This is a genomic window from Mycobacterium sp. 852002-53434_SCH5985345 (assembly GCF_001667155.1).
Classification (GTDB): Bacteria; Actinomycetota; Actinomycetes; order Mycobacteriales; family Mycobacteriaceae; genus Mycobacterium.
The window spans coordinates 1-87,440 of the sequence record NZ_LZIE01000075.1; the positions used below are offsets into that span (position 1 = coordinate 1).

Annotated in this window: 86 protein-coding genes, 1 tRNA gene and 3 pseudogenes; 34 read left to right on the plus strand and 56 right to left on the minus strand. The window is 68.8% G+C overall.

Annotation, left to right across the window (positions count from 1 at the left end; genetic code table 11):
- Positions 1 to 203, minus strand: a pseudogene (locus A5756_RS25575) (MCE-family protein MCE1A); the annotation flags it as partial.
- A 184-nt stretch (positions 204 to 387) separates the two neighbouring features.
- On the opposite strand from A5756_RS25575, the gene A5756_RS19325 reads away from it, so the two are divergent.
- The 3 genes from A5756_RS19325 (at position 388) to A5756_RS19335 (ending at position 2,397) form a co-directional block, all read left to right on the plus strand.
- The gene (locus A5756_RS19325) at positions 388 to 876 is read left to right on the plus strand and encodes a glutathione peroxidase (RefSeq protein WP_066956076.1); all 489 of its coding nucleotides are present in this window, start codon (positions 388 to 390) and stop codon (positions 874 to 876) included.
- Between the two features lie 146 nt (positions 877 to 1,022).
- Positions 1,023 to 1,454: a DUF2267 domain-containing protein gene (locus A5756_RS19330; RefSeq protein ID WP_066956079.1), complete on the plus strand. Its 432-nt coding sequence runs from the start codon at positions 1,023 to 1,025 to the stop codon at positions 1,452 to 1,454.
- Positions 1,455 to 1,509: 55 nt separating this feature from the next.
- Positions 1,510 to 2,397, plus strand: a complete 888-nt coding sequence (locus A5756_RS19335; protein WP_066956082.1) for a universal stress protein — start codon at positions 1,510 to 1,512, stop codon at positions 2,395 to 2,397.
- Positions 2,398 to 2,464: 67 nt separating this feature from the next.
- On the opposite strand, the gene A5756_RS19340 is transcribed toward A5756_RS19335, so the two are convergent.
- The 4 genes from A5756_RS19340 to A5756_RS19355 all read right to left on the minus strand — a co-directional run bounded on the left by A5756_RS19340 (position 2,465) and on the right by A5756_RS19355 (position 4,499).
- Positions 2,465 to 2,541, minus strand: a tRNA-Met gene (locus A5756_RS19340).
- A 73-nt stretch (positions 2,542 to 2,614) separates the two neighbouring features.
- Positions 2,615 to 3,151, minus strand: a complete 537-nt coding sequence (locus A5756_RS19345; protein WP_066956085.1) for a cupin domain-containing protein — start codon at positions 3,149 to 3,151, stop codon at positions 2,615 to 2,617.
- Complete coding sequence (locus tag A5756_RS19350; protein WP_066956088.1) at positions 3,148 to 3,831, minus strand: nitroreductase family protein; 684 nt, start codon at positions 3,829 to 3,831, stop codon at positions 3,148 to 3,150. The genes A5756_RS19345 and A5756_RS19350 overlap by 4 nt, the downstream gene beginning before the upstream one ends.
- Positions 3,832 to 3,848: 17 nt before the next feature.
- Positions 3,849 to 4,499 (minus strand): HD domain-containing protein, encoded by a 651-nt coding sequence (locus A5756_RS19355; protein WP_066956091.1) that lies wholly within the window; start codon positions 4,497 to 4,499, stop codon positions 3,849 to 3,851.
- Positions 4,500 to 4,573: 74 nt separating this feature from the next.
- Here A5756_RS19355 and A5756_RS19360 point away from each other — a divergent pair, with 74 nt between their 5' ends.
- Entirely contained in the window at positions 4,574 to 5,554 is a 981-nt protein-coding gene (locus A5756_RS19360) for a GlxA family transcriptional regulator (protein WP_197505445.1), read from the plus strand.
- Positions 5,555 to 5,557: 3 nt separating this feature from the next.
- Here the strand turns inward: A5756_RS19360 and A5756_RS19365 are convergent, their stop codons facing one another.
- Together A5756_RS19365 and A5756_RS19370 are read right to left on the minus strand one after the other, a co-directional pair.
- Positions 5,558 to 8,542: a UPF0182 family protein gene (locus tag A5756_RS19365; protein WP_066956097.1), complete on the minus strand. Its 2,985-nt coding sequence runs from the start codon at positions 8,540 to 8,542 to the stop codon at positions 5,558 to 5,560.
- A 74-nt stretch (positions 8,543 to 8,616) separates the two neighbouring features.
- A complete protein-coding gene (locus A5756_RS19370) occupies positions 8,617 to 9,639 on the minus strand; it encodes a PDZ domain-containing protein (RefSeq protein ID WP_066956099.1) in 1,023 nt (340 codons plus the stop codon).
- A gap of 77 nt (positions 9,640 to 9,716) precedes the next feature.
- Between A5756_RS19370 and A5756_RS19375 the strand changes: the two genes are divergently transcribed.
- Both A5756_RS19375 and A5756_RS19380 read left to right on the plus strand, forming a co-directional pair.
- Positions 9,717 to 11,093, plus strand: coding sequence for a zinc-dependent metalloprotease (locus A5756_RS19375; RefSeq protein WP_197505803.1), 1,377 nt, complete (start codon positions 9,717 to 9,719; stop codon positions 11,091 to 11,093).
- A 78-nt stretch (positions 11,094 to 11,171) separates the two neighbouring features.
- Positions 11,172 to 11,987 (plus strand): cyclodehydratase, encoded by an 816-nt coding sequence (locus A5756_RS19380; protein WP_066956279.1) that lies wholly within the window; start codon positions 11,172 to 11,174, stop codon positions 11,985 to 11,987.
- 9 nt (positions 11,988 to 11,996) lie between these two features.
- Here A5756_RS19380 and A5756_RS26295 read toward each other — a convergent pair whose 3' ends face one another.
- On the minus strand, positions 11,997 to 12,170 hold the full coding sequence (locus A5756_RS26295; protein WP_197505442.1) for a hypothetical protein: 174 nt from the start codon (positions 12,168 to 12,170) through the stop codon (positions 11,997 to 11,999).
- A 140-nt stretch (positions 12,171 to 12,310) separates the two neighbouring features.
- Here A5756_RS26295 and A5756_RS19385 point away from each other — a divergent pair, with 140 nt between their 5' ends.
- Complete coding sequence (locus tag A5756_RS19385) at positions 12,311 to 13,654, plus strand: AarF/ABC1/UbiB kinase family protein (RefSeq protein WP_066956101.1); 1,344 nt, start codon at positions 12,311 to 12,313, stop codon at positions 13,652 to 13,654.
- On the opposite strand, the gene A5756_RS19390 is transcribed toward A5756_RS19385, so the two are convergent.
- The 3 genes from A5756_RS19390 to A5756_RS19395 all read right to left on the minus strand — a co-directional run bounded on the left by A5756_RS19390 (position 13,651) and on the right by A5756_RS19395 (position 16,409).
- Positions 13,651 to 13,920: a WhiB family transcriptional regulator gene (locus A5756_RS19390; protein ID WP_066956102.1), complete on the minus strand. Its 270-nt coding sequence runs from the start codon at positions 13,918 to 13,920 to the stop codon at positions 13,651 to 13,653. The two genes, A5756_RS19385 and A5756_RS19390, sit on opposite strands and share 4 nt — an antisense overlap.
- Before the next feature lie 139 nt (positions 13,921 to 14,059).
- Positions 14,060 to 14,215, minus strand: a complete 156-nt coding sequence (locus tag A5756_RS26300) for a hypothetical protein (protein WP_232005363.1) — start codon at positions 14,213 to 14,215, stop codon at positions 14,060 to 14,062.
- A gap of 91 nt (positions 14,216 to 14,306) precedes the next feature.
- The gene (locus A5756_RS19395) at positions 14,307 to 16,409 is read right to left on the minus strand and encodes an ATP-dependent DNA helicase UvrD2 (protein WP_197505441.1); all 2,103 of its coding nucleotides are present in this window, start codon (positions 16,407 to 16,409) and stop codon (positions 14,307 to 14,309) included.
- 137 nt (positions 16,410 to 16,546) lie between these two features.
- Between A5756_RS19395 and mrx1 the strand changes: the two genes are divergently transcribed.
- On the plus strand, positions 16,547 to 16,801 hold the full coding sequence (mrx1, locus tag A5756_RS19400) for a mycoredoxin Mrx1 (RefSeq protein WP_066956105.1): 255 nt from the start codon (positions 16,547 to 16,549) through the stop codon (positions 16,799 to 16,801).
- 24 nt (positions 16,802 to 16,825) lie between these two features.
- Here the strand turns inward: mrx1 and nudC are convergent, their stop codons facing one another.
- From nudC to A5756_RS19420, 4 genes are all read right to left on the minus strand, one after another.
- Positions 16,826 to 17,758 carry an NAD(+) diphosphatase gene (gene nudC / locus A5756_RS19405; RefSeq protein ID WP_066956108.1) on the minus strand — a complete coding sequence of 311 codons (933 nt, stop codon included), beginning with the start codon at positions 17,756 to 17,758 and terminating at the stop codon, positions 16,826 to 16,828.
- Positions 17,758 to 18,828 carry a TrkA family potassium uptake protein gene (locus A5756_RS19410; RefSeq protein WP_066956111.1) on the minus strand — a complete coding sequence of 357 codons (1,071 nt, stop codon included), beginning with the start codon at positions 18,826 to 18,828 and terminating at the stop codon, positions 17,758 to 17,760. Before A5756_RS19410 ends, nudC begins: the two co-directional genes overlap by 1 nt.
- A gap of 91 nt (positions 18,829 to 18,919) precedes the next feature.
- Positions 18,920 to 22,240 carry an ATP-dependent helicase gene (locus A5756_RS19415; protein ID WP_369828697.1) on the minus strand — a complete coding sequence of 1,107 codons (3,321 nt, stop codon included), beginning with the start codon at positions 22,238 to 22,240 and terminating at the stop codon, positions 18,920 to 18,922.
- On the minus strand, positions 22,207 to 25,350 hold the full coding sequence (locus A5756_RS19420; RefSeq protein ID WP_066956114.1) for an ATP-dependent DNA helicase: 3,144 nt from the start codon (positions 25,348 to 25,350) through the stop codon (positions 22,207 to 22,209). The genes A5756_RS19415 and A5756_RS19420 overlap by 34 nt, the downstream gene beginning before the upstream one ends.
- Before the next feature lie 108 nt (positions 25,351 to 25,458).
- On the opposite strand from A5756_RS19420, the gene A5756_RS19425 reads away from it, so the two are divergent.
- Genes A5756_RS19425 through A5756_RS19435 form a run of 3 tightly spaced genes read left to right on the plus strand, consistent with a single transcriptional unit; the run spans position 25,459 to position 26,796 of the window.
- Positions 25,459 to 25,659 carry a hypothetical protein gene (locus A5756_RS19425; protein WP_066956288.1) on the plus strand — a complete coding sequence of 67 codons (201 nt, stop codon included), beginning with the start codon at positions 25,459 to 25,461 and terminating at the stop codon, positions 25,657 to 25,659.
- 46 nt (positions 25,660 to 25,705) lie between these two features.
- A complete protein-coding gene (locus A5756_RS19430; protein WP_066956117.1) occupies positions 25,706 to 26,491 on the plus strand; it encodes an alpha/beta fold hydrolase in 786 nt (261 codons plus the stop codon).
- Between the two features lie 2 nt (positions 26,492 to 26,493).
- Positions 26,494 to 26,796 carry an MGMT family protein gene (locus tag A5756_RS19435; RefSeq protein WP_066956120.1) on the plus strand — a complete coding sequence of 101 codons (303 nt, stop codon included), beginning with the start codon at positions 26,494 to 26,496 and terminating at the stop codon, positions 26,794 to 26,796.
- Here A5756_RS19435 and A5756_RS19440 read toward each other — a convergent pair.
- The 3 genes from A5756_RS19440 to A5756_RS19450 all read right to left on the minus strand — a co-directional run bounded on the left by A5756_RS19440 (position 26,793) and on the right by A5756_RS19450 (position 30,068).
- Entirely contained in the window at positions 26,793 to 27,647 is an 855-nt protein-coding gene (locus A5756_RS19440; RefSeq protein WP_066956122.1) for a TIGR02569 family protein, read from the minus strand. The genes A5756_RS19435 and A5756_RS19440 overlap by 4 nt on opposite strands.
- 36 nt (positions 27,648 to 27,683) lie before the next feature.
- Positions 27,684 to 28,880 (minus strand): adenylyltransferase/sulfurtransferase MoeZ, encoded by a 1,197-nt coding sequence (moeZ, locus tag A5756_RS19445; RefSeq protein ID WP_066956124.1) that lies wholly within the window; start codon positions 28,878 to 28,880, stop codon positions 27,684 to 27,686.
- A 153-nt stretch (positions 28,881 to 29,033) separates the two neighbouring features.
- Entirely contained in the window at positions 29,034 to 30,068 is a 1,035-nt protein-coding gene (locus tag A5756_RS19450) for a DUF3152 domain-containing protein (protein WP_156659675.1), read from the minus strand.
- Between the two features lie 199 nt (positions 30,069 to 30,267).
- Between A5756_RS19450 and A5756_RS19455 the strand changes: the two genes are divergently transcribed.
- On the plus strand, positions 30,268 to 30,954 hold the full coding sequence (locus A5756_RS19455; RefSeq protein ID WP_066956131.1) for a TetR/AcrR family transcriptional regulator: 687 nt from the start codon (positions 30,268 to 30,270) through the stop codon (positions 30,952 to 30,954).
- Here A5756_RS19455 and A5756_RS19460 read toward each other — a convergent pair.
- Positions 30,941 to 31,210, minus strand: coding sequence for a DUF3107 domain-containing protein (locus tag A5756_RS19460; protein WP_066956290.1), 270 nt, complete (start codon positions 31,208 to 31,210; stop codon positions 30,941 to 30,943). The genes A5756_RS19455 and A5756_RS19460 overlap by 14 nt on opposite strands.
- Before the next feature lie 206 nt (positions 31,211 to 31,416).
- Here A5756_RS19460 and A5756_RS19465 point away from each other — a divergent pair, with 206 nt between their 5' ends.
- The gene (locus A5756_RS19465; protein WP_066956134.1) at positions 31,417 to 32,130 is read left to right on the plus strand and encodes an MmpS family transport accessory protein; all 714 of its coding nucleotides are present in this window, start codon (positions 31,417 to 31,419) and stop codon (positions 32,128 to 32,130) included.
- Positions 32,131 to 32,260: 130 nt separating this feature from the next.
- Here the strand turns inward: A5756_RS19465 and A5756_RS19470 are convergent, their stop codons facing one another.
- Entirely contained in the window at positions 32,261 to 32,980 is a 720-nt protein-coding gene (locus tag A5756_RS19470) for a ferritin-like fold-containing protein (protein WP_066956137.1), read from the minus strand.
- A 254-nt stretch (positions 32,981 to 33,234) separates the two neighbouring features.
- Between A5756_RS19470 and A5756_RS19475 the strand changes: the two genes are divergently transcribed.
- Both A5756_RS19475 and A5756_RS19480 read left to right on the plus strand, forming a co-directional pair.
- Positions 33,235 to 34,731 (plus strand): DEAD/DEAH box helicase, encoded by a 1,497-nt coding sequence (locus A5756_RS19475; RefSeq protein WP_066956141.1) that lies wholly within the window; start codon positions 33,235 to 33,237, stop codon positions 34,729 to 34,731.
- Between the two features lie 15 nt (positions 34,732 to 34,746).
- Positions 34,747 to 35,967, plus strand: a complete 1,221-nt coding sequence (locus tag A5756_RS19480; RefSeq protein WP_066956144.1) for a hypothetical protein — start codon at positions 34,747 to 34,749, stop codon at positions 35,965 to 35,967.
- A 107-nt stretch (positions 35,968 to 36,074) separates the two neighbouring features.
- Here A5756_RS19480 and A5756_RS19485 read toward each other — a convergent pair whose 3' ends face one another.
- Positions 36,075 to 36,878: a ParA family protein gene (locus A5756_RS19485; RefSeq protein ID WP_066956147.1), complete on the minus strand. Its 804-nt coding sequence runs from the start codon at positions 36,876 to 36,878 to the stop codon at positions 36,075 to 36,077.
- A gap of 119 nt (positions 36,879 to 36,997) precedes the next feature.
- On the opposite strand from A5756_RS19485, the gene A5756_RS19490 reads away from it, so the two are divergent.
- The 3 genes from A5756_RS19490 to A5756_RS19500 are packed head-to-tail and all read left to right on the plus strand — an operon-like array spanning position 36,998 to position 39,176.
- Positions 36,998 to 37,609 carry an acid phosphatase gene (locus tag A5756_RS19490; RefSeq protein WP_066956150.1) on the plus strand — a complete coding sequence of 204 codons (612 nt, stop codon included), beginning with the start codon at positions 36,998 to 37,000 and terminating at the stop codon, positions 37,607 to 37,609.
- Positions 37,606 to 38,703 (plus strand): isochorismate synthase MenF, encoded by a 1,098-nt coding sequence (locus A5756_RS19495; RefSeq protein ID WP_066956153.1) that lies wholly within the window; start codon positions 37,606 to 37,608, stop codon positions 38,701 to 38,703. Before A5756_RS19490 ends, A5756_RS19495 begins: the two co-directional genes overlap by 4 nt.
- Positions 38,700 to 39,176 carry a GNAT family N-acetyltransferase gene (locus A5756_RS19500; protein ID WP_066956156.1) on the plus strand — a complete coding sequence of 159 codons (477 nt, stop codon included), beginning with the start codon at positions 38,700 to 38,702 and terminating at the stop codon, positions 39,174 to 39,176. Before A5756_RS19495 ends, A5756_RS19500 begins: the two co-directional genes overlap by 4 nt.
- On the opposite strand, the gene A5756_RS19505 is transcribed toward A5756_RS19500, so the two are convergent.
- Positions 39,128 to 39,574, minus strand: coding sequence for a hypothetical protein (locus A5756_RS19505; protein ID WP_156659677.1), 447 nt, complete (start codon positions 39,572 to 39,574; stop codon positions 39,128 to 39,130). The two genes, A5756_RS19500 and A5756_RS19505, sit on opposite strands and share 49 nt — an antisense overlap.
- Before the next feature lie 79 nt (positions 39,575 to 39,653).
- On the opposite strand from A5756_RS19505, the gene A5756_RS19510 reads away from it, so the two are divergent.
- Positions 39,654 to 40,625, plus strand: a complete 972-nt coding sequence (locus A5756_RS19510; protein WP_066956161.1) for a diacylglycerol kinase family protein — start codon at positions 39,654 to 39,656, stop codon at positions 40,623 to 40,625.
- Positions 40,626 to 40,906: 281 nt separating this feature from the next.
- Positions 40,907 to 41,161, plus strand: a complete 255-nt coding sequence (whiB1, locus tag A5756_RS19515) for a transcriptional regulator WhiB1 (protein ID WP_007168139.1) — start codon at positions 40,907 to 40,909, stop codon at positions 41,159 to 41,161.
- A 69-nt stretch (positions 41,162 to 41,230) separates the two neighbouring features.
- Here whiB1 and A5756_RS19520 read toward each other — a convergent pair whose 3' ends face one another.
- On the minus strand, positions 41,231 to 42,730 hold the full coding sequence (locus A5756_RS19520; protein ID WP_066956164.1) for a sensor histidine kinase: 1,500 nt from the start codon (positions 42,728 to 42,730) through the stop codon (positions 41,231 to 41,233).
- Positions 42,731 to 42,789: 59 nt separating this feature from the next.
- Positions 42,790 to 43,005 carry a biotin/lipoyl-binding carrier protein gene (locus A5756_RS19525; RefSeq protein WP_066956294.1) on the minus strand — a complete coding sequence of 72 codons (216 nt, stop codon included), beginning with the start codon at positions 43,003 to 43,005 and terminating at the stop codon, positions 42,790 to 42,792.
- 208 nt (positions 43,006 to 43,213) lie between these two features.
- On the opposite strand from A5756_RS19525, the gene A5756_RS26730 reads away from it, so the two are divergent.
- A complete protein-coding gene (locus A5756_RS26730; protein WP_011728008.1) occupies positions 43,214 to 43,288 on the plus strand; it encodes a 50S ribosomal protein bL37 in 75 nt (24 codons plus the stop codon).
- Between the two features lie 6 nt (positions 43,289 to 43,294).
- Here A5756_RS26730 and rsrA read toward each other — a convergent pair whose 3' ends face one another.
- Positions 43,295 to 43,597: a mycothiol system anti-sigma-R factor gene (gene rsrA, locus A5756_RS19530; RefSeq protein WP_066956166.1), complete on the minus strand. Its 303-nt coding sequence runs from the start codon at positions 43,595 to 43,597 to the stop codon at positions 43,295 to 43,297.
- Positions 43,594 to 44,241: a sigma-70 family RNA polymerase sigma factor gene (locus A5756_RS19535; protein ID WP_066956169.1), complete on the minus strand. Its 648-nt coding sequence runs from the start codon at positions 44,239 to 44,241 to the stop codon at positions 43,594 to 43,596. Before A5756_RS19535 ends, rsrA begins: the two co-directional genes overlap by 4 nt.
- A gap of 282 nt (positions 44,242 to 44,523) precedes the next feature.
- Between A5756_RS19535 and A5756_RS19540 the strand changes: the two genes are divergently transcribed.
- From A5756_RS19540 to A5756_RS19550, 3 genes are all read left to right on the plus strand, one after another.
- On the plus strand, positions 44,524 to 45,372 hold the full coding sequence (locus A5756_RS19540; protein WP_066956172.1) for an NAD(P)-dependent oxidoreductase: 849 nt from the start codon (positions 44,524 to 44,526) through the stop codon (positions 45,370 to 45,372).
- A 58-nt stretch (positions 45,373 to 45,430) separates the two neighbouring features.
- The gene (locus tag A5756_RS19545; RefSeq protein WP_066956175.1) at positions 45,431 to 45,916 is read left to right on the plus strand and encodes an aminoacyl-tRNA deacylase; all 486 of its coding nucleotides are present in this window, start codon (positions 45,431 to 45,433) and stop codon (positions 45,914 to 45,916) included.
- Between the two features lie 65 nt (positions 45,917 to 45,981).
- A complete protein-coding gene (locus A5756_RS19550) occupies positions 45,982 to 46,233 on the plus strand; it encodes a hypothetical protein (protein WP_066956297.1) in 252 nt (83 codons plus the stop codon).
- On the opposite strand, the gene A5756_RS19555 is transcribed toward A5756_RS19550, so the two are convergent.
- A complete protein-coding gene (locus A5756_RS19555; RefSeq protein ID WP_066956178.1) occupies positions 46,230 to 46,991 on the minus strand; it encodes an SOS response-associated peptidase in 762 nt (253 codons plus the stop codon). The genes A5756_RS19550 and A5756_RS19555 overlap by 4 nt on opposite strands.
- A gap of 44 nt (positions 46,992 to 47,035) precedes the next feature.
- Here A5756_RS19555 and aroA point away from each other — a divergent pair, with 44 nt between their 5' ends.
- Both aroA and rsgA read left to right on the plus strand, forming a co-directional pair.
- Positions 47,036 to 48,319, plus strand: coding sequence for a 3-phosphoshikimate 1-carboxyvinyltransferase (gene aroA, locus A5756_RS19560; protein ID WP_156659679.1), 1,284 nt, complete (start codon positions 47,036 to 47,038; stop codon positions 48,317 to 48,319).
- A complete protein-coding gene (rsgA, locus tag A5756_RS19565; protein ID WP_066956183.1) occupies positions 48,316 to 49,296 on the plus strand; it encodes a ribosome small subunit-dependent GTPase A in 981 nt (326 codons plus the stop codon). The genes aroA and rsgA overlap by 4 nt, the downstream gene beginning before the upstream one ends.
- On the opposite strand, the gene A5756_RS19570 is transcribed toward rsgA, so the two are convergent.
- Complete coding sequence (locus A5756_RS19570) at positions 49,283 to 49,756, minus strand: helix-turn-helix domain-containing protein (protein WP_066956186.1); 474 nt, start codon at positions 49,754 to 49,756, stop codon at positions 49,283 to 49,285. The two genes, rsgA and A5756_RS19570, sit on opposite strands and share 14 nt — an antisense overlap.
- 94 nt (positions 49,757 to 49,850) lie before the next feature.
- On the opposite strand from A5756_RS19570, the gene A5756_RS19575 reads away from it, so the two are divergent.
- The 4 genes from A5756_RS19575 (at position 49,851) to A5756_RS19595 (ending at position 53,930) form a co-directional block, all read left to right on the plus strand.
- A complete protein-coding gene (locus tag A5756_RS19575) occupies positions 49,851 to 51,023 on the plus strand; it encodes a thiolase family protein (RefSeq protein WP_066956189.1) in 1,173 nt (390 codons plus the stop codon).
- Positions 51,023 to 52,105 carry an NmrA family NAD(P)-binding protein gene (locus A5756_RS19580; RefSeq protein ID WP_066956192.1) on the plus strand — a complete coding sequence of 361 codons (1,083 nt, stop codon included), beginning with the start codon at positions 51,023 to 51,025 and terminating at the stop codon, positions 52,103 to 52,105. Before A5756_RS19575 ends, A5756_RS19580 begins: the two co-directional genes overlap by 1 nt.
- A 69-nt stretch (positions 52,106 to 52,174) precedes the next feature.
- Positions 52,175 to 52,666 carry a DUF302 domain-containing protein gene (locus tag A5756_RS19585; RefSeq protein ID WP_066956195.1) on the plus strand — a complete coding sequence of 164 codons (492 nt, stop codon included), beginning with the start codon at positions 52,175 to 52,177 and terminating at the stop codon, positions 52,664 to 52,666.
- A gap of 328 nt (positions 52,667 to 52,994) precedes the next feature.
- Complete coding sequence (locus A5756_RS19595; protein ID WP_197505805.1) at positions 52,995 to 53,930, plus strand: SDR family NAD(P)-dependent oxidoreductase; 936 nt, start codon at positions 52,995 to 52,997, stop codon at positions 53,928 to 53,930.
- 235 nt (positions 53,931 to 54,165) lie between these two features.
- Here A5756_RS19595 and A5756_RS19600 read toward each other — a convergent pair whose 3' ends face one another.
- A complete protein-coding gene (locus tag A5756_RS19600; RefSeq protein WP_066956203.1) occupies positions 54,166 to 54,825 on the minus strand; it encodes a class I SAM-dependent methyltransferase in 660 nt (219 codons plus the stop codon).
- 50 nt (positions 54,826 to 54,875) lie between these two features.
- Here A5756_RS19600 and A5756_RS26030 point away from each other — a divergent pair.
- Both A5756_RS26030 and A5756_RS19605 read left to right on the plus strand, forming a co-directional pair.
- Positions 54,876 to 55,021, plus strand: a pseudogene (locus A5756_RS26030) (steroid 3-ketoacyl-CoA thiolase); the annotation flags it as partial.
- A gap of 115 nt (positions 55,022 to 55,136) precedes the next feature.
- Positions 55,137 to 55,637, plus strand: a complete 501-nt coding sequence (locus A5756_RS19605) for a nitroreductase/quinone reductase family protein (protein WP_066956205.1) — start codon at positions 55,137 to 55,139, stop codon at positions 55,635 to 55,637.
- Between the two features lie 28 nt (positions 55,638 to 55,665).
- On the opposite strand, the gene A5756_RS19610 is transcribed toward A5756_RS19605, so the two are convergent.
- From A5756_RS19610 to A5756_RS19645, 8 genes are all read right to left on the minus strand, one after another.
- Complete coding sequence (locus A5756_RS19610; RefSeq protein ID WP_066956208.1) at positions 55,666 to 56,202, minus strand: hypothetical protein; 537 nt, start codon at positions 56,200 to 56,202, stop codon at positions 55,666 to 55,668.
- A 33-nt stretch (positions 56,203 to 56,235) separates the two neighbouring features.
- A complete protein-coding gene (locus tag A5756_RS19615) occupies positions 56,236 to 57,726 on the minus strand; it encodes an NAD(P)/FAD-dependent oxidoreductase (RefSeq protein ID WP_066956211.1) in 1,491 nt (496 codons plus the stop codon).
- A 75-nt stretch (positions 57,727 to 57,801) separates the two neighbouring features.
- The gene (locus tag A5756_RS19620) at positions 57,802 to 58,866 is read right to left on the minus strand and encodes an AraC family transcriptional regulator (RefSeq protein ID WP_082948280.1); all 1,065 of its coding nucleotides are present in this window, start codon (positions 58,864 to 58,866) and stop codon (positions 57,802 to 57,804) included.
- Between the two features lie 50 nt (positions 58,867 to 58,916).
- Positions 58,917 to 60,212, minus strand: a complete 1,296-nt coding sequence (locus A5756_RS19625) for a fatty acid desaturase (protein ID WP_066956215.1) — start codon at positions 60,210 to 60,212, stop codon at positions 58,917 to 58,919.
- 97 nt (positions 60,213 to 60,309) lie between these two features.
- Positions 60,310 to 61,506: a ferredoxin reductase gene (locus tag A5756_RS19630; RefSeq protein WP_369817369.1), complete on the minus strand. Its 1,197-nt coding sequence runs from the start codon at positions 61,504 to 61,506 to the stop codon at positions 60,310 to 60,312.
- 95 nt (positions 61,507 to 61,601) lie between these two features.
- Positions 61,602 to 62,081 carry a hypothetical protein gene (locus A5756_RS19635; RefSeq protein WP_066956219.1) on the minus strand — a complete coding sequence of 160 codons (480 nt, stop codon included), beginning with the start codon at positions 62,079 to 62,081 and terminating at the stop codon, positions 61,602 to 61,604.
- 33 nt (positions 62,082 to 62,114) lie between these two features.
- A complete protein-coding gene (gene ppk2 / locus A5756_RS19640; RefSeq protein ID WP_066956222.1) occupies positions 62,115 to 62,981 on the minus strand; it encodes a polyphosphate kinase 2 in 867 nt (288 codons plus the stop codon).
- Between the two features lie 41 nt (positions 62,982 to 63,022).
- Positions 63,023 to 64,444 (minus strand): wax ester/triacylglycerol synthase family O-acyltransferase, encoded by a 1,422-nt coding sequence (locus tag A5756_RS19645; protein WP_066956225.1) that lies wholly within the window; start codon positions 64,442 to 64,444, stop codon positions 63,023 to 63,025.
- Positions 64,445 to 64,627: 183 nt separating this feature from the next.
- On the opposite strand from A5756_RS19645, the gene A5756_RS19650 reads away from it, so the two are divergent.
- On the plus strand, positions 64,628 to 65,173 hold the full coding sequence (locus A5756_RS19650) for an Rv3235 family protein (protein WP_066956228.1): 546 nt from the start codon (positions 64,628 to 64,630) through the stop codon (positions 65,171 to 65,173).
- Positions 65,174 to 65,181: 8 nt separating this feature from the next.
- Here A5756_RS19650 and A5756_RS19655 read toward each other — a convergent pair whose 3' ends face one another.
- The 16 genes from A5756_RS19655 to A5756_RS19730 form a co-directional block, all read right to left on the minus strand.
- Positions 65,182 to 66,339: a cation:proton antiporter gene (locus A5756_RS19655; RefSeq protein WP_066956231.1), complete on the minus strand. Its 1,158-nt coding sequence runs from the start codon at positions 66,337 to 66,339 to the stop codon at positions 65,182 to 65,184.
- Between the two features lie 4 nt (positions 66,340 to 66,343).
- Complete coding sequence (locus A5756_RS19660) at positions 66,344 to 66,826, minus strand: cation:proton antiporter regulatory subunit (protein ID WP_066956234.1); 483 nt, start codon at positions 66,824 to 66,826, stop codon at positions 66,344 to 66,346.
- Positions 66,827 to 66,895: 69 nt separating this feature from the next.
- Positions 66,896 to 67,651: a methanethiol S-methyltransferase gene (gene mddA / locus A5756_RS19665; protein WP_066956237.1), complete on the minus strand. Its 756-nt coding sequence runs from the start codon at positions 67,649 to 67,651 to the stop codon at positions 66,896 to 66,898.
- 208 nt (positions 67,652 to 67,859) lie between these two features.
- The gene (gene secA / locus A5756_RS19670) at positions 67,860 to 70,682 is read right to left on the minus strand and encodes a preprotein translocase subunit SecA (RefSeq protein ID WP_066956240.1); all 2,823 of its coding nucleotides are present in this window, start codon (positions 70,680 to 70,682) and stop codon (positions 67,860 to 67,862) included.
- Between the two features lie 136 nt (positions 70,683 to 70,818).
- Positions 70,819 to 71,487, minus strand: coding sequence for a ribosome hibernation-promoting factor, HPF/YfiA family (gene hpf / locus A5756_RS19675; protein ID WP_066956243.1), 669 nt, complete (start codon positions 71,485 to 71,487; stop codon positions 70,819 to 70,821).
- Positions 71,488 to 71,811: 324 nt separating this feature from the next.
- On the minus strand, positions 71,812 to 72,444 hold the full coding sequence (locus tag A5756_RS19680) for a ComF family protein (RefSeq protein WP_066956246.1): 633 nt from the start codon (positions 72,442 to 72,444) through the stop codon (positions 71,812 to 71,814).
- A 42-nt stretch (positions 72,445 to 72,486) separates the two neighbouring features.
- On the minus strand, positions 72,487 to 74,244 hold the full coding sequence (lpqB, locus tag A5756_RS19685; protein WP_197505439.1) for an MtrAB system accessory lipoprotein LpqB: 1,758 nt from the start codon (positions 74,242 to 74,244) through the stop codon (positions 72,487 to 72,489).
- Entirely contained in the window at positions 74,244 to 75,929 is a 1,686-nt protein-coding gene (gene mtrB, locus A5756_RS19690; RefSeq protein WP_082948281.1) for an MtrAB system histidine kinase MtrB, read from the minus strand. The genes lpqB and mtrB overlap by 1 nt, the downstream gene beginning before the upstream one ends.
- A gap of 49 nt (positions 75,930 to 75,978) precedes the next feature.
- Positions 75,979 to 76,665, minus strand: coding sequence for a two-component system response regulator MtrA (gene mtrA / locus A5756_RS19695; RefSeq protein ID WP_046187325.1), 687 nt, complete (start codon positions 76,663 to 76,665; stop codon positions 75,979 to 75,981).
- An 80-nt stretch (positions 76,666 to 76,745) separates the two neighbouring features.
- Positions 76,746 to 77,435, minus strand: coding sequence for a dTMP kinase (locus tag A5756_RS19700; RefSeq protein WP_066956253.1), 690 nt, complete (start codon positions 77,433 to 77,435; stop codon positions 76,746 to 76,748).
- Between the two features lie 93 nt (positions 77,436 to 77,528).
- Positions 77,529 to 79,001, minus strand: coding sequence for an adenosylhomocysteinase (gene ahcY, locus A5756_RS19705; RefSeq protein WP_066956256.1), 1,473 nt, complete (start codon positions 78,999 to 79,001; stop codon positions 77,529 to 77,531).
- A gap of 99 nt (positions 79,002 to 79,100) precedes the next feature.
- Entirely contained in the window at positions 79,101 to 79,697 is a 597-nt protein-coding gene (locus tag A5756_RS19710) for a TetR family transcriptional regulator (RefSeq protein WP_067791819.1), read from the minus strand.
- A 68-nt stretch (positions 79,698 to 79,765) separates the two neighbouring features.
- Positions 79,766 to 79,948, minus strand: coding sequence for a rubredoxin (locus tag A5756_RS19715; protein ID WP_066956259.1), 183 nt, complete (start codon positions 79,946 to 79,948; stop codon positions 79,766 to 79,768).
- Complete coding sequence (locus tag A5756_RS19720; protein ID WP_066956261.1) at positions 79,945 to 80,118, minus strand: rubredoxin; 174 nt, start codon at positions 80,116 to 80,118, stop codon at positions 79,945 to 79,947. The genes A5756_RS19715 and A5756_RS19720 overlap by 4 nt, the downstream gene beginning before the upstream one ends.
- Positions 80,115 to 81,356, minus strand: a complete 1,242-nt coding sequence (locus A5756_RS19725; RefSeq protein ID WP_066956264.1) for an alkane 1-monooxygenase — start codon at positions 81,354 to 81,356, stop codon at positions 80,115 to 80,117. Before A5756_RS19725 ends, A5756_RS19720 begins: the two co-directional genes overlap by 4 nt.
- A gap of 101 nt (positions 81,357 to 81,457) precedes the next feature.
- On the minus strand, positions 81,458 to 82,966 hold the full coding sequence (locus tag A5756_RS19730) for an APC family permease (protein WP_066956267.1): 1,509 nt from the start codon (positions 82,964 to 82,966) through the stop codon (positions 81,458 to 81,460).
- A 99-nt stretch (positions 82,967 to 83,065) separates the two neighbouring features.
- On the opposite strand from A5756_RS19730, the gene A5756_RS19735 reads away from it, so the two are divergent.
- The gene (locus tag A5756_RS19735; RefSeq protein WP_197505444.1) at positions 83,066 to 84,442 is read left to right on the plus strand and encodes an NAD(P)/FAD-dependent oxidoreductase; all 1,377 of its coding nucleotides are present in this window, start codon (positions 83,066 to 83,068) and stop codon (positions 84,440 to 84,442) included.
- On the opposite strand, the gene manA is transcribed toward A5756_RS19735, so the two are convergent.
- From manA to manB, 3 genes and pseudogenes are all read right to left on the minus strand, one after another.
- Complete coding sequence (gene manA, locus A5756_RS19740; protein ID WP_066956273.1) at positions 84,420 to 85,646, minus strand: mannose-6-phosphate isomerase, class I; 1,227 nt, start codon at positions 85,644 to 85,646, stop codon at positions 84,420 to 84,422. The two genes, A5756_RS19735 and manA, sit on opposite strands and share 23 nt — an antisense overlap.
- A gap of 8 nt (positions 85,647 to 85,654) precedes the next feature.
- Positions 85,655 to 86,755 carry a TobH protein gene (locus tag A5756_RS19745; RefSeq protein WP_066956276.1) on the minus strand — a complete coding sequence of 367 codons (1,101 nt, stop codon included), beginning with the start codon at positions 86,753 to 86,755 and terminating at the stop codon, positions 85,655 to 85,657.
- Positions 86,752 to 87,440 (minus strand): annotated as a pseudogene (gene manB, locus A5756_RS19750) (phosphomannomutase/phosphoglucomutase); the annotation flags it as partial. The pseudogene manB and the gene A5756_RS19745, both read right to left, overlap by 4 nt.

Below are 87,440 nucleotides of genomic sequence, written 5' to 3' on the forward strand. Positions count from 1 at the left end.
TAGGTGACCTTCGAGCCCGGATCCATCACCAGCCCGGCCCGCGACGCCAGCATCGTCAACTTCGTCTTCGGCGTGAACCCACCGCGGAACTGCACATACACGAGGGTGAAGACGACGGCCAAGACCACCAGAACGGCGACGGAGATCCACCGGTACGGCGGGAGGCGCTGGGAATTGATTTGTACCGGGGAAGACGTTGTCACCAGCGCCCCTCATCTCTGCGCCGTGGCCCAGTGCCGCGGCGATCCTTCCCCTAGCAGGGGCCCTGTACACATATGCAATAACGAAGTCCACAGGAATGTACCTTGGCGGTCATCGTTATGCGAACCGCCGTTCGCACAATCGGTGTCTGGCTGGTTGCGGCCACCGTGCGTTAGCGTCGTCGGCGTGACCCTCAACGACATCCCCTTGACCACCCTCGACGGCCGGCCGACCACATTGGCCGAATTGGCCGACGGCGCAACGCTGGTCGTCAACGTCGCCTCGAAGTGTGGCCTGACTCCGCAATACACGGCGCTGGAGAAACTGGCCGAGGACTATGGCGGTCGAGGCCTGACCGTCGTCGGCGTCCCCTGCAACCAGTTCATGGGCCAGGAGCCGGGCACGGCTGAGGAGATCCGGGAGTTCTGCTCGACGACGTACGGCGTGACCTTCCCGCTGCTGGCGAAGACCGACGTCAACGGCGACGACCGCCACCCGCTCTACGCCGAGTTGACCAAAGCCGCCGATTCCGCCGGCGAGGCGGGAGACATCCAGTGGAACTTCGAAAAGTTCCTCATCGCGCCCGACGGTGAGGTGGTTCGGCGATTCCGGCCCCGCACCCCGCCCGACGCCCCCGAGGTGATCAGCGCCATCGAGGCTGTGCTGCCCCGATAGGCCGCATGAAAGAGCTTGGTGGGCCTTAATCCACCCCGTTTCGCCCGGGCGAGTGGTCGAAAGTCCTCCGGCGCGGAGTCCATCGCCCCTTCTTCGCTGCAGGCGCGCTGGAGTTGACTGGTCCTCGAATCAAGCCGGAGGCGACCATGTCGACGAAAACCAAGGTGGCAGCGCTCGATCACGCAATCGATGCCGCACACACGTGGGTCAACGATGTGGCCAAGGAATTCGACACGGAGGATCGCGAGTTCGCCTACCGAGTCCTGAGGGCCTGGCTACACACGCTGCGCGATCGGCTCACGGTTGAGGCGAGCGCCCACTTTGCGACGCAGCTTCCCGACCTGATCAGGGGCGTCTTCTACCAGGCATGGAATCCCACTGCCGTCCCGGACAAGTACGACGCCAAGGCCTACGCCGTCCGATTCTCGCGCGAGGCGAACATCGCATTCGACGACGTCGGGACAGCCGCCGCGGCCACCACCGCGGCTGTCTTACACCATCTGCCGGTTGCCCAGATCGACAAGGCGCTGGGTCAGCTCCCCTTGGAAATTCGCAAGATACTGCAGCCCCAGCGGTGAATCGATGCGCGTCACCCAATTCCTAGTCGCTTAACGAGAGAAGCAGGGGAACGACATGTCCGGGCACGAAACCCATCGTGGCATTTTGGTCGGCGTTGACGGATCAGCCTCGTCGATGGCGGCGGTCGAATGGGCGGCTCGCGATGCGGCGCTACGCAATGTGCCGCTGACCCTCATGCACGTCATCGCACCGGTGGTGCCGACGGTGGCGCCGTGGCCGGCGATTCCGATTCCTCAAGACCACTTCGAGCGGCAGGACGAAAAGGCACGGCAAATCCTCGAAGACGCGCGCAAGGTCGTCACCGACAGCACCGCCGACCATGGGCCACCGTTCGTGTACAGCGTGGTGGTACGTGGCCCGACCGTTTCCACGCTCGTCAATGAATCCAAGATCGCGGACATGATGGTCGTGGGATACCGGGGCGAAGGCGCGTTCAGCCGGGTCCCGTTCGGCTCGGCCAGCACCGGCCTCGTCAACTATGCGCACTGCCCGGTCGCGGTCGTCCATGATGAGGCCCCGCCGCGCCCGCAGGCTCCGGTGCTGGTGGGAATCGATGGTTCGGCGGCGTCAAAACTGGCGGCGGAGATCGCCTTTGACGAGGCCTCCCGCCGGGGCGTGGAGCTGGTGGCACTGCATGCGTGGTCGGACGTCAGCATGTCGGAAGTGCCAGGTCTGGATCTCGAGATGATGAAAGTGCAGGCACAACAGGCCCTCGCCGAGTGGCTCGCCGGATTCCAGGAGCGCTACCCCGATGTCAGGGTGCGACATCTGGTGGCGTGCGACCAGCCGGCTCGTCAACTGATCGAGCACTCGGAGTCCGCACAACTCGTCGTCGTCGGCAGTCACGGTCGCGGCGGGTTCGCCGGCATGCTGCTGGGCTCGGTGAGCACGGCCGTCGCGCATGCGGCGCAATCGGTGGTGATCGTCTCTCGCGAGTCGTAGCGGCGCAAAACTCACTCACACGTGGCACGAAACGGCCCCCAGAAAATTTTCCGGGGGCCGTTTCGCTTGGTAGCGGGGACAGGATTCGAACCTGCGACCTCTGGGTTATGAGCCCAGCGAGCTACCGAGCTGCTCCACCCCGCGTTGGTGAATGCCAGGTTACCGAACCCGCAGCACGGCGACCAAATCGCGGGCTCAGCGGGGGTGCGGCGCCCGCTCAGTGCGATGGCGGGTTCAGCCCGTACCGCCGCGCGATGTCGTCCATCCAATCCGGTGACCCGTAGGTCAGCCCGTACTTGTCGGCCAGCTCGCCGAACTCGGGCGACTCGTGCAAAACCTTGCCGACCGGGTCGTCGGCGTGCTCGACGAGCAGCTCCCCGAGCTCGCGGAAATAGTTCTCGAATCCGCCCGGGGTGATGATTTCGATGATGCGGCCCGGCTCGCTGCCGGCGTTCCACATCGCGTGCATCTGACCGCGGGGCTTGGTGATGTAGCCGCCCGGGCCCAGAACCACTTCGCTGTCGTCGGAGCGGAAGCCGATCTCACCGGCCAACACGATCGAGTGCTCGTCCTCGCGGGTGTGCATGTGCGCGGCGGTGAGCAGGCCGACTTCGAACGGGTGCTCGACGATGGATACCTCACCCCCGTTGGTCTTGCTGGACAGTTTGAACACCGCCCCGAATCCGGGGAGGGCGACGTACTCACCCTCCCCCGGCTGCACGACGGTGACTCCGATTTCGTTCGCGTTGGTCATTTGGCGTTCCTCTGAGATGGCCACAACGGCTGCGGCACTTCCACACCGAACGGTTTGCCCCAGCCGTTGCGGGAGGAAACCTCGTGCACGGGGCGCCGATTGGCCGCGACACCCCACTTGCCCCGGGGATAGCCGAGGGCCAGCATGGCCGACATCTCCCAGCCTTCCCCGACGGGCACGCCCAGCAGTTCGTTCACCTCGTCCGTGAAATTGCGGAGCACCATCGTCATGACGCCGCCGACACCCTCGGCCCGGGCGGCGAGCAACGCGCTCCAGATCGCCGGGTAGATGTTGGCGCCGCCCAGATCGTCGATGGCAAAGACGAAGAGCAGCAAGGGGATTTCTTCGAAATGATCGGCCAGGTAGTTTCCCGAGCCCTGCATTCGGCGCATCGTCTCGGCGTGCGCGGTCGGGTCCGCACCCGGGGCGGTCGCCGCCATCGGTCCGGCCCCCGAGCTGAACTTCTCGTACTCGATGGCGCGGGCCTGCCGGAACAGTTGGGCGAACTCGCGGATGAGTTCCGGATCGTCCACGGCCACGAAGTGCCAACGCTGAGTGTTGCCCCCGTTGGGAGCCCGAACGGCCGCATCGAGGATGCGGGCCTGCGTCTCCAGCGGGATCGGGTCCGGGCGCAGCCGCCGCATCATCCGGGTGGTGTACAGCGCTTCGTAGATATCCATTTGTCCGCTCCCTCCCGCTATTCGGGCCAGCTGTTGTTGAGGATGATGTCGACGAAGTCGGCGCGTTCGAAGCCGGCATCGAAGTGCGCCAGCACGTCGGCGTTCATGGTGCCGAAGGTGGTCTGCGGGCGGTGCTTCATGCCGTCGTTGAACGCCGCGAGGATGCGGTTCTTGAAGTCGGGCCGCGGGTGGGCGGCGGTCACCGCGGCGAGGGCGTCGGGGGCAAGGGATTCGCGGCCGACGCCGACCACGTCGACCTCGACGCCGGCTTGCAGCAAGGCGACCTCGGGTGCCAGGAATTCGGGCACACCCGGCGTGGTGTGCAGGGCGATGCCAAGCCACACCTTGTCGGCGTCGGCCTGGTCGACACCGCGGGCGGTCAGGAAGTCCCGGGCCGCGTCGGCCCCGTCGACCTCGAAGCGGACCGCGGAGGTGCGGTAGCGCTCGGTGAGCCCGATGTCGTGGAACATCGCGCCGACGTAGAGCAACTCCAGGTCGGGTTGCAGGCCGCGCCGCAGGCCCTGCAGCGCTCCGAAGAGGAACACCCGCCGCGAGTGGTTGAACAGCAGGTCGTCCTCGGCATCGCGGATGAACTCGGTGGCCTCGCGCACCAGCGGCGAGTCGGGGATGCGGATGCCGGCGATGGTCTCGATGGATTGGGTGGTCATAACCGCAAGTGTGCGGCCGAACGCGCTCAATGACCGTGGGCGTTCGGGCCGTCCTGTCCACAGAAAGCGACACAATGTGTTGCGTGGGTGAAGCGGGAGCGCGTTCGCGCGTGGTGGTGATCGTCGTCTTCGACGACGTGACGCTGTTGGACGTCGCGGGAGCGGGCGAAGTGTTCGTCGAGGCGAACCGGTTCGGCGCCGACTACGAGCTCAAGATCACGTCGGTGGACGGACGGGACGTGACAACGTCGATCGGCAGTCGACTGGGCGTCACCGACAGCATCGCGTCGATCGAATCCGCCGATACCGTTCTGGTCGCCGGCAGCGACCACCTGCCCCGGCGGCCGGTCGACCCCGCGCTCGTCGAGGCCGTCAGGTCGGTGGCGACGCGGTCCCGGCGGATGGCATCCATTTGCACGGGTTCGTTCATCCTCGCGCAGGCCGGCCTGCTCAGCGGCCGGCGCGCCACCACGCATTGGAACGAAACCCGGGTGTTGGCCCGGGCCTTTCGCGATGTCACCGTCGAGCCGGACGCGATCTTCGTCCGCGACGGCAACGTCTTCACCTCGGCCGGGATCTCGTCGGGCATCGACCTGGCGCTGGCGCTGGTCGAAATGGACTACGGGACCGAGCTGGTCCGCGACGTGGCCCGGTGGCTGGTCGTCTATCTCAAACGCGCAGGGGGCCAATCACAATTCTCGGTGCTGGTCGAGGCCGATCCCCCGCCGGACTCGCCGCTGCGGGCGGTCATCGATGCGGTCGCGGCCAACCCTGCCGCGAACCACAGCGTGAGATCCCTTGCGGCCCGGGCTTCACTGAGCACTCGTCAGCTGACCCGGCTCTTCCAATCCGAGCTGGGGATGACCCCGGCCCGCTATGTCGAATTGGTTCGGATCGATTTCGCCCGTGGTGCACTGGAATCCGGCCGGTCGGTCACCGAGACCGCGGGCATGGCCGGCTTCGGCAGCATCGAAACCCTGCGGCGGGTATTCGTCAACCACCTGGGCATCAGCCCGAAGGCCTATCGGGAGAGGTTCCGAACAGCCTACGCCTGAGAGCTATTTGGTGTTGTTGTACTTGGTGATCGCGTCGTCCAACCGCTGCAGGGCGGCGCCGTAGCCGGCGAAATCGCCCTTCTTCTGGGCGTCCTTGGCCGCGCCCAGCGCGGCCTGGATCTCTTGCAGCGCCGCGGATTTCGCGGGCGACAGCGTCACCGACCCGTCGGGAACCGGCGGAAGCGCCGCCGGCGGTAGCGATCCCGGTGTCCCGGCCGGAGGAGGAGGCGTGACGGGCGGGGCCGCCTGCGGGTTGTTCCCGGCGTCGGTCGGCTGAATGCCCGTCGCGGCCGCGCCCGCACCGGGACCGAACAGCCCGGTCAGGGCGTCGCGCACCGTGGGGCCGTAGCCGATCTTGTCGTTGTACATCATCGCCACCCGGATCAGCCGCGGGTACGACGAGGCGGCGTCGCTGGCCCCCGGGGAGGCGTAGACGGGTTCGACATACAGCAGGCCGCCCTGGCCCACCGGCAGGGTGAGCAGGTTGCCCCAGCGGATCCGGTTCTGGTTGTCGCGCCCGATCACACCGAGGTCCTGGGACACCGCCGGGTCGGTGGTGATGGCGTTGTTCGCCAGCTTGGGCCCGTTGACCTGACCCGGGATGGTCAGCACGGTGATCCTGCCGTAGGTCGCCGGGTCGGAGCTGGCGCTGATGTAGGCGGCCAGATAGTCGCGCTTGAACCTGTTCATCGCGCTCGTCAACTGATATGAGGACGAATTGTCGTTCTTCGCAATGTTTTTCGCGACGATGTAGTACGGCGGCTGGTAGCTGCTGGCGGTCGGGTTGGGGTCCAGCGGCACGTCCCAGAAGTCGGACGTGGAGAAGAACGTCACCGGGTCGTTGACGTGGTACTTGGCCAGCAGCATCCGCTGCACCTTGAACAGGTCCTCGGGGTAACGCAGGTGCTCGGCCAGTTCGGGGGTGATGTCGCTCTTCGGTTTGACCGTGCCGGGGAACACCCGCATCCACGCCTTGAGCACCGGATCCTGCTCGTCCTGCTGGTAGAGCGTCACGGTCCCGTCATAGGCATCGACCGTGGCCTTGACCGAGTTGCGGATGTAGGAGACGTCCTTGTTGGGCGCCAGCTTGTTGAACGCCACCTCGTTCGAGTCGGCGGTGGCCGATTCCAGCGAGGTCAGTTCGGAGTACGGGTAGTTGTCCAACGTGGTGTAGCCGTCGATGATCCACACCAGTCGCTTGTTGACGATCGCCGGGTACACGGAGCTGTCGGTGGTCAGCCACGGCGCCACCGCCTCCACCCGCCGCGCGGGGTCGCGGTTGAACAGGATCCTGCTGTTGGAGCCGATCACGTTGGAGAACAAGAAGTTTCGCTCCGCAAACTTGGCGGCGAACACGCTGCGGGACAACCAGTCCCCGACGGGTACGCCCCCCAGCCCGGTGTAGGTGTAATTCTTGGTATCGGAGCTGGTCTCGTAGTCGTATTCGCGATCGGCACCGTTGCGGCCGACGATCGCGTAGTCGGCGGACGTGCTGGAGATGACGGGTCCGTAATAGATGCGCGGCTGGTCCAGCGGTGCCGGACCGTCGGTCACGACGTTGCCGTTGGCGCCGACGACGTTGACCAGGAATTCGGGGTAGCCACCGTTTTGGTTGGGGTCGTTGGCAATTCCGCGCACCGTGTTGGCCGGGGACGCGATGAAGCCGTTGCCGTGCGTGTAGACGGTGTGCCGGTTGATCCAGTCCCGCTGGTTGTCGATCAGCCGGTCGGGATTGAGTTCGCGGGCGGCGACGACGTAGTCGCGCAGCGCGCCGGTGCGGTCCAGGTAGCGGTCGATCGACAACTGGTCGGGGAAGTAGTAGAAGTTCTTGCCCTGCTGGAACTGGGTGAACGCCGGGCTGACGATGGTCGGGTCGAGCAACCGGATGTTGGAGGTGGTGGCCCGGTCGTCGGCCACCTGCTGCGCGGTGGCCTGCGTGTCGCCGGAGTACGTGCGATAGGTGACCACGTCCGACGTCAGCCCATACGCCTGCCGGGTCGCCGTGATACTGCGCCCGATGTATTCGCTTTCCTTCTGCGCGGCATTGGGTTTGACGCTGATCTGCTCGACGATCAGCGGCCACCCGGCACCCACGATCAACGACGACAGCAACAACAACACCAGGCCGATGGCGGGGATCCGCAGATCTTTCAGCACGACGGCGGAGAACACCGCGGCCGCGCAGATCAGCGCGATCGCCATGAGGATCAGCTTGGCCGGCAGCACCGCGTTGATGTCGGTGTACCCGGCGCCGGTGAACGGCTTGCCGCCGCGGGTGTGCGACAGCAACTCGTAGCGGTCTAGCCAGTACGCGACCGCCTTGAGCAGCACCAGCAGCCCCACCACGGTGACCAACTGGATGCGGGCCGAACGGCTCAGCGCGCCGGTGCGGCCCGAGAGCCGGATGCCGCCAAAGATGTAGTGCGCCAACACGTTGGCCACGAACGCCAGGAACACGGCCACGAACAGGTAGCTGAGCAACAGCCGGTAGAACGGCAGGTCGAACGCGTAGAAGCCGAGGTCCTTGCCGAACTGCGGGTCCCGGATGCCGAAGTCGCCGCCGTGCATGAACAATTGGATGCGCACCCAGTAGCTTTGCGCGATGATGCCGGCCAGCAGGCCGATCGCGACCGGCACCCCGATCCCCACCAGCCGCAGCCGGGAAAGGACGACGGCGCGGTACCGGGCGACCGGATCGTTGTCACTGCTCGGCACGAACACCGGGCGGGTGCGATAGGCCACCGCGAGACCGGCGAACACGATCCCGCCCACCAGCAGGCCGGCCACGAGAAAGACCACGAACCGGGTGACCAGCACGGTCGTGAACACCGAGCGGTAGCCCAACTCACCGAACCACAGCCAGTCCACGTACGCGTCGATCAGCCGCGGGCCGGCGAGCAGCAAAGCGATCACACCCAGTGCGATCAGGATCAGAATCCGGCTACGCCGAGTCAGCTTCGGCATCCGTGCGGTGGGCCGCATCCCCACTGGCTACGCTCCCTGCTCGATTGATCGACGGTGACAACTCTACGCATCGCGCGGCCCGCGATCCCGGCCGAGCTTCAGCAGCTTGGCGCCTGGCCCCCCGACGCGACCGCGTGCAGCGCGTCGACGGCCTGGCTGAGCGTGTCGACCTTCACCAGCCGCAGCCCCGACGGGTTGTCCGAGTTCGCCTCGTAGCAGTTTTTGGCCGGCACCAAGAACACGGTGGCGCCCGCCGCGTGCGCGGCGACCATCTTGTGCGTGATGCCGCCGATCTGGCCGACCTTCCCATCCGCGGAGATGGTGCCGGTTCCCGCGATGAACTTCGACCCGGTCAGGTCACCGGTGGTCAGCTTGTCGACCACCGCCAGGCTGAACATCAGGCCGGCCGACGGCCCGCCCACGTTGGCGAGGTTGAAATCCACGACGAAGGGCGCCCAGGGCGCGGTGAGCACGGCGACGCCGAGGAAGCCGTAGTCGCGATCCTTGTTCGCGCCCAGCGTAATTTGCGCGACGCCGGCCGGTTCGTTCTTGCGTCGGTAATCGATGGTCACCGTCTGGCCGGGTTTGGTGCTTTTCAGCAATCCCGTGAACTGGTCGACGTCGGCCACCGGGGTGCCGTTGACCGCGTCGATGGCGTCGCCGCCCTTCAGCTTGCCCGCCGACGGACCCGGATCGGTGACCCTGGCGACCGTCACCGCGGCGGGGTATTTCAGATATCCCAGGGCGGCGTACTCCGCGCTGTCCTCGGAGTCCTTGAAGTCGGCGTTGTTGGCCTTGTCGACCTCGTCCCGCGACTTGCCCGGCGGGTAGATCAGGTCGCGCGGAACCAGCTGTTCCTGACCCGAAAGCCACAGCGTCAGCGCTTCGCCCAGCGTCAGCTCGTCGCGCTGGGAAACAGTGGTCATGTTCAGGTGTCCCGTGGTCGGATGCGTCTGGGTGCCCTCGATGGCCACGACCTGCTTGCCGTCGACCTCACCAAGCGTGTCGAAGGTGGGGCCGGGGCCCAGCGAGACGAACGGCACCGTCACCACCGCGAGCAGCACGCCGAAGACCAGGATCGGCACCAGCGCGACCATCAAGGTCAGAATCCGCCTGTTCACGCCGATTACACTAGACGGAGCCCACCGCGCCCGGTTCAGCCACAAGCTGACCCGAGATCGCCCACCCCGTTCCGGTGGTGAGTACCGTTGACGGTATGGCTGACCTGCCTTTCGGCTTCTCCTCCGGAGAGGACCCCGACAAACCCGGGAAGAAAGATCCCAATTCGGGCTCTGGTGGCTCCGACCCGTTCGGCGCATTCGGCATGGGCGGCGAGTTCGGCATGGGCGACCTGGGACAGATCTTCACCCAGTTGGGCCAGATGCTCAGCGGCGCGGGCACCGGCATGGCCGGCGGACAGTCGGGCCCGGTCAACTACGAGCTTGCGCGCCGGGTTGCGACCAACTCGATCGGGTTCGTGGCACCCATCCCGGCCACCACCCACTCGGCGATCGCCGACGCGGTGCACCTCGCCGAGACCTGGCTGGACGGCGCCACGGCGCTGCCGGCCGGCACCAGCACGGCGGTGGGCTGGACCCCGGCCGACTGGGTCGACAACAGCCTGGAAACCTGGAAGCGGTTGTGTGACCCGATGGCACAACAGATTTCGACGGTATGGGCGTCGTCGCTGCCCGAGGAGGCCAAGAGCATGGCCGGCCCGCTGATGGCGATGATGTCGCAGATGGGCGGCATGGCCTTCGGCTCCCAGCTGGGACAGGCGCTGGGCCGATTGTCCCGCGAGGTGCTGACGTCGACCGAAATCGGTCTGCCGTTGGGGCCCAAGGGCATTGCCGCGATCCTGCCCGATGCCCTGGAGTCGTTCGCCGCCGGACTCGAGCATCCCCGCAGCGAGATCCTGACGTTCCTGGCCGCCCGCGAGGCCGCCCACCACCGGCTGTTCAGCCACGTGCCGTGGCTGTCGAGCCAGCTGCTGGGCGCCGTGGAGGCCTACGCGATGGGCATGCAGATCGACATGAGCGGAATCGAGGAGCTGGCCCGCGACTTCAACCCGGCAACATTGTCCGACCCGGCGGCCATCGAAAACCTCTTGGGGCAGGGCGTTTTCGAGCCCAAGGCGACCCCTGCGCAGACGCAGGCGCTGGAACGCCTCGAGACGCTGCTCGCGTTGGTCGAAGGCTGGGTGCAGGTGGTGGTGAACGCGGCCCTGGGCGACCGGATTCCGGGCGCGGCCGCGCTCAGCGAGACGCTGCGCCGCCGCCGCGCCACCGGCGGCCCGGCCGAGCAGACGTTCGCGACGCTGGTGGGCCTGGAGCTGCGGCCCCGCAAGATGCGCGAAGCCGCCGCGTTGTGGGAGCGCCTCACCGAGGCCGCGGGCGTGGACGCCCGCGACGCCATCTGGCAACACCCCGATCTGCTGCCCGGTGCCGAGGACCTCGACGACCCGGCCGGCTTCATCGACCGGGTCATCGGCGGCGACACCAGCGGCATCGACGAGGCGATCGCCAAACTCGAGGAGAACCCCGGGGACCCGGGCGCCGGCCCTGTGGACAACTGACTTAGCCGGTCTCCGCCGGCGTGACACAGTGCACCCGTGTCACCGGCCCTGCTCTCTACCTACGCGCTGGACCCGGCCATGCCGGTGTTGCTGCGGCCCGACGGCGACGTTCAGGTCGGTTGGGACCCCCGCCGCGCCGTGCTGGTGCGTCCGCCGGGCGGCCTGGCCCCGCCGGAGCTGGCCGCGTTGCTGCGTTCCATGCGATCACCGACGCCGCTATCGGAGCTACAGCGCCGGGCCGCCGACCGCGGCCTGCAGGACGTTGAGGGGCTGACGCACCTGGTCGCCCAGCTCGTCGGCGCGGGCGTCGCGACCGAATGCGCGAAGTCCCGCGGTCGGGCGCCGGGCATCCGGATCCACGGCCGCGGACCGCTCTCCGAGCTGCTCGTCGAGGCATTGCGCTGCTCGGGCGCCCGGGTCGCCCACAGCAGCCAACCGCACGCCGCGGTGTCGGCGACGGCCGTCGACCTGGTGGTCCTGTCCGATTACCTGGTCGCCGATCCGCGCATGGTCCGCGACCTGCACACCCAGGGTGTCCCCCACCTGCCGGTCCGGGTCCGCGACGGCATCGGGCTGGTCGGTCCGCTGGTCATCCCCGGCACGACCAGCTGCCTGGGCTGCGCCGACCTGCACCGCCGGGACCGCGACGCAGCGTGGCCGGCCATCTCGGCGCAGCTGCGGGAAACCGTCGGTGTCGCCGACCGGGCCACGTTGCTGGCGACCGCCGCGCTGGCGCTCAGCCAGGTGAACCGGGTGATCGCTGCCGTTCGCAGGCAGGAGGCGGTGCCCGATCCCGGTCCGCCCCAGACGCTGAACGCCACGCTGGAATTCGATCTCAACGCCGGCGCGATCGTCGTGCGGCGATGGACCCGACATCCGTTGTGCCAGTGCTGAACCGGGCTGCTAGCCCAGCCGGCCCTGGTCCGGAACGTCCGTCGACACCGCCTCGTATGCGGTCGCGAGCTGCTGCAGGATCTCCGCGGTCAAGGTGCGGTCGGTTCGATGTTTGTCCAGCGTTTCGATGATCGCCCTGAACAAGGAGTCAGCGGCGTCGTGCTGCGATTGCTTTGCTGCCATGGCCTGGTCGATACCGCCCTTCGGATGCGTCCTACGACGGGTCGCCGACTGCGACCCGCAAGGCACAACCTAGGGCCCGCGCCTCCAGCCGTGCGCCGACGAAGTGTTGTGAAGATCAAGCGCGAGCCGCGTCGGCCGTCATGGATGATGGATACGTGGCAGACATCAAACGCGGCCGCGCGGCGCGGAACGCGAAGCTGGCCAGCATCCCGGTCGGCTTCGCCGGCCGGGCGGCGCTCGGCTTCGGTAAGCGGCTGACCGGCAAGTCGAGGGACGAAGTCCAGGCCGAGCTGATGGAGAAAGCCGCCAACCAGCTGTTCACCGTTCTGGGCGAGCTCAAGGGCGGAGCGATGAAGGTGGGCCAGGCCCTGTCGGTGATGGAGGCCGCCATCCCGGACGAGTACGGCGAGCCCTACCGCGAGGCGTTGACCAAGCTGCAGAAGGACGCCCCGCCGCTGCCCGCCCACAAGGTGCACCGGGTGCTCGACGCCCAGCTGGGCACCAAGTGGCGCGAGCGGTTCAGTTCGTTCGACGACAAACCGATTGCCTCGGCCAGCATCGGCCAGGTGCACAAGGCGGTCTGGGCCGACGGGCGCTTGGTGGCCGTCAAGATCCAGTACCCGGGCGCGGACGAGGCGCTGCGCGCCGACCTGAAAACCATGCAGCGTCTGGTCGGCGTGGTCAAACAGCTCGCCCCCGGCGCCGACGTCCAGGGCATCGTCGACGAGCTGATCGAGCGCACCGAGATGGAGCTCGACTACCGGCTGGAGGCCGACAACCAACGCGCCTTCGCCAAGGCCTACGAGGGCCACCCGCACTTCGTCATACCGCACGTCGTGGCCAGCGCGCCAAAGGTCGTGGTGCAGGAGTGGATCGAGGGGTTGCCGTTGGCGGAGATCATCCGCAACGGGACGCGTGAGCAGCGCGACCTGATCGGCACCCGGCTGCTCGAGCTCACCTTCGACGCGCCGCGCCGGCTGGGAATGCTGCACGGCGACGCCCACCCGGGGAACTTCATGCTGCTCCCCGACGACCGGATGGGCGTCATCGACTTCGGCGCCGTCGCGCCCCTGCCCGGTGGCTACCCCATCGAGCTCGGGATGACGATCCGGTTGGCCCGCGACAAGAACTACGACCTGCTGTTGCCGACGATGGAGAAGGTCGGCTTCATCCAGAAGGGCCAGCAGGTGTCGGTGCGCGACATCGACGAGATGCTGCGCCAGTACGTCGAGCCCATCGAGGTCGACGTCTTCCACTACACGCGCAAGTGGCTGCAGCGCATGACGGTCGGCCAGATCGACCGGTCGGTGTCGCAGATCAAGACGGCCCGGCAGATGGACCTGCCGCCCAAGCTGGCCATTCCGATGCGCGTCATCGCATCCGTGGCCGCGATTCTGTGCCAGCTGGACGCGCGGGTGCCGATCAAGCGGCTGTCCGAGGAGCTGATCCCGGGCTTCGCCGAGCCCGACAGCGCGGTCGTCTAGGCCGCGACCCCGTCTTTGCGGGGACGTCCGCGCGGTCGTTTGAAGCCCAGGATCGAGCCCCGGTCGATGATCTCGCCGCCCCACACACCCCAGGGCTCGGCCCGCTCCAGCGCAGACGCCAGGCACTGGCGCCGAATCGGGCAGCCCACGCAGAGCGCCTTGGCGCGCTCAAGGTCGGCCGGGGTCTCGGCGAACCAAAGGTCGGGATCGCCGGTGTGACACGGCAACACCCGCGACGGCTGTCGGGGGACTGTCAGAGCCGACATGTCCTGCTCACCTGCTTCCTGGTCGGGGCTTCCTTTTGGTGATCCGGACCAGGTAGCGGGCTTCGAAAAACGTTGCCCCTAAAACTGTGGCCACGGATCCTGACTTCGGGTCCGTGGCCATTCGGTGAAAACCGGGGAGTTACGTGGCCATTCGGTGGACCTCGAGTCGCGCGGACGCGTTCGTCGCGGCGGCGGCGCGATGCTTGAGCGCGGCCGCCGGCGCGGCGGTGTCGGCGGCGTGCTTCAGCCCGGCCCCCGCGGCGGCCACGCCCACACCGAACGCGTCGCTGATCATCGTGGCCACCCTCCTTTCGTAGCGCCGGAACGCGGTTTCGAGGGTAAACGGTCGCCACCCCGCACCACAACCGATTTTCTGACCTGCGCCTTCAGCGGTCAGCATGCACCAACCCCAGCACGTCGGGCCCGTACTGTTCGAGCTTGCGCGCGCCGATGCCGGGGATCGCGATCAGCGCGTCCTCGTCGCCGGGGCGCAGCTCGGCGATCGCGATCAGCGTGTTGTCGGTGAAGACGACATACGCGGGCACGTTCTGTTCCTTGGCGACGTCCAGCCGCCACGCCTTGAGCCGCAGCAGCAGCTCTTCGTCGACGTCGGCGGCGCACGTTTCGCAGCGCCGCAGCATGACCGCCGCGGAGGTGGACAGGTCCTTGTTGCAGATCCGGCAACGCGCCGGGGCGCCGCGGTTGCGCCGGGCCTTGCCGGGGGCGGCGTCGGCGCGGGCCTGCGGTGCGATGCCGTTGAGGAACCGCGAGGGCCTGCGACCCTGCCGCCCGCCGGGGCTGCGAGCGAGCGCCCAGCTGAGCGCCAAATGAATTCGCGCCCTGGTGATTCCGACATAGAGCAGCCGGCGCTCCTCCTCGACGGCCTCGCTTTCGGGGCCGTGCGCCAGCGCGTGCGAGATGGGCAGCGTGCCGTCGGCCAGCCCGACCAAGAACACCGCGTCCCACTCCAGGCCCTTGGCGGCGTGCAGCGAGGCCAGCGTGACGCCCTGCACCACAGGTGGGTGCCGCGCGTCGGCGCGCAGCCGGAGTTCGGCCAGCAGGCCCGGGAGTTCCAGCTGCGGGCGCTGGGCCACCTCGTCGTCGACCAGCTCGGCCAGCGCGGTCAGCGCCTCCCAACGCTCCCGGGCGCGGGTGCCGACGGGCGGCTCGGCCGTCAGCCCGAGGGGCTCCAGGACCGCCCGCACGACCGCAGGCAGCGGACCCTCGGCGCCGCGCTCGGCGGCCCGTTGCAGGGCCAACAACGCCTGCTTGATCTCCTGCCGGGTGAAGAATCCCTCACCGCCGCGGACCTGATAGGGGATGGCGGCCTCGGTCAGCGCCTCCTCGTAGGCCTCGGACTGCGCGTTGACCCGGTACAGCACGGCGATCTCCGACGGCGGCGTGCCCGCCTCGATCAGCCGGGCGATCGAGGTGGCGACCGCGGCCGCCTCGGCCGGTTCGTCGGAATACTCGTGGAACGACGGCGCCGGGCCCGGCGGACGCTGCCCGGACAGGTGCAGCTTGCTGCCGGCGACCCGGCCGCGGGCCGCGGCGATCACCTGGTTGGCCAGCGACACCACCTGCGGGGTCGAGCGGTAGTCGCGCTCGAGGCGAACAACGGTCGCGTCGGGATACCGCCGCGAAAAGTCGAGCAGGAACCGCGGTGAGGCCCCGGTGAACGAGTAGATGGTCTGGTTGGCGTCGCCGACGACGGTCAGGTCGTCCCGGTCGCCCAGCCACGCCGTCAGCACCCGCTGCTGCAGGGGCGTGACGTCCTGGTATTCGTCGACGACGAAGCAGCGGTAGCGGCCACGGAATTCGTCGGCCACGGCGGCGTCGTTTTCGATCGCGGCCGCGGTGTGCAGCAGCAGGTCGTCGAAATCGAGCAGTGTCACCGACTCGTCGCGGACCTTGAGCGCCTCGTAGGCGGCGTACACGGTCGCGACCCGGGCGGCGTCCAGCGGGATGTCCCGCCCCGCCTCGGCCACGGCGGCCGGGTAATCCTCGGGGCCGATCAGCGACGCCTTGGCCCACTCGATCTCGCCCGCCAGGTCGCGGACGTCATCGGTGCTGGCGTTGATCCGGGAGCGGCTGGCCGCCCGCGCCACGACGGCGAACTTGGTGTCCAGCAGCTGCCAGCCGGTGTCGCCGACCACCCGCGGCCAGAAATACCGCAGCTGCCGGTGCGCCGCGGCGTGAAACGTCAGGGCCTGCACCCCGCCGACGCCGGTGTCCGTGCCCGCTGAGGCGTCCAGCGTCCGCAACCGGGAACGCATCTCCCCCGCCGCCCGCTGGGTGAAGGTGACCGCCAGCACCTGCCCGGCCGCCACGTGACCGTTCGCCACCAGCTGCGCGATTCGGTGGGTGATGGTGCGGGTCTTGCCCGTCCCGGCGCCCGCGAGCACGCAGACCGGTCCGCGCGGAGCCAGCACGGCCTCGCGCTGCTCGTCGTCCAGTCCGGCGGTCAAAGCGTCGGCGACCATCGGCATGGCGTCCATCTTGGCAGCGGTTGCCGACAAACCGTGGCCCCGCATGGTGCGCGTCGGCGAGTCGCCGCAACTCGCCGGTATCGGTGTGCCGCGGCCGCGGCGCGGAACATGTTGTCTCCGGGCTACGTTAACCAGCTATGACCAATGCCCCGCTCACCGTCTACACGACCTCATGGTGTGGCTACTGCCACCGCCTCATGACCGTGTTGAAGTCCAACGGAATCCCCTATGAGGCGGTCGACATCGAAGACGATCCCGCCGCGGCGGAGTTCGTCGGCTCGGTGAACGGCGGCAACAGGACGGTTCCGACGGTGAAGTTCGCCGACGGGTCCACGCTCACCAACCCGAGCGCGGCCGAGGTCAAGGCCAAGCTGGCCGAAGCCGGCGCCTAGGGCGCCGGGCGGGCGCACGCCGGCTCAGTCGAATGCCGCCCAGGATTCGATGATCACGCGGGCGATCGAGATCGACCCGGGCAGCAGCAGTTTCGAGTCCGCCGAGCTGGACCAGTCCCCTGCCGCAAGCGCCGTGCGCACCTCGTCGCGGGTGAACCACGCCGCCTCGGCGATCTCCCCGTCGTTGAACGAGAAGTCCTCGCCGGGATCCGCGACCGCGTGGAAGCCGACCATGAGCGAGCGCGGGAACGGCCACGGCTGGCTGCCCAGGTAGCGCACGTCGCGCACCGTGAGGCCGATTTCCTCGCGGATCTCACGAGCGACGCAGCCTTCGAACGATTCACCAGCCTCGACGAATCCGGCCAGCAGCGAGAACATCCGCTCCGGCCACACCGCCTGGCGAGCCAGCACCGCACGGTCGCCGCCGTCGTGGACCAGGCAGATCACCGCCGGGTCGATGCGCGGGAACTCCTCATGGCCGGTGACCGGGTTGACCCGCGCCCAGCCCGCCCGGGCCGGCCTCGTCGGCGAGCCGTCCACCGAGCTGAACCGGGCGCTGTCATGCCAATTGAGCAGCGCGACGGCGCACGACACCAGCTGACTGCTGGTGTCGTCGAGGATCGAGCCGAGGCCGCGCAGGTTCACCACCTCGGCGCGCACCCCCGGGTCCTCCGGCGCCTCGAGCGCGCCGCGGATGGCCCACACGTGGCGGCCGTCGTCGAGGCGGCCGAGGAACACCGCTTCCGGTGGCGGCTTGTCGGCCAGCTTGGCCGCGGCGCCCAGCACCACCCGGCCGTCGGCGATGAGCACCTGACTGCGCGAGTCCACCCGCAGCAGCGCCGCGTCCGCCCACCCCGCGGTGGCCGCTTCGACGTCGGTGCGCAGCTGGTCGGCCCGGTCGGCGCCGACCCGCGACAGCAGCGGAACGTTCCGCAGCTGGAAATCCGCGATCGCCACTAGTGCCCGGCCTGCCGGATGTACAGCAGCCGGTCGTTGGCCTCGACGGCGTCCACCTCGGGCGCGCCGATGCGCAGCAGGTGGCCGTCGCGCACCACACCCAGCACGATGTCGCGCAGATGCCGTGGGGAACCGCCGACCTCGGTCGGCTCCACCTCGCGCTCGGCGATGGCCAGCCCGAAGTCGGGTGTCAGCAGGTCCTCGATCATCTCCACGACGCTCGGTGTGGTGGTGGCAAGCCCGAGCAGCCGCCCGGCGGTCGCCGAGGAGACCACCACCGAGTCCGCTCCCGATTGCTGCAGCAGGTGCTGGTTTTCGGCCTCCCGGATCGACGCCACGATCTTGGCGTTGGGCGCGAGCTCCCGCGCGGTCAGAGTGACCAGCACCGCGGTGTCGTCGCGGCTGGTGGCGACGATGATCGAGGCCGCATGTTGCGCCCCGGCCAGCCGCAGCACGTCGGCCTTGGTGGCGTCGCCGTGCACGGTGACCAGCCCCGCGCCGGCGGCGTGCTCGAGGGTGGTGCGGTCCGTGTCAACGACGACGACCTCCCCCTGGGCGGCCTCGTCGCCGAGGATCGCGGCGACGGCCGTTTTGCCCTTGGTGCCGTAGCCGATCACGATCGTGTGGTTGCGCACTCTGCTCCTCCAACGCTGAATCTTCCACCCTTGGCGGGACCGCTCGGAGAGGACTTCGAGGGTTGTACCGACCAACACGGCCAGGAACGCGATCCGAAGCGCGGTAAAAATCAGGGTGTGAACCAAACGCGCGGTCTCGGTGTACGGGGTGATGTCGCCGTAACCGGTCGTCGACAGTGACACCGCGGAGAAGTACATGGCGTCGAGGAAGGTCAGCGGCTGGCCGCGGACGTCGCGGTACCCGTTGCGGTCCAGATAGACGATGACGGCCGCGGCGAACAACACCACCAGCGCGATGACCACGCGGCGGGTGATGACGCGGATGGGGCTGGCGTGATCCTCGGGGATGCGCACCACGCCCACCAACTGGTGGCCTCGCTGCGCGGTCAGCGCTTCATCCAGACCGGTCAGTTGCCGGGACTTACCGTTGCGCACGGCGGTCCGTTATGGGCTCAACGCCAGCGCAGGAGTCATGCACGACTCAATGTAACCACGATCGCCACCGCGGTACCCTGGCAGCGCGAAGTCAGCCGGCGGCGGGCTCGGCCAGCAACCCGGCCAGTTCAGCGGGGGCGGGCAGATCGTCGGGAGCCACCGTGGTGCGGGCGCGGACGTAATAGAAGGCCGTCCGCACCGACGATTCCGGAACACCGGCCAGGGCGGCCCACGCCAGGCGGTAGACGGCGAGCTGGACGGCGGCCTGGCGCATGGCTTCCCGCCCGTGCGGTGGTTCGCCCGTCTTCCAGTCCACGACCGTCGCGCCCCCGTCGGGGTCGGCGAACACCGCGTCGATTCGGCCGCGCACCAGGGTGTCGCCGATGGACATCTCGAACGGCACCTCGACGGCGATGGGAGTGCGGGTCGCCCAGGGCGATTCGGTGAATGCGGCCTGCAACGCGGCCAGTTCCCGGGTGTCGCCGACGTCGGAGTCCGCCGCACCCGGCAGGTCCGCGAGATCGAAGAGACACTCGGCGCCGTAGAACCGCTGGACCCAGGCGTGAAAGGCGTTGCCCAGCAACGCATGCGGGTCAGGCCTGGTCGGCAGCCGATGCCTGAGCCGCTGTGCGGCGCCCGCGGGATCTCGCGCCAGCTCCACCAGGCCGCTGACCGACAACTGACTCGGCAGCGCGCCGGTGGGCGGTTCGACCAACCGCGCCCGCTCGGCAAGTAACGCGTCGACGTCGGCCGCCCACCCCTCGATGTCGGCACCTTCCCCACCGGTGCCGCCCGACATCGCCCGGGTCACCAACGCGGCGCCGCGCTCGACGTCACCGCGCCGGGCCAACGGTTCGGCCGGCCAGAACGCCTCGACGATGTTGTCACGCAACGGGTTACGATCGCCGTCCGCCGGCGCGGGCGCCCACTGATCCACCACCCCGCAGGGCGCCCCGGCCCCGGCCGAACGGTCGATGACCTCCTTGACCTCGCACAGGAAATCCGAGGGGCCGCGCGGTTTGATGCCGGAGGCCCCCCAGTGATGACCCGATACCAGCAGGGTGTCCTCGGCCCGGGTGACGGCGACATACAGCAGCCGGCGTTCCTCGTCGACGCGCCGCTGATCGAGCTGGCGACGATGGCCGGAGATCTTGTCGCACAACTGCTTTCGATTCGTGACGTCAGAGGTGTCCAGCACCGGGATGCCCAGCGCGCCCGCCGAGGCACGGTCGCCCCGCAGCAGCGGCGGCAGCTCGGCCGCGTCGGTGAGCCAGCTGCTCCTGGACGCGCTCGAGGGGAAGATTCCGCCCGACAGGTGTGCCACCGCCACGACCTGCCACTCCAACCCCTTCGCGGAGTGCACCGTGAGCACCTGGACGCGGTCGCGCGCGGCCACCAATGGGGCAGGCGGCAAACCGTTCTCGACGGACTCCGCCACGTCCAGGAAGGCCAGCAGGCCCGACACCGATGCCGCGCTGCGACGGTCCGGCGCGCCGGCGGCGTCGGCGGCGTCGGCTTGTTCGGCGTATCCGGCGACGACGTCGGCGAACGCGTCGAGGTGTTCGGTGCCGGCCCAGCCCACGTCCGCTCCCGCCGCGGCGCGGACCTCGCAGTCGACACCCAGCACGCGGCGCACCTCGGCGACCAGGTCCGGCAGGGAATGGTCCAGGTGGCCGCGCAGGGCACGCAGTTCGCCGGCCAGTGCGGCGATGCGCTGATATCCCGCGGCCGAATACCCTTCGGGCGGGCCGGGATCGGCGATGGCGTCGGCCAGGCACGCCGTGTCGGCGTCCGGGCCGGCGGACATCGCGATCGCCTCGGGCGCGGATGCCCCGCCGGCGCCCAGCCCTTCGCCGAGTTTCCGGGCGCGCCGCCAGAGCGCGGCGATGTCCCGGCCCCCGAGGCGCCAGCGCGGACCCGTGAGCACCCGCATCGCCGCCGCGCCCGCGGTCGGGTCGGCGACGAGCCGCAGCATGGCCACGACGTCGGCAACCTCGGGGATGGACAGCAGCCCCGCCAATCCGACGACCTCGACCGGGACTCCACGGGCGCGCAGGGCGTCGGCGATGGGGGCGGCGTCGGCGTTGCGGCGCACCAGAACCGCGGCGGTCGGCGGGCTCACCCCGTCGTCCCCGGCCGCCCGGTACCGCGCGGCGAGCTCGTCGGCGATCCACTCGCGTTCGGCGTGCACATCGGGAAGCAGCGCGCAGCGGACCGTTCCGGGCGGGGCGTCCGGGCGCGGCCGCAGCGCGTGCACCGCGACCGACCGGCGGCGTGCCTCCGCCGAGATCGCGTTGGCCAGTTGCAGGGTCCGCGGCGGGTTGCGCCAGCTGGTCCGCAGCTCCAGGACCGGCGCGGGGGTGCCGTCGGAGAGGGGGAAGTCGGTGGTGAAGCGCGGGAGATTGGTCGCCGAGGCGCCGCGCCAGCCGTAGATCGACTGAATCGGGTCGCCGACGGCGGTCAGGGCCAAGCCGTCGTCGACGCCACCGCCGAACAAGCCCGACAGCGCGACCCGCTGGGCGTGCCCGGTGTCCTGGTACTCGTCGAGCAGCACCACCCGGTAGCGGCCGCGCAGGTCGGCGCCGACCTGCGGGAAATTCGCCGCCAGCCGCGCCGCGCAGGCCATCTGCACGCCGAAGTCCATCGTCTTAGCGGCACGCATGCGCTCGTTCAGCGCGTCGAGCAGCGGAACCAGCTCGGCGCGCTGGGTCTGGGTGGCCAGCAGCCGCAGCAACCACTGGCTGGGGCCGCGGTCGCGCTGATAGGGGCCCGGCGGCAGCGTGTGGATCAGCAGCTCCAGCTCCACATGGGTATCGCTGAGCTGGCGGGTGTCCACCAGGTGTTCGGCCAGCTGACCCCACAGCCGCAGCACCATCGACGTGACCGCGGCGGGGGTCTTGTCGGTGCGCAGCTCGCCCCGGTACCCGCTGACCACGTCGAAGGCCAGCTGCCACAGCTCGGTCTCGCCGAGCAGCCGGGTGTCGGGCTCGATGGGCAGCAACAGCCCGTAGTCGCGGATCAGCGAACCGGCGAACGCGTGGTAGGTGCTGACCGTCGGCGCGGCCGCCGGCTCCGCGGGAGCCGGGCCGTCGGGACCCAGGCCGACGCCGGCCAGCCTGGCGAGCCGGGACCGCACGCGGCGCAGCAGCTGGCCGGCGGCCTTGCGGGTGAACGTCAGCCCGAGCACCTGGCCGGGTTCGGCGTAGCCGTTGGCGACGAGCCACACCACGCGGGCGGCCATGGTCTCGGTCTTGCCGGCTCCGGCGCCGGCGATGACGACAAGCGGCCCGGGCGGTGCCGCGATGACGGCGGACTGCTCGTCGGTGGGCGGGAAAAGCCCGAGCGCACCGGCCAATTCGGCCGGGCTGTAGCGCGGGTTCACTGCGCCGCCCCGTCGGCGTGCGCCGGACACGAGGGCCGCAGCGGGCAGTGCGAGCAGCCATCGTTGCGCCGGGCGATGAACCGGGGCCCGGCGGTCGCCTCGGCGGCGCGCCGGACCAGCCGGCGCCACTCGTCGCGGGCGGCCGGTGTCAGCGGATCCTGCTCGCGTTCGGTGGCGCCCGAGGCCCCGGACTTGCCCAGGTAGACCAGCCGCGCCCCGCCGGGCTCCGACCCGGCGGCGACCATGCCCTCGGCCACCGCCAGCTGATACATCGCCAGCTGGGCGTGCTGTTGGGCATCGTCCTTGCTGACCGGCGTTTTGCCGGTCTTGATGTCGACGATCACCAGCCGGCCGGCGGCATCGCGCTCCAACCGGTCGACCCGGCCGCACAGCCGGATCTCGCCGCCTCGAGGGGCACCGTCGCCGGATGTTGTCAGGGTGCCGTCGATCTCGACCTCGACGCCGACCTCGGTCAGCGCGCCCCGGGTCTGGGCCCGCCACTCGACGAAGGCCTCGATCATCGCGCGATGCCGCGCCAGTTCGTTGGCCGAATGCCACTGCGCCTCGAAGGGCAGATGCCGCCAGGCCCGGTCCAGCTCGGCCAGCAATTCGGATTCGCTGCGCTGCGGTTCGGCGATCAGGGCGTGCAGCACCGACCCGATGGTGGAGCGCAGGTCGCGCGGGTTGGTGCCACCGTGCCGTTCGGCCAGCCAGCGCAGCGGGCAGTCGTTGAGCATCTGCAGGGTCGACGGGGTCAGGGTGACGGCATCGTCGTCGCCGCGCAGGGGTTCGCCGGTGCTGACCGGGATCAGGCCGTGCCAGCCGGCCGGATCGGCACCCGGGACGCCGGCGCGGGCCAGCCGCGCCAATTGCGTTGCGGCACAAGCGCGGGCGGTGTCGTCGACCGTGCCGTCGGGCGCGCACATGACGCCGCGCAACCGGCCGACCAGCGCGGCAGCCGACAGCACCCGGGGCGCCGAGATGGGTTGCGCGGCAGCGAGATCGCCGCCGCCATCGGTCCACTGGGCGAGTTCGTAGCAGAACGACGACGGCAGCGCGGCCTCGTTGTCCCCGCCGCCCGTGTCGCCGTCCACGGCGGTCACCAGCAACCGGTGGCGGGCCCGGCCCATCGCCGCCACCAGCAGCCGTCGCTCCTCGGCCAGCAGCGGCGCCCGCACCGACGCGTCCTCGGTGACGCCGTCGAGCACGTCCAGCAACCGCTGGGTGCCCAGCACACCGCCGCGCGGAACGGTGTTGGGCCACAAACCTTCTTGCAGCCCGGCGATGACCACCAGGTCCCATTCGTGTCCCAGCGCGGCGTGCGCGCTGAGTACCCGCACCTGCTCCACCGGTGACACCGGATCCTGGTTCACGCTCGGCAGGTGCAGCGCGGCGACGTGCTCGACGAGACCGCGCAGCGACGCACCCGACGTGCGGGACACGTACTGCTCGGTGATGTCGAACAGCGCGGTCACCGCCTCCAGGTCCCGGGTGGCCTGGGCGCCGGCGGGGCCGCCGCGCTCGGCGGCCGACAGCCAACGACGCTGCAGGCCGGACCGGTGCCAGGCGGCCCACAGCGTGTAGCGCGGGTCTTGGCCCGCCCGATGGCAGCGCGCCGCGGCGTCCAGCACCGCGCGCACCCGCTGCAGCGGGCGGAACTGCGGGCCCGGTGGCGGTGGGTCGGCGGACAGCGCCTCGGCCAGCAGCTGCGCGACATCGCCCGGCGCGCGACCCGGGTTGGCGCGCTGCAGCGTTCGGCGCAGCTGGCGCAGCGAAACCGGGTCGACCCGACCGATGGGACCGGTCAGCAGCGCCAGGGCCCGTTCGCCGTCGAGCCCGTCGGCGGTGGCCGCCAGGACGGTGAGCAGCGCCCGGGCCGCCGGCTCGTCGGACAGCGGTCCGCTGGTCGCGGGCGCGGCCACCGGCACCCCGGCGGCGGCCAGCGCGCGGGGCAACCGCGCGCCCGCCCGTGGCACCGACCGGACGACGACCGCCATCTGCGACCACGGCACCCCGTCGACCAGGTGCGCACGCCGAAGGGCGTCGGCGATCATCGCCGCCTCCGCGTGCGCCGACGCCGCCAGGCGCACCGTGACCGAGCCCTCCTCGGGCCCGCTGCCCTCGATCCGCTTGCCGCCGCTGCCGCCGGGCAGCCGGTGCGCGATGCCGCTGACGGCGCGCGCCACCGCCGGGGCGCAGCGGTGCGAGACCGTCAACGTCACCGACGGCGAATCCCCGTCGAAGAGGCCGGCGGATTCGCCGCCCCGGAAGCCGAACACAGCCTGATTGGGGTCTCCGGCGATCACGGCCAGCTCGGCGCCCGCCGCCAGCACCCGGACCAGGCGGGCTGCCTGCGGGTCGAGCTGCTGGGCGTCGTCGACCAACAAGACCCGCACCCGGCCCCGCTCGGCGGCCAGCAGCTCGGGATCGACCGCGAAGGCCTCCAGGGCGGCGCCCACCAGTTCCGCGGCGCCCAACGCGGGCGTCGTCGCCTGCGGTGCCGCCGTCCCGACCGCTGCCCGCAGCAGCATCACCTGCTCGTACTGGCGGGCGAACTGGCCGGCGGCCGTCCATTCCGGGCGCCGGCACCGACGGCCCAGGCGCTCCAGCTCCTGCGGATCAATGCCCCGTTCGGCGCAGCGCGCCAACATGTTTCGCAGCTCGGTGGCGAAGCCCGCGGTGGCCAGCGCGGGTTGCAGATGGGCGGGCCACGCCGTCGCCGCGCGCGGCCCGTCCTCGAGGTCGCCGGCGAGCAGCTCCCGGATGATCGCGTCCTGTTCGGCGCTGGTGACCAGCCGCGGGGGCGCGTCGCCGGCACGCTCGGCGGCCCGCCGCAGCACCGCGTAGGCATAACCGTGCACGGTCCGCACCAACGGTTCGCGGATGGCGGCCCGGCAGGGCCCGGTCGAACGCGCCCGCAACAACGCCGTCGTCAAGGTGCTGCGCGCCTGCATGCCCAGCCGGCCGGAACCGGTAAGCAGCAGAACCGATTCCGGGTCGAGACCGGCGTCGATCCGGGCGACCGCCGCCTCGACCAGCAGGCTGCTCTTACCGGTGCCCGGCCCGCCCACCACCCGGACCGGCCCGCGCACGCCGGGCGCCAGTAGAGCCCGCGCCCCGGTGTCCCAGATGTACGACATGGCTGCATGCAATCAGCAGGGTCTGACAAGTCGCGCGGCCCGCGCCGCCGCCGACCCCTACGCTGGAGGCCGCAAGCAGTCCGACGAAAGGTGAGGAGGTAGGTGATCGTGACGAACGTCGAACCCGGTTTTCCCAGCGACGAAGCACCCGAAGGTGACGCCGCGGAACAATTGCAACCCGTCGACTTCGACGACGAGGTCGGCCTGGACACCGAGTATCTGACAGCTGCCGACCGCGAGGCCAACGAGGCCGACGTGATCGAGCAGGCCTACGTCGTCCCCACCGAGGACGACTGGGACGAACGCTGACCCGCCCACCGCGAGTGGCCGTGGCGGCGGCTGGCACGATCGACGGGTGACCGCTGATCTCCATGTGCACCGCTACGGCCCGCCGGGTCCGGTGCGAGTACTGGCGCTGCACGGGCTGACCGGTCACGGGCAGCGCTGGCAGCAGCTGGCCGGGCTAATGCCCGAAATCACCTTCGCGGCACCGGATTTGATCGGTCACGGCCGGTCGTCGTGGGCGGCGCCGTGGAGCATCGACGCCAACGTCGCGGCGATGGCCGCGCTGCTCGACGATGAGGCCGTGGCGCCGGTGCTGGTGGTGGGGCACTCCTTCGGCGGCGCGCTCGCCATGCAGCTGGCCGCGATGCGGCCGGACCGGGTGGCGGCGCTGTTGCTGCTGGACCCGGCGGTCGGATTGGACGGCGCGTGGATGCGCCAGATCGCCGACGCGATGTTGGCCTCGCCCGACTACCCCGACGCCGAGGAAGCGCGCCTGGAAAAGCGGCACGGCTCCTGGTCGAACGTCGCCCCCGCACTGCTCGATGCCGAGATCGACGAGCATCTGGTCGAGCTGCCGGGCGGCCGCTACGGCTGGCGGGTGAGCCTGCCGGCGATGATGTCCTACTGGAGCGAGCTGGCCCGTGACATCGTGTTCCCGCCGGCCGGGACGCCGACGTTCCTGGTCCGGGCCAAGCGCACCTCGCCGCCGTACGTCGGCGAGGACCTCATCGCCGGGCTACGGGACCGGCTGGGATCCGATTTCCGGCTACTGGATTTCGATTGCAACCACATGGTGCCCTACGCCGCGCCCGCGGAGGTCGCCGCGCTGACGCGCGAGCTGCTGGAAGCCCGCTGATCGTGGCGCCGGTGACCGACGACCAGGTCGAGCGGGTGCGCACGCTGGTCGCGGCGATCCCGCCCGGCAGGGTCGCCACCTACGGCGACATCGCCGACGTCGCAGGGCTTTCCAGCCCGCGCATCGTCGGTTGGATCATGCGGACCGACTCCTCGGACCTGCCGTGGCACCGGGTGATCACCGCCTCGGGGCGCCCGGCGGCTCATCTGACCACCCGGCAGCTGGAGCTGCTGCGGGCCGAGGGAGTCCTGGCCACCGACGGCCGGATCGCGTTGCGCGAGGTTCGTTTCGACTTCGAGCGCTAGAGCACCAGTCGCACCAGCGCCGCGGTGCGGGCCAGCCCGGGGAACGCCTCGGCGGTGGACCGTGGGTGCAACGCATGAACCGCTAGACGAAACATCAAGGCGCGCAACAACATCTGCGGCCACTCGGGCAGCGCGTTCCAACGTTCGATGAGTCCGTCGTCGGCCTCGCCCCAGGACAGCGCGTCCACGACGACCACACCGGCCGCCCACGACGCGGGCCGCCAGTACGGGGTGATGTCGGTGATGCCCGGAGCGGCGGTGCCGATGAAAAGCACTGTCCCGTAAAGGTCTCCGTGCACCAGCTGGTTCGGGCTCTTGGTCGGCCGGCGCAGGGTGGCCAGCTGGTTGATCAGCTCCACCGACCGCTCGGCGTCGGCCGTCGGCGGGGCCGTCCGGGCGCCAGGGGGCACCGAGGCCAACGGCCGTTCCTCCCAGGCAGCACGGTCGGCGGCGATGAAGATGTCCACGTCACCCCACGGCGCGGTGGGGCCCTGGGTCAGAAATCGGGGCCGTTCCAGTTTGCCGGTCGCCTCGTGCAGGCGCACCGCCGCGGAGACGACCTCGTCATGCCGCGGTTCGGGCGTGCCGGCGACGAAGGTATCCGCCCGCCATCCCGAAACCACGTATCGCCCGTCCGTCGAGCGGACCGGGCGGGCCAGCCGAACACCGTCGACGAACAGCGTCTCCCGCACCCGGGCCGACCAGGCCGCCCGGGCGTGATCGGCCACCAACGACAGGACGACCTCACCGCAGCGCCAGCCGCCTTCCCAGCTAGCCCCCAGATAGACGGGCTTGACACCGGTCAAACCAAACGCCGCCAGCACGTGCTCCGGCGGCGGTTCGACATTCACACGGGTAGCCTAGACGAGGTCACCTGCCCTATCGGGTCAGTACATCACCATGTCGGGTTGCATCTGCTGCGCCCACGCCACGATGCCGCCCTGCAGGTGCACCGCGTCGGGGAACCCGGCCTTGCGCACCGCCACCAGCGCCTCGGCCGAGCGCACCCCCGTCTTGCAGTACAGCACGGGCGTGCGGTCCTGCGGCAGCTTTGCCAGACCCTCACCGGAGTTGATCGACGACTGCGGGATCAGCTGGGCCCCGTCGATGTGCACGATGTCCCATTCCGCGCGTTCACGAACGTCGATCAACGCCAGTTTCTTTCCCGAATCCAGTAATTCGCGCAACTCCCGCGGGGTGATCGTGGAGCCGGACAGCACCGGGCCGGCGTCATGGGATGCCACACCGCAGTACTGCTCGTAGTCGATCAGCTCGGTGATCTTCGGACGGAAGGCGTCGTCGGGGTCCCTGCGGATCGTGATGGTGCGATAGGACATCTCCAGGGCGTCGTAGATCATCAACCGGCCCAGCAGCGACTCGCCGATCCCGGTGATGAGTTTGATGGCCTCGGTGCCCATCACCGACGCGATGGAGGCGCAGACGATGCCCAGCACACCGCCTTCGGCGCACGACGGCACCGTGCCTGGTGGCGGCGGCTCCGGGTAGAGGTCGCGGTAGTTGAGGCCCCGCCCGCCCGGCGCATCCTCCCAGAACACCGAGACCTGCCCCTCGAATCGGTAGATCGATCCCCACACGTACGGCTTGCCGGCCAGCACGGCGGCGTCGTTGACCAGATACCGGGTGGCGAAGTTGTCGGTGCCGTCCAGGATCAGGTCGTACTGCGAGAACAGGTCGACGGCGTTGCTCGCGTCGAGCCGGACCTCGTGCAGACGCACCCGGACCGATGGGTTGATCGCGGCGATCGACTCGCGCGCCGACTGCGCCTTGGAGCGCCCGACGTCGGCCACGCCGTGGATGATCTGGCGCTGCAGGTTGGAGTCGTCGACGACGTCGAAGTCGACGATGCCGATCGTGCCGACGCCGGCCGCGGCCAGGTACAGCAGCGTCGGCGCGCCGAGCCCGCCCGCGCCGATCACCAGCACCTTCGCGTTCTTGAGCCGCTTCTGCCCGTCGACGCCCAGGTCGGGAATGATCAGATGGCGGCTGTAGCGGGCGACCTCATCGCGGGTCAGCTCGTCTGCCGGCTCCACGAGAGGCGGCAGTGCTGTCTGCGGTGTCGGCACCCACTCCTCCTCGGTCTCGCGTTGCGGTTGTCCACCACCATCACAGCAGCCGCCGAAGTGGACGGCAATGAATTCAACCTGCCGAGCGTCACGTTGGCGTGACTCCGAACGCCGACCGTCACGCCGGCGTGACGCTTCGCGGCTAGGGGCCGGCTAAGCGATCGGGAACGGCCACGGATTGAATCGGCAGGTCTTCCCGTCGGCCTTGACGAAATCCGGGTCGAATTGGGCGGCATCGTTGTTCGACGTGGAGAAGGTCTGCTGCATCATCACCGGCGCCAAAGCGCCCTGCTGCTCACACGGCTCGTGACGCACGTACCCGATGGCGTGGCCGACCTCGTGGTTGATCACGTACTGGCGATAGGAGCCGATGTCCCCCTCGAACGGGACCGCCCCGCGCACCCAGCGCGCCTCGTTGATGAAGACCCGCGACTGCCGGTCCTTGCCGAACGACGGGTTGTAGCAGGAGGTCTCGAGCCGGAACTCGTAGCCGCACCCCTCGCGGACCGTCACCGGCGACACCAGGGAGATGCGGAAGTCGGGCTTGCCCCCATTGGTTCCGTCGATCCTGACGAACGCGAACTGCGGGTTGTGCGTCCAGCCCTTGGGGTTGGCCAGCGTCTGGTCGACCATCTGCGCGAACGCCTCGTCGCCGCCGATCATCGTGGGGTCGATACCATCCTCCACCTCGACGGTGTAGTGAAACACCCGTACGGTGCCCTGACCGATCTGCGGCGTCGTGCCGGGCACCACGTGCCAGGTCTTCTCGCCCGCCTCGGTGAACGGGCCGCCGTCCGGCAGCGTCCCCGCCGGCAGGTTGGCGTCGAACGCCGCCAGCCCGCGCGGTGGCGCGTCGATGATCGAGGTGCCCACGGCGTCCATCGCTTGCGGACTCTGGATGGGCTGGTTCGCCGTCGGCTTCACCGCGCTGGTGCCCGTCACCGTCTGATAGATGACCACCGCGGTGAGCACCGCCAACACCGGCAGCGCGTATGCGCGCCAGCCGTAGGTGGATACGAACCGTCCCAGCCATGTCTGTTTGCGCCACTGGCGCGGCCGCTCCCGGTCGGCCCTGCTCCGTCCGCCGTCGCGGGCGATCGGGTCACGCAGCGCCCGTAGCGGTTCGCGCCACTCGTCCCGCAGCACCGGGACGCGACCGGTGCCGCGCGAAGGCCGCTGGGACGTCATTGCCCCAGGATTACACAGTCGGCAGCGAGGCCGTTCTTGGCGCGCCCGAATGCTCCGCCCGACACCACAATCTGCCAGCCACGACGGCGGCGACGACGGTCACCGGGACGACGCGGGTAGTAATGTCTCTCGCAACGAGCCGAGCGCGGCCGGCCAGTGGTGCCGGCGGCCGGTTGCCGACACATCAGATGAGGACTCGATGAGCGAACTCGCCAAGGCCGGGGCGCGGCGTGCCGTCAAATCGACCGACCGCAGTCGGCCCGGGGACGGCATCGCGGCTTCGAGCCGGCGCGGCAACCGGTTGCCCCGCGATGAGCGTCGCGGTCAGTTGCTCATCGTCGCCAGCGACGTCTTTGTCGATCGCGGCTACCACGCGGCCGGCATGGACGAGATCGCCGACCGGGCCGGGGTTAGCAAACCGGTTCTGTATCAACACTTTTCGAGCAAACTCGAGCTCTATCTGGCCGTGCTCGCCCGGCATGTGGAAAACCTCGTCTCGGGCGTGCAGCAGGCACTGAACACCACCACCGACAACCGCCGGCGACTGCACGCTGCGGTGCAGGCGTTCTTCGACTTCATCGAGCACGACAGCCAGGGTTACCGGCTGATCTTCGAGAACGACTACGTCACCGAACCCGAGGTGGCCGCGCAGGTGCGCGTCGCCACCGAATCGTGCATCGACGCGGTGTTCGCCTTGATCAGCGAGGACTCGGGGCTCGACCCGCACCGCGCCCGCATGATCGCGGTGGGATTGGTGGGCATCAGCGTCGACTGCGCCCGCTACTGGCTCGACTCCGACCGCCCGATCTCGAAGGCGGACGCCGTCGAGGGCACCGTCGCGTTCGCCTGGGGCGGGCTGTCACACGTGCCGCTTACTCGCCTTTAGCGCCCTTGCCGGTGAGCTTTCCGACTTCGGCGCCGATGCCGAAGCCGACCCGGCGCGCGTCGGCGGGGCCGATCTCGACGTAGGCGATCTTGCTGGTGTGCACGAGGAAGCGACGCCCCCGCTCGTCGTTCAGCCTCAGCAGGCCCGGTCCCTCACCCAGCGCGGCGCTGACCAGCTCTTCGACTTCGGCCGGCGTCTGCGCACTGGCGAGGACCAGCTCACGCGGACTGTCCGTAATACCGATCTTGACCTCCACGGTCACCCCTTCCGTAGGTATTGAAGTCGACAGGCTTGTCAGCTGCAGGCTAGTTGACGCGGCGGGCCCGGTGCGGCGACAGCCCCCGGCATGCGGTTCGCGCTCAGCGAAACATCGGTCGCGAGCAGATAACGATTAGCTTGCGACTGGGCCCAGACCCGGGTCCGCAGCCCGGTTCGTGCTTTCACATGGCTACCTTCGGCCCCATGGGTACCACACTGGCCGATCTCGACGAGGTCCGGGACTACCCCGAAGACCAGACCGATGAGCTCTACGGAGCCGACGCCTACCCCGAGGGCGACTACACCTGGACCGGCTGGCCGGCCGAGCTTCGCTGGCGTCCGATCACGGCGATCCTCGGCGCCGTGGTGGCCGTCGGCGCGATCGCGACCGCCGTCATCATCAACAGCGGCGACAGCGCCTCGACGAAGGCCACCGTGGCACCGGCTCCGCAACCGGTGACGTCCGCGCCGGCGACGACGAGAAGCTCCGTCCCGCCCAGCGCCCAGCCCCGCCCCTCAGGCACGCCGTTGCCGCCCGAAACGGTCACCACCGTCACCACGCCCAGCGCGTCGCCGAGCCTGGCGCCGACGGGAACGCCCACCGCCGCTCCGCCCCTGACGCTGACGCCCCCCCCGGCCGCGCTGAACCCGCGCACCGTCGTCTACAGCGTGACCGGCAGCAAGCAACTGCTGGACCTGGTGAACATCGTCTACACGGACGGGAACGGCTACTCCCAGACCGAGTTCAACGTCTCGCTGCCGTGGACCAAGGCGGTGATCTTGAGTCCGAGTGTCCAGAACCCGTCGGTCGTCGCGACGAGCTTCTACGGCCGGCTCAACTGCTCGATCGTCAACGCCGCCGGTCAGCTGGTGGCCGCATCGACCACCAACGCGAGCCTGGCGACCTGCGCGCGCTGAGTGACCCGTCCCCCAGCTCCGCGGGGGTGCCCCCCAGCGCCCGGCTGCGCCGCGCTTGCGATCACGGCTGGGTCCGATGGCCGTGACCCGCTGCGCCCGGCTGCGCCGCGCTTGCGATCACGGCTGAACGTCAGCTCAGACCCAGTTCGTGCATCCGCCGGTCGTGGGTGTGCTGCAACCGGTCGAAGAACGCGTTGAGCTGGCCCAGGCCACCGGCGCCCGACATCACCAGGTCGACCAGCTCGTCGTGGTCGGCCAGCAAGTACTGAGCCTGCGTGATCGCCTCGCCGAACAGGCGGCGCGACCACAGCGCCAGCCGGCTGCGCTGCTTGCCGCTGGAGGTCACGGCGGCGCGCACCTCGGCGACGACGAACTGCGAATGTCCCGTCTCGGACAGCGCCGCCCGCACCACGTCGGCGATCTCGTCGGGTAGCCCGTCGGCGATCTCCAGGTACAGGTCGGCGGCCAGGGCGTCGCCGACATAGGTTTTCACCAGGGCTTCCAGCCACGTGCTGGGCATCGTCAGCCGGTGGTAGTTCTCCAGCGCCGAGACGTACTTCGACATCGACTTCACCACGTCGACGCCCCGGCTTTCCAGGGCGTCGCGCAGCAGCTCGTAGTGCTGCATCTCGGCGGCGGCCATGCTGGCCATGGAAATCCGTCCGCGCAGGTCCGGGGCCATCCGCGCCTCGTCGGTGAGCCGATAGAACGCGGCGATCTCGCCGTATGCCAAGACCGCGAACAACTCGTTGACGCCCGGGTGGTCGGCCGACAGACGCGGGGCGGGCGAATCGTCCACCTGGTCGGCTTCCAGTTCGGCTTCGGAAGGCTGGCAAGAGGGCCGGGTCATGGCAACACTGTAGTCGGCGGACCCGGCGCTAACGGGGCGCCAGCTGTCGACCAGCTATCATGTATGTAGGTAGCGGTTGTATTTCTTTTCCCAAGCCGCTATCGGCGAAATGTGCGTGCACAGCTGGCCGGCCCAGATTGGGCAGGGGCCCGCGACTCGGCGACGTATTCGGAGTCGGAACTCGTGCGCGCGTGACCGCGACAGAGAAACACCGACACAAACCGATACGTCACCGAAAGGCTTACTACCCACGCATGAGCGAACTCACCAGCACAACTGAATTGACCTTTGCCCAGCTCGGCGTTCGCGACGAAATCGTCCGCGCCCTCGCCGAAAAGGGCATCGAACGCCCCTTTGCGATCCAAGAACTGACCATGCCGCTGGCGCTCGCCGGCGACGACGTGATCGGCCAGGCCCGCACCGGTATGGGCAAGACCCTCGCCTTCGGCGTGCCGCTGCTGAACCGCATCACGTCCGGAGTCGGCGTGCGGGAGCTCAACGGCACACCCCGGGCCCTGGTCGTGGTCCCGACCCGTGAGCTGTGCCTTCAGGTCACCGAGGACCTGGCCGCCGCGGCCAAGTACCTCACCGCCGACGAGGGTCGGCGGCTGTCCGTCGTCTCGATCTACGGCGGGCGGGCCTACGAGCCGCAACTCGAGGCGCTGCAGGCCGGCGCCGACGTCGTGGTCGGCACCCCCGGCCGCCTGCTCGACCTGGCCCAGCAGGGCCACCTGCAGCTCGGCGGGCTGTCCATGCTCGTCCTCGACGAGGCCGACGAGATGCTCGACCTGGGCTTTTTGCCCGACATCGAGCGCATCCTGCGTCAGATCCCCGAGGACCGGCAATCCATGCTGTTCTCGGCGACCATGCCGGGCCCGATCATCACGCTGGCCCGCACTTTCATGAACCAGCCCACCCACATCCGGGCAGAGGCGCCGCACTCGGCCGCCACGCACGACACCACCGAGCAGTTCGTCTACCGCGCCCACGCGCTGGACAAGGTCGAGATGGTCAGCCGCATACTGCAGGCCGAGGGCCGCGGCGCGACGATGATCTTCACCCGCACCAAGCGCACCGCCCAGAAGGTCGCCGACGAACTGGCCGAGCGCGGCTTCAAGGTCGGCGCCGTGCACGGCGACCTCGGTCAGATCGCCCGCGAGAAGGCGCTCAAGGCCTTCCGCAGCGGCGACATCGACGTCCTGGTCGCCACGGACGTGGCCGCCCGCGGCATCGACATCGACGACATCACCCACGTCATCAACTACCAGATCCCCGAGGACGAACAGGCCTACGTGCACCGCATCGGCCGCACCGGCCGCGCCGGCAAGACCGGCATCGCCGTCACCCTGGTGGACTGGGACGAACTGCCCCGCTGGTCGATGATCGACAAGGCGCTGGGCCTGGAGACCCCCGAACCCGCCGAGACCTACTCGAACTCGCCGCACCTCTACGAAGAGATGGGCATCCCGGCCGAAGCGGGCAGCGCCATCGGCTCGCCGAAGAAGCCGCAGGGCCAGCGCCGCACCAGCGAGCGCGACGGCCAGAAGGCGGACCGGTCCGGGCGTGCCCGCTCCGGCGCGCCGCGGCGGCGGACCCGCGGCGGCCAACCCACCTCCGCACATTCGGGCGGGAATGCCGGGGCCGGCGCCGCCGGCGGCGAAGCCGCCGCGGAAGCGCCCGGTAACGGCGGGACCAGCCGCCGCCGCCGTCGGCGCCGCAAGGCCGCCGAAGCCGGCGCAAACGCCAGCTGAGTCGCCCGCCCGCGGATGGTCAGACCCGAACGCCGGACCAAGGGCGACGTCTTGGCCGCCGCGGCGATAGCGGTCGCGGTAGTCGCCGTCGCCTCGCTGATCTGGTGGACCAGCGACGCCCGGGCCACCATCAGCCGGCCGGCCGCCGTTGCGGCGCCCAACCCGACCCCGGCCCGACAGGTCCCGGCCGCGCTCAAGGAGCTGTGGACCGCATCCAGTCCGGCCACCACCGCACCCGTGGCCGTCGGCGGGACGGTCGTCACCGGCGACGGCCGCCGGGTCGACGGCCGCGACCCCGCCTCGGGCCAGTCCCGGTGGAGCTACCAGCGCGACGCCGACCTGTGCGGGGTCTCCTGGATTTACCACTACGCCGTCGCCGTCTACCGGGACGACCGCGGGTGCGGGCAGGCGAGCACGCTTGACGGGTCCACCGGTCGCCGCGGGCCTGCCCGCAGCGGCTACGCCGACCCGCACGTGCAGCTGTCGTCCGACGGCACGACCGTGTTGGCGGCCGGCGGCACCCGGCTCGAGCTGTGGCGCTCCGACATGGTCCGGATGGTCGCGTACGGCGAGACGGACGCCCGCGTCAAGCCCTCCGCACGCGGGCTGCACTCCGGCTGCAAGCTGGTCTCGGCGGCGGCCAGCTCGTCGGCGGTGTCGGTGCTGGAGGGCTGCGCCAACCAGGCCGACCTGCGGCTCGTGCTGCTGCGGCCGGGCAAGGACGACGACGAACCCCAGCAGCGCATCGTGGCCGAACCCGGGATCACGGCGGATTCGGGCGCCCGGGTGCTGGCCGTCTGGGAGAACAACACAGCGGTGTACCTGCCGTCCCCGCAGCCCCGGGTGGACGTGATCGACGAGACCGGCACCACCGTGTCGAGCACACTGCTGCCCAAGCCGCCGACGAGCCCCGGTGCCGTGTCGCACGCGGGCAGCCTGATCACCTGGTGGACCGGCGATTCCGTCATGGTCTTCGAGACGGGCAACCTGTCGCTGCGGTACACCATCGCCGCGGGCTCCACGACGGCACCGTTGGGCCCGGGCGCGATGATGGCGGGCCGTCTGCTGGTGCCGGTCACCGGCGCGATCGGAGTCTACGACCCGGTCAGCGGCGCCAACGAGCGCTACATCCCGGTGAACCGGGCGCCGAGTACACCCGGACGGGCGGTGGTCCCGGCCGTCGCGGGGTCCCAGGTGTTCGAGCAGCGGGGCGACACCGTGACGGCCCTGGGCTGACGCCGCCTGCCGTGCGCGCTCAGGGCGTTGCGCATGCGTACAGGGCGGCGACACGCCGGCGTGCCGCGCCGTAGGCGCTCAAAGCCCTAGGCGCGCAATCAAAGCCGCTACACCTCGACGGCGAACGTCGGCAGCGGCTTGCCGGTCTTCCAGTGCTTGAGCAACGCCTTCGCCAGGTCGGTGTAAGCCGACGCGCCCTTGTTCTTGCGCCCGGCCATCACCGACGACCCCGAGGCACTGGCCTCGGCGAAACGCACTGTGCGCGGTATCGGCGGGGCCAGCACCGGCAGGTTGTAGCGGTCGGCGACGTCCACCAACACGTCCCGGGTGTGGGTGGTCCGCGAGTCGTACAGCGTCGGCAACGCGCCGAGGAGCCGCAGCTCCGGGTTGGTGATCTGCTGGACATCGGCGACCGTGCGCAGGAATTGGCCGACTCCCCGGTGCGCGAGCGTCTCGCACTGCAGCGGCACGATCACCTCGTCGGCGGCGGTCAGCCCGTTGAGGGTGAGCACACCCAGCGACGGTGGGCAGTCGATGATGACCACGTCGAAGTCGTCGGAGAGCTTGGCCAGCGCGCGTTTGAGCGCGTATTCGCGGCCGGCGCGCATCAACAGCATCGCCTCGGCTCCCGCCAGGTCGATGTTGGCCGGCAGCAGGGTCATCCCCTCCATGGTGGTGACCAGCGCGGCATTCGGCTCGACCTCGCCGAGAAGCACCTCGTGCACCGACACCGGGAGTTTGTCGGGATCCTGACCGAGCGAGAAGGTCAGGCAGCCCTGCGGATCGAGGTCGACCAGGAGCACCCGGCGTCCCTCGTCCACCATCGCTGCGCCCAGCGAGGCGACCGTCGTCGTCTTGGCTACCCCGCCCTTCTGGTTGGCCACTGCCAGTACCCGGGTCTTAGCAGCCATAGGCGCGGCTCTCCCCTCTGCATCGTTGCCATGCGGTCAACAGTGCCCATCCTGGCACGTTCGCTCGCCACGCGCTGCGGCCGACGTGCCCGGCATGTCGTCCGGCAGAATCGGTCGATATGGGCTTGCACAATCATCGACTGGTCCTGCTCCGCCACGGCGAGACCGAGTGGTCGAAATCCGGCCAGCACACGGGCCGGACCGACCTCGAACTGACCGACACCGGCCGCGTCCAGGCCGAGCTGGCCGGCCGCGTCCTGCGAGAACTGAACCTCACCGACCCGTTGGTGATCAGCAGCCCGCGCATCCGCGCCCTGACCACAGCGAAGCTGGCCGGCCTCGCCGTGGACGAGGTCTCTCCCCTGCTCGCCGAATGGGATTACGGCTCTTACGAGGGGTTGACGACGCCGCAGATCCACGAAAAGGTGCCCGATTGGCTGGTCTGGACGCACGGCTGTCCCGGTGGCGAAAGCGTGCAGCAGGTCAGCGACCGCGCCGATCGGGCGGTCGCGTTCGCGCTGGAGCACATGAGCTCGCGCGACGTGGTGTTCGTGGGGCACAGCCACTTCTCCCGTTCGGTCATCACCCGCTGGGTGGAGCTGCCGCTCGTCGAGGGCAGCCGCTTCTGGATGCTGGCCGGCTCCATCGCGGTGTGCGGTTTCGAGCATGGCGTGCGACAGCTGGCCGCGCTCGGATTGACCGCCCAGCCGCAGGCGATAAAACCCGGGTGAGCGCCCAATCGCCGTTCGCGCTGTGCGGACCGAAGCAGACCCTGGTCGCCGAGGGCGTGCGGGAGCGCTACCGCGAGGTCGCGGCGGCGCAGGACGCGCTGCGATCGGGCTCAGCCGCAATAGTGTTGGGCGCGTTGCCCTTCGACGTGAACCGGCCCGCAGCGCTGCTGACGCCCGACGCGGTGCGACGCACCGACGGCCCGCCCGACTGGCCGACCGGCCCGCTGCCGCCGGTGCGTATCGCCGCCGCCGACCCATCGCCGGCCGACTACCGCCGCCGCATCAGCCGGGCCCGCGATCAGCTCACCGCCCCCGACAGCCTGCTGAGCAAGGTGGTGCTGTCCCGCGCGCTGCGGCTGGTCGCCGACGCCCCCCTGGACGCCCGCGTCATCCTGCGCCGGCTCATCGCCGCCGACCCGGCCGCCTACGGCTATCTGGTCGACCTGACCGCCGCAGGCGATGACTACGCGGGTGTGGCGCTGGTGGGCGCCAGCCCGGAGCTTCTGGTGGCGCGCAACGGAGATCGAGTCACGTGCCGGCCGTTCGCCGGCTCGGCGCCCCGCGCCGCCGACCCGGACGTCGACGCCGCCAACGGCGCCGCGCTGGCCGGTTCGGCCAAGGATCGGCACGAGCACCAGTTGGTCATCGAAACCATTCGGGCCGCCCTCGAGCCGCTGTGCGACGAGTTGACGATCGCCGCCGAGCCCGAGTTGAGCCGCACCGCGGCGGTGTGGCACCTGTGCACACCGATCAGCGCCCGGCTTCGCGATACGTCCACCACCGCAATCGATTTGGCCCTGGCGCTGCATCCCACCCCGGCGGTCGGCGGGGTGCCGACCAAGGCCGCGGTCGAGCTCATCGCCGAGTTGGAAGGCGACCGCGGGTTCTACGCGGGGGCGGTCGGCTGGTGCGACGCCCGGGGCGACGGCCGCTGGGTGGTGGCGATCCGCTGCGCGCAGCTGTCGGCGGACCGCCGCACCGCGCTCGCACGATCCGGTGGCGGCATCGTCGCCGAATCCGACCCCGACGAAGAACTCGCGGAAACAACAACGAAATTCGCGACGATTCTCAACGCATTGGACGTCGAGCAATGACCATTCGCCGCGCCGCGCCGGAAGACGCCGCCGCAATCACCGGAATGATCCACGAACTGGCGGAATTCGAACACGCCGCCGAGCAATGCACGGTCACCGAAAAGCAAATTGCGGCAGCACTTTTCGGAGCAGCCCCGACGGTGTACGGGCACGTCGCGGAAGTCGAGGGCGAGATCGCCGCGATGGCGCTGTGGTTTCTCAACTTCTCCACCTGGGACGGCGTGGCGGGCATCTACCTCGAAGACCTGTTCGTGCGGCCGGGATTTCGCCGCCGCGGCCTGGCCCGCGCGCTGCTGGCCACGCTGGCGGCCGAATGCCTCGACCACGGCTACACGCGGTTGTCCTGGGCCGTGCTGAACTGGAACGCCGGCGCCCTCACGCTGTACGACGGCGTCGGCGGCGAACCCCAGCGCGAGTGGACCACCTATCGGCTGTCCGGCCCCCGGTTGGCCGAGCTGGCGGAATCGCGCTGATCGCCGGCGGCCCACCGCACGCCCGCGGGGCTGAACAGCAGGCCCAACACGCTCAGCGCCACAATGCCGGCGGGAATCCCGAAGCCGGGCCGGTGCGAGTCCACCGTCAGGTACCACGCCACCGGCACCAGCAGCAGCTGGGTGATCACGGCCAGCCCGCGCCCCCAGCGCTTGCCGAGGATCAGCGCCCGTCCGGCGGCCAGCACCACCGCCCCGACCAGAACGAAAAACACCGCCGTGCCCAACCCGTTGACCACGCGCTGGTCGGCGCCCGCGACGCCGCGCACCACCAGCACCGCCGCCACCACCAGCGCGGCCAGCCCTTGCACCACCACGAGGAGCCCAGCGCCGCGCACGGCGGCTGGAGCGGCCCCTGGGTTGCGGCGGAAAGCTGTCACCCGCGTCAGCGTAGTCACCCCGGCCGGCGAGGAGTTCCCCACAGCGTGGCCTTAACCGGCCCGCATAAGCTCGTGCTTCATGCGCGCCGTGCTGATCGTGAACCCCACAGCCACCACCACCACCCCGGCCGGTCGCGACCTGCTGGCGAACGCGCTCAAGAGCCGCCTGCAGCTCACCGTCGAACACACCAGCCACCGCGGTCACGGCACCGAACTCGCCGAGAAGGCGGTCGCGGACGGCGTCGACCTGGTCGTGGTGCACGGCGGTGACGGCACGGTGAGCGGGGTGGTCAACGGCCTGCTCGGGCGTCCCGGCGCGGTTTCGGGGGACACCGGCCCGATGCCGGCGGTCGCGGTGGTTCCCGGCGGTTCGGCGAATGTGCTGGCGCGGTCGCTGGGGATCTCGCGGGACCCGGTGGCCGCCACCAACCAGCTCATCCAGCTCCTCGACGACTATCGCCACCACCACACCTGGCGCCGGATCGGCCTGATCGACTGCGGTGAGCGGTGGGCCGTGTTCAACACCGGCATGGGGGTCGACGCCGAGGTGGTGGCCGCGGTCGAGGCCGAACGCGACAAGGGCGGCAAGGTGACGGCCTGGCGCTACATTCGCGCGGCGGTGCCCGCCGTGTGGGGCTACACGCGCCGCGAACCGATGCTCACCCTTGAACTGCCCGGTCGCGAACCCATTACGGGGGTGAGTTTCGCGTTCGTGTCCAACTCCAGCCCGTGGACGTTCGCCAACGAGCGGCCAGTGTGGACCAATCCCGGCTGCAGCTTCGAGTCCGGGCTGGGCGTGTTCGCACCCAAGAGCATGAAAACGATCCCCACCCTTCGCATCGTGCGGCAGATGTTCGCCAAGCGGCCCAAGTTCGACTTCGACCACCTCGTCACCGAGGACGACGTGCCCTGCTTGCGCGTCACCTCGACCGGCGGCCCGGTCGCCTGCCAGTTCGACGGGGATTACCTCGGCGTGCGCGAAAGCATGACGTTCAAATCGGTACCCGACGCGCTGGCGGTGGTAGCACCTCCCCAGAAAAACACGTTCTGAGCTGCGCATACGAAGCGTCCGCGGGCCACGCGACGAAGTTTTTCCTCGTGAGTGGCCGGTGAGTGTAGTACAACGGAGTAATGGCTCGACTACGGATCGATCGAAGTGAGATAGCCCACGAGCGAACTCGGGGCTATTGACATCTGTTGGGCCTGTGAAACGATCAAAAGGTTGCATGCAGGAATTTAGATAGGGGTACGGACCCTTTTCTTGTGCACGCGTTAACAGCCGAAGAAAATTGGCCGTGCGCCTTGCTGCGCACTCAGTGAGGAGTAGGACGTATGGATTGGCGCCACAAGGCGGTCTGTCGCGACGAGGACCCGGAGCTGTTCTTCCCGGTAGGGAACAGCGGCCCGGCGCTCGCGCAGATCGCTGACGCGAAACTGGTCTGCAATCGGTGCCCGGTGACCACGGATTGCCTGTCGTGGGCCCTGAACACCGGCCAGGACTCGGGCGTCTGGGGCGGCATGAGCGAAGACGAGCGGCGCGCACTCAAGCGTCGCAATGCCCGGACGAAGGCCCGTAGCGGAGTCTGACTCAGTCAGAGCAAACAGTGCGGCCTCGACGAGAGTCGGGGCCGCACTGTTGTGTAAGGCGCACAACGCCTAGATGGCCAGTCGGGCCCGCCGCCCGATCGGCACCCGCAACACCACATCGGTGCCGCGAGCCGGGGCTTGGCGCATGCCCAGCGTGCCGTCGAGTTCCGCCGACACCAGCGTCCGCACGATCTGCAGGCCGAGGCTGTCGGACGTCTCCAGGTTGAAGCCTTCCGGCAACCCGCGGCCGTCGTCGTGGACAACGACGTCGAGCCAGCGCGCCGAACGCTCGGCGCGGATGGTCACCGATCCCTCTTCGACCGCAGGATCGAACGCGTGCTCGATCGCGTTCTGAACCAGTTCGGTGATCACCATGATCAGGGCCGTCGCCCGGTCGGAGTCCAGCACGCCGAGGTCGCCGACCCGGTTGATCCGGATCGGCCGGTCCACCGACGCCACGTCGTTCATGATCGGCAGAATCCGGTCGATGACCTCGTCGAGGTTGACCTGTTCGTCGACGGACATCGACAGCGCGTCGTGCACCAACGCGATCGACGAGACCCGGCGCACCGACTCGATCAGGGCTTCGCGCCCTTCGGCGTTGACCGTCCGGCGGGCCTGCAGACGCAGCAGCGCCGCCACCGTCTGCAGGTTGTTCTTCACCCGGTGGTGGATCTCGCGGATGGTGGCGTCCTTGGAGATCAGGGCCCGGTCGCGGCGCTTCACCTCGGTGACATCCCGGATCAGCACGGCGGCACCGGCGCTCGCGCCGTCGACCACCAACGGGAGCGTCCGCAGCAGTACCGTGGCGCCGCCGGCGTCGACCTCCATGCGCATGCTCTTGCCGCCGGCCAGCAGGTCCAGGACGTGCTCGGCCAGCTCCTGCGCCTCGAACGGGTCCGAGATCAGCGGCCGGGTCACCTTGACCAGGTTGCGGCCCTCCAGCTCGGACGTCAGGCCCATCCGGTGGTAGGCCGACACCGCGTTGGGGCTGGCATAGGCGACGACGCCGTTGACGTCCAACCGGATGAAGCCATCGCCCGCCCGCGGGGTGGAGCGGGACATGACCACGTCGCCCACGTCGGGGAAGGTGCCGTCGGCGAGCATGTGGACCAGATCGCCGGCGCATTCCCGGTATGCCGTCTCCAGCTGGCCGGACGTGCGGTCGGCCGCGACGGCGGTCTGATGCCGGGTGAGCACGGCCACCACCCGGCCGCCGTACCGCACCGGGGTCGCCTCGACGTGCGGGCCGGGCAGCCACGAATCCTGTTGGCCCGCATCGCCATCCCGCTGGGCGATGCCGGAGTTGAAGGTCTCGGCGACGAGCGCCAGCTGGTCGGCGGCGACGACACTGCCCACCGAGTCGGTGACGAGGACCGTGGGCGCGGTGTTCGGCCGGCACTGCGCCACACACACCAACATGCCGTCGTCGCGGCGAACCCACATCAGATAGTCGGCGAACGACAGGTCCGCCAGCAGCTGCCACTCCCCCACGACCGCGTGCAGGTGGTCCACCGCATTGCCCGGCAGCACGGTGTGTTCGGCAAGCAGATCACCGAGAGTCGACATCACTCACTCCCCGGGCCATTCCCCGGCAGCAGATAGAACGGTCCAAAGTTTTCCGCGGGCTAGCTGATCACAGCAATCAGGTCGCCCGCCTGGATGACATCGCCCACCGCGACGCTCACCTTGCTGATGGTGCCGTCGACCTCAGCCAAGACGGGAATCTCCATCTTCATCGACTCCAGCAGCACCACGATGTCGCCTTTGCCGATCTGGTCACCCTCGTTCACTACGACTTCGAGCACGCTGGCCACGATCTCGGCGCGCACATCCTCGGCCATCTTCACCCCACTCATTTCGGCCTTCGCGCAGGCTGGCTGCTGGTCCATCAAGCTTTCGTCAGGCTCACGTACATCGAACCATAGGAGGGGTCGGGACCGCGGCGCACGGGGCGTTGTGGCCGCGCGGGTCTTTCGTGAGAGACTGTGCGGCAGGCTGACGGGCGCCGGGCGCCCGGATCAACGACCAAATTCAACGGAGGTTCGACCCATGGCCAAGCGTGGCCGTAAGAAGCGCGACCGCAAGCACAGCAAAGCCAACCACGGCAAGCGGCCCAACGCCTGAGGATCGCTACCGCGTCTCGCGGATGATGGTGGTCCGACGGATCTCCAGCCGTAGCCGCTCACGCAGGCCCTCGGGGGCCTTCTCGCCTCTGCATTTGGTGGCGATCAACGCCTTGATCCGCTCCTCGAGGCCGTAATGCTTGAAGCAGCCGGGGCACGCCTCGAGGTGGCGGCGCAGCTGGTCCCGGGACTCCGGGGTGCATTCACCGTCGAGCAGGAGCCAAACCTGGCGGATCACCTCGGCACAGCCGACCGCGCCGTGGGCGTCGTCGTTGGGGCACGTGTCGCCGGAGCTGGAGAACTCACTCATGACGACACCTCCTCGTGCGCCTGGTGGCCGCGGTTGAAGCCACGCTCCTTGGCCACGTCAGCCAACAGCCCACGCAATTGACGTCGGCCGCGATGCAGCCGTGACATTACCGTCCCGATGGGCGTGTCCATGATCTCGGCGATTTCCTTGTACGGAAAACCCTCGACATCGGCGTAGTAGACGGCCATCCGGAATTCTTCCGGCAGCGCCTGCAGCGCTTCCTTGATCTCGTTGTCGGGCAGTGCCTCGAGCGCCTCGACCTCGGCCGACCGCAGCCCGGTGGACGAGTGCTCGGCGTTGGACGCCAACTGCCAGTCGGTGATCTCCTCGGTCGGGTATTCGGCCGGCTGGCGCTGCCTCTTGCGGTAGCTGTTGATGTAGGTGTTGGTCAGGATCCGGTACAGCCAGGCCTTGAGGTTGGTGCCGGCCCGGAACGAGCGGAACCCCGCGTAGGCCTTCACCATCGTCTCTTGCAGCAGGTCTTCGGCGTCGGCGGGATTGCGCGTCATGCGCAGCGCGCCGCCGTAGAGCTGGTCGAGCAGCGGAATCGCGTCGCGCTCGAAGCGCGCCATCAGCTCGGCGTCCGTCTCCGGCGGGGCGGGATCGGGAATCTCCTGTGCTGTTGCGCCGTCTGTGTCGGCCATGTCGATAACCCCGGTCCCTTCTGCTGCGGTGTCGCCGGACAGCACTGAAAGCGCCACCGGGCTTGCGAGAAAGCAAGCCAACTGCTCGGCACCCGTTGGACTGTCCAACAGGCTCGTCGCCGCTGACACCAAACCGCTCCTCCCAATCTAGAGGCTGCCACCGACAGTGTCTGCCCGGGTGCGCCCACATAACATCAGAGACCGCCTCGTTTAACAGCGTTAACGGACGTGCTATTTCCGGGCCCCATCGGGCCCATGGCGGCAGGACGTTAATGTGACGCCATGTCCCTCAACGGCAAGACCATGTTCATCTCCGGCGCCAGCCGCGGTATCGGCCTGGCGATCGCCAAACGCGCCGCAGAAGACGGTGCCAACATCGCCCTGATCGCCAAGACCGCCGAGCCGCACCCCAAGCTGCCGGGCACGGTGTACACCGCCGCCAAGGAGCTCGAGGAGGCGGGCGGTGCGGCCCTGCCGATCGTCGGGGACGTCCGCGACCCGGAGTCCGTCGAGTCGGCGGTGGCCAAGACCGTCGAGCAATTCGGCGGCATCGACATCTGCGTCAACAACGCGTCGGCCATCAACCTGGGGTCCATCACCGAGGTGCCGATGAAGCGGTTCGACCTGATGAACGGGATCCAGGTGCGGGGCACCTACGCCGTGTCGCAGGCCTGCATCCCGCACCTGAAGGCCGCCCAGAACCCGCACATCCTGACGCTGTCGCCGCCCGTGTTGCTCGGCAAGGAGTGGCTGAAGCCGACCGCGTACATGATGGCCAAGTTCGGCATGACGCTGTGCGCCTTGGGAATCGCCGAGGAGATGCGCGAGGCGGGCATCGCGTCCAACACGTTGTGGCCCCGCACGCTGGTGGCCACCGCCGCGGTGCAGAACCTGCTCGGCGGTGACGAGGCGATGGGACGCGCCCGCAAGCCCGAGGTGTACTCCGACGCGGCCTACGTCATCCTCAACAAGCCCGCCCGCGAATACACCGGCAACACCCTGCTGTGCGAGGACGTGCTGGTGGAGTCCGGCGTCACCGACCTGTCGGTCTACAACTGCGTGCCGGGCGGGCAGCTCGGCGTCGACTTCTGGGTGGACGGCGTCAACCCGCCGGGGTACTCGGGTCCTTAGTCGTGATCGCAAGCCCGGCGGAACCGGGCGCCGCGGGTCACGACCATTGAAGAAGCCGGTGGCTCGCGCCGCCACGCCCGCGCTGGCCGCATTGACGAAAGCCGGTGTGCCGCATGAGGTCATCACTTTCGACCACGATCGGCGGGAACGCTCGTTCGGCGTCGAAGCGGTGCACGCGCTGACGGAGCGCGGCATCGCGCCCGAGCAGATCTACAAGACCCTGGTCGTCGCGGTGCCGGACGGGCTCGCGGTCGCGATACTGCCGGTGCCGGACCGGCTCTCGCTGAAGGCGGCCGCCGCGGCGCTGGGGGTGGCCCGGGCCGGCATGGCCGAGCCCGCCGCCGCCGAACGCGCCACCGGCTACGTCGTCGGCGCCGTGTCGCCGTTCGGGCAACGCAAGGCCCTGCCGACCGTCGTGGACGCGGGCGCCCTGGCCTGGGATCGGGTGTACTGCAGCGCCGGCCGGCGCGGCTGGGACGTCGGGGTTTCACCGCGGGACCTGATCCGGTTGACGGGGGCGGTCACCGCCCGGATCCGCGCGTAGCCGTGCGGGCGCAGCGCCACGGCGAAAACCGGGCCGAATGCTGTCCGCGGCGTTACGCTCGCGCCATGACGACGAAGCGATCCCGCGGCGCGACGATTGTCGCCGCCGGTGTGCTGGCTTTCTCCGGGCTGATGACGATCGGTGTGGGCACCGGCAACGCCGACACGATTCAAACCGAGGGCAACTACCCGACGCGGGCGGCCTGTCAGGACGCCGGGCCCGGCGTGAAGGCCAGCACCCCGGGAAACTGGAACAACTTCTGGTGTGTGCCGGATCGCAACGTCAACGGCAACTGGAAGCTGGTTCTCAGCAACTAAAGCAGGGTCGCCTGCTCGGGCTCCGGGCCGGCCGGCTCGAGTAGCTGGGGCCCGTTGTTGCGGACGTTGTTGACCAGCGTCGACACCTCGCGCATGCGGATGCCGCGCACGTCGGGCGAGTGGGCCAGCAGCTTTTCGTCGACCGGGGCGTCCGGGTCCAGCCAGCGGTCCCACTCCCGCTCCGGGACCACCAGCGGCATCCGGTCGTGGATCTCGGCCAGCTCGCCGGGCGCGTCGGTGGTGATGATCGTGCAACTCAGCAGCGGCTGAGCGTCCTTGGCGGGTTTCCAGACCGACCACAGCCCGGCCATGAACAGCGGCTCGCCATCCTCGCGGTACATGAAGAACGGTGTCTTGCGCGACTTCTTGCCCGCGACGGCGTCGTTGACGCGCCATTCGTAGTAGCCGTCCATCGGGATCAGGCACCGCTTCGACTTGGCGCTCGACCGGAAGGCGGGCGACGTGGTCACCTTGTCCGCGCGGGCGTTGATCAGCATCGGGCCCTTGGTCTCGGGCGCACCGTCGGAACCGGCTTTGGCCCACGGGGGCACCAGGCCCCAGCGCATCAGCCGCACCCGGCGGGTGGGCTGGTCGTCGGGGTCGGTGTGCCGGCTCACGACGGTCGCGATGGTCGAGGTGGGGGCCACGTTGTAGTTGGGCGCCCCGGCACTTTCGGCCGCGCCGGTGGCCTCGTCGATCGCCTTGATCTTCTGGGCCAGCAGCGCCGGATCGGTGGTGACCGCGAACCGTCCACACATACCTTCCATGGTGGCAGAAGCCGGTGACACGCCATGATGGACCGGTGAGTATGTGGACGGCCCCCAGCGCGCCGAAACCGGTGCACGCGACCGTGACCGTTCCGGGCTCGAAGTCGCAGACCAATCGGGCGCTGGTGCTGGCGGCGCTGGCGGCCGCGCAAGGCCACGGCACGCCGACCATCAGCGGCGCGCTGCGCAGCCGAGACACCGATTTGATGATCGGTGCGCTGCGCGCTCTGGGCCTGCGCGTCGAGGGCGATGGTTCCGAGCTGACGGTCGCCGGGCGGATCGCTCCCGGGCCCGACGCGCGTGTGGATTGCGGGCTGGCCGGTACGGTCCTGCGGTTCGTCCCGCCGCTGGCGGCGCTGGCCGAGGCGGTCGTCGAGTTCGACGGGGACGAGCAGGCCCGGGTGCGGCCCATCGCGCCGCTGCTCGACGCCCTGCGCGGCCTGGGCGTGCCGATCGAGGGCGCGGGTCTGCCCTTCCGGGTGCACGGCAGCGGATCGGTCGCCGGGGGCACCGTGGCCATCGACGCATCGGCGTCGTCGCAGTTCGTGTCGGGGCTGCTGCTGTGTGCGGCGTCGTTCACCGAGGGACTTACCGTGCAGCACACCGGCGCGACGCTGCCGTCGGCGCCACACATCGCGATGACCGTGGTGATGCTGCGGCAGGCCGGGGTCGACGTCGACGACTCGGTGCCCAACCGCTGGCGGGTGCGCCCCGGCCCGGTCGCGGCCCGGCACTGGGAGGTGGAACCCGACCTGACGAACGCCGTTCCGTTCCTGGCGGCGGCCGTGGTCAGCGGCGGGACCGTGCGCGTCACCGGCTGGCCCGCGGCCAGCGTGCAGCCCGCCGACCAGATCCTGACCGTGTTGGGCAAGCTGAACGCCGTTGTCACCCAGGGGGATTCGTTCCTCGAGGTACAGGGGTCCGCCGACTACCCCGGTTTCGATGTCGACCTGCGCGCGGTCGGCGAGCTGGCCCCGGCGGTGGCGGCGCTGGCCGCGCTGGCCAAGCCGGGATCGGTGTCCCGCCTCTCTGGCATCGGCCACCTGCGCGGTCACGAGACCGATCGGCTCGCCGCTCTGAGCGCCGAGATCAATCGCCTGGGCGGCGACTGCGCCGAAACCCCCGACGGCCTGGTGATCACCGCGACACCGCTGCGCGCGGACGTCTGGCGCGCCTACGCCGACCACCGGATGGCGATGGCGGGCGCGATCGTCGGCCTGCGGGTGGCCGGGGTCGAGGTGGACGATATCGGGTCGACGTCCAAGACGCTGCCGGAGTTTCCGCAGCTTTGGGCGCACATGCTGGGGTCCGATATTTGAGGCCCGGCGATTACGACGAGTCCGACGTAAAGGTCCGCTCCGGTAGGGGCTCGCGACCGCGCACCAAGACCCGTCCCGAGCACGCCGACGCCGAGGCCGCGATGGTGGTCAGCGTCGACCGCGGCCGCTGGGGATGCGTGCTCGGCGGGGACCCCGATCGCCGGGTCACGGCGATGCGGGCCCGCGAACTGGGCCGCACCCCAATCGTCGTCGGTGACGACGTCGACGTGGTCGGCGACCTGTCCGGGCGGCTGGACACGCTGGCACGCATCGTGCGGCGCGGGGAACGGCGAACGGTGTTGCGGCGCACGGCCGATGACACCGATCCGACCGAACGCGTGGTGGTCGCCAACGCCGACCAGCTGCTGATCGTGGTGGCGCTGGCCGACCCGCCGCCGCGCACCGGCCTGGTCGACCGAACGCTCATCGCGGCCTTTGCCGGCGGGTTGAAGCCGATTCTGTGCCTGACCAAGACCGACCTCGCCCCGCCGGAGCCGTTCGCCTCGCATTTCGTGGACCTGGACTTGACGGTGGTGGTTGCCGGCCGCGACGATCCGCTGCTCGCGGTGGCCGACCTGCTGGCCGGCAAGATCACGGTGCTGCTGGGGCATTCCGGCGTCGGCAAGTCCACGTTGGTGAATCGCCTTGTGCCCGAGGCGGAACGGGCCGTCGGCGAGGTCACCGACATCGGTCGCGGGCGGCACACCTCCACCCAGTCGGTCGCGCTGCCCCTGGCGACCTCCGGCTGGGTGATCGACACCCCGGGGATCCGCTCGTTCGGGCTGGCGCACATCGAGCCCGACGACGTACTGATGGCCTTCTCGGATCTGGCCGGTGCGATCGAGGACTGCCCGCGCGGCTGCGGGCACATGGGGCCGCCGGCCGACCCGGAATGCGCGCTCGACACCCTGTCCGGCCCCGCCGCCAGCCGGGTGGCCGCGGCCCGGCGGCTGCTGAAAGCGCTCAACCAGACTTAGCCAGCCGCATGCCGAGTTCGTCGGGCGCCACCTTATGCCCTTCAGAGCAACGGATTTCGACGCTTGCCTCGGCGCCACAGCCGAGATGGGTGAGCCGGAGGCGATTGCGCCCCGGCAAATGGCGCCGGCCCCACTCGAACATCGCCCAGACCACGGGCATGAAGTCGATGCCGGCCTCGGTGAGCACATACTCTTCCCGACGCCGCTGCCCGGGCTCGTGGTACGGCTGACGCTTCAGCAGCCCCAGTTCGACCAGCTCGGACAGCCGCGCCGAGGTGGCGGCCTTGGTGATGCCCACCCGGCGGGCGAAGTCATCGAAGCGCGTCGTGCCGTAGTACGCCTCGCGCATGATGAGCATCGCGGATTTGGTGCCCACCAGCCCCATCGTCTTCTCGATCGCGCACTCGCCCACGGCCGACCAGGCATCGCGGTCGGCCAGTGGTCCCTGCAGCAGTGTCATAAATCACCTCCCAAGCTGGGTTGCTTTTAGTGTACCTAGATGTTTACCTGGGTACAGCCATCTATACCTAGATGCTGGGACTCAAGGAGGAGCCATGAACCGCGACGCCGTGATCGTCGGAGCCGTCCGCACCCCGATCGGCAAGGGCAAGCCCAGCGGGGCGCTGCACGATGTGCTGCCCGCCGACCTGCTCGCGCACAGCCTGCGTGAAGTGGTGGCGCGCACCGGTGTGGACCCCGCGCAGATCGACGACGTCATCGCGGGTGCCGTCGCCCAGGTCGGTGACCAGGCGGTCAACATCGCCCGAAACGCGTTGCTGGGCGCCGGATTTCCGGAGTCGGTTCCCGGCGTCACGATCGACCGGCAGTGCGGTAGCAGCCAGCAGGCCATCAGCTTCGCCGCCCAGGGCGTGCTTTCCGGCGCCTACGACATCGTCGTCGCCGCCGGCGTGGAATCCATGGGCCGCGTCCCGATGGGCACCTCGGTGCTGCCGGGCAGCAATCCCTTCGGCGACGACATGACCCGGCGCTACCCCGACGGCCTGGTGCCGCAGGGCATCAGCGCCGAACTCATCGCCGCGCGGTGGGGCTTCTCGCGGACCCAGCTCGACGAGTTCTCCGCAGGCAGCCACGACAAGGCCGCCCGCGCCACCAAGGACGGCCTGTTCGACAACGAGCTGATCCCGATCGCCGGCCTGGCCACCGACGAATTCATCCGGCCCGGCACGACGGTCGAAACTCTCGCCGGCCTGCGGCCCGCGTTCTACAGCGAGGCGATGAAAGCCCGTTTCCCGCAGATCAATTGGGAGATCACCGCCGGCAACTCCTCGCCGCTCTCCGACGGCAGCGCCGCGGTCATGATCACCACCAGCGACGTTGCGAAGAAGCTCGGCCTGCGGCCGCTGGCCCGCATCCACACCACCACCGTGGTGGGCTCCGACCCGCTCTACATGCTGACCGGGGTCATCCCGGCGACCGAAAAGGTGCTCCACCGGGCAGGGTTGACGCTGGCCGACATCGACCTGTTCGAGGTTAACGAGGCGTTTGCTCCCGTCGTGCTCGCGTGGGCGCACGACACCGGCGCCGATCTGGCCAAGACCAACGTCAACGGCGGCGCCATCGCGATCGGCCACCCGCTGGGCGCCAGCGGCGCGCGCATCATGACCACACTGGTCAACGCGCTCGAGCAGCGCGGCGGGCGGTATGGGCTGCAGACGATGTGCGAGGGCGGCGGTATGGCCAACGCGACGATCATCGAGCGGCTGTAATGTCCTCCGTCTCGAAGGTCTTCGTCGTAGGAGGAACGGGCGCCCAGGGCATGCCCATCATCCGTGCCCTGGTCGCCGACAACAAATACTCGGTTCGATTTCTGAGCCGCGACCCCGCTTCGCGTCGCGCGAAGGAACTGCTCGCCCTCGACAACGTGTCCGTCCTGGAAGGCTCATTCGCCGACGAGGCCACCCTGCGCGAAGGTTTCCGCGGTTGCGACGCAGCATTCGTCAACATCGACGGATTCAACACCGGCGAGAAGACCGAAATCTACTGGGCGATCCGCAGTTACGAGATCGCCCTCGAAGAGGGCGTCAAGTTCTTCGTCTACGGGAACCTCGACTACGGGCTCAAGAAGTCGGGCTACGATTCCCGATTCCGCACCGGCCACTATGACGGCAAGGGGCGGGTCGGCGAATGGATCTTGTTCCAGAACCGGGTGAACGCTGATCGGATGGGGGCGGCGGTCTTCACGACGGGGCCATACATCGAGATGGCGATCTCGCCCGGGACACCCATGACGCCCACCGTCGAGGACGGTGTCGTGACGTGGCGGGTTCCGCTCGGTGCGGGCGCCGTTCCCCATGTATCCCTTGAAGATTGCGGATTCTACGTTCGTTGGCTGTTCGACCATCCCGAGCGCGCGAACGGCATGGACCTCGAAGTCGCCATCGGCCACATCGCCTATGCGGATCTTGCCGCGGCGTTCGAGAAGGTCACCGGGCATCCGGCGCGGTACATCGACACCGATCTCGACACGTACTGGAAAACCGGTCCCCTCAGCAGGGCCGCAGGTGCGCCCGCTGGGTACAACGCCGACCCGAACGACAAGAGCACCATGAACATCCGCGACAACTTCACGGGATTCTGGAACCTGTGGAAATACGGGGTCATCGACCGCGATTACCATCTGCTCGACGAGATTCACCCGAACCGGATCAGGACCGCCGAGGAGTGGTTGCGCAGAGAAGACCAGCTGGGACGGGCGCTGGGCAAGGGCGGCCTGTGGGAGCGGGTTCAACCGGAGAACCGGACTCCGATCCTCAAGATTGGTGAGGATCAACGGACAGGGAAATTGTAGGCCCGGCGTCTGAAAGGTGCACTGAGACATGGACTCTTCGAATTCAACTGGTCTTTTCGGGGCGGTCCGATGACCGAGACCCGGTTCGACGGCGTGCGGGTGCGCTACGACAGCGCCAAGAGCTACGACGAGCTGCTCGCCGCGCTGCTGGCCGACATCGGCGAGCGGCCCGTCCCCATCAACGACATCGCGGCGACCTCCGGCAGCTTTGAGGAGTACCGTGGGCGCGTCGAACCGCACGTCGGGCCAAGCGGATTCATGTTGTTCGGCGTGGTCGACCACGGGGCGTGGATCCCGAAGGCCGGCATCGACCGCAAGGCGATGCGCGTGATCCTAGGCAACCCGTTGATCGCGATCACGATGCTGCGCCACGACGTGACGGCGGGCCTGTTCGCCCCGGTCGAGCTGCTGATCGCCGACGAGGGCGCCGGCAGCAGCCTGACCTACGTCAAGCCGTCGTCGCTGATGCTCGTCGAGCCTAACCCCGAATTGCTCAGCGCCGCGGAGGAACTCGACGCCAAGCTGGCGGCACTCGCCGAAAAGGTGACCAGCGGCCCATGACGCAACTTGCTCAGCGCGGCCGTCGTTGCGGGAAATACTGTGGAGGCGCTGCAGACGATTGACGTCGGGAGATCCAGTCGGTAAGTAATCTTTCGCTGGCACCGCAAGAACGCCCAAGAGTTCGAAACGCTGCCGTGGCGAAAGCACCGGCCATGGCATGTTGCATCCGCTCATCTGAGGCGCCCGCAGCACAGATACCGCACTCGACTCATTGGATCGCATAGTGGTCGTGGTTGCTGGGCTACACGAATAGGCGCGAGGAGAAGCAGTTATGAAAGCTTGGCTCTGGGATGGACATGCAGGGATAGATCATTTGACCCTGGCTGACGTGCCTGATCCGGTCCCGAACGAAGGTGAAGTGCTGATGCAAGTCCACTACGCGGGCTTGAATCCTGCCGACCGGATGATGGCAGAGAGGCGATACCCGTATCCGGTATACCCCCCAGCGCCGCACGTGCTGGGGCGGGACGGCGTCGGGGAAGTGATCAAAATTGGTAAGGGCGTCGAAGATGTGCAGGTGGGCGACCAGCGCGTTCTTCTGCGCAGTGATGTCGGACTTCTTCGCTGGGGCATGTTTGCCGAGCAAGTGTCGATACCGGCGGTTAACTTAGCGGAGATCCCCGCGGGTTGGACCAAAGAGCAGTCGTCGGGGGCCGCCGTCGTTTATCTATCGGCGTACCGCGCGCTCACCATGTGGGAACCGCTCAAGCCGAACTCAGTGGTCCTGGTCACCGGCGCATCAGGCGGGGTCGGAGTTGCGGCTGTGCAACTGGCGGCGGCGATGGGCCACACGGTCATAGCGCTTTCGCGCAGCGAGGAAAAGCAACGACGCCTCAAAGAACTCGGAGCGACGTTCACATTCAACCCCGAGGACCCGCAGTGGCGAGCTGGTGTAAGAAATGCCCTGAATGGAGGCGGGGTGAACCTGGCAGTCGACACGATCGGGGGCACGCTGCTTCCTGAAGTCATCGACACGATGGGCGATTCGGGAAGACTCAGCCTGGTGGGAGAACTTGGCGGCCCGGTGCCCAACTTTTACACGGGCACGCTGTTTTCGCGCTGGCTGCGAATTGGCGCAATGGCTCTCAGCTATTACACACCGGAGCAGCATCGCGCCGGCTGGCACGACCTCTTGGGCATCCTGGCCCGCTCCGGAGCTCGGCCACTGGTCGACCGTGTGTTTCCGTTCGAGAAGTTGCCGCAAGCCTTCGAACGCCTGGCTGACGGCCCGATGGGCAAAGTGGTGATCGAAGTGAAGTCCTGAGGCTCCATCACGTTGGCTTCGCCTTCACCGAACCCGATAACTAACGGCAGTGGGAAACGATGCGTTCGGCCCCCGTCTTACTCTTCTGGGCCAAGGACGTAGATGGGGAGCAGGTAAAGGGGATACATCCTTCTGCCGCTTGATAGTTACGATGCGACCGAATGTTGCGTCTTCCAGACGCGATGCCACGGGAATGTCGGCAAGCGGGCCGCCGTCGAAGAGCGCACCGTTGCCGTCACTGTTGGTATGTGCTTGGAGTTGCGATGACGACTTCGGTGACAAGCCCCCACTGATGCACCCGTGAGTGATGCTGAATCCGCCAGTCGTGATCCAGCAGGGCGCTCACGGTGATGGGGCGACACCCGCCCACAAGCTGTGGCGCAAGACGCCACAGGCCGGTCCAGGCCCGGCAGACGGCTCGTTCAAGCAGCTGGTCTCCGTAGCTGAGGCTGGCAAGGCAGAGCCTGCCGTCGGGTTTGAGGATTCGCCGCAGATCGTCCAGGACTGCCCGTGCATAGTCTTCAGCCAGCAGGTCGAACACGAACGTGGACAGCACACGGTCCGCGGACCCGCCATCGGCGGGTAGCGGCAGTGAGCCGTCGACCAGCACCGCGCTGGCCCGCTTGGACCAGGCGGCGAGCCGACCGGTAGCTATGTTGATCATGACCGGGCTGATGTCGACCCCGAGGTAGTTGACGCCTGCAGGCAGAGTCTCCAGCAGACGCGCGGCCAACCGGCCTGTGCCGCAACCAAACTCGAAAATCGTCTGGCCTCCCGCCAGGGCTGCGTTGGCCACGAGACGGTCCGTGGTCGCGTCCTCGTAGAAGGCTTGCCAGTCCTGGATGCGTCCGATTCGGTTGTAGACCGCACGGGCCTGCTTCAGGGTAAGCGCCATGGGCGTCCTCCCGCCTCGCGGAGTTGCTCTGGCAGTGTTTCACGTCCTGAATCGCGATCGGCCACCCGCTCGGCGCTGTGGTGCCTGCATCAGGACCGCACCGGTCAACGCGCTCGAGCAGCGCGGCGGGCGGTATGGGCTGCAAACGGTGTGCGAGGGCGGCGGCGTGCCCAGCGCGACAATGATCGAGCGGTTGGGCCAGACCGCCGCCCGCGATCCGGTTCGACGCGGTTGCATGATCCGCCTGGCACAGCCAGCGACGGAGCGGTGTGATCCAATGACCTTCGCCCCGTTTATGTTAGGAGTCACCCATGAGCGACGCCGACGCCGCATCGATCCGAGCCGCACGCAGCGACTGGATCGCCGAGCACCTCGACACGTATCTGACCTCCGGTGGCGCGCGGGGGCACATCATGGACGTGAGCGCGGTCGGGGGCCGGGTACTGACCACCCATTGCTTGATCAGGTGTGTGGGCCGCAGATCGGGCAAGAGCTATGTCAGGCCGTTGATCTACGGCAACGTCGGCGGCGAGATCGTAGTCGTCGCATCCAAGGGAGGCGCCGACACGCATCCGGAGTGGTACCTAAATGTCGTGCAGAGCAACACGATCGGCGTCCAGATCGCCACCCAAGCATTCGAGGCCACCTGGCGCGAGCCCGAAGCCGAGGAACGCCATCAGGTGTGGGCGTACATGTCTCACCTGTATCCGCCGTACCTCACCTATCAGCAGTCAACCAGCCGTCAGATCCCGCTGGTGATGTTGACGCCCGTGCGAGCGATCGACGTCTTTTCCGCGGAAGACTCCCGGTAGCCTTTGCTAGGCAACCGAACTCGAGAACTCAGAGCCAGCCGGTGCGGGCGGCGGCCACCGGCTCGGGCGGCGCCGGGGCCAAGTCGCCGTCGCGCACGCCGTCGAGCATCCGCTTCACCGCGGCGACGATGTCCGGGGCCGCCGCGGCCAGGCCGGCCTTGTCGGCTTCGGGAATCTCGTCGGGGTCGACGCCCGCCCGGGCCAGCACCGCGGCCGGGTCGGCCAGCTGATCGGCCAGCCAGGCAACCGGATCGGCGGACAGCTCGGGAACGAAATGCCGCCGGCCGGGTTCCCACCCGTCGAACCGGGGATGGTGATGCGCCCGGTCCAGCGTCCCGGGCGGGCTCTCGGTGGAGCCGAAGAGGTCCACCCGCCACACCGGGCGGTTGAAGCCGATCGGGACACCGGCGTAGATCGACCCCTGCGGCTCATCCCGGTCGACGAGGCGCAGCTCCAGTCTGACTCCCCGCTCCGGGGTTTCTTGACCTTTGTTGGGGTTCGGGTCGACGAAGAACATGTCCCCGACGACGACGCCCAGGGTTTCGAATCCAAACGCTGCGAGCATGTCTGCAAGCGTAGTCCCGGCCGTCGGACCGGGTTAAGCGCCGACCTTATTCGCCGCGCGGTCGGGAAGCACCACGTCGTAGTCCGCGAAGGCCACTGCCCTTGTGCGGTGCTGGTATTCGTGCACCAGCCCCGGCCAGTTGGTGGTGACCCGACCGGAGGCGACGCGGTACCAGGAATCGCAGGTAGTCCAGACGCCGGCGTCCAGGCGGGCCTGGACCTCCGCGTCGTAGGCCTGCTCCACGGCGCGCCGCACCTCGAACGCGCGGGCCACGCCCCCGCGGGCCAGCTCCTCGACGATCTGGCGGATGTAACCGGCCTGCTGCTCCATCATCAAAATGATCGAGCTGCTGCCGAGATTGGTGTTGGGGCCGTAGATCAGGAACATGTTAGGGAAACCCGGCACGGCCATGCCGAGATGTGCCCGCGCTCCCTCCGCCCATTCGGACTGCAGGTCCCGCCCGTCGCGGCCGGTGATCGTCATCGGCGCGAGGAATTCGGTCGCCTTGAACCCGGTGCCGTAGATGATGGCGTCTACCTCGTGCACCCGGCCGTCGGCCGTGCGTACACCCGCGGGTGTCACCTCGGTGATCGCCTCGGTCTCGACGTCGACGTTGGCACTGGCCAGCGCCGGATACCAGTCACTGCTGAACAGCACCCGCTTGCAGCCGATCGGGTAGTCGGGCGTGAGCTTGGCCCGCAAGACCGGATCTTTGATGTGGCGCTTGAGGTTTGCCGACGCGGCGATGCCGATCAGCCGGGCGAGCGGAGCCACCCTGGTCAGCGCGAGGCCGAAGAATTCCGAGATCTCCCAAATCAGGTTCCGCATCGCGGCCGCGAACCCGGGCACCGTCCGGAAGGCGGCCTGATGGGCATGCGTGTAGGCACGATCCGGCTTCGGCAGCACATATGGGGCGGATCGCTGAAAGACGGTGACATGCTTGGCGGTCTCACGAACGCGCGGCACGAACTGGATCGCCGACGCGCCGGTGCCCAGGACGGCGACGCGCTTGCCGGCCAGGTCGACGTCATGGCGCCACTGCGCCGAATGGAACGAGGGGCCCGCGAACGTGTCGAGTCCCGGGATGTTCGGCAGCGCCGGCCGCGACAGCTGCCCGACCGCGGGCACCAACACATCGGCCTCGAACACATCGCCCGTCGAGGTCTCCACCCGCCAGGTGGCGGTGCCGTCGTCGTAGCAGGCCGAGGTGACCTCCACACCGGTGCGCACCACGTCGCGAAGGCCGAACCGGTCGGCGGTGTCGTGGATGTAGCCGAGGATGTCGGGCTGCTCGGCGTATCGCCGGCCCCAGTCGGTCTTCCGGGCGAAGGAGTAGGAGTACAGGTTCGACGGGACGTCGCAGGCGGCACCCGGGTAGGTGTTCTCCCGCCAGACGCCGCCGATGTCGTCGGCCTTCTCCAGCACCGTCACGTCGGCGAGGCCATCCCTGGACAGCTCGTAGGCGGCGGCGAGGCCGCCGAATCCGGCGCCGATCACCAGCACGCGAGGACGAGTCGAAGTCATGACTCCAACGCTAGGGGCGGGCTGCGGGTTGCGGGCAGCCGATTGCGGTCGGCAAATCCATGATTCCGGCCACGATCAGACGGCCTGGAGCCGGGCCCGCGGCGCCACCGACCGCTGATAGCGCGCGGGGGTGGTGCCCGTCCACCGCTTGAACGCGGCGATGAAGCTCGTCGCCTCGGCGTAGCCCAGCCGCAGCGCGACGTCCTCAACCGACAGTGCGCCGGTTGCCAACAGCTCCTCGGCGAGGACCCGGTGCACCTCCTCGACCAGATCGCGGAAGGTCGTGTTCTCCTCCGCCAGGCGCCGCCGCAGCGTCCGCTCGCTCATCGCCAGTTGCCGGGCGACGGCCGCGATCGTGTGGGGTTCGCCGTCGATCGACGCCAGGCGCTCGCGCACCATCCGAGCGACACCGGTGCGCTCCCGGCGGCGTTCCAACAAAGCTCGACACTGCTGCTCGCACATGGCCACCGTTATCTCACTGGCCCGGGGCAACGGGTTGTCCAGCAACGCGGCCGGCCAGCGCGCCACGTTGGCGGGTGAGTCGTAACGCGGTGTGACGCCGAATACCTTGCGGGCCAATGCGTCTCCCGATGCCGGCGCCGGGCTCGCGAACTCGATCGAGGTGAATGGGACTGGGCGGCCCAGCATCTCCGCCATGACCCGGGCGATGGCCGCCAGGTCGCGCCGCACCAAAAACTCCGCCACCGGACCGGTCAGGTCGGGCAGGTCGAGCCGCATCGCCACCACCGGCCCGTCAAGGGTGACGGTCGGCAGGCAGAAGCCGTAGCTCAGCTCGTAGAACCGGGCCGCGAACCGGACGGCGTCACCCAGCGTCGAACTGGTCAGGCAGGCGAATCCGAAGATGCCCAGCGATCCGACGTGATAGCCGCCGCCCACCCGAACCCCGAGGTCGGCCGGGTCCCCGAGCAGGTTCACCAGGTTCGTCACGACCGCCAGCTCCTGGCGCCCGACGATCATCCGGTTGTGGTCGTGCAGGTCGGCCTGCGACAGGCCGCTTCCCTCGAGCAGGTCCGCCACGGCAAGGCCGTTCTCGCAACCGAACTCGGTCATCAACGCAACGCTGGCCGTGCTACGCGGGAAATCCCAGTGCGAAACCTGCGATCCGACGAACACCTGCACGTGTCCCAGTATGGCGAACGGCGGCGCCGCCGCGTTCGATGCGAAGAGCGCTAGGCCGCCAGGTCGTCCGCGCCGCCGACCGCGCGCTGCGCATCCCGCTGCGCGCGCTTGGCGCGCCGCCAGCCACGCACGGTCGCGATGGCGGTCTTCAGCCCGCGCCGCCGGCCCGTCTCCGGGTCGATGCCCGCGAAACCGGGCTCCAACTCGGCGAACATGCGCTCGCTGCGGGTTTCCGGAGCGTTGTCGGCGTCATCGCGCAGGTAGGAGTCCGGCAGCGAAAGCTTGGCGAGCGTGCGCCAGGTCTTGCCGTACTGCACGAGGAACGAGCCGGTGGTGTAGGGCAGGTCGTACTTGTCGCAGATCTCGCGCACCCGCACCGCGATCTCCGCGTACCGGTTACTCGGCAGGTCCGGGAACAGGTGGTGCTCGATCTGGTGGCACAGGTTGCCGCTCATGAACCGCAGCGCGGGGCCGGCCTCGAAGTTGGCACTGCCCAGCATCTGGCGCAGGTACCACTGCCCCTTGGTCTCGCCGATCATGTCGGTCTTGGTGAATTTCTCTGCGCCGTCGGGGAAATGGCCGCAGAAGATGACGGCGTTGGCCCACACGTTGCGGATCACGTTGGCGACCGCGTTGGCCTTCAACGTGGAGCGGTACGTCGCGCCGGGCGACAGCGCGGTCAGCGCCGGGAACGCGACATAGTCCTTGACCACCTGGCGGCCCGCCTTGGCCAGGAACTCGTCCACCCGCTGGCGCGCGTCGTCGGAATCCATCCGCTTCTTGGCGATCTTCCCGAGCTCGACGTGCTGCAGGCCGACGCCCCACTCGAAGAGGAGGGCAAGCATGGTGTTGTAGAACAGGTTCAACATGTTGAAGCGCTTCCAGCGCTGGTCGCGGGTGACGCGCAGCAGGCCGTAGCCGACGTCGTCGTCCATCCCGAGGATGTTCGTGTACTTGTGGTGCACGAAGTTGTGGGTGTAGCGCCAGTGCTTCGACGACCCGCTCATGTCCCACTCCCACGTCGAGGAGTGGATCTCCGGGTCGTTCATCCAGTCCCACTGGCCGTGCATGACGTTGTGGCCGATCTCCATGTTCTCGATGATCTTGGCCACGCCCAGCGTTACCGTCCCCGCCCACCAGGCCGAGCGGCGGGAACCGGCGGCCAGCAGCAGCCGGCCGGACACTTCCAGCGCCCGCTGGGCCGCGATGGTGCGGCGGATGTAGCGGGCATCCCGCGCGCCGCGCGAGTCTTCAACGTCCTGGCGGATCGCGTCCAGCTCAACGGCCAGGTTTTCAATGTCGGCGTCCGTCAGATGGGCGAATACGTCGATGTCGGTGATCGCCATCGTTCCTTCTCCCTGCGGTCGATTTTGTCCGTCCTAGACCAGGTCCAGACCTACGCTATCGTAACCTACGAATCCGTAGGTTACCAGTGAGTAGCCTTTAGATGTCGAGCACGCAGTCGCCGGAAGCGGCCGAGATGCAGGTCTGAATCCGGGTGCCCGGATCGTGCTCCGCGCCGGTGCGCAGGTCACGGACGTGCCCCTCCACCAGACCGACCACGCACGACTGACATATACCCATTCGGCAGCCGAACGGCATCTGCACGCCGGCGCCCTCCCCCGCGTCCATCAACGACGTGGCGGCGTCGGCGGCGACGGCGCGATCGCTGCGGGCGAAGGTCACCGTCCCACCGGCACCGGCCGGCGCGGCCTTAGACACCGCGAACCGCTCGAGGTGCAGCCGGTCGCCGATGCCCGCCGCCGACCAGATCTTTTCGGCCTGGGTCAGCATGCCTTCCGGGCCGCAGGCCCAGGTGTGTCGTTCGCGCCAGTCCGGTACCTCGTGGTCGAGCCGGGCGAGGTCGAGACGGCCCTGGGTACGGGTCTCCCGCAGTAGTAGGCGATAGCCCGGATGGTCGGCCGCCAGCGCGGCCAACTCGGCCCGAAACATCACGTCGGATTCGGTGGGTGCCGAATGGACGTGCGCGATGTCGCCGATCTGGTTGCGGCGCAACAGTGTTCGCAGCATGGACATCACCGGCGTGATTCCGGATCCGGCGGTGAGGAACAAGATTGATGACGGCGCCGGGTCGGGCAGCACGAAGTTGCCCTGCGGGGCGGCCAGCCGGACGATGGTCCCCCGCTCCACACCCGCCACCAGGTGCGACGACAGAAATCCTTCGGGCATCGCCTTCACCGTGATGGTCACCGTGCGTGCCGAGCCGGATCCGGACGTCGCGGCGGGGCTGGACGTGAGCGAATACGACCGCCAGCGCCAGCGTCCGTCCATCAGCAGGCCGATCCCGATGTACTGGCCCGGCTGGTAGTCGAAGTTGAAGCCCCACCCCGGCTTGATCACCAGGGTCGCGGAATCCTCCGTCTCGCGGCGCACCTCGAGGATGCGGCCCCGCACTTCCCGCGCCGACCACAGCGGGTTGGCCAGATGGAGGTAGTCGTCGGGCAACAGCGGCGTCGTGATGCGGGCGGCCAGCTTGCGCACTGCGTGCCAACCGGGGTGCCGGTCGGCGCCCGCGACGACTGGCCGCTTGGTCTCGACGACGTTGCCCGTGATCGATGGGTTACGTCTGCCCAGGGGAGGCTCCTGCTCACTACGCGGTGTCTTGCTTGTGTTGACCATTGTGGTCGATTCGGTGGGCCTCACGAAACCTACGGTACCGTAACCTACGGTTGCGTAGCCAGCTCTCGGTGGCCGCGATCACATCACCTTTGCCCCTACAGCAGCTCGAGCAGGAACGGCAGCTCCTGGTTGGCGTACCACGCCAAGTCGTGGTCTTGCGCGTCGCCGACGATCAGTTCGGCGTCCTCGTCGCCGAGGTCGGCGGCGTCGATGGCCTCAATCGCCTTCTTCACGGCTGGCTCGGCATCCGCGTTGTCGACGTACGCGGCGATCACGTCCTCCAGCGCGACGGGCCCGGCGAGTCTCACCACCGCGTCGTCGAGATCGGGACGGAAGCTGACGTCGCCGACCTCGGCGGCCAGCACCGCGCGCCGCGGCGGCAGGGATCCGGCCGCCTCTTCGGCTTCCGTGTCGGCCAGCAGCCGCAGCGACGCCAGCGCCGCCTCGCGCAGGACGATCTCGGCGAGTTCGTCGTCGTCGCCCTCGGCGTACGCCTCGCGCAACGTCGGAGTCAGGGCGAACGCGGTGCCGTTGACGGGCCGCAACGAGCCGTCGGCGACGAGCCCCTGCAACATGGCCAGCGTGGCCGGAATGTAGACCTGGATGGCTCAGTCCCCGATCAGCGTGGCCACGTAGTCGTCGACATACGTCGCCAGGTCGCGCGGCGGGCGCCGGTAACTCACGGCAGGGAGCGGAAGTTTCGGCAGTTTGATCTTCGGCCGCTCCACTTCGTGGTAGTCGATCGTGGACAACAAATGGGCCATCATGTTCAGCCGCGCGTGCTTCTTGATATCCGATTCCACCACATACCAAGGGCTGAACGAGGTATCGGTGTGCACCATCATCTCGTCCTTGGCCCGCGAATATTCTTCCCATCGGTAGACCGATTGCAGGTCCATGGTGGACAGTTTCCATTGCCGCACAGGGTCATTCAGGCGCGCCCTGAACCGGCGCAGCTGTTCGGCCTCGGAAACCGAGAACCAATACTTGCGGAGCAGGATCCCCTCATCGATCAGCAACTGCTCGAAGATGGGCGTCTGCCGCAAGAACAACACGTACTCCTGCGGCGTGCAGAATCCCATCACCTTCTCGACACCGGCGCGGTTGTACCACGACCGATCGAACAGCACGATCTCCCCTTTGGCGGGCAAATGGGCGATATAGCGCTGGTAGTACCACTGTCCGCGCTCCCGCTCCGTCGGCGCGGGCAGTGCCGCGATGCGGACCGCCCGTGGGTTCAGGTATTCGGTGATCCGCTTGATGGTCCCGCCCTTACCCGCTCCGTCGCGGCCTTCAAAGATGACCACTACGCGGGCGCCGGTGTTCCGCACCCACTCCTGCAGCGTGACGAATTCGGTTTGCAGCCGGAACAATTCAGCTCGATATACCTCGTCGGGGACCTTTCGCACAGGCGGCGAAGCCGATTTCTTTGTGTGCGCCTTCGCAGACTCGCCGTCTTTGGTCCCGATGCTCATATCAACGGATGATAGTTCCAGGCAGCAAGGTTCACCTCCGACTACGGGCGGGAAGCTTCCAGCAATTCCTCGAGCGCTTGGTTCAACAGGCCCGGCAGCAGCTCGACGTCGCTCATCGCTTCGCGGTCGGCATTGATGCCGAAGTACAGCATGCCGTTATACGACGTCACGCTGATGGCCAGCGCCTGGTTGTGCAACAGCGGTGGGACGGCGTAGGTCTCCAGCAACTTGGTGCCGGCGATGTACATCTGCGACTGTGCCCCGGGCGCGTTGGTGATCAGCAGGTTGAACGTCCGCCTGGAAAAGCTGGGGAAGCTGGTGGCCACCCGAATACCCATGGCGTGCAGCGTGGGTGGCGCAAATCCCGACAGCGTGACGATGGTCCTGGCGTCCACCAGGCGCGCGGCCGTCGGGTTCGATTCGGTGGCATGCGCGATCTGCGACAGCCGCACCACCGCGTTCGGCTCCCCCACCGGCAGGTCGACCAGAAACGGCGTCACCTGGCTGATGGCCTGACCGGGGCCGGTCGCATCGAGCTGACCGTCGGCGTAGATGGGCAGCGGCGCCATGGCCCGCACCGTCGCGGTCGCCGACACAGCCACCCCGCGTGACATCAGCCAGCTGCCCAGGGCGCCGGCGATCACCGCGAGCACCACGTCGTTGACGTCGCAGTCGTACCGGGCGCGCACGGTGCGGTAGTCGTCGAGGTTGCCGCATGCGACCGTGAAGCGCCGGTGGCGCGACACGGTGGCATTGAGCGGGCTGCTGGGTGCGGTGCCGCGCGCCACGGTGCGCGCGAAATCGAGGACCCGGCGGCCGGCGGCGAGCAGTTCGCCATGGTTGGTCGCCAGGCCGCCGATGGCCGAACCGACGGCCTGCAGCTGGGTGCCCGGCCCCACGAACCAGTCGCCGATGGCCCCGAAGATCAGCCGCGCGCCACCCGGGTCGCGTTCCGGCACCCAAATGTCTTCGGGGAAGGACGGCGGGCGCTTGGTGCGATCGGCGATGACGTGGTTGATCTCGAGCGCCGTCATGCCGTTGATGAGGGCTTGATGCGACTTGGTGTAGAGGGCGACGCGGTTCTTGGACAGGCCCTCGACCAGATACATCTCCCACAGCGGCCGCGACTTGTCCAGCGGCCGGGCGGCCAGCCGGGCGATCAGCTCGTGCAGTTGTTCGTCGCTGCCCGGGGAGGGCAGGGCGGAGCGCCGGACGTGATAAGTGATGTCGAAGTCGCCGTCGTCGACCCAGACGGGCCGGGCCGATCCCACCCGCACCTCCCGGACCCTTTGCCGATAGCGCGGAATTTGCGGCAGCCGCCGCTCGATGGTGGCCAGCAGCGTCTCGTAGCTCAATCCGGCGCGCGGTCGGCGCAGGATCGACAGTGATCCGACGTACATCGGGGTGGCCGTGTTTTCCAGCCGAAAAAACGCCGCGTCCGATGGGGACAGCCGGGTCACCATAGGGCGCAGTCCTCCTCACCGAATCATTGCCCTGTTGCTGAAGGAGATGTTGCGCCCACGGTAATCGTCCGGCGGGGCAGCGTCCGAGCGCGGGTACGCGCGGGCCCGAGTTGTGCCATGATGACCACTGCCTGCCACTCTCCAGCGGGCTCCCGGTTCGACCGAAGAGTTGGAGAGTGCGCGTTGAACATCAGTCCTGTCGCGGGTCCACCCGGCGCGTTCGCCGTCCTACCCGTCGTCGACTACGAGCCCCCGGCACAAGACGTACCACGAAGCGTCGCTTCCTGCCTGTCGTCGCGAGCGCCGTTGCGCAGGCGCAGCGCCCACCCGCCGCATCTTCCCTGCCCGCCCGGCAGGCAGCCGGCCGAGGAGCCGCGGGCCGCGATATCGGGGCCGACGCGGCAGGCCGCGATATTCGCCGACGCAGCGCTGCGCCGGGTGCTGGAGGTCATAGACCGCCGCCGCCCCGCCGCCCAGCTGCGCCCGTTGCTGACGCCAAGCCTGGTGGATTCCGTCGTCTCGATGGGCCAGGCGGCCGCCGGTCAGCAGGGCGCGGCGGTGCTTCGGCGGCTGCGCCTGCAGCCGGCCGGTCGGGACCCCGAGGCCGCGGCCGAGGTTTCCGGCTCGTATAGCCGCGGCAACCGGATCCACGCCATCGCCTGCCGCATCGAGCGGGTGTCCGCCGGCGCCGGCGCCCGCTGGCTGGTGGTGGCCTTGCACATCGGTTGATCGCGGGATCAGTGCGGGGCCCCGGCGGTCGGCGCCAGCGGGCCGCCCGTGTAGCGGGTCAGCACCGGCCCGACGATCGCCATGATGAACACGTACGCCGTCGCCAGCGCGGCGACCGCGGGGATCGACGTGCCCGCCAAGCCGATGATGATCAGCGAGAACTCTCCCCTGGCGACCAGCGCGGTGCCCGCGCGCAGTTGCCCGCGCCGCGCGACTCCGTCGCGCCGGGCGGCGAAGATCCCGGTGGCCACCTTGGTCGCCGCGGTCACCGCGGCGAGGATCAGCGCCGCGGGCAGCATCGGGATCAGCGCGTGCGGATCGACCGAGAAGCCGATAGCAAGGAAGAAGATGGCGGCGAACAGATCCCGCAGCGGCCCCAGCACCCGGCGCGCTCGGTCCGCCGTTTCCCCGGTCAGCGTCAGCCCCACCAGGAACGCGCCGACCGCGGCCGACGCATGCAGGGATTCGGCCAGCGCCGCCACGATCAACGTGATGCCCAGCACCCGCAGCAGCAGCTGTTCGGAGTCGGGGTGCTCGACCAGCCGGCCGACATGGTGGCCCCAGCGGTAGGACGCGGCGAACGCCGCCAACAGCGCGGCCACCGCCACCACCATGCCGACGACGGCGTGCAACCAGCCGCCCCCGGATGCCAGGACGGCGAACAGCGGCAGGTAGGCCGCCATCGCGAAGTCCTCGAGGACCAGCACGGAGAGCACCGCCGGCGTCTCCCGGTTACCGAGCCGGTGCAAGTCCTCCAGCAGCCGCGCGATGACACCCGAGGAGGAGATGTAGGTGACGCCGGCCAGGCACAGGATTGCCACGCCGTCCAATCCCAGCAGCCAGCCGGCGATCGCGCCGGGCGCCGCGTTGAGGACGATGTCGACCCCCGCCGACGGCAGGTGGTGGCGCAGGCTGGCGGCGAACTCGGCCGCGGAGAATTCCAGGCCCAGGGTGAGCAGGAGCAGCACGACGCCGATGGGCGCGCTCGTGGTGATGAACTGGCCGCCGGCATCCAGCGGCAGAATCCCGCCCTTACCCAGCGACAGGCCCGCCAGCAGGTACACCGGGATCGGAGACAAGGCGAATCGGCGTGCGATGGCGCCCACTACGGCCAGCGTGGCCAGGAGGGCGCCGAGTTGTAACAGCAGCGCCCACGAAACCTGCACCGGCTCAGCCCTTGTCGATGATCTGTTCGACGCCGGCGATGCCGTCCTGGGTGCCGATGACGATCAAAACATCTCGGGCATAGAGCATTTCGGCCGGACCCGGCGAGGCGAGCACTTCCTCGTTACGCACGATCGCGACGATGGAGGCGCCGGTGCGGGTGCGGGCGTGGGTGTCGCCCAAGGGATGGCCCACGAAGGGGCTATCGGCCAGGATGTGGACCTGCCCCGTCTCGAGTCCGGGTATTTCGCGGGCCAGCTCGGTGAACCGCTCCGCGATGCGCGGTGCCCCCAGGATCTGGGCCACCGCCTCGGCCTCTTCGTCACTGAGGTGCAGGAGCGGCCGGGCCTCGTCCGGGTCCTCCCGGGCATAGACGACGACCTCGAAATCGCCGCTCCGCCGCGCAATGATGCCGATGCGGTCGCCTTTGTGATCAGTGAATTCGTAGCGAAGGCCGACGCCCGGCAGCAGCACCTCCTTGACATCCATCCGTCAATCCTGACAGGTCGGCCGCAGGCGCCGCACCCGATCGCCGAGCTGCTAACGAATTACAAAGATTCAGCCCTGCCGGGCAATGCTCGTGGCCTGGCGGCGCGGAATCGGCAGCAGCATCGACACCTCGCGGCGGTACTCGCGGTACGGGTGGCCGAGAGACGCGACCAGGTCACGCTCTTCGAGCTGCGTGGCGATCAGGATGTAGGTCGTCATGCCGATCGAGAACAGCAGGTGCCCCGCCGTCATGGCCGGCGCCGCCCAGAACGCGATGAGCATCCCGAGCATCAGGGGGTGACGCACCACGCGGTAGAGCAGTCGTACGCGGAATTCCACGCTGGTGTAAGGCTTTTGGCGCGACGCCAGATATACCTGCCGGAGCCCGAACAAATCGAAATGGTTGATCAGGAACGTCGCCAGCAGCGCAATCGCCCAGCCGAGCCAGAACAGCGCCCACAGCACCGCGCGGGCCGCCGGCATCCGCACATCCCAGATGACCGTTGGCATCGTTCGCCACTGCCAGTACAGCAGGGCCAGCACCACACTCGACAGCAGCACGTAGGTGCTGCGCTCGATCGACGAAGGCACAAACCGCGCCCACCATCGCTTGAACGCGGGCCGGGCCATCACGCTGTGCTGGACGCCGAACAAGACGACCAACGCCACGTTGATCGGTATCGCCGCGGCGACGGGCGCCGCGAGCCCATGGTCGACGCTTCGGGGCACCACGAGGTTGCCCACGAAACCAATGAGATACAGAAAGGCCGCGAGGAAGAGCAGGTACGCCGCGGCGCCGTAACCAAGCGTCAAGTATCGCTTCATGGGGTTAAGTGTCCGCCGGCCAGGCACGTTCGGATATAGGTCGTTTGCCTCATCTTCGGCGAGCCGGGCCCTAGGCATTTTTGACTAGTCCGTTGCGCAGCGCGTACGTGCTGGGGCCTCAAATTTTCCGGCACCCGCCGAGCGTGAAGCCAGCCGCACACTCGGCGCCGAACGTGAAGCCAGCCGCACACTCGCGAAAAGGTGGGGGCTAGCGCCGTTTCACCGATTTGGGCGGCTTGGCGCCGCGGCCCTGCCGGCGGGCGGCTTCCCGCCGCTCGCGCCGGCTCGCCCCGCCGGGAACCCCGGCCGGGGCCTTCCCGTCGCCACCGTTGCGCTGCACCTGCGCCGAGCCGTCCTCCGACGGGCCGGAGTAGGTCATGGCCGGCGCCTCGTTGTCAATGCCCTTGGCGCGCAACTGAGTTGGGGGCTCTTCCCGCGCGGGCGGGGCGGCCTCGCCCTGGTCTGCGGCGGTTGCGAGATCCTTGAGCCCCTCGGGCGTTTCCACCGGCGCGACCTGCGGGGACGGCACCGCCTCGACGGTGACGTTGAACAGGAAGCCGACCGACTCCTCTTTCATGCCGTCGAGCATTGCCATGAACATGTCGTAGCCCTCGCGCTGGTACTCCACCAGCGGGTCGCGCTGCGCCATCGCGCGCAGCCCGATGCCCTCCTTGAGGTAGTCCATCTCGTAGAGGTGCTCGCGCCACTTGCGGTCGATGACGTTGAGCAGCACGTTGCGCTCCAGCTGCCGCATCGCGCCCTCGCCCGCGAGCTCTTCGAGCTCGGCTTCCCTTGTGGCATAAGCACGTTCGGCGTCTTTGAGCAGCTCGTCGAGCAACTCCTCGCGGGTGAGGTCGTCGCGCTCGGAGTCACCGTCCAGGCGCATCAACGTCTCGTGCTCGATGCCTACCGGGTACAGCGTCTTGAGCGCCGTCCACAACGCCTCCAGGTCCCAATCCTCGGCGTAGCCCTCGGCCGTCGCGCCGTTGACGTACGCGGTGACCACGTCGCGGACCATGCCCAGCGCCTGATCCTTGACGTTCTCGCCTTCCAGGATGCGGCGACGCTCGGCGTAGATGACCTTCCGCTGCTGGTTCATCACCTCGTCGTACTTGAGGACGTTCTTTCTGACCTCGAAGTTCTGCTGCTCGACCTGCGTCTGCGCGCTCTTGATCGCCCGGGTGACCATCTTGGCCTCGATCGGCACGTCGTCGGGCAGGTTCAGCCGGTTCAGCATCGCCTCCAGCGCGGCTCCGTTGAACCGGCGCATGAGCTCGTCGCCCAGCGACAGGTAGAAGCGCGACTCGCCCGGGTCACCCTGCCGGCCGGAGCGGCCGCGCAGCTGGTTGTCGATGCGTCGCGACTCGTGACGCTCGGTGCCCAGCACGTACAGACCGCCGGCCTCGACCACCTCGGCGGCCTCCTTGCCGGCCTCCTCCTTGACCAGCGGCAGCTCCTCGTGCCAGGCCGCCTCGTACTCCTCGGGCGTCTCGACCGGATCGAGGCCACGCTCGCGCAGCCGCAGGTCGGTGAGGAAGTCGACGTTGCCGCCCAGCACGATGTCGGTGCCTCGGCCGGCCATGTTGGTGGCCACCGTGACCCCGCCGCGGCGGCCCGCCACGGCGATGATGGTCGCCTCCTGCTCGTGGTATTTGGCGTTGAGCACGTTGTGCGGGACGCGGCGCTTCTGGAACTGCCGCGACAGGTATTCCGAGCGCTCGACGCTGGTGGTACCGATCAGGACGGGCTGGCCCTTCTCGTAACGCTCGGCGACGTCGTCGACCACCGCGATGTACTTGGCTTCCTCGGTCTTGTAGATGAGGTCGGAGCAGTCGGTGCGGACCATCGGCTTGTTTGTCGGGATGGGCACCACGCCCAGCTTGTAGATCTCGTGCAGCTCGGCCGCCTCGGTCTGGGCGGTACCGGTCATGCCGGCGAGCTTGTCGTAGAGCCGGAAGTAGTTCTGCAGCGTGATGGTGGCCAGCGTCTGGTTCTCGGCCTTGATCTCGACGTGCTCCTTGGCCTCGATCGCCTGGTGCATGCCCTCGTTGTAGCGGCGGCCATAGAGCACGCGGCCGGTGAACTCGTCGACGATGAGCACCTCGCCGTCGCGGACGATGTAGTCCTTGTCGCGGTTGAACAGCTCCTTGGCCTTCAGCGCATTGTTGAGGTAACTGACCAGCGGTGAGTTGGCGGCCTCGTAAAGGTTGTCGATGCCGAGCTGGTCCTCGACGAACTCGACGCCCAGCTCGTGCACGCCGACGGTGCGTTTGCGCAGGTCCACCTCGTAGTGGACGTCCTTTTCCATCAGCGGCGCCAGCCGGGCGAACTCGAGATACCAGTTGGAGGCCCCGTCGGCGGGCCCGGAGATGATCAGCGGGGTGCGGGCCTCGTCGATCAGGATGGAGTCGACCTCGTCGACGATGGCGAAGTTGTGCCCGCGCTGCACCAGGTCGTCGAGCGAGTGCGCCATGTTGTCGCGCAGGTAGTCGAAGCCGAACTCGTTGTTGGTGCCGTAGGTGATGTCGGCGGCGTAGGCCACGCGGCGCTCGTCCGGCGTCATCTGGGCGAGAATCACGCCGACGTCCAGGCCGAGGAAGCGGTGCACACGGCCCATCCACTCGCTGTCGCGTTTGGCCAGGTAGTCGTTGACCGTGACGACGTGCACGCCCTTGCCGCCGATCCCGTTGAGGTAGGCCGGCAACACCGAGGTCAGGGTCTTGCCCTCACCGGTCTTCATCTCGGCGACGTTGCCGAAGTGCAGCGCCGCGGCGCCCATCACCTGGACGTCGAACGGGCGCTGGTCGAGCACCCGCCAGGCCGCCTCGCGGGCCACCGCGAACGCCTCGGGCAGCAGGTCGTCGAGGCTTTCACCGTCGGCGTGCCGCTTCTTGAACTCGTCGGTCTTGGCCCGCAGCTCCGCGTCGGTCAGCTTTTCGACCTCGTCGGACAAGGTGTTGACGTAGTCAGACACCCGCTTGAGACGCTTGAGCATGCGACCTTCGCCAAGGCGCAGCAACTTCGACAGCACAGCTATGTCCCCTGTTGGTAGGAGTCTCTTCTCTTAAGCGACTCCCATGGTAGGTGACAACCCCCCAAAGGCCGTCGTAGCGGCGATCGCAAGCGCGGCACCGCCGGGCGCTGCGGGCCGCCGCCCGAAGGCCCCGTCAGGAAAGCCTGATCAGCCCGTAGTCGTAGGCGTGCCGGCGGTAGACCACGCACGGCCGTTCGGTCTGCTTGTCGTGGAACAAGAAGAAGTCGTGCCCGACGAGCTCCATCTCGTAGAGCGCGTCGTCGACCGTCATCGGCGTGGCCGGGTGCTCCTTTGTCCGCACGATCCGCCCTGGCTCGTGGCCGGCGTCGGCGCCGTCATGGTCGACGGCTGGCTCCGGCATGCGTTCCTGCCGCGGCGGCGGGACGACCGCCGTGGCGGCGGCCAGCGACACCGGCGTCTTGTCGCCGTAGTGGACCTTGCGGCGGTCCTTGACGCGACGCAGCCGGTTCTCCAGTTTGTCCACCGCGGACTCGAACGCCGCATAGAAGCTGTCGGCGCAGGCCTCCGCCCGGCTGACCGGCCCGCGGCCGCGGGCGGTGATCTCCACGCGTTGACACGATTTGCGCTGGCGCCGGTTCGGCGCGTGTTTGAGCTCGACATCGAAGAGATAGATGGAGCGATCGAACCGCTCGAGGCGGGCAAGTTTCTGGGAGACGTACAGCCGGTAGTGGTCGGGAATTTCTACATTGCGGCCCTTGAAAACGACTTCGGCAGTGGTCGTCGGTTGAGGTTGGCCGTCGGTTTGCGTCGGCGGTTGGTCGAGAATCTGACCGGAATCCACGGATAGCCTTGACATACGTGACAACTCGTTTCTCTTTCACGTCGCACGCGCCCTGCGTGCCCGGCTTGCTAACGACGCGCCGACGAGGTGGGAGAGCGGTCCTTAGGAGAAGTCACCGCCGCAGAGTGCTCGCCGATGCAAGGTGTCGAATACTCACCCCTTCCCGCGAGTGGGGGTCTCAACTTTGGGAATGTCGCGACCAGTGAGGCAGACCAGTGAGTTGGTTAACGTTGTTCTCGACGTTAGCTCTTGTTCGCCTCGCCATGCCACTAATTTCGCTGAGCTGTTGCGAGTTCTTCACATCCGCTTGGCGACCGCACAGCCTCACGCGACAGCGACCGCCAACACGGCGGTCGCCCGGACGCCCGCGGCGTCCAGCACTCGCACCGACTCGCGGGCCGTCGCCCCGGTGGTGACGATGTCGTCGACGATCAAAACCTCGGTTCGCGGCGGTGTTCCGCGCAGCACCACCCGCCCCGTGACATTGCGCTCGCGGGCGGTGATGCCCAGGCCCACCGAGTCGCGAACCAGGGCCCGCATCCGCAATGCCGGGGTGACGGCGATGCCCGGGTGGCGGCCCACCGCGGTGCGCGCCAGCCGGGTGACCGGGTCGCCGCCGCGCCGGCGCGCCGCCGAACGACGCGTCGGCGCCGGCACGACGGTCAGCGGGGTCTCGACGATTCCCCACGACAGCAGCCGGTGCACGCCGGTGGCCAGCGCGACCGCCAACGGCCCGACGAGATCGACGCGGCCCTGCTCCTTGAGGGCCAGGATCGCTTGCCGGCGCGCGCCGGCGTAGCGCCCGAGGGCGAACACCGGCACCTGCGGGTCGATCCGGGGGTTCACCACGTGCGGTTGGTCGGCGGCCACCGACAGCTCCCGCGCGCACGCGTCACACCATCGGGCCGACGGCGCCCCGCAGCCGCCGCACTGCAGCGGCAGGATGAGGTCGAGCATGGGGCCAGTGTCGCGGGCGGGACCGACAAGGCCTTGGCCGTCTCAGCCCGGCAGCACCGGCGCCGCGCCGAACAACGTCAAACCCGGCACCTCCGACCAGCCCTGCTGGCTTTCGGCCGCCGAGGCCGAATACTGCAGCACCCCTTGGGGTGCGCCGACGTAGACCGTGGACGGGTTGGCCGCGACCGTGATCACCGGCATCTGCAGACCCCGGGCGGGCGCGTCCGAGTTCACCCCGTCGAGGTTGACGTACGACACCGGATGGCTGGCGTCGGTCCGGGTCACCACGATGTCGTCGCCGGTTCGCCAGGACAGCGACACCACCGAGTTGCCCAGCCCGAAGCCGAGCCGCCGCGGGTAGGTCAGCGCGTACTGGCCGGCCTGCGTCTGCTCGACGCTGGCCAGGATCACCTGGCCGCCGATCACCATCGCGGCGCGCGTGCTGTCGCGGGACAGCTGCAGGTCGGTGATCGGCCCCGGGAACCGGGTGGACACCGCGACGGAATCGACCGGGATGCGGGCGGGTTGCCCCGACGCCGGCTCCTGGATCGCGCGCAGCACGTTGTTGCCGTCCACCACCACCCAGACCGCGTCGTCCAACGACCAACTCGGCCGCGACAGGCTGTGCCCGTCGGCGGACTGGACCGCTTCGCCGCCGAGGTCACCGATCCACAGCGACGCCGCCTCGTCCGGGGCGCCGCGGTGCAGCGTGACGACGGACGCCACCTGCCGCCCGCTGCGCGACAGTGCGGCCCCGGTCTGATCCCCCATCCGCCCGAAGGCCCCCGGCACGTTGCTGATGCGCTGTCCGTCCAGGCCGACCAGCGAGCCGTTCACCAGGGCATGCAGCCCGGCGCCCGCGCCGTCCGCCACGCCCGGGTCGGTGGCGGCGACGTCGGAGGTCGTCCACCCCTCGGCGAACCGGTCGTCCAGCGGCGCACCGTCGGCGTTGATGACGTAGGGACCCCGGATATCGGCCCTGGCGAGCGTCCAAATGATCTGCGCGGCAAGCAGTTGCCGGCTGTGCGGATCGGTGGTGGACAGCTTCTCCAGATCGATGCGCGCGCCGCCGTAGCCGCGCCCGATCCCGTTCTTGCCGCCGTCGGCGCGGGTCACCGGTCCGCGCAGCCGGAGCGGTGGGGCGAGCAGGTTGCGGACCGTGTGAGCCATCTCCGGCCGCGGCCCCGCGATCATCTTGGACACCAGCTCGGTGGCCAACTGATCGTGGTCGGCGACCGCGACGTAGCGCGGATCGGGGACCACGGTCTTGCCGGTGGGGTCGGCGAAGTACAGGGTGTTGCGCTTGTAGGTGGACTGAAACTGCTGCCAGTCCAGGAAGACCCCGTTGGGCAGGCGGTCGATCCGCCACCCGCCCGAGGTCTTGACCAACTCGATCGGGCCCGGGTCGGGCAGTACCCCCTCGGCGGTTTCGAACACCCCCATGTCCGACAGCGATCCCAGGATGTCCGCCCGCATGGTCGCCGAAACACGTTCGGCGGCACGGGTTTCCACGAACACCACGTGGTCGATCAGCAGCGCGCTACCGGCGTCGTCCCACGCGTTGGACGCCGACTGGGTGAGGAATTGCCGGGCCGCCAGATGCCGGTTCGCGGGATCGGCTGTGGCCTTGAGGAATTCGCGCAGCAACACATCGGGGTCCATGCCCGGCGTCGGCTTGGGCAGATTCGACGGGGCCGGCCGTTCGACGGTGCCGATGGCTTGAGGCGCCGACGAGCTGGGCACCCCCGCGCAGCCGCCCAGCAGCAGCGCCACCAGCAACAACCCGAGCAGGCGCCGCATCACCCGCTCCTCTCGGCGTGTTCACGTTGGCGCGAGCGGTCTTTCGCGGTTGGCGGGCCCGCCGGATTCGCGCCGGCGGTCGGCGGAATGGGCTTCATGGGCAGCGGGCTGGTGGTGACCTTGTGGCCGCGAACCAGCGGAAGTGTGAGCCGGAAGCACGAGCCCTCGCCCGGCTCGCCCCAGGCCTCCAGCCGGCCCTGGTGCAGGCGCGCATCCTCCACGCTGATCGCGAGGCCAAGGCCGGTGCCGCCGGACCGGCGCACCCGCGACGGGTCGGCGCGCCAGAACCGGCTGAACACCAGCTTCTCCTCGCCGGGCCGCAGCCCCACCCCGTAGTCGCGGACGGTGACGGCGACGGTGTCCTCGTCGGCGCCCATCCGGATCTGCACGGGCTTGTGTTCGGCGTGGTCGATGGCGTTGGCGATCAGGTTGCGCAGGATCCGCTCCACCCGCCGGGTGTCGACCTCGGCGATCACCTCCTGGTCGGGCAGGTCGACGAGCAGCTCGATGCCGGCCTCTTCGGCCAGGTGGCCCACGTTGCTCAGCGCGCTTTGCACGGTGATGCGCAGATCCACTGCCTCGACGGACAACTCGGCCACACCCGCGTCGTGCCGGGAGATTTCCAGCAGGTCGTTGAGCAGCGACTCGAACCGGTCCAGCTCGTTCACCATCAGCTCGGTGGACCGCGCCAGCGTGGGGTCGAGGTCGGCGCTGTGGTCATAGATGAGGTCGGCGGCCATCCGCACGGTGGTCAGCGGGGTGCGCAGTTCGTGGCTGACGTCGGAGGTGAACCGGCGCTGCAGGTTGCCGAACTCCTCGAGTTGGGTGATCTGGCGCGACAGGCTCTCGGCCATGTCGTTGAACGACACCGCCAGCCGGGCCATGTCGTCTTCGCCGCGCACCGGCATCCGTTCGGACAGGTGCCCCTCGGCGAAGCGTTCGGCGATCCGCGACGCCGACCGCACCGGCACCACCACCTGGCGCGAGACCAGCAGCGCGATCCCGGCGAGCAGCACCAGCAGGACGGCGCCGCCGGTGATCATGGTGCCGCGCACCAGCGTGATGGTGGCCTGCTCGTTCTTCAACGGGAAGATCAGGTACAGCTCCAAGTTGGCAACCTGGGACGACGCGGGCGTGCCCATGACCAGCGCCGGACCGGAAAAGCCGTCGGTGTGCACGGTGGCGTACTGGTACGACGCCTGCCCGGCCTTGACGAAGCCGCGCAGGGAATTCGGCACCTGGTCGACGGGCCCGGCCGTGGTCGCCGCGCGCGGCCCGTCGCCCGGCACGATCAGCACCGCGTCGAACGCTCCGGCCAACCCGGCGCCCGACGCGGGGTCGGTCTTGGAAGTCAACGTGTTGCGGGCCAGCTGCAGGCTGCTGTCCAGCGAGCGCGTCTCCTCGCCGCTAACGATCCCGCCGACGGTGGTGCGCGCGCGCTCGATCTGTTCGATGCCGGCCTTGACTTTGACGTCGAGAACCCGGTTGGTGACCTGGCTGGTCAACACGAAGCCGAGCGCCAGGATCACCGCCAGGGACAACCCGAGCGTCAGCGCCACGACACGCAGCTGCAACGACCGGCGCCACGCAACGGCAACGGCTCGACTCACCGCACCCACGCCGCGAGTCATGGGGCCGGAGCGCCCCCAACGGCTCCGAGTGCGTCGCCGGGAGCCCCAGATCAATGACGGCGCTCCTCAGCATCGCTCCGTTCTGCATCGTCTCCGATGCGGATCACGGAGGTCCGGCCTTGTAACCCACTCCTCGAACGGTCAATACCACGGTCGGGTTCTCAGGGTCTTTCTCAACCTTGGCCCGCAGACGCTGGACATGCACGTTCACCAAGCGGGTGTCCGCTGGGTGACGGTAGCCCCACACCTGTTCGAGCAGCACATCACGAGTAAACACCTGCCGCGGTTTGCGCGCCAACGCGACCAGCAGGTCGAATTCCAGCGGCGTGAGGGAAATCTGCTCGCCGTTGCGGGTCACCTTGTGCGCCGGCACGTCGATCTCGACGTCGGCGATGGACAGCATCTCGGCCGGCTCGTCGTCATTGCGCCGCAGCCGCGCGCGCACCCGGGCCACCAGCTCCTTGGGCTTGAACGGCTTCATGATGTAGTCGTCGGCGCCCGACTCGAGGCCGAGGACCACGTCGACGGTGTCGGTCTTGGCGGTGAGCATCACGATCGGCACGCCCGAATCGGAGCGCAGCACGCGACAGACGTCGATGCCGTTCATGCCCGGCAGCATCAGGTCCAACAACACCAGATCGGGGCGCAGTTCGCGCACCGCAGTCAGGGCCTGGGTGCCGTCACCGATGACCGCGGTGTCGAAACCCTCCCCACGCAACACGATGGTGAGCATCTCGGCGAGCGAAGCGTCGTCATCGACGACTAAGATCCTTTGCCTCATGGAGTCCATGGTGTCACCAGATCAGGACAAACCCGGCGCGCCACACGGGTGTTTCTTGCGCCGAGCCGCAAAAATGGATGCAAATTCGGTCAAATTCCGGTGCTCGACGCCCCCGGCGTGCCCTCCCGGGCGGTTGCGGGGACCTCTTTGGCGCCGATGAGGGTCGCGGCCAGCCGGTCCGGATCGACCTGCGCGTCGGCGACCAGCCAGGGTCCGCCCCAGCCCGCGGCGGCCAGCTCGGCGTAGACCGCGCCCGTGCGCAGCTGCAGTTCGTGGTCGCGTTCGTAGCTGTCGCGCGCCCGGCCAGGGTCGGACTCCGCCCGGCTGCGGGCGCGCTGCCCGGCCAGCTCGGCCGGCACCGCCAGCAGCACCTGCCAGTCGGGGGCGGGCAGCCCGAGCCGCCGGTACTCCAGCTCGAGCACCCAGGCGGCCGCCGCCCCGCCCGCGTCCTCGTGCAGGCGCGCGGCGCTGTAGGCCGCGTTGGATGCGACGTAGCGATCCATGATGACCACGTCGTGGTCGCGGCGCAGGGCCTCGATGTCCTCCACGGCGCCCGCCCGGTCGAGGGCGAACAGCAACGCCATCGCATATACCGATGACGCGAGATCACCGTGCTGGCCGTGCAGGGCCTCGGCCGCGACGTCGGCGGTGACCGATTTCCCGTAGCGCGGGAACGCCACGATCGCCACCGACTTCCCAGCCGCCTCGAAGGCTCTGCGAAGTCCGTCGGACAGCGTCCGCTTGCCCGCGCCGTCGACCCCTTCGATCGCGATCAGCACGGCGCCGAGCCTATCGGGCCGACGAGCGTGAAGTTACTTTCACACTCGGTGCCGAACGTGAAACTAGTTTCACGTTCGGCAGAGCGACCCGGCTCAGTAGCGGTAGTGGTCGGCCTTGTAGGGGCCGTCAACGTCGACGCCGATGTACTCGGCCTGCTCCTTGGTGAGCTTGGTCAGCTTGCCGCCGAGCGCCTCGACGTGGATGCGGGCCACCTTCTCGTCGAGGTGCTTGGGCAGCCGGTAGACCTCGTTGTCGTATTCGTCGTTCTTGGTCCACAGCTCGATCTGGGCGATCACCTGGTTGGAGAAGCTGTTGCTCATCACAAACGACGGGTGGCCGGTGGCGTTACCCAGGTTCAGCAGCCGCCCCTCGGACAGCAGGATGATCGACTTGCCGCTGTCCTTGAACGTCCACACGTCGACCTGCGGCCGGATGTTCGTCTTGGTCGCGCCCGAGCGCTCCAGTTGGGCGACCTGGATCTCGTTGTCGAAGTGCCCGATGTTGCCCAGCACCGCATAGTCTTTCATCGCCTTCATGTGCTCGAGGGTGATGATGTCCTTGTTACCGGTGGCGGTGATGACGATGTCCGCCTGGCCGATCGCGTCCTCGACCGTCTCGACGTCGTAGCCCTCCATCAGGGCCTGCAGGGCGTTGATCGGGTCGATCTCGGTGACGACGACGCGCGCCCCCTGGCCCTTGACCGACTCGGCGCAGCCCTTGCCCACGTCGCCGTAGCCGCAGACCAGCACCTTCTTGCCGCCGATGAGCACGTCGGTGCCGCGGTTGATCCCGTCGATCAGGGAGTGCCGGCAGCCGTACTTGTTGTCGAACTTGGACTTGGTCACCGAGTCGTTGACGTTGATCGCCGGGAACGCCAGGTCACCGGCCGCGGCGAACTGGTACAGGCGCAGCACGCCGGTGGTGGTCTCCTCGGTGACACCCTTGACCGACTCGGAGATCTTGGTCCACTTGTCCTTGTCGGTCTCGAAGCGCTTGCGCAGCAGCTCCAGGAAGACCTTCCACTCGGTGGGGTCGTCGTCCTCCGCCGGGGGCACCACGCCGGCCTTCTCGTACTGCGCGCCGCGCAGCACCAGCATGGTGGCGTCGCCGCCGTCGTCGAGGATCATGTTGGCCGGCTCGTCCGGCCAGGTGAGCATCTGCTCGGCCGCCCACCAGTACTCCTCCAGCGTCTCGCCCTTCCAGGCGAACACCGGGACGCCCTTGGGCTCCTCGGGTGTGCCGTGCGGGCCGACGACCACCGCGGCGGCGGCGTGGTCCTGGGTGGAGAAGATGTTGCACGACGCCCACCGGACCTGCGCGCCCAGCGAGACGAGGGTCTCGATGAGGACCGCGGTCTGCACGGTCATGTGCAGCGAGCCCGAGACCCGCGCCCCCTTGAGCGGTTGCACTTCGGCGTACTCGCGGCGCAGCGACATCAGACCCGGCATCTCCTGCTCGGAGAGCTCGATGTCCCGGCGACCATAGTCCGCCAACGACAGGTCGGCGACCTTGAAATCGATGCCGTTGCGGACGTCGGCGGTCAGCGAACTTTCGGTCGTCGTCATAAATCTCATTCCTTCTGCGGCTTAGGGTCCAAGAGGATTACTTAGCTTAGGTATGCGCTCTTGCGCCACTGTAGTCGGCGGCCGCGGGGGCAGCAGGCGTCAGGGCACGTTGACGACGCCGTGACGTTCCGCGAACGGCGTCATCAGCCGGGCCAGGTCCGCCGCGACGTCGTGGTCGGCCTCGGGCGGCATCGACACGTAGCTCATCGCCAGCCGCACGATGGCGCGCGCGAGCACGCCGGCGTCCTCGTCACTGGTGGCCACCCAGCTTTGGGTGAATGCCGCACTCAGCCGTTCCGACGCCCGCGTGATGATGGGTCCGCTGTCGGTGGTGATGATCTGCAGCAGGTCCGGCTTGGCGACACCGGTCAGCAGGGAGATCACCAGCGGGTCGGCCGCCGACTCCGCGAAGAAGGCGCGAAAGCCCTGCAGGAACGCTTCATAGATGTTGCCGACGTTGGCCTCGATCGCGGCCCCGACCGCGTCGACGAGGCGATCGGCCAGGCGCAGGGCGTAACCCTGCGCCAGGCCCTGCCGCGACCCGAACTCGTTGTAGATGGTCTGCCGGCTGATGCCCGCGGCGCGGGCCACGTCCGACAGCGTGATGGCGGACCAGTCGCGGGTCCCCAGCAACTCGCGCATGGCGTCCAGCACCGAGTCGCGCAGCAGGACGCGCGACGCCTCGGGGTACGGCATCCGCTTCACAGGCGCGACAATAGCTGCTTTCGCGACCGTTTCCGCTTCTTCAACCGTGTTCGTGGCGATCACGAACGGGCGATCTCCACCATCTCGAAGTCGGATTTCGCGGCGCCGCAATCCGGGCAGCTCCAGTCCTCCGGGATGTCGTCCCAGCGGGTTCCGGGCGCGATGCCGTCTTCCGGCCAGCCCTTGGCCTCGTCGTACTCGAACCCGCACTGCACGCAGATGAAGAGCTTGTAGTCGGTCACTGATTCACTCCTATCTCCTGGAAGTCGGCCTTCTCGCGCACCGCGCAATCGGGGCAGCACCAGTCGTCGGGGATGTCGCTGAAGGGCGTGCCCGCCGGAAAGCCTTCCCGCGGGGCGCCTTTCGCTTCGTCGTAGATGTAGTCGCAACCCGGGCAGCGGTAGGCGATCATGCGCGCACCCCGTAGCGCGCCAGCACCCGCTCGCGCATCCGCGGGTGGATGTTGACCTTGCTGATGTCGCCGTCGTAGTGCTCCAGCACCCGGTGGTCCATCACCTTGCGCCACAGCGGCGGGATGTAGGTCAGCGAGATCATCGACGCGTACCCGCTCGGCAGGTTGGGCGCCCCCTCCATGCTGCGCAGCGTCTGGTAGCGGCGCGTGGGGTTGGCGTGGTGATCGCTGTGCCGTTGCAGGTGGTACAGGAACAGGTTGGTGACGACGTGGTCGGAGTTCCAGCTGTGCACCGGCGCGCAACGCTCGTAGCGACCGTTGGCGTTCTTCTGCCGCAGCAGCCCGTAGTGCTCGAGATAGTTGACGGCCTCGAGCAGGCTGAAGCCGAAGACGGCCTGGATGATCACGAACGGGATGAGCGCCGGGCCGAAGACCGCGATCAGCACTCCCCACAACACGATCGACAGCAGCCAGGCGTTGAGCACGTCGTTGGACAGATACGTCACCGGGTTCCACGGGTTCTTGTCTTGCCGGCGCAGGCGCTGGGCCTCCAGCCGCAGCGACGAGCGCAGGCTGCCGAAGACGCTGCGCGGCAAGAACTCCCAGAAGGTCTCTCCGAAGCGGGCCGACGCCGGGTCTTCCGGCGTGGACACCCGCACGTGGTGGCCGCGGTTGTGCTCGATGTAGAAGTGGCCGTAGCAGGTCTGCGCCAGGGTGATCTTGGACAGCCACCGCTCCAGCGCATCCTTCTTATGGCCCATCTCGTGGGCGGTGTTGATGCCCACGCCGCCGAGGACGCCGACCGACAGCGCCACGCCCAGCTTGCCCGCCCAGCCCAGCGCGCCGTCGTAGCCCAGCCAGCTCAGGTTCGAAGCGGTGAACAGGTAGGCGCCGAAGACCACGCTGAGGTACTGGAACGGGATGAAGATATAGGTGCAGTAGCGGTAGTACTTGTCGTTCTCCAGCTGCTCCATCACCTCGTCGGGCGGATTCTGCCCGTCGGGCCCGAAACGCAGGTCCAGGATCGGCAGCAGGACGTACACCAGGATCGGACCGATCCACAGCAGCGCCTGGGAGCCGGTCTGCCAGCCGAGTCGGTTCATCCCCCAGACCAGCGGCAGCACCACGAACAACGCAGTCGGCGCGATCAGCCCCATCAGCCAGAGGCGCCGCTTCTTGTCGCGCCAGACGGGCGGGTCGGCCGCTTCGGGCGTCACCTGCGGTTCGAATGTGGTCATATGCCAAACCTCCTTGTGAGTCACACCACGTGGGAGATTGACAATATCGCCATATGCGTCTCGTGTCTAGACACAAGACGTCATTTTGTAAAGCTGACCGTTTAGGGCACGGCGCCGGGCTCGGCACCCGCCGGCGCTTCGACGCCCTCCGACTCGCGGCGGCCCTGCACCGAATGCCGGTATCCGTAGCCGGCGTAGATCGCGGTTCCCACCACCAGCCAGACGCCGAACCGCACCCAGGTCAGCGCGGTGAGGTTGACCATCAGCCACACGCACGCGCAGATCGAGGCGATCGGCAGGGCCGGAACCCAGGGGGCCCGGAAGCCGCGCTCCAAGTCGGGGCGGGTGCGGCGCAGCACCATGACGCCGGCCGAGACCAGGATGAACGCGAACAACGTTCCGACGTTGACCATCTCCTCGAGCTTGGCGATCGGGAACACCGACGCCGTGACGGCCACCACCAGCGCGACGAGCACGGTGATCCGCACCGGGGTGCCGCGCGAGCCGGTCTTCGCCAGCTGACGCGGCAACAGCCCGTCGCGCGCCATCGCGAACAGCACCCGGCACTGGCCGAGCATCAACACCATCACCACGGTGGTCAGTCCGGCCAGCGCCCCGATCGCGATGATCTTGCTGGCCCAGTGGATTCCGTTCGCCGTGAACGCCGTGGCCAGATTCGCCGGCTTGTGGCCGGGGACGGTCTTGAGCTGGGTGTAGGAGACCATCCCGGACAGCACCACCGAGACGGCCACGTAGAGCACGGTCACGATCGCCAGCGACGCGAGGATCCCCCGCGGAACGTCGCGCTGGGGCCGCTTGGTCTCCTCGGCCATGGTCGCGACGATGTCGAACCCGATGAACGCGAAGAACACAATCGATGCGCCCGCCAGCACGCCGTACCAGCCGTAGTGGCTGCTGTGCGCCCCGGTGAGCAGCGACAGCACCGACTGGTTGACGCCCGAGGCCTCGTGCCCGGCTTCGGGCTTGGGAATGAACGGCGAAAAGTTGGAGGACTTGATGTAGAAGGCGCCGACCACCACGACCAACAGCACCACCGAGACCTTGATGCCGGTGATGATCGCGGAGAACCTCGACGACAGCTTGGTCCCCAGGGCGATCAGGGTGGCCACCCCCGCGACGATGAGCAGCGCGCCCCAGTCCAGATCGAAAGACCCGAGGCTGCTTGTGCCGCCGGCGAATCCGAACACATTGCCCAGGTAGCTCGACCAGCCCTTCGCCACCACCGCCGCGCCGATCGACAGCTCCAGCAGCAAATTCCAGCCGATGATCCAGGCCAGGAACTCCCCGAACGTGGCATACGAGAAGGTGTAGGCGCTGCCCGCGACGGGCAGCGTCGAGGCGAACTCGGCGTAGCACAGGGCCGCCAGCGCGCAGGTGACCGCGGCGATGATGAACGAAATCCAGATCGCGGGGCCGGTGATGTCGCCGGTCGTCGACGCGGTCACCGTGAAGATCCCGGCGCCGATCACCACGGCGACCCCGAAAACGACCAGGTCGAACCAGGTCAGTTCCTTGCGTAGCCGGGTGTCTGGCTCGTCGGTGTCGGCGATCGATTGTTCTACCGACTTCATGCGCCATCGGTTGGCCATCCGCCGCCCTTTCCCATTCACTGGGACCCATTGGTCCGTGACAGTACTGGGTACTCTGCCGAGATGCCGGACACCAAAGCAAACACCAGGGACCATGCGGTGGTCATCGGGGGCAGCATCGCCGGCCTGTGCGCCGCACGGGTGCTCTCGGATACGTATTCGCGCGTCACCGTCTACGAACGCGACGACTTGCCGAGCACACCGACGAACCGGGCGACGGTCCCCCAGGACCGGCACCTACACATGCTGATGGCCCGCGGCGCAATGGAGTTCGAGAGCCTGTTCCCCGGGCTGCTGGAAGACATGGTGGCCGCCGGCGTGCCGATTCTGGAGAACAGGCCCGACTGCATCCACCTCGGCGCCGCGGGCCACGTGCTCGGGACGGCGCACACCCTGCGCGACGAATTCACCGCCTACGTGCCCAGCCGCCCGCACCTGGAGTGGCAGTTGCGCAAACGAGTCCAGAACACGGACAACGTCACAATGGCGCGCCGCTCCGTGACCGAACCGCGGTTCGATCCGGCGCGCCAGCGGGTGACCGGGGTGGTGCTGGATCCCGCCGACGGCGGCGAACCGGAATTCGTCGGGGCCGACCTAGTCGTCGACGCGGCCGGGCGGGGCACCCGGCTGCCGGTGTGGCTGGAGCAGTGGGGGTACGAGCGCCCCAGGGAAGACCTGCTCGACATCGGCATCTACTACGCCACCCAGCAGTTCCGCATCCCCGAAGGCCTGATCGCCGAGAAGGTGGTGGTCGCCGGCGCCTCACACGACAAGTCGCTGGGGCTGGGCATGCTGTGTTACGAGGACGGGACCTGGGTGCTGACCACCTTCGGGGTGGCCAACGTCAAGCCGCCGCAGACCTTTCCCGAGATGCTGGAACTGGCCGAAGAGCTGGTCCCGGCGCATGTCAACGCGGCGCTGAAGCAGGCCGACCCCATCGGGGAGCCCGCGTTCCACGCCTTCCCGGCCAGCAAGTGGCGCCGCTACGACAAGCTGGACCGCTTGCCGGCGGGCATCATCCCTTTCGGCGACGCCGTCGCCAGCTTCAACCCCACCTTCGGGCAGGGCATGACAATGACCTCGCTGCAGGCCGGTCACCTACGCCGCGCCCTGCAGTTGCCGGACGACGAGGTGGCCGTCGCATTGAACCGAGCGACGGCCAAGAGCACGTTTCCGGTGTGGACGATGAACGCCATCGGCGACGTCACTTTCCACCACGCCGGCACCAAGGGGCCCATCCCCTGGTGGTGGCGGCCCTCCGGTGCGCTGTTCGACCAGTTCCTGGGGGCCGCGGAAACCGATCCGGTTCTGGCGGAATGGTTTTTGCGCCGCTTCTCGCTGCTCGACAGCCTCTACATGGTTCCGCCGCCGCGCATCGTCGGACGCACCATCGCGCACAACCTGCGGCTGTGGCTGGGCGAGCGCCGTCAGGCCGCGAAGGACCGGCGGGCCGTTACAGCCCTACAGTCGCCCTGAACAGCTTGGTGGGCTCGCGCGCGACCAGCCGGATCGGGGCGTCGTCGGCCGCCACCCAGGCGGCCATCCCCCGCTGCAGGGTCAGCGACCCGGACTTGCCGTGCACGGTCGTGCAGCCCTCGGCGCACAGCAGGATCTGCGGACCCTCGTGGCTGCACGAGGCGTCGACCTCGTGGCCCAGATAGTCGCCGTCGAGTTCGAGCAGCGCGACCGCGAACTCGTCGGCCGGGGTCTCGTAGATCAGGCCGAAGCCCTCGCGGCGGATGTGGGGCCGCACCTGGGCCTCGGTGGTCGGCGTGAAGTTCAGCACCCGCAGCAGCTCGGGGACGTCGACGTGCTTGGGGGTCAGGCCGCCGCGTAACACGTTGTCGGAGTTGGCCATGACCTCGACGGCGAAGCCCCGCAGGTAGGTGTGCAGGCTGCCGGCCGACACGAAGATCGCCTCGCCCGGGGCCAGGGTGATGCGGTTCAGCAACAAGGCCGCCAGCACCCCGGCGTCGCCCGGATAGCGTTCCCCGAGCTCCAGCACCGTCTTGACCTCCCCGGCGAATTCCGTTGCGCCGGAGCTGATGTACTGGATGGCACCGTCCAACACGGCCGGCACCAGCACGTCGATGTCGGGCTGCGGTGCGGTGATCCAGGTGGTGAACAGCGCGCGCAGGCCGTCGGCGTCGGACTGGTCGCTGAGCAAGTCGATGAAGGGGTCGAGGTCGGAGACGGCCAGGGCCCGCAGCAGCTCGACGGTGCGGGAGGCCTGCCGGAATCCGGCCAGCGCCTCGAACGGCTGCAGCGCCACCAGCAGCTCGGGTTTGTGCGAGGTGTCGCGGTAGTTGCGCACCGGGGAGGACAGCGGAATGCCCAGCCGCTCCTCACGCAGGTAACCCTCGGCCGCCTGCGCCGCGCTCGGGTGGGCCTGCAGGGACAGCGGCTCGTCGGCCGCGAGGACCTTCACCAGAAACGGCAACACGTCACCGAACCGGGCGCGCGCCCCGGGGCCGAGCTGCCCTTCCGGGTCGGCGACCAGCGCGTCGAGCAAGGACACCTCGCCCGCGTCGGTTTCCAGCCAGGCCGGGTCGCCCGGGTGCGCGCCGAACCAGAGCTCGGCCTCAGGATGAGCGGCCGGAACCGCACGCCCGGTGAACTCCGCTATGGCGGTACGCGATCCCCAGGCGTAGGTCCTCAAGGCTCCGCGAAGCAGTTCCACTGTTCTATCTATCCCCGCACCAGCCGCGCGTAAACCGCGGCCATCTCCAGTCGAACGGCCAATACTGCCAGTTGCTGCTCTGCGCTGATGGCGCCACCCAACGCCGGCGCGACCGTCGAGCCCGCCGAGCCGCCGGGCCCGTCCGGCACATCTTCGGCGGCGATCAGATACACGTCGTCAAGCCCGGCGGTCCGGGCCGCCACGACCGGTTGTTCGGCGGACAAGGTGAGCGCCAGCACCAGCGGGCGCGCGGGCAGCGGCCCGTCGATCTGTTCGTCGTGGAACAGCGCTTCGGCGGGGTCCCGGAAGCCGCCGGACACCCCGGCGCGAAGCGCGACTACCGCATCCGACAATCCGGTGGCGCCGACCACCTGGTGGGCGATCCGCAGCAGGACCGAACTGCCATGCCGGGCCAGCGCCAGCGTCGCGGCGCAGTCGCCGGCCAGCGCCACCTGTCGGTCGGCGATGCGCGCCGCAATCGTCTTGGCCGGGTTGGTGAACAGTTCGCGGGCCGCGCTGTTGCGCAGCGCCTCGGCGTCCAACTGGTCGGCCAGCGCGCCCAGGTCGATGCCGGGTCGCTGGTCCACGCTTTGCATCACGGCCAGGCCGGCGGCCAGGTAGCGGCACAACCCGAACTCGTCCGGGAGCGGAAGCCGCGGCGCCAGCACCGCCGCCCGGCCGGCCGTGGCATCCCGCAACGGACCCTCGTAGGGCGAAACGACGACGACCCGCGCCCCGCGGCGTGCCCCGGTCGCGGCGGCGGTGACCAGCGCCGGGTCGCCGGGGTCGTCGCCCGCGACGATCAACACATCGAGCGGGCCGATCCACGGCGGAACCTCGGCCGTCTGCACGATCGGCTCGGACGCCGCACCGCCCACCGTCGCGACCACCATGGCGCCGGCGGTTTCGGCGGCCCCGCGACCGGCGACCCAGATCAGGCTGCGCGGTCGGTCGTCGGCCCGTAGCGCATCCAGCGCGCCCTCGTCGACGGCGGCGGCAACCGCGCGCACCTGCGCGCCGGCCGACGACGCCGAGCGCAGCAGGCCATCCCGGTCGGCGGCCAGCAGGCCCTCGGTGTCCTCCAGATCGATCGCCCGGACCGCGCTCACGGCGCGGCCCCGGCGGGCGCCGACTGCGCGTGGATCTGCCCACTGATCTGGGCGACCACCGCGTCGACGTCCTCGGTGCTGCGCGCCTCCACGTTGAGCCGCAGCAACGGCTCGGTGTTGGAGCTGCGCAGGTTGAACCAGCTGCCGTCGCCCAGGTCGACCGTCACCCCGTCCACGTGGTCGATGGAGTGGATCCGGCTGCCGAAGGACTTCAGCACCGCCTCCGTGCACAGCGCGGCGTCGGCCACCGTGAAGTTGATCTCGCCGGAGGATTCGTAGCGCTGGTAGTCGGCGGTCAACTCCGACAGCGGCCGGTCCTGCTCGCCGAGGGCGGCCAGCACATGCAACGCGGCGAGCATTCCGGAGTCCGCACCCCAGAAGTCGCGGAAGTAATAGTGCGCCGAGTGTTCGCCGCCGAAGATGGCGCCGGTGTCGGCCATCATCGCCTTGATATAGGAGTGCCCGACGCGCGAGCGCAGCGGCGTGCCGCCGCGTTCGGTGACCAGCTCGGGCACCGCCCGCGACGTGATCACGTTGTGGATGATGGTGGCGCCGATCTCGCGCCCCAGCTCGCGGGCGGCCACCAGGCTGGTCACCGTCGAGGGCGACACGCCCCGGCCGCGTTCGTCGACGACGAAGCAGCGGTCGGCGTCCCCGTCGAAGGCCAGCCCGATATCGGCCCCGC

Coding starts and splice junctions, on each gene's coding strand:
- A5756_RS19720 (WP_066956261.1), bottom strand. CDS start 80,118: ATGATCGCCTACCGCTGCCCGGGTTGCGACTACATCTACGACGAAGCG.
- rsrA (WP_066956166.1), bottom strand. CDS start 43,597: ATGAGTGAGTTCTCCAGCTCCGGCGACACGTGCCCCAACGACGACGCC.
- ahcY (WP_066956256.1), bottom strand. CDS start 79,001: ATGACGACGACCGAAAGTTCGCTGACCGCCGACGTCCGCAACGGCATC.
- A5756_RS19585 (WP_066956195.1), top strand. CDS start 52,175: ATGACCGAGACCCGGTTCGACGGCGTGCGGGTGCGCTACGACAGCGCC.
- A5756_RS19570 (WP_066956186.1), bottom strand. CDS start 49,756: ATGACACTGCTGCAGGGACCACTGGCCGACCGCGATGCCTGGTCGGCC.
- A5756_RS19335 (WP_066956082.1), top strand. CDS start 1,510: ATGTCCGGGCACGAAACCCATCGTGGCATTTTGGTCGGCGTTGACGGA.
- A5756_RS19455 (WP_066956131.1), top strand. CDS start 30,268: ATGAGCGAACTCGCCAAGGCCGGGGCGCGGCGTGCCGTCAAATCGACC.
- A5756_RS19610 (WP_066956208.1), bottom strand. CDS start 56,202: ATGCTCGCAGCGTTTGGATTCGAAACCCTGGGCGTCGTCGTCGGGGAC.
- A5756_RS19475 (WP_066956141.1), top strand. CDS start 33,235: ATGAGCGAACTCACCAGCACAACTGAATTGACCTTTGCCCAGCTCGGC.
- A5756_RS19660 (WP_066956234.1), bottom strand. CDS start 66,826: ATGGATGTCAAGGAGGTGCTGCTGCCGGGCGTCGGCCTTCGCTACGAA.
- A5756_RS19345 (WP_066956085.1), bottom strand. CDS start 3,151: ATGACCAACGCGAACGAAATCGGAGTCACCGTCGTGCAGCCGGGGGAG.
- A5756_RS19520 (WP_066956164.1), bottom strand. CDS start 42,730: ATGTCGACTCTCGGTGATCTGCTTGCCGAACACACCGTGCTGCCGGGC.
- A5756_RS19580 (WP_066956192.1), top strand. CDS start 51,023: ATGTCCTCCGTCTCGAAGGTCTTCGTCGTAGGAGGAACGGGCGCCCAG.
- A5756_RS19710 (WP_067791819.1), bottom strand. CDS start 79,697: ATGCCGTACCCCGAGGCGTCGCGCGTCCTGCTGCGCGACTCGGTGCTG.
- mrx1 (WP_066956105.1), top strand. CDS start 16,547: ATGACCAATGCCCCGCTCACCGTCTACACGACCTCATGGTGTGGCTAC.
- A5756_RS19725 (WP_066956264.1), bottom strand. CDS start 81,356: ATGACCACATTCGAACCGCAGGTGACGCCCGAAGCGGCCGACCCGCCC.
- A5756_RS19525 (WP_066956294.1), bottom strand. CDS start 43,005: ATGGCCGAGGATGTGCGCGCCGAGATCGTGGCCAGCGTGCTCGAAGTC.
- A5756_RS19350 (WP_066956088.1), bottom strand. CDS start 3,831: ATGGATATCTACGAAGCGCTGTACACCACCCGGATGATGCGGCGGCTG.
- A5756_RS19540 (WP_066956172.1), top strand. CDS start 44,524: ATGTCCCTCAACGGCAAGACCATGTTCATCTCCGGCGCCAGCCGCGGT.
- A5756_RS19355 (WP_066956091.1), bottom strand. CDS start 4,499: ATGACCACCCAATCCATCGAGACCATCGCCGGCATCCGCATCCCCGAC.
- A5756_RS19380 (WP_066956279.1), top strand. CDS start 11,172: ATGCCGGTGTTGCTGCGGCCCGACGGCGACGTTCAGGTCGGTTGGGAC.
- A5756_RS19490 (WP_066956150.1), top strand. CDS start 36,998: ATGGGCTTGCACAATCATCGACTGGTCCTGCTCCGCCACGGCGAGACC.
- A5756_RS19730 (WP_066956267.1), bottom strand. CDS start 82,966: ATGGCCAACCGATGGCGCATGAAGTCGGTAGAACAATCGATCGCCGAC.
- A5756_RS19480 (WP_066956144.1), top strand. CDS start 34,747: ATGGTCAGACCCGAACGCCGGACCAAGGGCGACGTCTTGGCCGCCGCG.
- mtrA (WP_046187325.1), bottom strand. CDS start 76,665: ATGGACTCCATGAGGCAAAGGATCTTAGTCGTCGATGACGACGCTTCG.
- A5756_RS19385 (WP_066956101.1), top strand. CDS start 12,311: ATGGATGATGGATACGTGGCAGACATCAAACGCGGCCGCGCGGCGCGG.
- A5756_RS19635 (WP_066956219.1), bottom strand. CDS start 62,081: ATGTTGCAGGGGCTCGTCGCCGACGGCTCGTTGCGGCCCGTCAACGGC.
- A5756_RS19450 (WP_156659675.1), bottom strand. CDS start 30,068: ATGACGTCCCAGCGGCCTTCGCGCGGCACCGGTCGCGTCCCGGTGCTG.
- lpqB (WP_197505439.1), bottom strand. CDS start 74,244: ATGCGGCGCCTGCTCGGGTTGTTGCTGGTGGCGCTGCTGCTGGGCGGC.
- A5756_RS19555 (WP_066956178.1), bottom strand. CDS start 46,991: ATGTGTGGACGGTTCGCGGTCACCACCGATCCGGCGCTGCTGGCCCAG.
- A5756_RS19420 (WP_066956114.1), bottom strand. CDS start 25,350: ATGTCGTACATCTGGGACACCGGGGCGCGGGCTCTACTGGCGCCCGGC.
- ppk2 (WP_066956222.1), bottom strand. CDS start 62,981: ATGAGCATCGGGACCAAAGACGGCGAGTCTGCGAAGGCGCACACAAAG.
- A5756_RS19575 (WP_066956189.1), top strand. CDS start 49,851: ATGAACCGCGACGCCGTGATCGTCGGAGCCGTCCGCACCCCGATCGGC.
- A5756_RS19395 (WP_197505441.1), bottom strand. CDS start 16,409: ATGCCGATGGTCGCCGACGCTTTGACCGCCGGACTGGACGACGAGCAG.
- A5756_RS26295 (WP_197505442.1), bottom strand. CDS start 12,170: ATGGCAGCAAAGCAATCGCAGCACGACGCCGCTGACTCCTTGTTCAGG.
- A5756_RS19600 (WP_066956203.1), bottom strand. CDS start 54,825: ATGGCGCTTACCCTGAAGCAGGCCCGTGCGGTCTACAACCGAATCGGA.
- A5756_RS19390 (WP_066956102.1), bottom strand. CDS start 13,920: ATGTCGGCTCTGACAGTCCCCCGACAGCCGTCGCGGGTGTTGCCGTGT.
- A5756_RS19625 (WP_066956215.1), bottom strand. CDS start 60,212: ATGGCGATCACCGACATCGACGTATTCGCCCATCTGACGGACGCCGAC.
- A5756_RS26300 (WP_232005363.1), bottom strand. CDS start 14,215: ATGATCAGCGACGCGTTCGGTGTGGGCGTGGCCGCCGCGGGGGCCGGG.
- A5756_RS19645 (WP_066956225.1), bottom strand. CDS start 64,444: ATGGTGACCCGGCTGTCCCCATCGGACGCGGCGTTTTTTCGGCTGGAA.
- A5756_RS19510 (WP_066956161.1), top strand. CDS start 39,654: ATGCGCGCCGTGCTGATCGTGAACCCCACAGCCACCACCACCACCCCG.
- A5756_RS19465 (WP_066956134.1), top strand. CDS start 31,417: ATGGGTACCACACTGGCCGATCTCGACGAGGTCCGGGACTACCCCGAA.
- mddA (WP_066956237.1), bottom strand. CDS start 67,651: ATGAAGCGATACTTGACGCTTGGTTACGGCGCCGCGGCGTACCTGCTC.
- A5756_RS19330 (WP_066956079.1), top strand. CDS start 1,023: ATGTCGACGAAAACCAAGGTGGCAGCGCTCGATCACGCAATCGATGCC.
- A5756_RS19500 (WP_066956156.1), top strand. CDS start 38,700: ATGACCATTCGCCGCGCCGCGCCGGAAGACGCCGCCGCAATCACCGGA.
- A5756_RS19535 (WP_066956169.1), bottom strand. CDS start 44,241: ATGGCCGACACAGACGGCGCAACAGCACAGGAGATTCCCGATCCCGCC.
- A5756_RS19615 (WP_066956211.1), bottom strand. CDS start 57,726: ATGACTTCGACTCGTCCTCGCGTGCTGGTGATCGGCGCCGGATTCGGC.
- A5756_RS19470 (WP_066956137.1), bottom strand. CDS start 32,980: ATGACCCGGCCCTCTTGCCAGCCTTCCGAAGCCGAACTGGAAGCCGAC.
- A5756_RS19550 (WP_066956297.1), top strand. CDS start 45,982: ATGACGACGAAGCGATCCCGCGGCGCGACGATTGTCGCCGCCGGTGTG.
- A5756_RS19485 (WP_066956147.1), bottom strand. CDS start 36,878: ATGGCTGCTAAGACCCGGGTACTGGCAGTGGCCAACCAGAAGGGCGGG.
- whiB1 (WP_007168139.1), top strand. CDS start 40,907: ATGGATTGGCGCCACAAGGCGGTCTGTCGCGACGAGGACCCGGAGCTG.
- A5756_RS19360 (WP_197505445.1), top strand. CDS start 4,574: ATGTGTTGCGTGGGTGAAGCGGGAGCGCGTTCGCGCGTGGTGGTGATC.
- A5756_RS19630 (WP_369817369.1), bottom strand. CDS start 61,506: ATGGTCAACACAAGCAAGACACCGCGTAGTGAGCAGGAGCCTCCCCTG.
- A5756_RS19605 (WP_066956205.1), top strand. CDS start 55,137: ATGAGCGACGCCGACGCCGCATCGATCCGAGCCGCACGCAGCGACTGG.
- A5756_RS19680 (WP_066956246.1), bottom strand. CDS start 72,444: ATGCTCGACCTCATCCTGCCGCTGCAGTGCGGCGGCTGCGGGGCGCCG.